Source organism: Acetobacter cibinongensis (assembly GCF_000963925.1).
In the GTDB taxonomy this organism is placed as follows: Bacteria; Pseudomonadota; Alphaproteobacteria; order Acetobacterales; family Acetobacteraceae; genus Acetobacter; species Acetobacter cibinongensis.
On record NZ_BAMV01000003.1, the window covers coordinates 1 to 113,225 of the forward strand.

Genomic DNA, 113,225 nt, shown 5'->3' on the forward strand with positions numbered 1-113,225 from the left:
GCACGGTTGGTGACAGCTACGACAATGCACTGGCGGAGACCATCAACGGCTTATACAAGGCCGAGGTCATCCATCATCTGGGGCCATGGAAATCCATGGCGCAGGTCGAATGGGAAACCCTCAAATGGGTGGACTGGTACAATAACCGACGCCTGCTGGCGCCAATCGGCTACAGGCCTCCCGCCGAAGCCGAACGCACCTTCTATACAGATCAGAGCAGACTTGATATCGCTGCCTGATGACTGAACAAATCTCTCTCCGGTAAACCCGGGGCAGTTCAGGTCGCAACCCTGTGCGGGGCCACCAGCCCGGAAGCCGCCATTGCCAGCGTGTATTTCTCGGCATACGCCAACGCGCAGGATACGCCGCAAAAACTCTACCTCTTCCAGCTTCCTGCCACGCCGGAGGATGCAGACTACGGAACTTACCTGTCCAACGCCGCTGCGGCCATGACGGACTGGGCACCCTTCCTGTTCGCGCAGGAGCCATCGGCTGCGGCCAAGCTGCAAATTGCCGCATGGCTGGCGGCCCACCCCAACCGTTACTGGGGCATTGTGCCAGATGCCGATGCCACAATCCTGACCCCCAACGCCACAGCCAGCTTTGGCGCGACCGTCAAGGCACAGGCCACACCGGGCCTGACCTGCCTATGCAATACGGATGGCCACGGCCTGCTGGCAGGGGCGTTGTGTCTGGGGTGGGCGGCAAGCCTTAACCCGCAGCGCAGCGCGGGCCGCACCACACTTATGTTCCGCACCAATGGTGGGGTCACACCAGCCAGCATTACGGCCACACAGGCCCAAAACCTGCTGTCAAATGGCTATAGTTTTTATGGCAGCTATAAAACCTCTGACAGCACGTTCAGTTTTCTCAATAATGGTGCGGTTAGTGGTCCCTTTGCGTGGGCGGACAGCTACATCAACCAGATCTGGATGAACACCAGTTTCCAGTCAGATCTGCTCACCCTGTTCTCCAGTGTCGGACAAATTCCCTACACAGCGCAGGGTGACAGCCAGATTGCCACGGCTGTGCAAAACACCATTGATACAGCTTTGTCTTTCGGGGCTATCCAGCCCAATGTCACGCTCTCTGCTGCGCAGACGCAGGCGGTTAACGCTCAGGCAGGCCGCACAATAGATGGCGTGCTGTCCACCCGTGGCTGGTACCTTCTGCCGGGTGCGTCCACCGCGTCCGCCACCACCCGCGCCAGCCGTGGGGCCGTACAGGGCCGCTTTTTCTATACCGATGGTGAGTCCGTGCAGGCCATCACGCTGGCATCGGTCGAGGTGCAATAATCATGTCTGATTACGATATTACATCCGCCAACTCGGTTTTCACGCTTACAGTGCCGGGCCTGTATAATGCGCCCGTTACCCTGCAAAATTACGCCGCAGACCGCGCCTTTGAAACCGAGGCCCGGCAGTTGGTAGAAACTGCCATGAGCATTGATGGCTACCTGAACGCCGGGTGGGTACCAAACCCTGTGACCCAGACCGTCTCTCTCGCCGCCAATAGCGAGAGCGCGATGGTGTTTGAGGCCATTGTCATGGCGCAGGATGCCCGCCGTGGCCTGTACCGTATGGGGGCTGAAATCCAGCTTCCTGCCATTGGCCGCAAATACACCATGGTGCGTGGACTGTTGCGCTCGCTGGTCAGCGTGCCGGGGGCCGGGCGTGTGCTGGAAGCCCGCCGGTTTGAGATAACGTGGGAGCGCGTGCTCCCCGCCGCCCTGTAAGGGACAGGAGGCCCGCTATATGAAAACCCTTACGTACACCCACACCAAGGCCGGGGCGGACCACGGCAAACAGTTTTGCCTAACCCGTATGGATGCATTTTCAGCAGACCAGTGGGCACGGCACTGCCTTCAGGCCGCCATACGGGGTGGGGCGCGCTTGGGGGCAGATCTGGCACAGGCGGGCCTTGCCGGGCTTGCCGCGCTGGGCGTGGAGATTTTCGGCTTCATGGATGAAACGGAACTTGATACCGCGCTCAACCGTCTGATGCAGTGCATTACCCTGAAACCGGATGCCACCAATCCTGCTTTGACACGCCCTGTTCTTGCTGCGGATTTTGAGGAGCCAGAAACCCTCGGCCTCGTCCGGGCGGAGGTGTTCCGCCTACATGTGGGTTTTTTGCTGGCCGCCGCACACCAACTTTTCCCCGTTGTGGCGGCCCTTCTGGGGGAGGCGCCGCAGCCACCCCACACTGCGTAAGCCTCTCGCCAGTTCTGGCGGCGGTCATAACTGGAGGGCTTGCCACATTGCATGATCTGCAAACGGTTTATGACACCGAGGACCTTTATATTCTGCTGGAAGTGCTGTCCGTCCACCAATGGGCGCAAGCTCAGGCCCGCTCTGCATTAGGAGGCCCCGCATGACCACTCCTCTTCTGGATGAACTGGTTATTCGCCTTGGTCTGGACACAACACCTCTTCAGGCCAGTGCCCAGCAGGCGCTGGGATTGCTGGACAGCCTAGACCACAAAAGCCAGACCCTGACCGAGAAACTGACGCGCGATGCCAGCACAATTTCAAATGCCCAAAGCCAACTGCGGCGCAATGCTCTTGGCCTGTTAAGCCTTGCCGCAGGCACACGGGGGCTGGCCGCTCTCTTGCAAGGGAACTCTCCTTCAGAGGGTGCCACCCCCAAACCGGCCAGCGGTTTTGCAACGGGCCTCACGGCAGAGCGCCCCAAACGGCCTCCGGCTCCTCTGTTCGTGCCGCTCCCTGTGTCCCGCCCGGTCGCACCCCGCCTTCAGGGGCAGGCTGTGCGTCATCCTACGGGCAGCACGCCAAAAACGGTTTTCAACCTGCACACCAGCACGGCACTTAGCCCTGCGTTGCCTTTCTCTCCTCCTGAAAAGAAGCCTGTTCTTCAGGAAAAACTCTCTAAACTGAAGCAGGCTGCTGTGCCGGTCATACCGAGCCGGTCAGTCAAAAGCGCTTCCATGCCCGCACAGTTACCGGCATCATACTCACATCGGCTCACGCCACCCTCTGGTGTGTTGCCCCGTCAGGCCCGCCTGAAAGAGCAGGACACCAGATCCGCCGGAATAGTCCAACGGAACAGCAATGCCCTTCCAAGTGCGCTTGCTGCAAAACCTTTGCCTGTGGTACCCTCATTTGTCACCGTGGTTTATGGTAAAAAGCCTTCCGAAAAGCAGACGGTTTCTCAAAAAAACAGTATTCTTCTTGCACGGAACAATCGGGACAGGCCCGTAGCCTCATCTCGGCCTATGCTTTCGTTGCTGCCACACAAAGCCATGCGTGCACCACAGCAGACGCAGCCATTAACAACACCTCTGGTTCTGCCTGCCCCTCATACGGTGCTCATGCAAGCGGCAGCTTCCGTGCCCGTGCAGCCGCCTGCACCGGTCAACCAGTCCACCACTACGCATATCGGGCCAGTCACCATCACGGTGCCATCCGGTAACCCGCAAGACATTGCGGCAGCTTTGCGAAACCTGAGCACACAGAACGCCCACACCCTCGCCAGTCTGGCCACGCGCAGCACGGTTTAAACCGGTTGTTTTCAAAAAAAGGTCTGCTTCATGCCCATGTTTCCTGTCAGCCTGCCCTCGGTCTGGACCATTCCGGCCGTGGCGGGTGTGCCTGCCTTGCTGGGGCAGTCGGTCAAGCAGGGGGCTTTGGCCGTAGCTTCCACCACATTGGCGTCTGTTCTGGATGATGCCCTAATCAGTCAGGCAGCAGGCCAATGGGGCATTTTTTCCAGCACGGGTGAGTGCGTTCTGTCCGCTGCCCATGTTCTGTCTGTCTCCGCAGAAAGCCGTTATCAGATTGCAACAGCGCCTTTGGAAGAAGGGAGTTTTCTGGCCTATAATAAGGTAGCAGCGCCGCGCACACACCGTATCCAGATGGTGTGTGATGGCTCGGAAGTTGGCTTTACCTCCACCCTGTCTGGCAGCCTGCTGCCACAGGCCTTTGCTACGCTGAGCGGGGCCGGAGCGCTCTATATCCGCAAAGCGTTTTTTGAAACGCTAGCTGTCCTGGAAGCAGACCTGAACCTTTACTCCGTCATTACGCCGGAAACAAAGCATTCCAATGTCAATATTATCGGCCACAGATGGCTGCGGGACGCCCGGCACGGCATTACCATGCCGGTGGTGGAAATAACCTTGCAGGAAGTCCGGCAGGCAGACACACCCCTTTACACAACTACCGCCCAACCACAGGGGCAAAGTGTAGTCTGTGGCGGCATGGTGCCTGCCCAGAGCACCACATTTTCTCTCGCTAGCGTGAGGGATATTGTATGAGCACTCTTTCTTCCCCCTCCCAAACCCTGCTTCTGGTGCCTCTGGCCGCTACACCGGCACAGCTTTTAAAAGTGGCGCTTTCCAACAGTCTTGTGCAGGTGCAGCTCCGCCAGCGCAGCACGGGCCTGTATCTGGACCTGTGGCAGGACAAGACCCGCCTGTGTTCCGGTGTGCTTTGCCAGGACCGAACATGGCTTGTGCGTGACAAAGGCCTTGGTCTGCCCGGAGATTTCACCTTTATGGATACGGAAGGCACGCAGGACCCGGACTACACACAACTAGGCACCCGTTACCGGCTATTCTACCGCGCCGGGTGGAATATGTGATGCCCCAAAACATCGTGCCCACACAGGGGAAAACACCTTTCACACAGCGGTCACTGCGTATCACTTTCCGGTTGTTAAACAACGCCTTTGGCCCACAAGGGCAGGATACCGTTGTGCTGAACGGCCTGCGCGCCATAGTCGATATGACGGAAGCCCAGTTCCCCAGCGCACAGAGCGCCACGCTGCGGCTGTATGGCCTGCAACCAGACCTCATGAACCGCCTCAGCCTCGCCGCGCCGGATCTGGATGTGCAAAATGCCAGTGAGGTCACGGTAGAAACGCAGGATAGTCAAAGTACCACGGCCCTTGTGTTCTAGGGCGGCGTCACTCTGGCTTACGCAGATTACAGCGGTGCGCCAGATACTGCCTTTGTTGTGCAGGCCTTTTCCACAGCCTTACCCAATGCGCTTGTTGTGCCGCCCACCAGTTTTCGGGGGGCGGTGCCTGCCAGTCAGGTTTTAGGGGCCGTTGCCGCAAAGGCGGGTCTGGGTTTTGTGAATAACGGTGTGCAGACCGTGTTTCAGGCTCCTTATCTTTACGGCAGCCCCGGCCAGCAGCTTGCTCAATGTCTGGAAACACACCCCATGCGTATGGCCATAGGGCGTGGCCAGTTGACCATATGGCCCGCCCCACAGGCAGTGCAGGATGCCAACCAGACGCAGGAACAGCCAGTCACCTTATCCGCCCAGAATGGGCTAATTGGCTATCCCTCATGGTCGGCGGGTGGGCTGGCTTTTCGTATGCTGTTTCAGCCGCAGGTGGGGTTTCATACGCTTATTGCGCTGCAAAGCCGTTACCAGCCTGCGGGGTGGGGGGCAGCTACCAGCACCGCCGCGCCCACAGGGTTGTGGCGCGTTGTGCAGGCTCACCACAGCTTGCATACCCAGCAGCCCAATGGGGCATGGTTTACAGATATTATTGCACAGTCTGCATCCTGAAAACAGAATAAAGGGTCACGCTATGTCCGGTTCTACCAGCACAGCGCATCCGGTTTTTGACCGGGCAGATGCCAGCGCCTCTCAGTTCAATGCCCTGAATGCGGTTATTGCCCGTATGCTGGCCACACGGCGCACCGCCGTACTGGTGCAGGTCAAGGCCGTATCCGGCGCGGGGCTTAACCCGGTTGGTACGGTGGATGTTCAGCCCGTGGTGCACCAGCAAACAGCCACCGGGCAGGTCGTGCCGCATGGTGTTATTTATCAGGTGCCCTATTTCAGGCTGCAAGGCGGAGCCTGCGCCGTGGTGCTGGACCCCACCGTGGGGGACATAGGCCTTGCCCTGATAGCAGATCGCGATATTACCAACGCCAAAACCGCACGCGCCACCGCTGCCCCCGGCTCCTTCAGGCAGCATAACATGGCAGATGCCCTGTATCTGGGCGGGTTTCTCAACGCAGCCCCGCAGGACTATGTGTGGCTCCACGCAGGCGGTTTAACCCTGCACAGTTCAGGCACCATCACCATTAGCGGTAAAAACCTGAACCTTACAGGAGACACCAGTATTCATGGTGCGTTGACAGTCTCGGGTGATGTTACGGCGCAGAATATTTCGCTCACCCAGCATGTTCATGCCGGTGTGCAGACGGGCGGTGGCCGTACAGGCCCAGCAACAGCGTAAAACCGGGCCTATCAAAGTAGGGTTTTTCTTTAGCCGCACGTTGAAAAATTATAGCCCAGAACAAACCCTTTCACACCTTGACTTTCTCCTAGCTCAAACGGAGCCTCATCCGTGACGACTCTTCTGCTGGACTGCGCAACATGGGACCTGGTGGTAGATGCCGCCGGTAACATTGCCGTTGCCACATCTCCCTACGCCACAGCGCAAAATGTTGCCTGTGCCGTGCGGGTTTTCAAAGGTGAGTGCTGGTACAATACAGCGCTTGGCCTGCCTTACCTGACCAATATTCTGGGGCGTCTGAATTCTCTGGCCCTGTTTCGGGCAGATGTGGAGCAAACGGCCCGCACCGTGTCCGGCGTGGCCTCAGCCGTATGCGTGCTGACCGGCATAAGCCCACAGCGCCAGCTTTCCGGGATTATTCAGCTTACTTTAACAGAGGGAACACAAACCGTTGTCAGCCTCTAGCACAAGCAGTCAGACCACCGGGCAAACCATTGGTACAACCTCCGTACCCACCCCCACGCTGGATGAAACCGGCTTCATCATCCCGCAGGAAGCCGATATTCTCGCGGGTGTTCTGGCTGACATCAACGCCGCGTTTGGCAATACCCTCAATACGGATCTTTCCACCCCGCAGGGGCAGTTGGCCATGTCTCTCACCGCCATTCTGGGGGAGAGTTATGACCAGTTTCTGGCGCTGGCCAACGGAGTGGACCCCGCCCGCGCCACGGGCCGTATGCAGGATGCCATAGGCAGGCTGTATTTCATGTCCCGGCTGCCTGCCACGGCAACGGTTGTTACCTGCCAATGCACGGGTGTTGCGGGTACGGTCATTCCGCAAGGCGCACTGGTGCAGGATGCAGCAGGTAACAGTTATGCGGCACAGGGCAGTATAACCCTGGATGGCACAGGCAGCGGGAGCGGCAGTTTTGCCTGCACCCAGTCCGGTCCCATTGTCTGCGCGGCATCCACCATTCAGCTTAGTCAGTCCGTCAGTGGGTGGGCCACCGTAACCAACCGCACTGCAGGCCTGACAGGCCGTGCCGTTGAAAGCCGCAGCGCTTTTGAGGAACGGCGGAAAACATCCGTAGCCATTAACGCCGTTGGTCCGCTGGACGCCATCTCTGCCGCCGTGCAAGCCCTGCCGGACGTGACGGATGTGTATGTGGCAGACAATAGCACCAGCGTGGCGACCACTGTGGGGGCCATAACCCTGTTGCCACATAGCCTGTATGTGTGCGTCAGCGGTGGGGCGGATGCCGATATTGCAGCAGCCATCCTCAGCAAAAAACCACCGGGCTGTGACTATACTGGCACCACAACCGTAACCGTCACGGACAGTAACAGCCAGTATGCCAAACCGCCATCCTATAGGGTTTCGTTTCAAAAAGCCGTTGCACAGCCCGTATTTATAACAGTGCAACTGGTTTCCTCCACGGTTACGCCATCTGATGCGCAGGATCAGGTGCGCTCAGCAGTCAGCGCTGCATTCAGCGGCGCAGATGGTGGCAGCCGCGCCCGTATCGGCATGGTGTTATATGCCAGCCGTTTTTACGCGGGCATTGTGGCCTTGGGGGCATGGGCGCAAATTGCAGGCCTGAGCGTGGGCACCAGCGCAAACCCCACGGGTGTCAGCCTGACAGTGGGTATAGATCAGGCCCCAGTGCTCGACCCCGCTTCCATTACCGTGGTGTTCGTCTGATGCAGGATGTGCAACGCACCATTCTCTCCCAATATAGCTGCGCTCCCAGCCTGACTGCGTTGATAACCGCCTGGAACCAGGCCTTTGACCCAAAAACCCTGATAGACACTTGGTACAAAACGATCTGGAACCTTGAAACCGCACAGGGTTACGGGCTGGATGTATGGGGCCGCATTGTTGGCGTGCAGCGTATTCTACCTGTTACCGCCGATAATTTTCTTGGTTTTTCAGAAACACAAGATCTTACCCAAACACCGTTCAATACCGCGCCCTGGTATGCCGGGGTGGCGACCACCAGCAATTACCGTTTGTCAGATGATGGTTTCCGCCAGCTTATTTACGCAAAGGCGTTGGCTAACATTACAGATGGGTCTGTCACCAGCCTGAACGCCATTCTCATGACCATTTTTGCGGGGCAGGGCGATGCCTGGGTGGAAGAAAGCGGCGGCATGAGCATGGTGTACAGCTTCAACTTCATCCCCACCCCGGTGCAAATCTCCCTTATCCAGAATTCAGGTGTTCTGCCCCGCCCGGCCGGAGTGCATGTGACCTATTCCGTGAAAGACAAGGCATGAAACAGTCTGATTTTCCTGACAGGTTTTCAAAACCCGTAGCGGCACAGGCTGCTGCTGCCAACCTTACAAAAATTCCCGCAACACAGCCCCAACCCGGTGATGGTGCCGCATCAGAGGCACTGGGTTTTCCACCAGAAACCTTCATTGCCCGCTCCGCTGGCGGCACACCACCGCGTGGGCAGGATATGAACGGCTTCCTCAACCGTTTTTCCGCTGTGCTGCAAGCCTATCAGGCCGGGATGATAGGCCAGTATGATGCCAGTTTTGCGGCATCCCTTGGTGGGTATCCGGCGGGCGCGGTTGTGGCTGGGCGCGCGCCGGGTACGTTCTGGGTGTCCATGGCGGATAACAACATGACCGCGCCGGGTGCTGCCAATGCGGCATGGCAAAACCTGTTTGCAAATTACCTGCCGCTTGCAGGTGGCACCCTGAATGGCTCCCTTGCTGTCAATGGCCAGACAGTGACAAATGGTCCCACATACCTCAACGGTCCGTTGACGGTCAGTGGCACATCTTCCCTTAACGGCACGACATGGGTGAATGGAAACCTCTCAGTCGGGTCAACCTGTTTTCTGGATGGCGCGCAGGGTCATAGTTCATTTTACTGTCCCGCTACGGATACGGCGGCACCTGTTGTCACATTCTGTTCAGACGTAGGCGGCACGCGCAACGGTGTGGCCGATGTGTATGCAGACGGCTCTATTCGTATTTATGGCGGAGGCATTTTTGAGCAAAACGGACAGCACGTGGCCACACAGGACTGGGCCAACGGGCAGTTTCAGCCCAAAAACACCTGCGTACCGGTCCAGACTTATATTGATGACTTCTCGTCAACCGACCCACGTATCCTTAACCTGGCATATGGGCACCGCATCCAGCGTTTTGCCATATCTGTCAGCGCCAATACATGGGTGACGTATCCTGTGGCGTTTGCGGCCACAGGGGATGTGCCTGTCGTGTTGATTACCGGGTACGGGCAGAGCGATGCCGTAACGGATACGGACTACTTTCTGTGGGGAATTACCAACACCGGCTTTTATTGTAGCCCCCGTAACCATCCCGGCATGGCGCAGTTCATTGCCATAGGGGTAAAATAATGCAGACCACAACAGATAACCCAGAAACCCCAACCACGCCGCAAACCCTGTACCCGGCCCGGTATTATGCAGGGTATGACACCACTGCACCGCAGCCCGCGCCTGTTCTCGCCTGGTATGACACATGGGGCATGAGCACCACGGACGGCCTGCCTCCGGCTGCCCAGCTTATTCCGGTTACGGAGCAGGACTGGCAGAACACAACCACCTTCCGCAGTCCGGCAGGGCGGGGCGTGCAGGATGGCAAGATTATTGATTACAGCCCGCCCCCGCCGCCATTGGCCCAGCAGGCCCAAAGGCAGTTGCAGCAGGCGGCCAGCACAACATGGTCCCTCTACGGTATGTATGGGGAGAGCCCGCCCGCCGTGTGGCAAAGCTATCTTCAGGCCTTGCGCCGCATTGCAACGGGGGCGGATACCAGTATTAGCCTGCCAGCAGCCCCCGCCACGCAGGATGCCGCGACAGACAGCGCGTCTGCCAACACCGCCTCTACTGACACCCCATCCGTACAGGCGCAGGCATGACGGCACCTCTCCCCAGCCCCGGTTGGCAACCGGCACCGGAGCGCAGTGTGCCGCTGGGGTTGGCTCCCTCCCTGCGGGTGCGGGGCCTGCTGGCGGAAAGCCTGTCACTGTCCTGGTGCCCAAAATCGAGCGCGGATACTCTGGATTTCAGTCTGGATGCAACAGCATGGTTGCAGGATACAGCCGATTATTTGGCCACCATAAGCACCACCGTGTCCTCCGCCACCGGGCTGCCCACGGACCTGCGCGTGCAATGGGCCAGCCTTGTCAGTGGCATGGCCTGCCTGTTTCTGGCAGGTGGTGCGCCGGGTACCATACAGACAGTGCTGGTAACACTTGGCACCCAGCAAGGGCGTAGCCTGACACAACCCGTCCGCATTGCCATTCTGCCCGATGTACCCGCCACCAAGCCCCCTGCGCCCCCACAATTGCCAGATGGCACACCCGTGCCCCCCAATGCGCTGGCCTTATCCTCCTCCGTTGTGCTGACAGCAGATAACGGAAAACCCTATCTTATAGCCTGAAGGACACCCCCACCCATGTCCGGGTCTTCCCCCACGGCAACCACGCAAAGTGGTGTGCCGCTTTCGGCGTTGCCGGTTCACCCTCAGCCAACGGAAACCGATCTGGTTTTTGGTATTTTCAACGGGCAGGGGCAGTTTGTGCCACAAGGCAAAATCTGGTCCGGCGCGGTTGATAAAAAAGGCGACACACTGGCCGGTCTTCTGGCCTGCCCCCTGTCTCCTTCTGACCCCACACACCTGACCAACAAAGCCTATGTGGACCAGATGGGCGGGCAGGTGCAGGGCCGTGTGGCAGCACTTGTGACACAGGCGCAGGACGCCGCAACACAGGCCCAGACCGCCATTGGCAATGCCTCCACCGTAGCGGCCAGTGTTATCAAAACCCAGCGGGATGCACCGGACGGTCTGGCTGCCCTGTCTTCCGCAGGGAATTTGCTGCTGGGGGGTGTGGAGTGCCTGGGTATTCGGAACGGCCATGTGCTCATGGTCATGGCGCTCCCCACCACAGACCCCGCAGTGCAGGGGGCCTGGTGGAATAATGGTGGCTATATCTGCATTTCTCAGGGGGGGGCCAGCGCATGATCGGTCTGTTAACGTGGCGGGTTGTTGTCTCTACCGGTGCTGTGCTGTTTTTTCTGTTCAGTATGCAGCATGCAGCGTTTTCCCGCCCTAACCATCTCTTGCCAGCCTATCAGGCAGCACCTGCGGCCACTGGCACGCCGCACCCGGTCAAGGCAGGGGCGTTGCTGCGTGCAGCTCTGCCGGTTTCGGCTGCGACATCTGCGCCTACACCAGCTTACGCTGCCACGCGCCCACCGGGCGGGCTGGATGCCGCTACCACGGTGCCTAACCTGTGGCAAAACGCCACCCTTGGCCAGATCGGCGCTATGGCAGATGGGAGTGTGCAGCAGTCTGATCGTAACCAGCCAAATGGTGTGGCGGGGCTGGACAACGCAGGCACATTAACCGCCCCGGTTACGGGGGACCTCACTCAGGCTACGGCCACAAGCGCCCTACCGGGTACGCAAAAGCGCAGTCTGGCAGAACGGTTTGCTGAAACTCCCAGCGGGAAAGATTTTGGCCTGAAGCTGGACGGCGTAACGGATGACACACCCGCTCTGCAAGCGGCCAAGGCAGCCATGCCGTCCGGCAGTGCCATCCAGCTTCCTGCGGGCAAGCTGCGGCTTGGCACAGCGCTCTCAGGTACAAAACCCACGGTCTGGCAGATCAACGGGGCCACATTGCCGGATGGCTCCCCCATTACGGCTCTTGGTACGGATGTGATTGAGAGCACGCTGGAGGGCGGAAAATACTTTGCCCGTGGCCAGAGTTCGGCAGACATGGCCCCGCTGTTGCGTAAGGATGCCACTATTACCCACACAGGCGGCACCACCGGATTTGTCATGAACCTTGAAAAAGGCAATTGCACCATTCCGGCGGAGGGCGCTGCGTTAAATGATTATGTGTGGTGCCATTCTACCGTGCTGAGCAGTGCGGCTTTTGGCGCGGGCCAGCATGTGGCGCAGGCCAGTCTTGCCCAACGCCCTGCCAATGCGCTGGCGGATGGCAAAGGCTCCCGCTCCCAGATCTGGGCAGGCTATGATGAAACGCGCGATGACACGGGGCAGGATTCCTCCGTGGCGGGCAGTCTGGTCGGGCGTGAGATTGATGTGTACAGCAACGGCGATGACCCGCTGGGCTGGCGCATTGGCCTGCAAGTGCAAATTGCAGGGGCCAGCAGCAGTGGCACGCCGGGTAAGGTGGGTAAGGGTATTGCACTGGGCAATAATGACAGCACCAGTACCTATGGCACCATGATAGACGCAGCAGGCCGGTTTGATACCGCAGGCATTGACCTGTCCGGCAGCACGCCGGTTAATAACGCGCCTGTTCTCAATATTGGTGCAAACCGTAACCTTGCTTTTGCAGCCGATAAAAAACCGCATTTACAGTTTGACTCCGCTGCTTACACGCTCCGGTATTGGTATGACACAGCCAATGTGTTTTCCATTGGTTCCAGTGGGGATATTACGTCCACCATTACCAACGCCGGGTCCGGTCTTGGCTGGACACTGGCAGGGCAGGCGCAGGTGGGTATCAACCTTACGGGCCTGACCGCACCGGAAGCCATGCGTCTGGGCACAGGGCAAAAACTGTCATGGGAGCCAACAACCAGCGTCAGCACGGCGTTTAGTGCAGGTAAGCTGACAGATACCATGGCCGCAGGCATTGCCCGCACGCTGGACACACAGGGGAATGAAACCCTGCCGGGCGCGTTGCAGGACAGCCAGACCATTGTGCAACTGAACCAGCCCACGGCGGCAGCATTTGTGGCAAAGGGCTCAGCCGCCATAGGGCTGGATACCACGGGCCTGACCACGCCAGATGCCCTGCGTCTGGCAGAAGGCCAGCATATTGCGTGGGAAACGACAGATGCCGTTAGAACAGCCTACCAGAACGGCCTGTTGCAGGACAGCCTGAGTGGCGCAGCACTCCGCAGCCTGGATACCAGTGGCAACGAGACCCTGAAAGGCAGCCTGCTGAGCAGTGGCCTGACCACAACGCTGGATAATGATAGCGCCAGCGCCGTAACCCTGACAGGCCGCGCCGGCATAGGGCTGAATCTCACGGGGCTTTCCACCGGTAATGCCCTAAGGCTGGGCACCGGCCAGAGCATTGCGTGGGAACCTACCGCCGTGATCACGACAGGCTATGCCGCAACCGGCCTGATGGATAGCAACGGCGGCACAGCTCTGCGGCAGCTTGATTCCGGCGGCAATGAAACACTGGCAGGCACCATTACGCCCACCACGGGCCTGCACCTGCCCACTTTCTCCCGCAGCCAGATCAAGGGCAGGCCCGGTCCAGCCGTAGGCCTTGTTGTGTACGATGCGGATGATGATGCCCCCGCCGTCTATACCTCCGCCGGATGGAAACTCATGGTTTTGTCCGCGCTGCCATAACACGCAAAAATGAGAGCCAGACGGTACGGTTGTTGTTGTGTTGCTGTATGGCTGTCATGTATAAACTGCATATCACTCACTTCATTTTATGCAGGGCGAAAAACAAAAATGACGACGCCGCAGCGTTTTATCGTGAGAGTTCTGGTTTTGTTAGCGCTTAGCTCGTCCGGCCATAATCTGGCACGGGCTGAAGAACCGCTCTTCAGCCCGGCTACGGTGGAGGAAGCTGGCAGCAGGCATATGTCCGGCACGCTGGAAGGCGGCCAGCCCGCGCAGTTCAGGCTGCCGTTGCGGCAGGGGCAGACGCTCTCCATCCTTTGCCATGCCCGCAAGTCCAGCGTAGGGGTTTTTGTGAAAGACCCGGAGGGAGACATGCTGGCCAGTGCGGACCATAACTGCGCCCACAAAAGCTGGAGCGTGGCGGCTGCCAAAACCGGCACCTACACAGTGGGCGTGCTGCAACACCACGCAACCGCCCTGAAAGGCCAGAGCGCCTTTTACAAGATGCACCTGTCTGCCCATTAAAGGCAGAACAGCGTGACAGAGTAGCCCTGCGCTGCCTTGGCCCGTATGCGGGCGGACGTATCGGCCGTCTTGTGGTAACCACACCGCACCACAAGCCCAAGACCGCCCCGTCCTAACAAGGCCGCAGGAGACCCATGACCAAGACATTCAGCGCCATGCTTGCCCGTATTAACGAGAGCGTGGCTGTAAAAATGACCATGCTGTTTGGCAGCATCTGGTGCGTTTATGCGTTTTTTCTGTTCTCGCTGGTGCCAGTATTAGTGCCAGCCTGGCAGAATACCTTGCTCTATATCAGCAACTGTATCCAGCTTGTGGCGTTACCTGCGCTTATGGTGGGCAATGCCGTACTAAGCCGTGGGGCTGACCGCCGCGCGGCGGAAGATCATCAGGCCCTGCTGGAAATCCTCTCAGATGTCAGGGAAGAACTGGCAGACCTTAAGGAGAAAACGGCTGACCTGGCGCAACCGCAAAATCTGGCCATTTCCGACCAGATGTTCGTTACCATGGATACAAAACCGGATGCCCCGCAGGAATAACGGTCAGGTGCCGCTTTTTTCTGCGCGCAAAGCCCATAGGCTGTTTATGCCTCAGCCGTCTTCAGGCAGTGTTACACCACACGCTATGGGAGAGAGCGCATGACATCACTGGGCCTGTTGGCTTTGGTTCTTGTTTCTGCAACGGTTTTCGGAATTCTTAACAACAGGCTGCTGCGGTTGCCGCTCACCATAGGGATCATGGTATTCTCTCTGGTGGCGTCCGTTTTTCTTATGCTGATAGACCAGTTTTTGCCATGGGAGGGGGTGCACGCCATTCGTCACCTGCTGGCAGCGGTGGATATGCCCGCAACCCTGTTGCAGGGTGCGTTGTCTTTCCTGTTATTTGCCGGGGCCCAGGCGGTAGATCTTTCTGCCCTGAACAAACGCAAATTTTCCGTTCTGGCACTGGCTCTTTTGGGAACGCTTATTGCGGTTGCAGTTTTTGCAACGGGTATCTGGGGTATTCTGGCGCTGGTCGGGCTGCCTATCAGTTTTGCCTGGTGTGTGGTGCTGGGGGCCATTCTTGCGCCAACGGACCCGGTCTCCGTTATTGGTATGCTTCGCCGGCTTGGTCTGCCTGCGGAAATTCAGGCCCTGTTTGCCGGGGAAAGTCTGTTTAACGATGGCGTGGCCGTTGTCATCTTCACGGTGGCGCTGGGTGTGTCCCACCATGACCATGCAGTGTCTGCCCTGCATCTGGCCGAGGCCTTTGGTGTTGAAGTAGGGGGCGGCCTGCTCGTCGGCTTATTGGGGGGCTGGCTGGCGCAACAGGCCTTTCGTATAGCCAAAGATCCGCATCTTGATGTGCTTATCTCCCTTTCTCTTTGCACGGGTGTGTATAGCCTGTGTACGGCGTGGGGTATGTCCGGCCCTATTGCCGCCGTAAGTGCAGGCTTGATTATGGCCGCGCCTGCAACACATCGCGCCATATCAGAACAGGGGCGCAAAACCCTGCACTTCCTGTGGGAAGTGGTGGATGAAGTGCTGAACGCCATGCTGTTTGTGCTCATTGGCTTTCAGGTTTTGGAAACGACATTCTCCCTGCCACTTATCTGGGCAACGGTGCTGGCTATTCCGCTCTCCCTGCTGAGCCGCGCCTGTAGCGTGCTGCTGGCGACACTGCCGGTTTATATCAGGGGGCAGGACCGTATGGGGGTTCTGGCTGTGCTCACATGGGGGGGCTTGCGCGGCGGTATTTCCATCTCGCTGGCATTGGGCCTGCCTGACGGACCAGTGCGTGATTCCCTGCTATGTATCTGCTACGGAGTGGTGATCTTCACCATTGTGGTGCAGGGGCTGACCATTGCCCCCGTGGTCCGAAAATTCAACCCACGCTGAGCCGTCAAGAAAGTTTTGCCAATGCCGTTGAGCCTGACATTCCGCTCTGTTCTGTTTGCCAGTGCGGTGCTCTCCGGCACCAGCCTTCTGTCGTGCGTGGGTCAGGCTGCCACAGGCACGGCTGCTACAGTGCCACAGCCGCGTGTGCCCACGCCGCGCGGGCATACTGCCCCACACCCGCACGCACCCAGCGCCCATCACGCCTCTATACCCGCACCGCCCGCGCCAGTGCGGGCACAGGGGCAGGAGACCATAACCGTGCAGGCCAACCCGGTGGCGGACCATGCCGGGGGTGGGTTGATACGGCCCCAAACACAGGCGCAGGCGGTCAGTGTGGTCGGGCAGGACTTCATTGCCCGGCAGGCACCCTCTGCCACCGCGTATGATCTGGTTGCCCTGTTGCCGGGGGCCACTGTTGCTACGTCTGACCCGCTGGGCCTGTCGCCACAGGTTAATATCTCCGTGCGTGGCCTGAATGGGGATGCCATAGGCTATGTGCTGGAAGGCATGCCGCTGAACGATATTGCATATTATAGCGGCTACCCCAGCCAGTTTGCTGACAGCGAAAACTACGAGAGCATTGCTCTGGCGCAAGGGGCCGCCCAGTTGGAAAGTCCTGTGCTCAATGCTGCCGGAGGGCTGATGTCCCTGCGTTTCCGCACCCCGGCGGAAAAAGCGGGGGGCATGGTGAATATCTCCTACGGTTCCTACAATACCAACAGGCAGTTCATGCGGCTGGATAGCGGGGAGATCGGGTCATCAGGTGTGCGGGGGTTTGTGTCCTACTCCCACAGTGCAGCGGATAACTGGCGTGGGCCGGGCCGGGATAAGCGGCAACATGTGGACTTCAAACTGCTCAAGACATGGGGCCACAATAACAGCGCAGCCCTTGTAGGCACCTGGAACCAGGCCATAGACAGCTATTACCCGCAGCCCACCAAGGCAGGCTGGCAGCAGGACGGGCTGCATGGGGCCAATAATCTGGCCAAAAACTATGATCGTAATAATGATGCTCAGGGCACGGATTACTGGCGGCTTTACCGGCAGCCGGAGCGAACCCTCTATATGGGTGCCCCTGTAGAGCTGCATCTGGGGCACGGTATCACATGGCGCACAACCCCTTACGCGCAGGGTGCCTACGGCAATGTACCGGGGGGCAGCAGCCTGCCAACATCTGGCCTCTGGAACGGTAACCAGCCGTTGACAGAAACCCTTACGCTACCCGGCACGCAGGATGGTGTGGCCACCGTGCGGGCAGACTACACGCAGCGCAGCTACCGCAGTGGCTTTACAACCGGGGTGGAGTGGCAGCACGGTGCCAACACCCTGATGGCCGGATACTGGTACGATTATTCGGATGACAGCGAGTATCAAAGCTTCACGTCCGTAGGGGAGAATGGCACGGCTGCGGGCATTTGGGGTGGCAGTGGCAAAACATCCGTCACGCTCGCAGATGGCAGCATATTGCGCGCCACCAACAACCATACGCTTTCACAAACCAATGCGTTGTATGTGGGGGATACACTATCCCTGCTGCATAACCGGCTGGTGCTGTCAGGCGGGTTTAAGGAGGTCATGCTCACACGCAACGGCACTAACGCCATGCCGGGCACCCCGTACCATGCCAATACCAATTATGCGGTGCCCCTGCCGCGCCTGTCCATCAAATACCAGATCACGCCACGGCATCAGGTCTTTTTCAATACCACAACCAACTTCCGCACCCCGGCGGAAACCGCCTTGTATGCTGCCTATGATCCCACATCCGGGGAACTGACGGCGCAGAGCAACACCAAGGTAAAAAACGAATATTCCATAGCCGAAGAACTGGGCTACCGTTATGCCGATGACCGGATTATTGGCAGCCTGACCCTGTTTAACTACAACTTTACCAACCGACAGATTGAAACGGTCGGGCAGATCAACGGGTCTTACGTGTCTTCCACCTTCAACGCGGGTGGGCAGACATCCCGCGGGGTGGATGTGGAACTTGGTTTGCGGCCATGGCACCATTTCAGCCCGTATCTGTCTGGGGAATATCTGCACGCCACTGTGGATAATGACCTGCTGTCCGGCGCAGACCTGCTGCCAACACGCGGCAAACGCGCCATCCGCAGCCCCACACTACAAGCCGCAGCGGGGCTGACTTATGATGATGGGCATGTTTTCAGTGTATTTACGGTCAAATATACAGGCCGCCAGTACGCGACTTTCATGAATGATGAGCGTATCCCCAATTTTGTGACGGCGAACATGGCCGTGGGCTACCGCTTTTCTGATGCTGTGTTTCTGCACAGACCAGAACTGCGCATGAACTTTATTAACATCACCAATCAGCACTATCTGTCTGGTGTGGCCAACCCAACCCTGAACGCGCATGACACAACAGGCCGCCGTGGCACAACCATAGCCGGGTCCGACCCCACCTATTATATTGGTGGCGGGTTTGCTGCCTTGTTTACGGCGTCCACCGGGTTTTAAGGGGTTATGGGAAAAAAAAGTGCTCCAGTCGGTCAGTTTGGTGTGCATGGGGTGCAGAGCAAACGTGACTGGCCGTGCCTGACCGAGGCTGAAATTCAGGCCGTGGCGGCGCAGTATCCAGACCTGCCGCCCGCACCAACGGTAAGCTGGAACAGTATGCGCCCGTTTTCCGCCGCCGCGCGGATAGACGGTGCTGGCTGTTCAGAACGCGAGAATGGGGCGGGAGATTTCCTGATAAAGCGCCATCATGCCTCCCTGCGTGGTGTTGCGGCCTTGCAGGAGGAACACGCTTTTATGCGGCACCTGCACCAGCACGGCGTGCCTGTTTGCCTACCGTGCGTCACCCGGTCCGGCGCTACGGCGCTGGCTTTAGGGGAATGGACGTATGAGGTCTTTCCTCTTGCCGCAGGGCAGGATGTGTACCGGGATGTCATGTCCTGGCAACCTTATAAAAATGCAGGCCACGCCACGGCGGCAGGGCGTGCGTTAGCGCTGCTGCATAAGGCGTCTGCCTCCTATCCCGCACCGGGGCGTGGTGAGCGGAGTGCGGCCGGGTTGCGGGCAGGCCGACCGCTGACCTCCAGCCTGAACGCTATTGGTCAGCCCGATTTTCTGGATGCCTTACAAAACTGGGTGGCGCTGCAACCGGGGCTTATGCCGCAACTGGCCCACCGCTCCTGGCTGGCAGACTGTGCTGCTGTTCTGGTACCGTTGCATGACCGCCTGAAGCCACATCTGGCAACACTGCCCACACTTTGGGGGCATGGAGACTGGCATGGTTCCAACCTGTTCTGGCAGCAGGGGCAGGGCGCCCACAACCCGGCAGAGCCGCAGGGCAGCGTAAGCTGCGTGCTGGATTTTGGCATGGCGGACCGCACCAGCGCCATGTTTGACCTTGCTGTAGCACTTGAACGCAGCATGGTAGACTGGCTGGACCCGGCAGAAAACAGGCGCGTCTTTTACCCGCACATGGCCGCCTTCCTGAACGGTTACGCGCAGGCCAAACCCCTTGCGCCGCAGGACTGCGCACAGCTTGGTGCGTTTTTGCCGTTGGTGCATGTTGAATTTGCACTCTCGGAAGTGGCCTATTTTGGCACGCTTTTGCAGGACGCTGCGTCAGCCGAGGTTGCCTATACAGAGTATCTTCTGGGCCATGCCCGCTGGTTTGCAACAGGGCAGGGCAGGGCGGTGCTGACGTGGCTGGGCACGGCAGCGCAAGAGCCTCAGGCAGTAGGGCCAAAACAGGCATGATCAGGAAAATTTTCAAAAGAGAAGCCGCAGCATGACGGCTTTGGAAACTGTCTCCGCGGCCCTCAGTGCGCTTGGTGTCTGGCTGACAGGCCGCCGCGCCATGGCTTGCTGGCCGGTCATGAGCCTTGCGAGTGTTTTATACGGCGTTGTGTTCTGGCAGGCGCATCTTTATGCGGATATGGCGCTACAGGGTGTGTTTGCAGCCTTGTCTCTGTACGGATGGTGGCGGTGGCTGCGTGGCGTGCAAACGGATGGGGCGGTGTATATTGTCCCGCTGAAAAATATGCTCTTCTGGTCAGGACTTTTCGTTGCGGCGCTGGGCGGTTTGGTGGGTGGTTATGCCTTGCAAACCCTGACGGATGACCCCATGCCGCTGCTGGATGCCCTGTTGAGCGCCTATAGTATTCTGGCGCAGGTCTGGATGGCGCGGCGGCATAGTGCCTGCTGGTGGCTATGGGGTGTGATAGATGCTGCATACACGGTCATGTTTACCATTCGTGGCCTGTATCTAACCGCAGTCTTATATGCCGTGTTTGTGGTGCTGGCAGTGGCGGGCTGGCGTGCGTGGCGTCATGCAGGGGTAAAGCCGGTGCGTAAAAACACCTGACGCTACCCGAACAGAAAAACCGCTGTTAAAACCATAAAATTATACAAAAAGTGGGACAGGGCCGTCGTTAAAAACGGGCTGCCAATGCGGGAGCGCATAGTCACATAAAAACAGCGGGCATAACATAACCCCCCAAAGCCACCCACCACCAAGGCTTGCAGCCAGTTACGGTGGAAGCCGGGGGTTACGCCGCCATAATGCGAAACCCCGAACGACGTTATACTGATTATAAAGAACAGCCACCACACAGCGCGTTGGGGGAGTGATGTTTTGCTCAAAAGAAAATAGGGTAGGGAAAAGAAGAGAGACGTTTCCAGTAGAGGGGCTATCGCTAAACCTATGACGGCCAGTTTCTGGAAAGGGGGAGTTTTTGCCACAACGGACGGTGCCAGCCCCAGCGTATGGAGCAAGGTGGCGCAACTCATGACAACCGCAAAATTGGTCAGCACACAGAGCAGGCAGGCCCGCCAGTTGATACCAGAATGGTCCGGTCGACCAGAGGGCGCTGTCATGTGGCTGATCCCCTAACGCTACGCAAACACGACAGTGCGATGGCCGTTCAGCATGACCCGCTGCTCCACATGCAGTTTAACAGCCCGTGCCAGTACCTGAGATTCCACGCCACGTCCTGTTGCAATATAGTCATCCGGGGAGAGGGCATGGTTTACGCGGGCGGTTTCCTGCTCAATAATCGGGCCTTCATCCAGATCCGCCGTGACGTAGTGGGCCGTAGCGCCAATCAGCTTGACCCCGCGTGCATGCGCCTGATGGTAAGGCCGCGCCCCTTTGAAGGACGGCAGAAAGGAGTGGTGGATGTTGATGATCCGCCCACGCAGCTCCGTTGACAGGGCGTCAGACAGCACCTGCATATAGCGTGCCAGCACGACAAGATCTGCCCCGGTATCCTGCACAAGGGCGCGGAGTTTGTCTTCCTGCTCGGCTTTGTTGTCTTTGGTGACAGGCCAGTAGTGGTAGGGAATACCAGCATGGGCCGCCGTCTGGGCGCTGTCCTGATGGTTGGAGACAATGGCAACAATTTCGGCCCGCAGCCAGTTGACCCGTACCTGATAGAGCAGGTTGAGCAACGCATGGTCAAAGCGGGAGACCATGATGATGATGCGCGGCAAAACAGCCGTGTTGTGCAGGCGCATGGTCATGCCAAATTCCTGCGCCACGGGTTTCAGCCCGCTTTCCATTTCTTCAAGGCTGTTGGTATGGGGGGCCACAAAGGCCAGCCGCATGAACAGTTGGCCGCTATCCGGGTCACTGAACTGGTGGGTTTCTGAAATATTGGCCCCTCGCTGGACCAGTACGGAAGAAATGGCCGCAACAATGCCGGGGCGGTCCGGGCAGGAAAAAGTCAGAACAAAATGCATGGCGCCGTTTTTTATCCCTGGGTGCCAGCGGCGCCGGAGCAGCCGCAGGGCCTGAAAGTCTTAAGATTTTACGGGGTCTCTTGTGCCAAGACCGTCGCAGGACTGCAACAGCCTGCGGCTCATCCTGCTAAAAAGCAGTAAACATCTTGACAGTAAGTGGCAGGTAAAACGCGCCGCTTACCATGTGGATTATTTGAAAAAGAAAGGACTCGCTGAGTCTGTGTGCCGTCAAGCGGTTTTCTGCCGGACTCGGAGCAAAAAGCTGTAACCCGCTAAAAACTGCACTTTTTGGGCAACAGGGCTACGCAAACTCCCCCAATGTTATCCACAGAAAGCGGGGAGAGATTGTGGGAAAACTCTGTGGATAGAATTGCCACAGGTAGGCGGGGCGCGGCTTTTTCTCGGCTTTCTTGGTTTGTTCTTTTAACAGGAATGTCACGGTGTATGACATGCGGCCTGTAAAAGCTGCGCCAATACAACGGCCTCGTTTTCCGTTGTGTTTCTGGCCCCAAATAACAGGGTGACAGGCCCCTTGCGGGCCAGTGCGACAAGCTGGGCCATGGCGTCCGGATTCTGCGCGACTTCAGCCTTATAACGCTGCTGGAAGCCCTCCCACCGGGCCGGGTCATGGCCAAACCATTCCCGTAGTTCGGTGGAAGGAGCAATGTCCTTCAGCCACAGGGTCAGGTGGGCGCGTTCCTTGCTCACCCCGCGTGGCCAGAGCCGGTCCACCAGCACACGTGCCCCATCTTCCGGTGTTGGGTCTTCATACACCCGGCGGAGGAAAATGGGGCCAGCCGCCCCCTCTACACGGTGGGCCGTGCCGCCCGGAGGGGTGGCTGAATGCGGGTGAGAGGAGGTGGCGTGGTTCATGGTCTGGTTCCGGTTGGTCGGGCTTTACTCGGGTGGGCTTCAGGCTGCGTGCAACGTGTCTTCTACTGTGGTGGCAGGGCCAAAGACCTCATGCCGGATGCGGTTTTCTGGCACACCAGCCGCCTTCAGGCCGTCTATCATGCGCAGCATGAAGGCTTCTGGCCCGCAGATGTAATAGACAGCATCCTCAGCCGTATTGGCTTTAACCCATTCAGGCGTTATCCGTCCTTCATGCACCTGTACGGCGCTGGAAGCTTCTGCCGTATTGGCGGGGGAGGCATGAGTGTAAAACACATCGGCCTTCACCACGCCTTGGGCGGCAAGCGCGTGCAAGCGGGGGCCAAAGGCCTCGGTTTCCGCACTATGCGTGCCATGAATATAGTGGAGCGCACCATGCGGCCCGTTGGCAGCGGCTTCCAGCATGGACAGAAACGGCGTAAGCCCCACGCCAGCGCTCAGCAGAACGGTAGAAGCCGGGGCAGGCATACCCAGTGTGAAAGACCCAGCCGGAGCGGAGACCAGAAGTTCCGTACCTTCTGGCGCGTGGTCATGCAGCCAGTTGGAGACCAGCCCTTCTGGCGCACGGCTGACACTGATGCGGTATCCGCGTTCAGACGGTGCTGAGGAAATACTATAATTGCGGCGCTGTGTGCCAAGCCCCGGCACCGTGATGTTGAAGCTGAGATACTGCCCCGGTTTATGCTGCAACACAGGCTGCCCATCTTTGGGTTCCAGATACAGGGACAGCACCCGAGGGCTTTCCTGCACACGGCTGCGAATAACAAAAGGCCGCCAGCCTGCCCAGCCGCCGGGGGCGCTGGCTGTCTGGTCGTAAAGCTGTTTTTCACGGTTTATCAACACGTCAGCCAGAAACTGGTAGCCGTTTGCCCATGCCTGCATGATGTCCGGCGTGGCGGCCTCTCCCAGCACATGCTCAATCGCGCCTAGCAGGGCTGTCCCAACATGGGGGTAATGTTCGGGCAGGATATTCAGCCCGACATGTTTTTCCGCAATGCGCTCAATCATGCCGGTCAGGGCACCAAGGTTATTGATGTTGCGGGCGTAAGCCAGCACGGCCAGCGCCAGTGCAGTGGGCTGGCTGCCATTCTGCTGGTGGGAGCGGTTGAAGAGCGCACTAATGGCGGGGTCTGCCAGCAGGCGGCTGTACATTTCCCGCGTAATATCCACGCCGTGGGCTTCAAGGGCCGGAACGCAGGCGGTGATGATGGCGCGGGTCTTGTCGTCAAGTGAGGGGGCCACGGACTCGATCTCCTTAAAGATGTATATTTCACACACCTTATTGAACGCTGGATATGGGCTGTCAAGTTGCGGTAGCTTTGCCCCATGCGCATGACCGTTTACACAGACTACGCCCTCCGCACGCTCCTCTACCTTGGCGTGCATGCAGACCGCCGGGTGTCCATCCGGGAGGTGGCGGAGGCCTATGGAATTTCTGAAAATCATCTGGTGAAGGTTATTCACCATCTGGGCCGTGGCGGTTTTATTGATACGTTGCGGGGCCGCAATGGCGGGCTAATGCTCGGCCGTGCGCCGGAGGATATTTGCATAGGCGATGTGGTGCGCCACACGGAGGAAGATATGGCCCTAGTGGCCTGTATGGCTCCCTCTATGCCGGGTGAAAAAAGACAGGCCGGGGCGGGGTGCCTGCTGGCCGGTGGTTGCCATTTGCGCGGCGTGCTGGGGGAAGCGATGGGGGCCTTCATGGCCGTGCTGGACCGGCAGACGTTGGCTGACCTGCTGCGGCCCTATGAGCGCCGTGTGCTGACACAAGCGGCCCAAAATGTAGAGGCTGCACCAGCGCCCTGACGCAAACGGGCTTTTGAGAAAGCCGAACTCAGGGCATGATGCCCCTGTCCGTGTGTGGCGTATAGCCACATGCCAAGCAGGGAGAAACAGTTATGACACATCCGCTTAAAACCGTTCTGGTCACCGGGGCCACTGCCGGGTTTGGCCATGCCATTGCCCTGCGGCTGGTCAAGGAAGGGTTCCGCGTTATTGCAACAGGCCGCCGTAAAGAACGGTTGGACGCACTGGCTGCACAGGCAGGCGGTGCCGTGCTGCCGTTCGTGTTGGATATGACGGACCTTGAGGCCATAAAGGCGCTGCCGGATGCGTTGCCGGAGGGCTGGCAGCAGGTGGATGTGCTGGTCAATAACGCCGGGCTTGCGCTGGGGCTGGAAAAGGCATGGCAGACCAAACCGGCAGATTGGGAGCAGATGATTGCAACCAATGTCACCGGCCTTGTTGAAATAACCCGTGCCCTGCTGCCCGGAATGGTGGCGCGTAATGCCGGGCACGTTATTTCTTTGGGTAGTACAGCGGGCACGTATCCGTACCCGGGAGCCAATGTGTATGGCGCGACCAAAGCATTTGTAGACCAGTTTATGCGCAACCTGCGCAGTGACCTGCTGGGCAAGCAGGTGCGGGCTACAACCATCGCCCCAGGCCTGTGTGGCGGGAGTGAGTTCAGCCAGGTGCGCCTGGGTGACAAGGACAAGGCGGATGCGGTGTATGACAACACAAAACCGCTTCTGCCCGAAGATATTGCGGAAACCGTGACGTGGGTGCTCAAGCTGCCGCCGCATGTGAATATCAACGAAATTGAAATGATGCCGACCTGTCAGGCCTCTGCCGGTCTGGCCGTTGACCGCACCATGGCCGTTTAAAAACGACGCACATTTGCGTGTGCTGCCAGAACGATATGCCTATGGCGGCGTTGGACTGTGCAGGGTGGCAGAAAAAGGGAGAGGTAGCCCGTGAGCGTCCTCACCTCCTTCTGCCCAGCCCGGTGTAAACAACGCGTAACCTGCCACCAAATAACCTATAAAAAGATCAGGCAGGTTGCGTGCCCACTTCAGGAGACACCGACCATGACACTCACCAATGCTGTAACGTCTGCTGCCTCTCAGGTCGGGGATTTTCTGACCTTTGCGACACAGGATGAATCTGGCCTGCTTTCTCTACTCAATGACATTCTTGGGCCGCTTCCTCAACCGGGGCACCCCAGCAAGCTGGAACGACGCGCAGAGCACGTGGAAATGCTGCCCGTCATTCGGGGCTGGCAGGCGCAGGACAAGGCTGCTCCCGCTACGGAAGAGCAGATAAGGCAGTTCTTCACGCCGGAAGAACTGGCGACTCTGTCCAAAGAGACCGGGCTGTCCGAGACCGCAACGATGAGCATGGTGCAGGAACTGCTGCCCCGTTGCGTGCGCCGCAGGGCTCTGCACGAGCCGTTTGCCTGCCGTATTCAACGGCCCTAAAGCGGGTCGGGAGGCGCTCCAGCCATAGACATGGGCCATGCTATGGCTGGTCTTACGAGATGCCTGCGCGAGTGGATTCCACGTGAAACACTTCGCAGGGCGAAGAACGGGCCGTGCCGCTGCTAGCTTTGGCTGGGGGCTGCGCGGCTTTTCTTTTCGGCAAGCCGTGCCGCGTTTTTGGCTGCGCGGCGGGCCTTCTGGCGTTCCCAGCGTTCCTTCATGGCCATGCGCTCATAACGGATACGCTGGCGCACCCAGTTGAGCATACCGGAGCAGGTGAGCACGGTAATGCCCACAAAGGTCCAACCATCCAGCGGTTCATGGAACAGGATGTAGCTGAGCACCACCCCCCATACCATCTGGCTATATTGCGGCAGCGCAACACGGTTGGCAGGGGCGCGGGCCGTGGCCAACATCATCATCAACTGCCCGAGGGCGGCCAGAAAACCATACCCGAACAGGAAGCTCCATTCTGCCACGCCATGCGGCCAGGAGGCATGAAGCGCCATGAGGAGGCCATTGCCAATAATGGGGCCAACAAGGCTGGACCCAAACAGGGACAGGCGTACGCTTTCCGCACTGGCAAGGCGGTAGGCAATAACACTGCCTGCATTGGCAAAGGCAGCCAGCAGGGCGCACAGATGCCCGAGGTTAAGTGGTCGCACGCCAGGGCGCAGCACAATAAGCACCCCCACAAACCCCATCACCACAGCCAGCCACGCCCAGAGGGTAACCTTCTCCTTCAACAGCACGACGGAGAGGATGGTGACAAAAAGCGGCATCAGAAACATGATGGACAGCGCTTCCGGCATGGAAAGCAGCATGAAGGCTTCCACACTGGCGGCGGTGGCCACGAACACGCATGTGGCGCGCAGGATCCACATGCCCTTCTTTTGCGGGCGGATGACATCAAGGTAGGATTCGTGGGGTTTGCGTAAAAACGGCAGGATCAGGCAGCCAAAAATACCGCCTGAAAAGGCAACTTCAAACGGATCCAGTGCTCCGGCCAAGAGTTTTGAAAAGGCATCGCTTATGGCGAATGAGGCATATGCCCCGAAGGCCAGCGCCATGCCGGAGAACAGAGTTTTTGGGTCCATTGCCGTCAAACCACATCTATAGGAACTGTAGAGAGAGTTTTTTGCCTGTGCTGCCAGACAAAAAAGCGTAGGCGCAGGCCAATACGCCCATTGCTGCGGGAATTAAAGTGATTGTTTGCCATACTATAATGGCACGCGCACAGTCTGAAGGCACGAAGTATCAGGCAGGATGTAACAGAAAGAGGCAGTCTTCCGCCGCGTATGGAGAGGCTGGGAACGCCTTTTCAAAACCCTAGCCATGGGGCAGGCAGGCAGGAGCTATGGCAAAACAGCGGGTCTAAGTGACCTCCATGCAACACAAGCATGACTTGAGATGCAGCAAGCCCTTCTTTATACAGGGCAGAACAGGGGATGGAGTGCCCCCTTATAACCGCCCCCTGAAAACGGGGGCTGATGACTCCTACCGTGCAACATGGGTGCAGGCCGCGTGGCATACGCTGTGGTCTGCCCTTTAGCGGTGGGCGTCCTACGTGCCCGCCAAGGTTTAAGGAACTGGGCCGTATGTCATTTTATAGCTGTCTGATTGTCATGCTGGGTGGGGCGTTGGGCACACTGGCGCGCTATGTGGTGACAGTGCTGACTATTCCGTACAGCCGCGCCATGCCGTGGGGCACCATTCTTGCCATTAATACGGTTGGCTCTTTCCTTATTGCATTTTTTGCCAGCCTGACCGTGGAGAGCAGCCGTTATGCGGCATCGGACAATCTGCGGTTGTTTGTTATGGTGGGGCTATGCGGCGGGTACACAACGTTCTCTTCCTTCAGTCTTCAGACGCTTGACCTTATGCGGACTGGTGCGTGGGGGCGCGCAATGCTGACGGTTGTGGCGTCTGTTCTGCTTTGTGTAGGGGCAGCAGCAATAGGGCATCTGGGTGCAACGCGATTGGTGCGGTAGTTGGCCTGTTGCTGGGCGAGATCAAGCGGAATTAAGGGCCTGTTTTTTTTGCTAACAAAAAGACATGACCTCCAAAGCAAGAGTGCGCGTTACACGGCAAGGCTTTGGGGAGAGGGCCGGGGGTTTTTAAAAGCGCGCCATAGGGAGTGCGTGCGCTCCACAAGCCCGTCTGGCAAGGCTTTTACCAGACGGGCTTTATGGCCTGCTTAAGCTGCTGGCATTTTGTGTACGGCACAAAGCTTGTTGCCGTCTGGATCTTTCAAATAGGCCAGATACAGGTCACCTGTTGGCAGGGGGCGCACGCCGGGTGGGTTTTCAATGGCTGTGCCACCGTTTTCCACGCCTGCCTTGTGCCATGCCGCAGCCTGTTCTGGCGTTGCGGCCTTGAACCCCAGTGTAAAGCCGTTGCTTGGCGTGGCGGGTTGGCCGTCCAGTGGTGTGGTGATCATCAGCATGCCGCCATCATGCAGGTAAAACAGGCGGCCCTTGGCATCTTGTATGGCGGCAGGCACGCCCAATGCAGCCAGTGTGGCATCATAAAAGGCTTTTGAACGGGCAATATCGTTACTGCCCAGTGTAACATGGTTGAACATGATGCGGTGTCTCCCTTGGTAAGGCATCTGGCAAAGTGGCAGCCTATCGCAGGTTCGTAAAAGGTCAAAAAAGTCACAGGGGTGTGTGAAAGGGGTAACAGAGAACTGTTACAATTTCGCATAAGCCTTAAAAATTATTGCAGAGAGGACAAGGGTTTCTATAGCAACAGGCCATTAATTCCTGACGCCCCTGCATAATAGAAAGTCCTGCCTCATGCCTGCACCCTCTCATCCCAAACCACGATGGAAGCGTTACCGGACCCTTTCCGGCAGGCAGATGCTGGCCAATTCATCCGGGCTGGACAAGCGGGCGGCGTCCTCTGCCATGGCAGTTGGAGCACTATCCTTGCTGGCCTGTGTGGCAGGCTATGCCAACGCGGCAGAGACCGCGGCGCACAAGCGTACAGTAGGCAAATCCCACACAGTTGCCCATGCAGGGGCGCAGACTGGCACAGCCAAAACCACAGCGGCCCGCACAACACCGGCGCAGACTGGTGCCGCCGTATCTGCCAAACCTTCCCGCCGCACCGCCGCTGCTAAAGAGGCCGCAGGCGCTATGGAAGCCGTGACCGTGACGTCTACACGGCGGGCAACTTCCATCATGCGGGTACCAGTGAGTGTTGCGGCCTATAATCAGGCTTATCTGGACATGAAGGGTGCAAAAACCATTCAGGACGTGCTGCGGTTTACGCCCGGCCTGACATTTGACCCGACTTCCAAAACCCCCATCGTGCGTGGGCTGGCTTCCAGTGCCGGGTCTGCCACCACGGGTATTTATCTGGATGACACACCCATCCAGATCCGTAACCTTGGCTTTAATGCTGAAAACTCCGTGCCCCAACTGTTTGACATGGAGCGCGTGGAAGTGCTGCGCGGCCCACAGGGCACCCTGTTTGGCGCTGGGGCAGAAGGCGGTGCGGTGCGCTATATCACGCCAGCACCGAACCTGAAGAAATACACTTCCTACGCCCGTGCGGATGTTTCGGCCTCACAGTACGGCGCCCCGACTTATGACCTTGGCGTAGCGTTGGGTGGCCCGGTGATAAAGGACAAGCTGGCTTTCCGGGTGAGTGCTGAGCGGCAGGGTGAAGGTGGGTATCTGGACCATCTGGATTACCGCACCGGGCAAAAAGTGGCCAAAAACACCAATAATAACGATGTCAACGTGTTCCGCGGGTCCATTCTGGCCAAGCCGATGGAAAACCTGACCATCACGCCGTCCATTTTGTATCAGCAGCGCCTGGTGGGGGATACGGACAGCTATTTTGCCGGGCTTTCCAACCCGTCCAAGCAGCAGTTCTATGTCAACTCACCAGAATACCAGAAGAGCACGGACCGCTTTTTCCTGCCCTCTCTGAACGTGAAATATGACATTGGGAATGTGTCGCTTATTTCCAACACGGCCTATCTGCACCGTAACAACGTGACCAGCTACAACGGCACAATTTACGATCTGTCTTACTATAACGAGTTTCTGGACAGCAGCAGCCCGTACTATCCCCTGCTGACCCCGCAAGGTATTAATCCCAAACTGCCTTACTATTACGGGCCATCTACCATTCTGAACCAGCAGCGTAACTTTACGGAAGAATTCCGCGTACAGTCACGCAACCCTGTGTTCAACCGCCTGATGTGGGTGGCGGGTGTGTATTACCAGAACGACAAGCAGATGAGCTCCGAACGGCTGGAAGACCAGCAGTCAGACCAGTTCACGCGCCTGCTGTTTGACCAGTCCGCCAGTGAGTTCTGGGGCGGTTGGCCGGATGTTGGTAAATATGCCTACATCAACCAGACCCGCGCCAAAGATGAGCAGACCGCCGTTTTTGCAAACGCGACTGTTGAGATCATCAAAGGTCTGAAATTTGATGCCGGTATCCGTTATACACATGCGGATTACAGCTTCACCAACTTTGCAGATGGTAGCCATAACGCGGCCCGCACCACCGGGGCTGGTGGTATTACGGAAAACCCCGTAACGCCCAAATTCACCCTGAGCTACCAGATTGACCGCCATTCCATGGTGTATGCAGGCTGGAGCAAAGGCTGGCGTGTGGGGGGTGCCAATACACCCGTGCCACAGCGTTTGTGCCAGAACGACTTGGACAATTTTGGCATGAGCTCAGCGCCGGACAAATATAAGTCTGACTCTGTTAAAAGCTGGGAACTCGGCTCTAAAAACCAGTTCTTTAACAACCGTCTGCAAATTGCGGGCAGCCTGTATTACATCAACTGGTCCAACATTCAGCAGAATGCGTATCTGCCGGAATGTGGGGTGCAGTACACCACCAATATGGGGGAAGCGGTCAGCAAAGGGTTTGACCTGCAAGCCACCTTGTACCCTGTGGATGGTTTGGCGATTGACACCACGTTGGGCTTTACGGACGCGCACTACACCAAAAATTCCTTTGTGGGGAATAATGGGGAAGGCCTGCTGGCCCGCAAAGGGGATTCTCTGGGCACACCGGGTTGGACCTATAGCCTTGGCGTCCAGTACAATATTCCAAAACACATTTTGTCCATTGCCCATAGCCAGCTTTATGTGCGGACGGACTATCAGTACATCAGCCGCCCTAATGGCACCACCATTCAGCGCGACCCGTCAACGCTGGTCTATAACAACGGTTATTACCTGACACAGGCTCAGAATTACCTGACTTTGCGTGTAGGGGCCAAGTTCCAGAACAACATGAACCTGTCTTTCTACGTCAACAACCTGCCGAACCTCAGCCCAATGGTGACCAGCATGAGCCAGGTCAATGGGTCTCTGCTGCAACAGCAGTCCACCATGCGGCCGCGTTATATGGGTGTGTTGCTCACTTACAGCCGGTAAGCGAAAGCCGGAGCGTGTTCTCCGGTTTTTCTACCCTACTCGTAGAGTGTCATTTTAGAAATAAGGCGTAATTTCATGGTGTTTTCTGGTGTGTGGCGCAAGGTTTTGGTGGGCGGCGTGGCTGCTGTTGCCGTATCTGTTGGTGCGGGGGCTACGGGAGTGGCTCAAACCGCGCCAGCCGCGCAGATGGAAGAACTGCCCCGCACCATCCCCGATGCCATGGCCAAGGAGGCATCCCTCGCACTGCCCGTAACATCGTTTTACACCCAGCCTGACACAGGCTCTGCATGGCCCGGTAAACTGGTGCGGGCAGAAAAAGCGACCGACTACTCGGTGCCTGCGGGCATGACCGTATGGCGCATTATTTATCATTCTCTAGATGCAGAGCGGAAAGATGTTCTGGCCTCCGCCTTTATCCTGCTGCCAGCGGGTAACGCACCCTCTGGCGGGTGGCCAACAGTGGCTTGGGCGCACGGCACCAGCGGTGTTGCGCAGACCTGCGCGCCGTCCCTGATGAAAGACCTGTATTATGGGGATGAAGGCTTGTTTGACTTCCCCAAGGCGGGTCTGGCCGTTGTGGCGACGGACTATCATGGGCAGGGTACGCCGGGTGCGCACCACTACATGAACAAGCTGTCTCAGGGCTATGATGTCATCTATTCCGTAGCTGCCGCCCATGAAGCCTTGCCAGGCCTTCTTAGCCAACAATGGGTGGCCGATGGCCATTCACAGGGGGGCATGGCAGCCTGGAGCGTGGGGGAGATGGAGCAGCAGCTTAACAACCCTGACTATCTGGGCACTGTGTCTGTCTCCGGCACTATCAACATGCTCAATTTCATTGCGCCCAAAAAGGAGGAAGGCGGTGCGCCGTTCTACTTCCCCATGGTGGCGTTTGGGGTCAAAGCCCGTTACCCAGGCTTTGATGAAAAAACGGTTCTGACAGCCGCCGGGTATGAGCATTACCCGCTGCTTGCCACCAAGGGGTGCTGGTTTACCGGCCATGCAGCCTATACCGGCAAAAGCAGCGCAGACATCATGAAACCCAACTGGACAAAAGCCCCGGCTGTGCAGGCACTTTTAAAAGAAGATGCTGTGGGTACCCTGCCGGTTAAAGGCCCGCTGATGGTGCTGACAGGCAGCGGCGACGTGTCCGTTCCGCCTAACGGGGTAAAGGCTAAGGCGCGCAAGGCCTGCAAAAACGGGATTAAGCTGTTCTTCCATGTATACCCCGGTCTGGATCATGACCCGACCATGATCTATTCCACGCAGGACCAGATTAACTGGATAAAAGATCGTTTTGCACACAAGCCTTTTGCAGAAAACTGTAACCAGCTTTAATAAAAAACGGGGGCGTATGACGCGCCCCCGTTGCACAGTGCCGGTAAAACACGGCGTACTGTTTTATGGCAGGCACATGCCGCCATTTGCCCCAATAATCTGACCTGTCATGTAACTGCTCTCGGTTGAGGCCAGTTGCACATAGGCGGGTGCCAGTTCGACAGGTTGCCCGGGGCGGCCCATGGGTGTTTCTGCACCAAATTTCTCAACATTCTCCATGGTCTGGCCCCCGCTGACCTGAAGCGGTGTCCAGAACGGACCCGGCGCAATGGCGTTGACCCGAATACCTTTTTCCACAAGCTGTTTCGCCAGCCCCTTGGCAAAATTGGCAATGGCCGCTTTGGTCATGGAGTAGTCCAGAATATTGACTGATGGGCTGAACGCATTGGTGGATGAGGTGAAAATAATGCTGGACCCCGGCGGCATAAGCGGAATTGCCGCCTTGCTGAGCCAGAATAGCGCGTACAGGTTGGTTTTGAGGGTCCAGTCAAAGGCTTCGGTGCTGACATCCAGCAGGCTGTCATGTGTTTCCTGCCGCCCTGCACAGTTTACAAAAATATCCAGCCCGCCAAGGGCCTGCGCGGCCTGTTGCACCAGTGTGTGGCAAAAGGCTTCCTCCCGCAGGTCACCGGGAATGCGCACACATTTGCGGCCTTCCTTTTCAATTAGCGCGGCAACCTCGGCGGCGTCACTTTCTTCTGCGGGAAGATAGTTTATGGCAACGTCCGCCCCTTCACGCGCATAGGCAATAGCGGCGGCGCGGCCCAGCCCGGAATCTCCGCCTGTAATCAGGGCTTTGCGCCCCAGTAGCCGGTTGCTGCCTTTATAGCTTGCCTCCCCACAGTCTGGCAGTGGGTGCATTTTGCCGTTTAAGCCAGGCCAGGGTTGGGGCTGTTTTGCAAAAGGGGCTTTTACATAGGCGGTACGTGGGTCCTTAAGCGGTGGTGTGCTGGGCATGGTGCCTCCGGCAGAAGAGGAAGGGGTCGCTGCATTGGCGGCGGGGAAGGGGAGCGTTGCAGCACCTGCCGCAGCGGCTATGCCCGCAACCCTGAACAGGCGGCGGCGTGCGGCGTCATGTTCCGGTTTGGTGGTATGGTCCGTCATGATGTGCTCCGGTATGAATGAGGGGCACCATCAGGCCTTCCGCAAGGTCGGGGTGATGGGCTGATGGCCGCAGGCAGGTAAGCTGCCGCACTGCACCCCAAACGGGAGCAACCCAGGAAGGTTGCGAAATTGGTTATTTTCTTTGAAAAATGCAGAATAATTATAGGAATTATTCGTTTTTATAAGGTTTAAATTTTAGTCTGTTTTTATAATGCCAGACAAAAAAGGGGAGAGACATCAGCCCCTCCCGCCATAAAATGCTCAGTTTATGCCAACGAGTTTCGCAAATTTTCTTTGGCGTTTGAAGAACAGTTTTTCCGCCACCCAGAAGGCCGCGTCCTGCAATTTGCTGTGCGGTGTCAGCCCTGTTGTCTTGAACACCATGCCAATAACACGGCGCAAATGCTTGGGCTGGTAAGACCGCATGGCCCGCGCCATGTAATTGGCAATGCAGTCATTATGGTCATAGGGTTTAGAGGAGGGTTCATTGGTGGTGTAGTAAGCGGAGGCCAGTTCGTCATCCTCGCTTTCCGTCACGCGGCCAAGGGCGATGCGCAGGCGTTGCAGGGTCCCGATTTTCTCCCGCTTCAGGTAGCGCTGCATGTGGTCATAAAACAGCTTGAAGTGCCGGAACTCATCTGCCGCAATCTGCTTGCACAGGGCTTTGAGGGCTGGTTCTTCCGTTGCATCGGCAAGGGCTGTGTAGAAGGAGGATGTTCCGGTCTCCACCATGCAACGCGCAATCAGCTCCCCGGTGCGGGAGCCACGGACGGACTGATCAACGTCCAGCTTGATGTGGTAGAAGTCCCGATAGCGCTGGAAGGCTGCCTCATAGTCCCAGCTTGGGTCAGCCAGCATGGCCCAGCGGCCCAGTGCATCCCCATGCTGAATTTCTTCCACCGCCCAGTGGTCGGCAGCCTGCTGGAAGTCCGGGTCATCCTTGAAGACATTGTTGAGGTAGATGGCATAATCCACGCTATTACGCTCAACGACAGACGCAGCTTTGACCGCCTTGAGCAGCTCAGGGTCAACTTTGGATGGGTCAAAACTGTCCCATGGGAGTTGGTCAATCTGCCAGTGTTTCATGTGCGCCGGGTCCCCATCCTGACTAACTTGGCTGCCTGTTGTTCCGGGCTGCGTCTGCCCGGAAAACTGCCCACGCTAGGGCACCGCGCAGGTGGCCCTGCATGGTGCTCTGGCGTATTGAACTGTGTGTCATGCCTGATACCACACCGGTACCACGCACGCCGCCAATACGGCGCTTCTGGGGGTTAAACGTCAAACCTGACAGAAAGATGCCTCATGGTGGGCGCTCCATAGGCTGCAAGACAGCCTGTGACGCGCCAAAGGCTCTAGCCGAAATTACGGCGCTACGGAATGGGAAAGGGCCAAAAAATGGTGTTCATGCCCATCAGGGGTATCACACCACTAAGGCTGGCCAGGCGCAACATCTTGAAACAGAACGTAAAAATGCGGGGCACAGTGTGTGGCCCCGCGTGGCGTCAGGCTTCAGACAACAGGGTCAACCGGTGCATCCGTGGGGGTGCGGGTGGGCAGCGGGCGGGGGCGGCGGTTGGCGTCCAGTGCCACAAAGGTAAAGTCACCCTCGGTCACCTTGGAGGTCTTGTGCGTATGGCGCGCCCGCCGCCATGTCTGCACATGAATGGTCATGGAGGTCCGGCCCTCTTTGGCAATATGGGTGTAAATGCTCACCTCATCCCCCACGGCTACGGGTTCCAGAAACACCAGCCCGTTGATTGCGACCGTGGCCGCACGCCCGTTGGCGCGGAAGGCTGCCGTGGTGCCTGCTGCAAGATCCATCTGGGAGATGATCCAGCCACCAAAAACGTCTCCGGCCGGGTTGGTGTCGCTTGGCATGGCCACCACGCGGATTGTCGGCACGCCCTCGGGCAGAACAGCAGAAGAAGAAGACGGCATAGGCGCAGGCCCTTTCAAGGCAGGTCAGATGGCCGGTGATAAGGCGGTTGCCCGCAGGAGGAGTGGTGTGAGTATCCGGCAATTTCACACATTTTGCCACCGTAAAGCAGGGATGCTGTTTGTGTAATTCAGTTCTTTGTGAGGGCGCGGGCTGCCGCAGGTTGCATAAGGCCCTGCACAGGGCGGCCCAACTGGGCTACAAGCCGCTTCTTTGGGGTTGAGAGAGGGGTAGGGCAGCGGATGGTGGCGTGTACGCCTGAGCAGAAGACAATTCTGGCAAAAAGCCCCACGCAAAGTTTCAAGGTTGTTGCGGGGGCTGGGTGCGGCAAGACCAGCACGCTCGTTATGTATAGTGAGCAATGGGGCCAGTATAAGGGGTTGTACCTGGCCTTTAATGCCGCCATTGCACGGGACGCCCGCGCCCGCTTTGGCCGCCAGATACAAGCGCGCACTGCCCATAGCTACGCGTTTACGGACCTGAATATCCGTGCCCTTGAAGGGGAGCGGCTTATCCCCCGCTATAGCATCCGGCATGTGCGGCAACTGGAAAAGGAGATGGGCCAGACCGCCCCGCCCGGCACAGCGGATACGGTTTTAAAAACCCTGACAGCCTTTTTAATCAGCGCAGGCACCAAGCTGACACAGGCGCATTGCCCGGACCCGGACGCCAAGCGCAACCGCGCGGTGCGGACCTTTGTGGCGGCGGCCTTCAAATATATCATCCGGTATGAGCGGCACAGCTTCCCCATTACGCATGATGTGTACCTGAAGCGTTTTGAGATGGAACGGACCATCAGCGGCTATGACTATATCATGGTGGATGAGGCGCAGGACCTGAACCCGGTTCTGTTCTCCATTCTGCAAAAGTCCGGGTTGCCGCTGGTGGCGGTGGGGGACCCGCACCAGTCCATTTATGCTTTTCGGGGTGCGGTGGATGCTATGTCCGGCCTGAGCGTGCAGGCGCTCCCCCTGAGCCGAAGCTGGCGCTTTGGGGAGGAGCTTGCCAGACTGGCCAACGCTGTGTTGGCGCAACATACCAAGCCCCCGCATTATCCGTTGCGCGGTAACCCGGCCCTTAAAACATCTATCCGGCATTATACAGGTAAGGTTCGGCCTGCGAAAAACACCCTGATTCTGGCCCGCACCAACGCGCGGCTATTTGAAAGCCTTGTGAATATAAAAACGCCTTTTCATGTTCTTGGCGGTATTCAGGACATGGTGCAGGAAATTCGCTCAGCGCTCACGTTGTATCGCAGGCATTCCAACCCTACGGCGCGAGGGCCGGAAGGGGGCGTGCCCTTCGGCTCCTGGAAGGAGCTTGTTGCCGCCAAGGAAGGCGATAATGCAGACCCTACCGCCAAACGGCTCTTCACCATTGTGGACAAGCACGGGTTTGATCTGGACGAGAAAATAAAGACCATTCAGGCGCTTCATTGTGATAATGCCGCCGATGTTAGTCTTGTCTGCTCCACTGCCCATAAAGCCAAGGGGCGCGAGTTTGATACGGTTATTATGCTGGATGACTTTCTCTCACCAGCCGAGTGGGCGACCCGGCGGGAGCGGGCACTAGCGCGGCTTGCGAATGTGGAGGATGAGCCAGAGTTTTCTGAAAAATTCAAACTCCGGCAGAAAGAACGCTTGATGCGCCGTATGGAGGAGTGCGACCAGGAGATTAACCTGCTCTATGTTGCCTGTACCCGTGCCAAGACAACTTTATATGTGCCAGAACCAGTTTTTACATTCTGGCAGGAGCGGCACCTGTCCGCATAAGCAAGGAGCGGCCTTTTGTGCAGGCCGCTCCTGAAAAGACTTAGAAGAAACCGAGTTTTTTCTCAGAGTAACTGGTGAGGATGCTTTTGGTCTGCTGGTAATGTTCCAGCGCAGACTTATGCGTCTCACGCCCAATGCCGGATTTTTTGTAGCCGCCAAACGCAGCCCCAGCAGGATAAACATGGTAGCAGTTCACCCAGACACGCCCTGCTTCCAGCCCTTTGGCGGTGCGGAAACAGGTGTTGCTGGAGCGTGACCACACCCCGGCACCCAGCCCGAACTCCGTATCGTTGGCAATGGCCAGCGCTTCTTCTTCCGTCTTGAAAGTGGTGACGGTCAGGACGGGGCCAAAAATCTCCTCACGGAAAATACGCATGGTGTTATCCCCCCTGAACAGGGTGGGCTGCACATAAAACCCGTGCTGCAAGCCAGCGCCAAGGTCCGGGCGGGCACCGCCTACCAGAAGCTCTGCCCGGTCTTCCGTTTTGCCAATCTGGATGTAATCCATAATCTTGTTGGCCTGCATGGCGGAGTTCTGGGCACCCATCATGGTTTCCGGGTCCAGCGGGTTGCCTTGTTTAATGGCCTGCACCCGTGGCAAAACCCGCTCCATGAATTTGTCATAGATGGATTCCTGCACCAGTGCGCGGCTGGGGCAGGAGCAGATCTGGCCCTGATTGAGCGCAAAAAGCGTGAAGCCTTCTAGTGCTTTGTCCAGGTAGTCATCATCATGGTCCAACACGTCAGCAAAGAAGATGTTGGGGGACTTGCCGCCCAGTTCCAGCGTTGCGGGAATAAGGTTTTCCGCCGCCGCGTGGGCTACCATCTTGCCGGTTGGGGTGGAGCCGGTGAAGGCGACCTTGGCAATGCGTGGGCTGGTGGATAGCGCTGCCCCGGCATCCCGCCCAAGGCCGTTGACCACGTTCAGCACACCCGGCGGTATAAGGTCGCCTATCAGTTCCAGCAGCACCAGAATACTGGCGGGTGTGGTTTCTGCTGGCTTAAGCACTACACAGTTGCCCGCAGCCAGAGCGGGTGCAAGCTTCCATGACGCCATGAGCAGCGGGAAGTTCCAAGGGATAATCTGCCCTACAACGCCCAGTGGTTCATGAAAATGGTAGGCGATAGTCAGTTCGTTCAGGTCGGTAATGCCACCTTCCTGCGCACGGATGCAGCCTGCAAAATACCGGAAATGGTCTATGGCCAGAGGAATATCTGCATTGCGCGTTTCACGGATAGGCTTACCGTTGTCCCATGTCTCGGCAAGGGCCAGAGCATCAAGGTTGGCTTCCATCCGGTCTGCAATTTTAAGCAGCATGTTGGCCCGATCTGCCACGGAGACATGCTTCCAGCTTTGAAAAGCCTTGTGGGCCGCGTCCAGCGCCAGCTCAATATCTTCAGCGGTGGATTGCGGGACTTCGCACAGGGTGCGGCCATCAATGGGGGAAATGTTGGTCATGTAAGCGCCTTTGACCGGCGCTTTCCAGTCACCACCAATATAGTTGGCGTAGCGTGACTTGAAGGGGTGTCCCTGTGAAATGGTCATACGTCAAACTCCCATGCTCTTTGCGGCATTCTTCAGGATGTTTCGAAACTATGAGGGGCTATGTCATCACCCGGATGTCCGGTGGTTTTGTGTTCAGTCTCCGGTGCCAGACATCACAGGCAAATTCTGTGTGGGTGGGATACACCTACCAAGCTGTGGCGCATCTGTCATCGCCTGATCAGAATATAGTTCATGGTCAGGTCAATATCGAAGTGGTCACCCTGCATGTTGGGCGGCACTGGCGGCAACTGTGCGCCACGGAACATGCTGGTTGTTGCGGCGTCCAGATAATAGGAGCCGGAGGACCCTGTCTCGTAAATAGATTTTACGCGGCCTGTGCGGTCCAGCACCACATGCACGGAGGCCGGGCCTTCCTCCCCATTGCGGGCGGCTTCTTCAGGGTAGAATTTATGGCGCTCGATCCATTCATTGATCTGCTGCCCATAATCATCGCTCACACCCTTGATGGAGGCGCGGGAGGTGTAATGCGCGTTAATGGCCCCGTTTTCCACCACAGGACCAACCGACATATCAATAGGCCCGCCAGACCCGCCGGGGCGGCCTGTACGGTGGCGGCGCGGTGCCGGGGCCTCGTTGAACGAGAGGTCCATCGGGTTATCAAACGGAGACGCAGCATGGCGGCGTTTGTTCGGCTGGGGCTTGGCTTTTGGCACAGCAGCAGACTTGCTGCTGGCGTTGGGTTTGTGGCCGGAGGGCGTGTGCGCCGGTTTGACCGTTTTATGCTCCTGCGGCGTGGGTTTGGGCAGGCCGTCGCTGGAGGTTGGCAGTTCCGGCGCAGTCGGGATGTCATCAGACGGTACGGCGGGGCCGGGGGCGGCGTCTTCCGGGTTGGGTTCGGCCTGCCCGGCGGTGCTGGCCGTTTTGCCCGCGTTGCCGGACCCGGCATCGGGCGACTGCTGGCCTGTCATGCCGCTGGAGGTCTGGGGGGCGGCAAACACCATCTCCACAGACGGCGGTTGTGTGCCCTCGGGCGAGCCTTGCGGGTTGTGGTGTGTGGTCTGCCACAACAGGGCTGTCAGCAGCAGGAAATGCGCTACGGCGGAACTGGTCAGCACCGGGCCGAGCGTTGGCTCAGCATACAGTTCCCGGCGGATGAGCGGGGTAGGCGTACCCTTGACGCGCGGATACTGCCGCCCAAGCGGGCGGGGCACGGGGGTGAGAGACGGCTTCAGGCTTTCCCGCTCATGGGCGGGCAGGGCTGCGTCCGGCTGTGCATCATGGGGCTGGCCCGCAGTCTGCCCGTGTGGGGCCAGACGGGGTTCCTGCCTGTTCCGTTGCTGTGAAGAGCGGCTGAGCATAGCCTTCATGACGTGCCCGTTCTCTCCTCTATCCCGGCAGGGCTATGGTGGGGGTGTTCCAAAAATAAACTCTGCCATTGCTGGCTTGCGCTTTCTAGCCTGAACTTGCGTCTTGCAACAGGGAAAGAACAAGAAATGTTTTTTTAGTCTGCCAAAGCTGTGCCGCCGGGGCGGCACAGGCTCTTAGGGGGCAGGCGGCGGGGTAAGGCTTTGCGCGGTAGGGTGAGGCAGGGTTTTGCGCAGGTTATTGACCTCCATGTCCGTAACGGCGGGTGCGGTGTTGCCCCATGCCTGACGGATAAAGGTTGCGACTGTAGCAATTTCGACATTTGTCAGGCGGCTGGCAAAACCGGGCATGGTAAAGGCAGACGGTGCTCCCTGCGTCCCGCGCAGCGTGCCTCCGGCAAGGATGATGTGAATGACCGAATCCGGTTGTGCCGTTAGCACGGTAGGGTTCCCGGCCAGAGGCGGGAAGACGGTTGGAAAGCCCTTGCCATTGCTGCCGTGGCAGGCGGCACAGTTGTTCAGGTATAAAAGCTGCCCGGCGGTTAACGAGCCCCCACTCCGCAACGCTTTTGTAGCGGCGGGGTCTGCCTTGTACGGGGTTTGCTCAACACGCGCAGGCAGAGTTTTCAGGTAAGCTGCCATGGCCAGCAGGTCCGCCTCGGTCAGGGATTGTGTGCCGTGGTGCACCGCAGGTTCCATGGAGCCAAAGGCACTGCCATGCATGTTGCGCCCTGTTTGCAGGAAGGCCGCAATATCTGCCTTGCTCCAGCTTTGCAGGCCTGTCAGGGCCTCACCGCGCAAGGGGGGCGGGGTCCAGCCGTCAACGGGTTTGCCCCCGGCCAGATAGGCCGCGCCATCCTGCGCGGTCAGGGCTTTTTCCTGCATGGCAAGCCCACGCTCTGTATGACACGCGCCGCAATGACCGGGGCCTTCCACAAGGTAAGCACCGCGTGCCTGTTCGGCTGTGGGATAGGGCCGGTGCAGCGTAGCGGTGCGGGCATCCTGCGGTGTGGGGGCAAACATCCACCGCCAGAGAGTAAGCGGAAACCGCACGGAAAGCGGCCATGGAATAGCGTTGGGTTTTACGGCCTGTGCCACGGGTTGCACCCCGTGCATGAAGTACAGGTAAAGGGCGTGCAGGTCTTCATCCGTCATGCGGGCGTAGGAGGGGTACGGCATGGCGGGGTACAGGCTTGCACCATCTGGTCGTATGCCCTCACGGATGGCGCGGACAAACTCCGCTTCCGTCCAGCGGCCGATACCGTGGGTTTTATCCGGCGTGATGTTGGACGCATAGAGCGTGCCAATGGGCAGCGTGAAGGCATAATTGCCCGCATAGGGCTTGCCACTTTCTGCCGTATGACAGGCCGCACAATCGGCTGCGGCGGCAACGTAACGGCCTTTTTCCACCAAGGCAGCGTCCGGCGCTGGCACAGGGTCTGCGGCCAAGGCCGTATGTGCCACGGAGCAGAGGGTCAGGCTGCATGCTACCCCTGCCAGAAGACGCTTGAGGCTGCGGCGGGTACGTGGGGGCAAAGAGTGCAGGGCCATCATGGTGTTACCAGCGGGCCGCCCGCGCCCTTCAACCATTGCGTGCGAATATGGTGGGCGGACCAGTAGGCAAGCGCTGCCACAAGCCCTGTCGGGTTATACCCCATGCCTTGCGGGAAGGCGTTGGCCCCCACCACAAACACATTGGGCACATCCCAGCTTTGCAGGTAGCGGTTTAGGGCGGATGTTTTGGGGTCTTCCCCCATAATGGCTCCGCCGCATAGATGGGTGGTCTGGTAGTCCCGCACATCAAACGGTTTGGCGGGGTCACGCATACCGTAATGCACATCCCGCGCGCCAAGCGCCTTGACCACTTTGTCCAGCTTGCTCACCACATAGCGGTTCATGCGGATATCGTTGTCTTTCCAGTCAAACGTCATGCGTAGCAGGGGCTGGCCGTAGGCGTCTTTCCATGTGGGGTCGAGGTCCAGATACACATCGCGGTAGGCCATGTTGGAGCCTTGGGCGTTGATGGTAAAGCTGTGGCGGTAGCTGTCCAGCGCCTGCCTTTTCCAGTCACTGCCCCAGCGTGCTCCATTGGTCATGGCCCCCTTGGCCCCGGCAATGGGTTTAACCCCAGCCTGATTAACCCAGAGCGGTGAGCCGCCAATAAACCCATGCGGCCCGTGGTCAAAGTTATCGCAGTTGAAGTCATCCACCGCTACACCCCCAGCGGAGCCAATAAACTGGTCCGTAGTGCGGGTGGCGGGCATGAGCACCGTGCTGTTGGTAATGTTCTGGTAGGTGAAGTTACGCCCTACCGTGCCGGTATTGCTGTGGGGGTCATAGGGTTTGCCAATGCCCGACAGCAGCATGAGATGCACGTTATGGAATTGAAAGGCCGCCAGAATAACCAGCCCCGCCGGTTGGGTGATCTGGTTGCCCTCGGCATCCTGATAGACCACGCCGGTGGCTTTTTTGCCTGTGGAATCCAGCAACACTTTCAAAACATGCGCGTTGGTGCGCAGCGTAAAATTCTCGTGCCGGCGCAGAGCGGGCAGAATATTCACGTTGGGCGAGGCCTTGGCATACATATAGCAGGCATAGTCTGAGCAATAACCGCAGAAATTGCACGGCCCCATCTGTGCCCCATACGGGTTTGTATAGGGGTGGGACGCATTGGCGGCAGGCATGGCGTAGGGGTTATACCCGGCCTCCGCCGCGGCTTTGCGGAACAGGTGCGCCGTGTACACATCCCGCAGGGGCGGGAGCGGAAAGTCATCTGAGCGGTCAGGAGCAAAGGGATTGCCCTTACCCACTATTTTGCCGCCAACGCTATAGGCCTCGCCGGAGGTGCCAAACACCTTTTCCGCGCGGTCAAAAAACGGTTCCAGTTCTTCATAGGTCACGCCGTAATCCTGAAGCGCCATGCCTTCGGGAATAAACTTGCGGCCATAACGCTCCGTAATGTGGCTGCGTAAGCGCAGGTCCTGCGGCATGGCGCGGAAATGCACGCCGGTCCAGTGCAGGCCAGCGCCGCCTACGCCTTCACCCGGCAAAAAGGCGGCCAGACGGCGGTAGGGTAGGGCCTGCTGGTCTGTCCGGTTGCGGACTGTTACGGTGGTGTGGGCAAGGTTCTGGAACAGCTTGTAGCGCACAGCGCCTTCCAGCTCATCCAGCGAGGCAGGGTAAGCGCCGTCTGTTGCTGTGGAGCGGCGGCCACCGCGCTCCAGCATAACGACGGATAACCCGGCTTCACACAGTTCCTTGGCCATAATGCAGCCAGCCCAGCCAGCGCCGACCACAACCGCATCCACAGGGGGAAGGGTTTTGTCTGTCATGCTCAGGGTGTCTCCCCGTTTATGGAGACCGGACCATAGGGATAGGGCGTATCGTAACGGTCCACCCAGTCCATATAGTCGCCGCGTGCGCCGGGAAAGCCCATCATGGTCCAGCCTGCAAGGTGGCGGTTGCCGCCATGCCGTGGGTCAGCAAAGGCACCTTCTATGGTATCGGCGCGCAGTTGTTCAAAAAATTGGCCGGAGGGCAGGCCATCAAACTGTGTGATGTTGTGTTCCAGCGCACTCAGTACGGCATCCTGCGTTGCGGGGGGCAGGTTTTCAAAAAGGGTTTGATGCTGCGTTTGTACCCACGCCTGCGTGCCCGCAATGCCAAGCCGATAAAGCTGCTGCGGGGTGTAAGGCAGTTGATAGCCCAGATTGGCCGGGCCGTTTACGTGTGGGCCTTGCATGTACCATGTCTCACCGCGTGCCCACGGGGTAGCCATCTGTTGCTCTATGTAATGCGGCACACCCAGCATGGTGGCACCGGGGCCAGAAGCATCTTCAGGAAACAGGCGCTCACACGCAGCCGCCAGAAACGCTTTTTCTGCCGCGGAGAAAAAGAGCGTGTTCTGGGCCGCTACTGGCTGGGCCGATGCGTCTGCGGGCGAGGATGCGGTTTGGCCCGCCTGTGCACGCCCGGCCCCTATGGCCAGTGCCGCAACACCGGTACCCAGCCCCTGCACCACATGCCGCCGCCGCGCTGTGGGGGCGAAGGCTGTTTCTGTAGGCAGCGGGCTGGACGTGCGGGAGCGGGGCAATACAGGCTTGGGGGGCACATCAGGCATGGGGGGCGTGTTTATCTCCAGATTTGAAGGCCGGACAAAGGGGGTGCAGCACAGCCAACGTGCGGAGCGGGTGCCAGTTTGCCGGGTGGGGTGTTTCTTTTTGGTAGCGAAGCAGGTCGCCAGAAACAAGCATGGCCCGCGTGAGCGAGCCATGAAAGGGGCGTGTCCGCCCGGTGCCGTGCCAGCAGAGTAAAGGGGTTAGCCCTTAAGTCTCTGCTGGCTGAGCCCTGAAAAACTGGTGATTTACCAGATTTTAGCGCGGTCCTGCGGCTTCAGGTAGAGGGATTCACCCGGCTTTACGCCCCATGCTTTGTACCATGCATCAATGTTGTGCATGGGAATGTTCACACGGGCCTGCGGCGGGGAGTGCGGATCTGTCACGACCAACTGCTTGACGGTGTCATCACGCAGTTTTTCACGCCAGACCTGTGCCCAGCCAAGGAACACGCGCTGGTCACCCGTCAGACCATCAATGACCGGAGCAGGCTGGCCGTTGAGGGAAGCGTGGTACGCATCCAGCGCCAGCGTCAGGCCGCCAAGGTCAGCAATGTTCTCACCCATGGTCAGCTTGCCGTTGACGTGCACACCCGGCAGCACTTCAAACGCATCATACTGTGCGCCAAGGCGGTCAGCCTGCTTCTGGAAGCGTGCGGCGTCTGCCTTGGTCCACCAGTCGCGCAGGCGGCCATGTTCATCATACTGGCGGCCTTCATCGTCGAAGGAGTGGGTCATTTCATGACCGATCACACCGCCGATGGCGCCGTAGTTGATGGCAGGGTCAGCCTTGGCATTGAAGAAGGGCGGCTGAAGAATGGCAGCCGGGAACACAACCTGCACAAACACAGGGTTGTTGTAAGCGTTTACGGTCTGCGGGGTCATGCCCCATTCATCACGATCAACTGGCTTGTCAATGTGAGCAAGCCAGTAGGCCCATTCAAAGGCAATGCCGTTCTTGGCGTTGCCGTACACGTCACCCTTTGTCACGGCCAGACCGGAATAGTCGCGCCATTTGTTGGGGTAGCCAACCTGAACCTCAAAGTTTTCCAGCTTGCGCAGGGCGGCTTCACGGGTGGGCTTGCTCATCCAGGTGTTGTGTTGCAGGCGAATGCGGAAGGCATTCTTCAGGTCGCCCGTCAGCTTCTGCATGGCGGTGCGGTTTTCTGCCGGGAAGTAGCGTTCAACATACACTTTGCCCAGCGCCATACCCATGGCGGAGCTTGTGGCCTGAACCCCACGCTTCCAGCGTGCGGGCAGGGCAGGCTGGCCGCTCAGCGCTTTGGAGAATTCAAAGCGGGCCTGCACAAAAGCGTCCGGCAGGTAGGTTGAGGCACTGCTGACGGTGTGGAACACCTGCCACGCCTGCAACAGGCTGATGTCAGCCTTGGCCAGAATGGCGGCTTCTGCGGTAATGGCAGAGGGTTCACCCACAATAACCGTACGGTTTTCAAGGCCGTCTTTCGGCAGGCCGGCTGCGGTCAGCCATGTCAGCCAGTCAAAACCCGGTGCAGCTTTTGTAAGGTCTGCAACCGTCATGGGGTTGTAGGTTTTCTGCGGGTCACGCAGGTCCGCACGGGCCCAGTGTGCTGTGGCAAGCTGGGTTTCAAACGCCACAATGGCAGCGGCTGCCTGCGCAGGTTCCGGCCATTTTACCAGTGTCAGCGCTTTGGTGATGTAAGCCTGATAGGCGGCTTTCTTCTCAGCAAATTCCGGCTTCAGGTAATAATCGCGGTCAGGCAGGCCAAGGCCATCCTGATCGATATTGATGGCGTATTTGGTGGGGTCTTTTGAATCCGGGTTGATGCCCAGAGAAAAGGGAGACGTGGCGAAGGAGGAGAACGCCGCACCGGACAGCGCAGCAAAAGCTGTTGCGTCCTTGGTTTCCAGAATGGTCTTCAGATCACCCTTGAGTGGCTTGGTGCCTTTTTTCTCAATGGATTTTTCATCCATGAAGGAGGCGTAGTAGGTGCCCAGCTTTTCTTCAATGGTTTCAGGGTGTTTGACCGGGTGTTCTGACAGTTCGTTCAGTATGGTCTGCACCCGCTCACGGGACAGTTCAGCCAGCGCATTGAACGGGCCATAGCTGGTCATGTCTGACGGGATGGTCAGCTTGTCCAGATACGTGCCGTTTGCATATTTGAAAAAGTTATCACCCGGGATGGCGGCGGTGTCACGTCCGGCAAGGTCAAAACCCCATGTGCCAAAATCTGCCTTTGGCAGGGCGGCAGGGGCGGTTGCTGCCGGGGCATCTGCTGCGTGTGCGGCGGTGGTAACAGCGCTCAGGCCAAGCCCTGCAGAAAGCAGGAGAGCCAGTTTGCGCGAAGCCCGCGCAGGGCGTTTAAAAACAGTCATAATGTCTCCGGTTAAAAGTGGTGACAGAAAATGTGACGGCAAAAACAAACTCTTACAGCGTGCCGGGACTATAGGCCAAAAGTTACCTGAACGAAATAGCAGAGAGCCAGACGATGCCCACGCTACAAAAAATGCAGGGGTGTGTGGACACCCCTGCATTCTGTTGAGCTTAGACTTTATGGCCTGATGACCGGCATTAGAAATGTGCGCCGATGTTCATCTGGAAAGAGCGGCCAATCAGCGCTTCATAGTAACGTGTGACACCGACCGCACCCGGATATTTGGGCATGGCGTTGGTGATGTTGTTGATCATGAAGTTGGCATCAATGTTTTTGGTAATCTGATAGCCAAAGGTTGTGTTGAAGTAAGCAAAGCTTGGGCGGTTGTTATGCTCGTAAGCTGTGTCGGCAACCTGCAGGGCATATTTTGATTTGCCGTAGAAGATTGTCTGCCACTGCACAAACAGAGGACCACGTGTGTAGTTCAGGTTGAGGGTGAACAGGTTGTTTGGGCTATTGGTGCCGCCTGTCTGGAAGTAGCTGTTACCCAGATAAGTCTGCGTGTTTTTCAGATAATGCGTGTAGTTGCCACGCAGTTCCAGGCTTCCGGCATTGTCGGATAGGCCAACGCGGCGCAGCGGCAGATAGTAGTCCAGCACACCTTGCAGAACCTGCATGTGCTGGTTTGCAATATTGAAATACCCGTCCGTAAAGTCGGTGATCTGATGTGTGGACGGATCACGGGTGAAGGTGTTGCAATACGCGTTAGAGGGGTAGGTTGAAGAGTCGTAGCACGCTTGAATCAGGTTTTCCGCAGTGAGGGATGTGATCTCATTGTTAACTTTGACGTCAACAAAAGACCCTTTCAAGTCAAAGCCTTTGATGAAGCGTGGACGGAACTCCAGAGAACCTGTGTAGCTGTGAGAGGTCTCGTTTTGCAGGCTACGGTTGCCACCCGTTGTGCCTTTAACCGTGCCATTGACAAAGTTGGAAACAAAGCCGCTTGGAACTTTTGCTTTTGCGCAGTTCAGAGCGCGGGTTGTGGGGTTGGGGCCGGAATTAACAAAGGCTGCATCGCACGGGTCATCGCCATATTCATAGGATGTGCTCTGTGGAGAGAACAGTTCCGTAACAGACGGGTTACGGACGGACTGTGCATAGTTACCAGACAGGCCGAAGTCCTGCGTTGGCCACCAAGCTCCACCGAACATATAGGTCCAGTAGCTGCCTGTAATGCTGTTGTTAATGTAACGACCGTTTGCAGTTGCCGTTAGGCTGTAAGCACCAGGTACATTCATGGCCGGAGAAATCAGCGGTACGTCCAGTTCGCCAAAGGCTTCATGGGTATAGTAAGAGCCGGACGTGTGAGGCATTACGGTTACGTTGCCGTACTGCCTGCGGCTGCCATCGTCCAGCAACTGGCCAGCAAAGAAGCTGCCGGGGTTGAAGTTGTAGCCTTCACGGCGATGCTCATAACCCAGGTCCCACCGGATATCACCAGCAGGCAGTCTCATGACTGTACTATTGATTTCCGCCTGAAAGTCACGCTGGGCATTGGTGTTTTTATAGTGTGCGTCAGAGATAATGTAGTCTCGTGCGCCGGGTGTGCTCTGGTTTGTACCGAACGGGTTAAACGGCTCACACGTTTCACTGCGGGTTGCGGCGGGTGAGTTCACATAACCAGAGGCGCAAACGATGTTACCACTCGCATCCCGGGTGCTGTTCAGCGCATTAATCAGGTTTTGCGTGTTGATCATGGGTTGCCATGTATCACTCATATATTTGCTGTACTGACCACGCAAAGACCAGTTGAAGTGCCGCCCAACGGCGTTGAAGTCGCCTGACAGGCCGCCTTGGAAACGGAACATTTGCATGTCCGTTCGATACATTCCCCCATCCAGGTCCTGATTCAGGCGGGAGAGATAGAATTTATCTGTTGGCTGACCGCTAGCAGCAAGGGCATTTTTGATGGTAGTCCGCTCAGCATCCGTGAGATACGGATTGTCGGTGCTCAGTGTAAAAGCGCCATTTGCATTATGATATCCCGGACCGTAGGAGCCATCGGTGTTCAGGTAGCTGCTCATGTCGAGCGGCCCGTCACCAAAATATGGCGTGGTCCAGGTGCCCTGTCCAACGTCATTGCTGGCACGGCTCCGTGCGTACCAGCCCTGCCAGGTCGCGTGCAGATGATCGTTGAAGTCATAGTGGCCCAAGGTGGTCAGATTAAGCTGGCTGGATGGCGCATAGAGCTGGTTATAGTCACGCGTCGCCAGACCATTGCCGCCAGATGCACTATAGCCTGTCTTGGTGATGTAATTGTAGGTGACAGGAACAAGGGATTTCCCGTCCTGGCTAAACATCAAAGGTTGACCGGCTGCGTTGGCAATGCCGTCATTGACGCCTTTATAGATTGGAAGGGATGTGCCTGTCAGTCCAGGAATGCCGGTGACAGAGGCCCACAGATTTCTGGCGGCTGGTGCCAGCATGTTTGTATAGGGGGTGCTGACGCCCAGAGGAGCACGCTGGTAGGAAGTCGCGTTTGAACCCAGTGAGTTTGGCAGGTCGTTATACATAACGCCGCCCGCGTTACGGTATTCAAGGTCAAATACAACGCCACCTTTGTCGTGGTCGAACGTGCGGCCGTATTTGAAGGTAATTTTTTCAGACGGGGCAATCAGGCTCTGGGTCCAGCCGCCCTGTGCCGTCATGTCTACACCAGTGAAGTGGTCATCCAGCCGGTAGTTGACTACACCGGCCACGGCGTCTGCACCATAAGCTGCGCCAGCGCCACCCAACCGGGTATCCATACCTTTGACGAGTGAGGTGGGAATAGCCGCCACGTCCACCTGAGAACCGGAGCCTGCGCCGTAAACAGAGGCAGAGGCGCCCCCGACCATACGCATCCCGTCAATCAGGGTCAGGGTACGCTGGGACCCAAGGCCCAGCAGAGACACGAAGGACTGCCCAGCCCCAAGCCCCTGAGCCCCGATGGGGGACTGATCCCCAACCGTGAAGGACGTGTTTTCACGCATCAGGGCCAGACCAAGGTCTGTATAGCCACGCGCCCGGATCTGCTGCGCGTCCACAGTGGTCCCTGCCATCACGTTACTAAGCCGTGTCTGGGAGAGGCGGGTGCCCGTGACAGTGATGTTTTCAGAGCTATCAACAAGGGATGAGCTCTTTTTCAGCGTATCCTGCTTGTTTACGGAAACAGCATTTTTCTGTTTTTTGGACTTTTTATCTTTTTCCGGCTGCGTAACGGATGCTGCGTCCTTTTGCACAGTTTCAGCGCGGAGGAGGGGGGAGAACAGGAGCGTAGAAACCGCCATGGGAACAGCCAGCTTAAGGCTGGATGGCCGTGTGCGGGGTTTTAACTGGGGTATAAAAAATCCCTGTTGCAAACGAGTCATATTCCACCTTGCAAAATAGCGGATAAAAAATTTACGAAGCACTTATCGTAATTTTTAACTACTATGCAAAATCAGACGTATAAAACGTTTTTTGCATCCCACTATCATTGCGATAATGCACTGTGTTAGAAAAGACACACTGTGCTGAGTCGCGCGGAAAATTAGAATCGTTTCCGAAACAAGATAAGCTATGTTAAATTTTTATTTCAAGAAAAATATGCATGAGATCCCACGTAAGTGGCTGATATTTTGGTGAAGAGGTAAATTTCACACAGTGTGTTACGCTAACCTGACAGTGTGAGAGGACTTCTGATGGTTTGCCTTGCGGTCAAAGCAGGAAGCCCTGTAACCTTCCCGGAATGGAAAGCCCTGTTTACGGAGCTTATGCCGGGCCTAGAGGTGCAGGACTGGTACGCACCCTCGTTTGATCCTGCGCGGGTTGACTATGCTTTTGTCTGGCAGCCGGAAGCGGGACGACTTGCGCAGATGGGCAAGCTGAAAGCCATTCTGAGCGTTGCCGCCGGAGTGGATCATATTCTGGCAGACCCGCTTTTGCCCAAAGGCATACCCATAGTGCGCATGGGCGGAGACGAAACAGAAACCCAGATGGCCGACTATGTGCGCTGGGCGGTATTTTCGCTGTTGCGGGAGGCCCCACGTTGGCACGTTGCACAGGCTCGCGCATCCTGGGCCAGAAAAGACATGCCTCCCACGCGCCTGTCCACCAACAGTTGTGTTGGGATTATGGGGCTGGGGCATCTTGGTACCCATGTGGCACAAACACTGCTGGCCGCAGGCTTTAAGGTGTGTGGTTGGGCGCGGCACGACAAACAGCAAGAAGGCATAGTGTGTTACGCCGGGCCGGACGGGCTGCTCCCTTTTTTGCAGCACTCGGACATTGTGGTGTGCCTGCTGCCGGAAACGCCGGAAACAAAAGGCATGGTGACCTATTCTCTCCTGTCGCACATTCGTAAACCAGCGGGGTTTATTAATGTCGGGCGCGGTGCGGTTGTGGTGCAGGCGGACCTTGCAAGGGCATTGCAGGACGGCACTCTGCATGGCGCCGTGCTGGATGTATTTGAAACGGAACCTCTGCCAGCAGACTCACCGCTCTGGGCAATGTCGGGGGTATTGCTGACACCGCATGTGGCATCGGAAGCGTCACGCCCGGCGCGGGCGCGCTATGTGGTGGCCACGCTTGCAGCACTGGAGCGGGGCGAGCCGGTAGACCGCCTGTATGATCCCGCGCAGGGGTACTGAACGGAGGGCAGGGCTTGTTTGCACCCTCCGGGTCTTGAAACGCAGCAGATTTGCCGCCATTGTCCCGCCTGATGGTGTTCCGCAAGGAATGAAAAGGGAAGATCGGTGCGTGGTGCAAGCCATTAGTCCGTCGCTGCCCCCGCAACTGTAAGTGTGCTTTGCCACAGTCCTGTGAACGGTGCTTTTTAACAGCCCGTCACACCCACCGGGGCCATAATGCTGGGAAGGGGGCGCTGTAGGGTATTTCTGTGCTGCACGGCACAGGCTGCCAGCCACAAGCCAGGAGACCTGCCATCAGGCCCGCGTACTGTTGTTTTTATACAGTGCGTCGGTCATTTGGTTTTATGGTGTTGGCTCTGGCGGGGTGCCCGGTGCGTAACACTATGCGGCACTGTGCTGCATAGTCCTGTACCCTGCCACAGGCGGGGGCGGGCCAAATCTGTCCGCACCTCAGCCACGGGCCAGCGCTTTGCGGGGCTGCGCCGTAACAGGATGCGGAATGTCAGAGCTTTCTTCCCCTTCTTCCAGTCAGGCCGGGTATGATCACCCTGTTCTGCATGTCTGCATGACCTGTCGCCGGGGTGGTCCGGCCATGGAGCGCCCGCCCGGTGCCCAGCTTTATGACCGCCTGCTGGCCGTACTGGCCGCAGAAGCGGAGACGGAAGAGGGCGCTGTGCTTCCTGTGACGCTAAAGCCTGTAGAATGCCTTGCCGCCTGTGACCGCGGCTGTACTGCGGCCATTGCCATGGCGGGCCGTTGGACGTGGCTGCTGGGCCATCTGGGCGCTGAAAAAGCGGAAGATCTTCTGGCGTATGCGCGGCTTTATGCCGCCAGCAAAAAAGGCACGGTCATGCCGTCCCGCCGCCCGGCCTCACTTTCTGATATGGTGCTGGGGCGCGTACCTGCATCGCTTTACCAAGAACAGGACTGAAAACCATGAGTGCTGCCTCTCTCTCCCGTGTGCCGGTTACCATCATCACCGGTTTTCTTGGCGCGGGTAAAACCACGCTCCTGCGCCATATCCTGCATAAGGCGCAGGGCCACCGTATTGCGGTTGTTGTTAATGAATTCGGGTCGCTTGGGATTGATGGTGAAATCCTGCGTGGCTGCGGCATAGAAGGCTGCCGCGATGATGATATTGTTGAACTGACCAACGGTTGCCTGTGCTGCACCGTGGCGGATGACTTCCTGCCCACTATGGAAGCCCTGCTGGACCGTGCAGACCCACCGGAACATGTGGTGATTGAAACCTCCGGTCTGGCATTACCCAAACCGTTGCTCAAAGCCTTTGGCTGGCCCACCGTGCGTAACCGTATGACGGTAGATGGCGTTATTACCGTGGTGGACGCCCCGGCCATAGCCACAGGCCGCTTTGCGGATGACCCGGATGCCGTAGCCCAGCAGCGTGCGGCAGACCCCTCGCTGGACCATGACAATCCACTGGCAGAAGTGTTTGAAGACCAGTTGAACGCCGCAGACCTGATTGTACTGAACAAGACAGACCTGCTGAGCGCGGAAGAACTGGCACAGGTGGAAGCTGAAGTGCGCCGCCTCTCACCCCGTCCCATCAAGATTATCCGCGCAACGGAGGGCAAGGTTGACCCGGCCGTGCTGCTTGGTCTTGGTGCCGCCGCCGAGGCCGATCTGGATGCGCGTCCGTCCCACCACGATGCGGAAGACGGCGAGCACGAACATGATGACTTTGAAAGCTTTGTGGTGCCCGTGCCGGAACAGGCCAGCGTAGAGGCTTTCCTGACACAGTTGCAGGACGTTGCCTCCACGTTTGATGTGCTGCGTATGAAGGGGTTTGCTTCAGTGCAAGGCAAGCCCATGCGCTTGGCGGTGCAGGGGGTTGGTACCCGCTTCCGGCACGAATTTGACCAGCCTTTGCCTGCTGGTGCTGATCGGTCAGGCCGCATTGTGGTGATCGGGCAGAAAGGGCTGAATGAAGCCGGTATTCGCGCCGCCCTGTCACACGGGGCAGCCTGACCACTACGGGCTGAAGGGAGTGGTTTGCCATGCATCTGCTGGTTCGTGAAAACCGGTCACTGGATGAGCAGGAGCAGGCGGAAGATCTCGGCCAACCTTCTGCGGATGTGGTGGTACTCTCTTTTAGCGAAAGTGACCTTTTAAGTCTGCGCGCAGCCCATGCTGCGGCGCAGACAGACCCGGCGCAGGGCAGGCAGGCCAGCCTGCAACTGACACACCTGTCCCGGCTGCGTCACCCTATGTCCATTGACCTGTATATTGACAGCACGCTTGAAAAAGCCCGCTGCGTAGTGGTGCGGCTGTTGGGCGGACTGGAGGCGTGGCGCTACGGGGTGGAAGAACTGGCAGGCTGGTGCCGCAGTAACGCTGTGCCTCTGGCTCTGCTACCGGGTGAGTGCGCGACAACGCAGGCAAGCGCCATCGCACAGGGCGGCGATGATACCCGGTTGGCAGAACTTTCCACGGTGGACCCGGCGGCCCGCACGCGTCTTATCGGGTTTTTCCGGCAAGGTGGCCCGCGCAACATGGCGTGCGCCCTGCGCTTGATGGAGGCCATGGCAGGCCTTGCGGAGGATGACGGCCAGCACCCAGAACCGCTGCCTGCATGGGGCTTGTATCGGACCGTGGTGGCGCGGGAGGGGAGGAGTATTAATCAAGACCCCCACTTGCCAAATGGTATGACAGCACGGGCTATTTTATTGTTCTACCGTGCCCACCTGCTGGTGAGTGACCAGACTGCGCTGGACGCGCTGGCCGAGGCTCTGGCCGCGCAAGGCTGCACGGTGGATATGGTGTTTGTGCCCTCACTCAAAGGCCCGGAGGTCGCGCAGGGTGTGGCCGGTCTTATGGCGCGTATCCAGCCGGATTGTGTGCTGAATGGCACGGTATTTTCATCCAGAAATCAGGCTGGGTATTCGCCACTTATGCAGGCGGGTGTGCCGGTGTTTCAACTGTTACAACCGGGCAGCACGCAGGCCTTGTGGCAGGAGAGCGCACGCGGGCTTTCCCGGTCAGACCTGGCCATGCAAACCGTTCTGCCGGAACTGGATGGCAGCATTGCCACCTTCCCCCTGTCGTTCCGGCAGGAGGTCATGCCCGGCCAGCCCGCCGCCCGCATTCCTTTTGCGGAGGGCATAGCGCAGACCACAGCCCGCATCATGGGGTGGCTGCGTCTGCGCTGCCTGCCAGCAGAGCAGCGGCGTGTAGGCCTTGTGGTGTCAGATTATCCAGGGGCCGGTCTTCAGCAGGATAGCGGGCATGTGGCGCACGCCGTAGGGCTGGATACATTTGCAAGTCTTGTGTCCATACAGCAGATTTTGCGTACGGAGGGATATGATGCGGGGCCAGAATGGCAGCAGGCCCAGCTTGGGCAGGTCCTTACACGAGAGCTGCCGCACCCCGTGCTATCGCTTGCCCGGTATCACGCTCTTACTGCCGGGTTAGAGCCAGCGTTCATGGCGTCTGTCACCGCGGCATGGGGTACGCCGGAAGAGGATCCATCCGTGCAAAACGGGCAGTTTTGTCTGCGGGTGTATATACAGGGCCAGCTTACGGTGGCGGTGCAGCCTGACCGTGGGCAGGCGGCTGACCGCAAAACCCTGTATCATAACCCGGACAGCCCCCCATGCCATGCCTATGTGGCATTTTACCTTTGGTTGCAGCATGTGCAGAAGCTGGACGCTATGGTGCATGTGGGCACGCATGGCACGCTGGAGTGGTTGCCGGGTAAGGTTGTAGCGCTCACCAAAGCTTGTGCGCCTGCGGTTTTAACAGGAGCTTTGCCGGTTATTTACCCGTTTATTGTCAATAACCCCGGTGAGGCCGCAACGGCCAAGCGCCGCCTTGGTGCCGTAACACTGGGGCACATGACGCCACCTGTCATGCAGGCTGGCCTCTCCCCGGATATGCAGGCTCTGGAACGGTTGATTGACGAATATGCGGAGGCGGATGGTCTGGACCCTCGGCGGGGTGCGTTGTTGCGTCAGGACATTCTAACCCGTGCGGCCCGTACCGGTGTTTTGGCGGAAAGTGGCGTTCGCCCCGGTGATGAAAGTGACGATGAGGCTCTGGCACGGCTGGATGCGTATTTGTGCGATGTGAAAGATCTGCAAATTCGTGATGGGCTGCATATTTTTGGCAAGAGCGCTCCTAAAGCCGAGGCGCTTGTTGAGGCCATTGAACAAGCCTGCGCCACGCCCACTTCAGGCCCGACACGTCAGAATATTGCCCAGAAGGTGGTAGACTGCGCACAGGCGGAAGTTATGGGCCTGCGGGATGCTCTGGCAGGGCGATTTGTGGCCGCAGGGCCTGCGGGCGCACCCACGCGGGGCCGGGTGGATGTGCTGCCAACCGGGCGCAACCTGTTTACCATAGACCCACGGGCACTCCCCACACCCTCTGCCATGCAACTGGCAGCAAAAATGGAAAACCTGTTGCTCACACGCCATAAACAGGAACACGGCGAACCGCTGACCCGCCTTGTGATGGATTTGTGGGGGTCAGCCAGCCTGCGTACGGGTGGGGAGGATATGGCACTGGCCCTACGCCTTATGGGGGTGGAGGTTACCCGTGCCACAGGCACAGGGCATGTGACGGGCTTTGAGGTCATTCCTCTGCCTGTGCTGGACCGGCCACGGGTGGATGTGACGTTGCGTATCTCTGGCCTGTTCCGGGATGCATTTCCCGACCAGATAGCTTTGTTTGACCAAGTGGTGACGGCTGTGGCGGAGCAGGATGAACCTGTTGAGTGGAATCCCCTTGCTGCCACGGTACGCGGGCTGGCAGGGGAGGCACGGCAACGTGCTACCGCCCGCATTTTTGGCGCGGCAAGCGGCACTTACGGTACCGGGTTGGAAGACCGTCTGCACCTTGGGGCATGGCAGGACCGGCAGGATTTGGGGGCCGCATGGCTGGAAGGGTCAGCATGGACCTACGGGGGTGGGCGGGATGGCCAGCAGGATGCAACGGCATTGGCCACGTTGCTTAGCCGCACAGAGGCTGTGTTGCATGTGCAGGACCATGCGGAAACAGATATGCTGGAAAGCCCGGAAAATGCTGCGCATGAGGGCGGGTTAGCCGCTGCCGCTGCTGCCCTTGGGGCGGACCCCGCCATCTGGCACGGCGATACAGCCCGACCGGATACGCCCCGCCTGCGGAGCACCGCGCAGGAAGTGGCCCGCATTGTGCGTGGCAGGCTGGCTAACCCTCGCTGGATAGAAGGAATGCAGCGGCACGGATACGCCGGTGCGGCAGAGCTGGCCCGTGGGCTGGATGCCCTGTCCGGCTTTGCGGCTACCTTGCCAGACCGGTTTGACCAGCAGTTTGACCTTGTGTTTGCCGCCACATTGGGCAACGTAGCCTGCAACCAGTTTTTGCAGCAGGCCAATCCGGCCGCGCGGGAAGCCATGCGCGCCCGCTTTGCCGAGGCATGGCGGCGTGGCCTGTGGCACCCACGCGGCAACAGCGTGGGGCAAGTGCTGGAAGAAAGCCCCGGCATACCCACAGCACACACAGAAAGGCCCCTCCCGCAATGACGGCCCGCGCCCTTATGGTGGCTGCCCCCCGCTCTGGTGGTGGCAAAACAACCGTGACCCTTGCTCTGCTGGCGGCTCTCAAACGGCGTGGGGTGCGCGTGGGGGCGGCCAAAACGGGGCCGGATTATATAGACCCCGCGTTTCACGCCGCCATTACGGGCAGGCCGGGGCTTAATCTGGATAGCTGGTGTATGCCGCCCCCCCTTTTGGCAACCGTATTGCAGGCAGCACAGCAGGATGTTGACCTTGTGGTGGTGGAATCCGCCATGGGGCTGTTTGATGGCCTTGTTGCACCAGAAGGGGCACGCGGCGCACCGGCGGACATTGCGGCCCGGTTTGGGATTCCGGTTGTGCTGGTGCTGGATGTGTCCGGTCAGGGGCAGTCAGTCGGGCCAATTGCCAAGGGGTTTGCAACATGGCAGGCGGATGTGCCGGTGGCCGGTGTTGTGCTGAACCGTGTGGCATCGCCCCGCCATGCGCGGTTGACCAGCGGGGCCGTGCACGCCGCCGGCTTGCCTGTGCTGGGAACATTGCTGCGGCAGCCGGGCCAGCCTTTGCCCGAACGCCATTTGGGCCTTGTACAGGCCCGTGAGCACGGTGGCCTGACGGACTGGCTGGAAAAATTGGCAGACAAGGCAGAGCAGGAACTGGACCTTGATGCCATATTGGCCACGGCCCGCCCGTTACCAGACCTGTCACACCTGCTGCACGGCGCAGGAGCACAGGCGGCCATGCTGCCGCCCCCCGGCCAGCGGATTGCTGTGGCGGAAGATGATGCGTTTTCCTTTCTATATGGCCATCTGGCGTTGTTCTGGCGGCAGGCGGGTGCTGAGGTGGTGCCGTTTTCTCCTTTGGCCGATCAGGGGCCGGACCCATCTTGCACCGCCTGCTGGCTGCCGGGCGGCTACCCGGAGCTGCATGCAGGCCAACTGGCGCAGGCAGAGCATTTTAAAACCGCCTTGCAGCATTTTGCCACTACGCGCCCGGTCCATGGGGAGTGCGGGGGCTACATGGTGCTGGGGCAGGGGCTGGAAGATGCTCAGGGGCAACGGCACCAGATGGCAGGGTTGCTTGGCCATGCGACCTCTTTTGCCCGCCGCAAGTTGAATCTGGGCTACCGCGAGGCCACGTTACAGATGGACTGCCTGCTTGGCCCTGCCAGGTCACGGTTGCGGGGGCATGAGTTCCATTATGCGTCCGTGCTGGAGCCGGGTGCAGACCAGCCTCTTGCGGCTTTAACTGCAGGCGATGGTACGGACCTTGGTCTGTGCGGCGGGCAACGGGGGCTGGTTACAGGGTCGTTTTTTCATGTGCTGGCGCGGGTGCCAGACCTCACATGATTGTGTGTAAAGGTTTGATCGGCGCGGGGCGGGGCTGCCCGGTGGGTGGCAAAAAAGTGGGTATTATCACAGGCTCATGCACCGTAAGGTGCGTGGAGGCACAGTACGCCGGAACGGTTTGCTACCGTATGTGTTAGAGAGTGGCGTGATGGCCTAGGAGAGAAATATGGCGCAGTCTTTCCCCGTTTTGTTGGTGCGTCATGCACCAGTTCTTCTGCCGGAAGGGGTTTGCTACGGGCGGCAGGACGTTGCGCTGAAACCGGGTTGGGAAGGCGTGGCCGCTGGGCTGGCCGTGCTGGCGCAAGGGGCAGTCTGCCAAGTGCTCTATAGCTCTCCTGCAACCCGCTGCCGGGAAATGGCGGAACGGCTGGCCCGTGTCACCGGCATGGAACTGCGGATAGATTCCCGGTTGGCTGAAATGGATTTTGGCGCATGGGAAGGCCGCAACTGGTCAGACATCAGCCGGGACCAACTGGATGAATGGGCCAGAGACCCGGCCAGCTTCGCTCCTCCTGAAGGGGAAAGTGGGCTGGCTCTGACACAACGTACAAGAGCCTTTTGGCAGGATGTTAAGGCCGCGGGGGTGCCTGCCTGCGTGGTGTCCCACGGTGGTCCGCTGCGGTTGCTGAGTGCGCTGGCTGCGGGTGACACACCGGAACTTCTGGCTCCTTCAATGCCACAGGGGGCAGCACGGCTTTATATGGTGCCCCACCCGGCAGGGCTGGACCATGCCTATACCCACCGCAAGGCTATGGCGCTGAGTTAAGCCTCGCCCGCCTACCCCGATGACAGAAAGACCCATGACAGAACACACGCCACCCCCCGCACTAACCGACACTGAAGACCGCCACCGCGAGAAAATGCAGAAGCGCAAAGCGGTGCAGGATCAGGAAGTGGCTTCCAAAACAGTGGAAAAAGGGCTGCTGCTGGTCAATACGGGGCCGGGCAAAGGCAAGTCCACCGCGGCTCTTGGCATGGTGCTGCGTACTTTAGGCTATGGCCGCAGGGTTGTGGTCGTGCAGTTTATAAAAGGTCTGTGGGACACGGGGGAACGCAGGGCGCTGGAGCGCTTTGATGACCTGATTGAATGGCATGCTCTGGGTGAAGGATTTACGTGGGAAACGCAGGACCGCGCGCGGGATGTTGCCGCCTGCCAAAAGGCATGGGCTGTGGCAAAACAGGCGCTCAGCCAGCCGGATATAGCCCTTGTGGTGCTGGATGAACTGAACATAGCCCTGCGCTATGACTATCTGCCTCTGGCTGAGGTTCTGGCTGATATTCAGGCCCGCCCCGCTGGTCAGCATGTGGTTGTGACAGGCCGTAACGCCAAACCGGAACTGATTGAGCAGGCCGATCTGGTGACGGAAATGGCGTTGGTCAAACATCATTTTAAAAACGGCGTGAAAGCGCAGCAGGGCGTGGAGTTTTGAGCGCACGGGTGCTCATGCTTCAGGGTACCGGGTCAAGCGTTGGCAAATCTACTCTGGTGGCGGGGCTGGCGCGGGCTTTTACGCGCCGGGGGCTGAAGGTTTTGCCGTTCAAGCCGCAAAACATGTCCAACAATGCAGCAGTAACAGCCAGCGGCGGGGAGATAGGCCGTGCGCAGGCGTTGCAGGCCCGCGCCTGCGGGGTGCCGCCCCATGTGGATATGAACCCCGTTCTGCTCAAGCCGCAGGGGGAGACAGGTGCGCAGCTTGTTGTGCAGGGCCGCAAGCAGGAGACCGTAGCCGCCCGCAGTTATCAGGACCGTAAAACCCTGCTTATGCCAGCCGTGCTGGACAGTTTTTACCGGCTGGCGGCACAGGCGGATCTGGTCTTGGTGGAGGGGGCTGGCTCGGCGTCCGAAGTAAATTTACGCCCGCGTGATATTGCCAATATGGGGTTTGCTCAGGCCGTGCAGGCTCCTGTTGTGCTGGTGGGGGATATTGACCGGGGGGGCGTTATTGCCAGTTTGGTCGGCACACAGGTTGTGCTGGCACCTGAAGATGCAGCAACCATAAAAGGCTTTATCGTTAACAGAATGCGCGGTGATATCTCGTTATTTGAAGACGGGATGGCATTTGTTGCACAGAGTACAGGGTGGGCTCCGTTGGGGTTGGTGCCGCATTTGGCTGCCATCAGGCACCTGCCAGCAGAAGATGCAGCAGACCTGCTGGAGCTCGTAAGGTCCGGTAGAAAAACGACGCAACCTGTAGCCCCCTTGGCAGGCAATGCTCCTGTGGCGGTTCCGGCCAGACTACGCGTGGTAGTGCCGCTTTTGCCGCTTATTGCCAATTTTGATGACTTTGACCCGCTCAGAACAGAACCAGGGGTGGAGCTGATAGCCGTGCAATGCGGTGAGCCTTTGCCAGAGTGTGACCTGATTATTCTACCCGGATCAAAAAACACCTTGTCTGATTTATCGGTTTTGCAAGAACGGGGCTGGGCGGATGCACTGGCAGCGCATCGGGCGCAGGGTGGCCATATTCTGGGCATTTGTGGTGGATACCAGATGCTGGGCCAAAGTCTGGCTGACCCGCATGGCATTGAAGGCCCGCCTGCTACCGTGGCGGGGCTTGGCCTGCTGGCAGTAGAGACGGTGTTGAGCCCTGATAAATATCTTGTTGAAAAAACAGGGATTGTGGCCGGTACACAGGCCTGCGTGTCAGGCTATGAAATGCATATTGGCCGCACCGCCGGCCCAGACTGTGCACACCCCTTGCTGGAATTGGATGGCCAGCCTGAAGGCGCAGTGGCCGCAGATGGCCATATTTACGGCACGTATCTGCATGGTGTGTTTGGGAGCCGTGCTGCACGCATGGCGTTGCTGGAGCGTGTGGGCGGGCGGGCATTTGCCCCCGGCGGGTTCTGGTATCAGGCCGGGCAGGCTGTGCAACTCCCTGACCATCATGATGCCTTGGTTGAACAGGCGCTGGATACTCTAGCGGACCATCTGGAACAGTTTGCTGATCTGGACGCCATTCTGGCGCTGGCCTGTGAGCCAAAGGAACGTCTTTCTGCCTAAAATACCTGATTGAATAAGCTATTTTGAGGTGATGGATTAGGCTTCGCTTTCTGAATCATCAAAAACGTCTTCGATAGGCATGGCAAAAAAACGTGCAATCTTGAAGGCCAGCGGCAAGCTGGGGTCGTAGCGGCCCATTTCAATCGCGTTGACGGTCTGGCGGGAAACTCCCAGAAATTTCCCCAAAGAGTCCTGAGAAAGTCCTCTGGCAAGGCGGAGTGTGCGAACCTGATTAATCATTGATAGTGCCGTTTTGCCCAAACTATCCCAATGTTCCACAAAAGCGCCATAACCGGCCACACCACAAACAGTGAGAGAGACGGAAAGCCCACAACCTCCAGAAAACCGTAGGAGAATGTGAGCAGGGCTGTGCCTGTAAAAGAAAATACCAGCGCATCAAACTGAATTTTGCGTTGGAGTTCATCTATACGCCGGAACTCCCGTATCACAACCCAGCAGAAAGCACAGCCCGGTATCATGGGCAGCAGGGCTGCCGCAGGTTGCCATAGCCCGTGTAGTTTGTGCTGTGTAAAGAGGAAAATGAACAAGGACAGCAGCACACAATAAACCACCAGACAAAGAAAAAGCTCAGCAAGGTAGCGTTTGGAGGTCATTATCCGAGTCCTATGTAAAGTGTGCTTTACACATACAAAAACGCAGCAATTTTTGTCAAGTAAGCTTTACATAAGCCGCAAGAGGACCGTGTGGCTTCTTGAGCCTGATTATGGAAAATTTCTTATGCAGGCAGAAGGTTGGAGGCTCCTGTTTCCAGAATATCAACGCTATCTCCAACCTTGAGGGTACCAGCCTGTACCACCACGGCATTCTGCGCGAACATGATGCCTTTTGGTGTGCGATGAAACTGCGCCAGAGTGGCCAGGGGTTCCTTACGGTTAGGGATGACGCCGGTCTCCTGATCCGTTGTGGTGACCGTGCAGCGGGAGCATGGGGCACTTATTCGTAAAACAGCAGTGCCTGCGCGTATTATTTTCCAGCTATCTTCTGCCCATGCTTGAGTGCCTGCCACCACAATATTAGGCCGGAACCGCGCCATGGGTACCGGGTCTGCCAGTTTCTTGTTCAGGTCGGAGAGCGACGCTTCCGTTGCCACCAGAAGCGGGTACCCGTCAGCAAAGGAAACCGGCGTAGGCTGCGCATCAATCAGCCTTACCCGGTTCTCGGCGGGGGTGGGCATAAAGACGAGCCTACAGGGGCGGCCAAGGTGCTGGCTCAGCCAATATGCGGCTTCCGCTCCGGCGTCCTGTGCGGGGACGGTATCTTTCCATACGCGCACAGGCTGACTTGGCGTATCAGGGGCAGGGAAGGGCACGCTGCACGGGCTGGCTCCTGCCGTGCTCAGCTCCAGCCCGTTGCGGGTGGGGGTAGCGGTCAGGCGTGCCATGGCGGGCAAGGTGCGTTGCGTGAGAAAAGTGCCATCGGGCTCCACCACCATCCAGCGCCGGTCTCCTTCTGGCCCCCATGGGTGGAGGGTCAGGCTGCTCTGGTTAAGACCGCGCAGGGCTTTTACCGGGTAGAGGTGCAGCGTGCTGATGGTAGGAGCAGGGTGGCTGGCGGGCATGTAACCCCCTTTTTTGGGCAAGTTGGCGTGCGGGCTAGGTGGAGGGAGCAGCCTGTGCCTGACAGACGGCATCCAGAGCATCCGCATTGTCTATACCCCAGTGGTACAGCATTTCCAGCGGTTCAATAAAACGGCGGCCAAGGGGTGTCAGGCTGTATTCCACAACCGGCGGCATGACCTGCTGCACGGTGCGGCTGACCAGCCCGGCTTCCTCAAGCTCCCGAAGGGTCTGGGTCATCATTTTTTTAGACAGACCCGGCAGGCAGCGCAGCAGATGGCCGGGGCGGGATGCACCGCCTTCCAGATGCAGGCTGTGCAGGACCATTGTTGTCCATTTACCACTGAAAAGGCGCAACAGGCGGCGGGGGGCGCATTGTTCATCAAACGGTGCTGTCCGGTAGTCCAGCGGAAGCAGAGGGGCCATTTTACGGTAACCTTTTGGTAGTCAGGGCACAAAAAGGTGCCGTCTTGTACGTGTATAAACAAGTTGCCACGTATCTACTGTTACTTTTTTCAAGCAGGAGAAACACCATGGCGCAGCGCGCACTTGTTGTTGGTGCAACCGGTATTGTCGGGCAAAATCTGGCCCGCAGATTAGTGGCAGAAGGCTGGACGGTTTACGGCCTGTCCCGCCGGACCATGCCAGAGGGAAGTGGAATTATACCCGTACAGGCAGACGCGCTGGATGCCTCCGGGCTGGCACAGGCCTTGCGGAGCCTTACACCCACGCATGTTTTTTTCTGCACATGGACGCGGTGCGCCACGGAGCACGAAAACTGCGTGGCAAATGCTGCCATGCTCCGCAATGTGTTCGAGGCTTTGCCCAACCCCGGAGCGCTCCAGCACGCAGCCCTTGTGACCGGCCTTAAACATTACCTTGGCCCTTTTGAAGCCTATGCAAAAGGGGTGGTGCCTGAAACGCCTTTCCGGGAAGATATGCCGCGGCTGAGTGTAGAAAATTTCTATTACGCGCAGGAGGATGTTTTGTATGAAGCCGCGCAGAAACACGCCTTCACATGGAGTGTACACCGCCCCCATACTGTTGTGGGGTATGCCATTGGCAATGTGATGAACATAGCCAGCACACTGGCTGTTTACGCTACCCTGTGCCGGGAGACTGGCCGCCCCTTTGTGTTTCCGGGTTCTGCGGTGCAATGGCATGGCCTGACAGACCTGACGGATGCCCGGCAGCTTGCTGCGCAACTGGTATGGGCTGCAACCTCAGCTTCCGGGGAAAATCAGGCGTTTAATGTGGTGAATGGTGACGTTGTGCGCTGGAAGTGGTTATGGCCGCGGTTGGCGGCGTGGTTCGGGCTGGAGGCCGCTCCCTATCCGGATCAAGCGGAGCCTCTGGAACCCAAACTGGCGCAGGATATCGGGGTATGGGCGGATATTGCGGCCAGACATGTCCTGCGTGAACCTGACCTGAACCGCCTTGCCTCCGCCTGGCACACGGATGCGGATTTGGGGCGACCCATTGAATGTGTAACGGATATGACCAAAAGCCGCCTTGCCGGATTTACGGCATATCAGGACAGCACGGTTTCATTCTTGGATGTGTTTGAGCGGTTGCGGGCCGAGCAGTTTATTCCGTAACAGCGCACCACTAAAAAGGGCTGCCAGAACAATGCTCAGGCAGCCCTTTTGGCAAAAAGTTTTAAAAACTGTGTGGCTTAGCCGTGTTTCTGCACTTTCCAGCCTGTCTCACGCAGGCGGAAGGAGAGCAGAATGGCAACAACAATACCTACAACCAGCGGCATGAAGGCCCGGTGGAACAGCGCCATGCTGTCTGTATCGCCACCCGCCATCAGGGCGGAGACAAGCGGGGAAAGCACACCGGTTGTCCCAAACACCAGAAAGTTCATGACACCGGCAGCGGTGCCCTTAACCTGCGGTGGGTTAACTTCCTTCATGGTGGAGAAGGGGATCATGGCGGCACCGGAGGCAATACCCATGACCAGAGCAACAGAGTAGCGCGGCATAACGCCAACCGGCAGATACAGCGCGCAGAGAGAGGCCGCCAGCAGCACAACAGCGCCGCCAATCAGTACGGGTTTGCGCAGGCCAATCTTGTCGGAAATCCAACCCAGCAGCGGGCAGCCAATGACCCAGCCAATGGGCACCATGGAAACATCGGAGGCCGCAAATGCCATGCTCACATGTTCGCCCTTATTGAGCATGGAGGCACCCCAGCCCAGTGCGCCAATGGTGGTGGGCACAAACAGCAGGCCCCCAATAATGCCAGCGTACCAGCTTTGCGGGTTGCTGAAGATAATACGGAAAGGCTGCACAAGGTTGGCAAAGGAGAAGTGACCGTGATGGTCTGCGCTGTCCCCTGAATCCCGCGGCATAACAAACCATGTGGCTACGGCAAGGCAAACGCCCAGAATGCCAAAGCCCAGCCAGACCGTCTGCCACGGAATATGGAAAGAGCCGTTGGGGTCAATCAGCAACCGTGTGGGTTTGGAGCCAAAGGCTGCCCCAGCCATACCAAGGCACTGTGTCAGCCCCACAAACAGGGCAAGTGTGCGGGCTGGCAGGTAGCGGGCCGCCACATAGGAGGAGCCAACAAAGGCACAGATTGCCCCAAGCCCCTGAATAACATAGCCCACAAGCCCTGCGCCCATGCTGCCCTGTGCAAAGATAAGGCAGCCAATGCTGGTAATGCTGATCCCAACCGGCATGGTGGCATGGGCACCGTAGCGATCAAGCAGCACCCCTACGGCCAGTGCCGCCAGCGCATAGACAATGTAGTAAGAGGCAATCATCAGACCCAGATGGCTGTTGCCCCAGGCCTGTGTCAGCTCATCCTGCATAATGCCGGGGGCAGAGCGGATGGCATACTGATAAAAATAGAACAGTGCGCACAAAAACCACGCCAGAACATAAAGTGGCTGTATTTTTTGCGGCTGCGCAGCCGGTGTTGCTGTAGGCGCTGGGCTGGCTTGGGAAGATGAACCCGACATGGAAAATTCCAGTCTTTTATTAAAAGATGTGAAAGGGAAAACTACAAAAAACCCTGTTCTCAGGAAAAGCCCGGACGGGCCAGGCGGGAGTTTTTCAAGCTCATGCTTTTTATCTCCTTTTAAAAATCTTCACAGAAAAACAACTTTACTGGAAAGGTAGATACCGGAAGGTCACATACACCGTGTTGCCAAAGGTGGTGGGATAGACGTTGCTGCCCGCACCATTGGTGCCTTTGAAAGCAAACTTCCGGATATAGGTGTATTGCAGGCCAGCCATCAGGCTTCCGTAATGACCATCCATAAAGTGCCACCATCCCCCTGTTGTCAGAGAGGCGAGTGTGCGGGTCTGGGCGTTACAGGCACCAAATTCAATGGAGCAGCCGCTCAGGTTCTGGTCTGTTACGCCGTACCCATAATTGTGCCCGTCTGCCCCCAGATAACTTTTGCGCCCGGAGGTTTCCACACCGCCATAAGTGTAAAGCAGCACGGAGTGGGACGGATGGCCGATCAGTCCCAGAGACCCGATGATCTCTGGTACAGGGGTAAGCTGGCCGTGGGCGTTGAAGGTGGTATCCGGCAACAGGGATGGCCCATAACGGCCCACCCCTTCCCCTGCCAGAATATTACCGGCCAGTTGCAGCTTTTTGGTGCCAAGCGGCGTGGTCATGCCTGCGCCAACGCCGCCGCCAAAACTGGTATGTTTTTTGGAGGTGGTGGCACCCGGAAGCACGGAGAGCGAGCGGAACCAGCGGCCCAGACCAAATACCTCATAATGGCCAAAACTGGTGTCAGCTGCTGCTTTCACCACAATATCCGGCGCAGGGTTGTAGGTATAATTGGTGCCGCTGTTCAGGAGCACACCACCAGCATTCTGGTAGTAAACGCGGGTTCCTGCCGTCTGCCCATATGCGGCAGGCAGAGTGCCGCCAGATGGCACGGAGGAGGAGAAGTTGAACGTGGCTTCCGGGTCTTCCAGAGACAGGCCAAGCCAATATTTCTCGTGCCAGTCCTTGCCAATACGGATCTGGGGTACGCGGGTAAAGGCAATGCCCGGAATCTGGTTGTTATCCGTCACGGCCGGGAGCTGCTCTTTTCTGGGCAGCAGCCCCTTGGAGTAGTTGGTGACCAAGCTCCAGGCCTGACCCATCAGCAAGTGAAAGCCCCAGTCTTTTTGCGTGAAGGTAAAATAGCCTTGCCGCATACGGGGGGTGTAACCGCTAATCTGCACGCTGTTACTGGTGCCGGCAGCGCCCCCAAAGTCGCTCTCTATATAGGCCTGAAGCCGGATGGCGTTGGTGGGGTTGGCTTCCATCAGGATGGAGACGCGGGAGAGCTGGGCAGACAGGCGCTCTTCGCTCAGGCCGTGGTTGGGGCTGTTGGCGTAAGGAAAGCTGCCCCATGCGGTGGCTGGGCCTGCCGTCATGTTGGAGTCACGCCAGATGTTGGAGAGTTCGATAAACCCGCCCAGTTTGACCGAGATACCACCAATTGAAAAAATAGGCGGCAGATGGTCCACCGAGGTTTGCGTAATGGAGGACGGGCTGGAGGAGGACAGATCCATGGCGGAATGGCCGTGGGCCACCACATCCTGCGTAGGTAGCCACTCAAACCCCAGAGGGTTGCTGGTATTGCCGTGGGAGTGAAGCGGCAACCCGCCGGATGCCACGCGGGTGGTGTCCGCAGGGTCTGGTGAAAAACGGATGGCCGGGTCTGCCGGGGCACTGGTGACAAGGGTGCGGGCAGGTGTGCTGCGGTTGGTGGAGGCCGCAGCCGTTTGTGTCTTGCTGCCCTTGCGCTTGGCCTGCCGTTGCTCAATGGCGTTGACCTGTGCCGCAAGCAGCCGCATCTGCGCCTTGATGGCCGCCAGTTCCTGCGCGTCATCCGCCAGAGCAAAAACCGGTTTATTGACCAGACAGCACAGGAGAGTTCCGAGCAAAAGCTTGCTGTCCAGCTTTAATTTCGAGACAATACTGTCTGATGCAGCAGATTTCACAATACACCCTTTTGCGGTTGCTCTCTTTGCCAAGAAAACCCTGACGCCATGATGCAGCCCTGATGCACGCTGCACATTGATTCACGTCAAAGCTTGGCAAACTACCAGTGTGGCAGACTCGTAAAACAGAGCTGTGTCATACGCGAATTCTCGCGAAAATGTTATAACAAAATAGACGGTTTAAATTTAATTTTAATGCGCAAGAGGAGAGGCGTGTTAGACAGTTTCTTGAAAAAACGGGGTTTGTCAGAGCGTAAGGCAGGCCTGCTCGGCCTGTGCCAGAACGGTGTTAAATGTGTCCGTATGGTTGAGGGCGCGGGCTAGTACCAAGGCGCCTTGTATGGCGGCAATGCTGCTAATGGCCAATGTGCGGGCCTTTTGCGCATTATGCCCCAACCGCAACAACGCATTTTGTAAAGCCGTTATCCAGTGCTGAAAATAAAGAGAAATGCGTTCCGCAAAACGGTCTCGTGTCTCGCTTAATCCCATCAGGCCGAGCAGGCAGATTTTCTGACCAGACTGAAAATAGGTGGCCGTGGCGGCAAACATGTTTGTTATGGCGTGGGCAGCCTTGGGTGTGGTGCGAAGGGGCGTGAAAATGGATGTGGTAAACCACGCATCAATTTCAGCCAGAACAGCCTCCGCCATCTCCTGCTTTCCACCTGGGAAGAAGTGATACAGGCTGCCTTTGCCCAAACCCGTTGCTTGGGAAATGAGGGCCAGACTGGCCCCTTCATACCCATAATCCCGGAAAACCTCCGCCAGACAGGGCAGGAGGTCTGCTTTTTCCGTAATGGCGCGGGCCATGTTAGAGGCCTAGTGCGGAAAGGCCGGGATGGTCATCTGGCCTGCGCGTGCCCTGCCAAAGGAATTTACGCTCCTGCACCGTAATAGGCAGGTCGTTGATGGAGGCTAGCCGCCAGCGCATCAGGCCGTCTGCGTCAAACTCCCAGTTTTCATTGCCGTAGGAGCGGAACCACTGCCCCTCAGCGTTATGCCATTCATAGGCAAACCGCACGGCAATACGTGTGTCATGAAAACACCAGAGTTCCTTGACCAGCCGGTACTCCAGCTCCGTTTCCCACTTGTGGCGCAGAAAGTCCTTTATCTGGTCGCGCCCTTGCGGAAAATTGGTGCGGTTCCGCCAGACGGACCCAGGTGTGTAGGCGAGTGACACAGCATCCGGATTTTTGCTGTTCCACGCATCCTCGGCAGCACGAACTTTTTGTGTGGCAGTTTCAAGCGTGAAGGGGGGAAAGGGTGGTTTTGACATCAGCCGCTCCTGTGCCGGTTGGTTTCTCTGTACCATTTGGTACAGAGTCTCACCTTGCTTGCAAGAGAAAAACGAGGCGTGTCTCAGTGCTAGGCATCTGTGATGGACGTAAGCCTAAGCTACCCTGCTGGACAGTCTTTCCACAGCCGGATCAAGGCAGGGAGATCGTGGGTATGACATCCACTTCCCCCTTGCGAAGCTTCATTGGGATGAAGTATATTTATTCCGAATTCCCGTTACCTTCCGGCACCTGTTGAGAATTGATTTATTAAAAACTGTGAATTGCTCTGTGTTTTGCCGGGTCAGAAAGACCCGTGAGAAGGGGGAATGCCGTCTTGCCGCACGGCATCGTAGTGTGGCGGAATGGGCATTTCATAGGACGACAGCCTGAAGCGATGGCAGATGAAGATGGACATGCCAGCTCTGATTATCGCAAACGATATGACGCTTTGAGGTGGCCGCATCGATCGTCAGACGCTTCGACCGCCCATCCTGTTTTTCAAGCAGTCTGTAACGTGCAGACTACAAAACAGGATGTCAGAAAATAAGAGTCTCAAAAATATTCTTAGTTTTTGGATGATTTTTCTGACTAGCAAGAAGCTGCCAATTTAATCTGGCAGCAGCGTCAGCGGTTAATCCATACTCTGCGCGCGGGGTTGCGGTGTTCCCATCCCTTGCGTTCCAGTTCCGGGGTGTCGGCCTGTTCCTGCGGGTAGCCAACACACAGATAAGCCAGAAACCGCCAGTTGGGGTTCACGCATAAGGTGGATGCGGCTTCAGCCGGGTCAAGAATGGACACCCATCCTACCCCGATACCTTGTGCGGCAGCCGCCAGCCAGAAGGTGTGGATAGCCATGATAGCGGACCAGACCGTGGTTTCCGGCATGGTGCCGCGCCCCAGCCCCCGGCCCTGCGAGGGGTCTGTATCGCAAAACACGGCAATCTGGTGTGGGGCGTCATCCAGCCCGGCCAGCTTCAGGGTGGCGTAACGCTGGGCATTGTCACCACTCTGGCCGCTGAGTGCCGCCGTGTTCGCACGGGCAAAATTGGCGCGTATGGTCACGCGGCGGCTGGGGGCATCCACCCGCACAAAACGCCACGGCTCGCTAAGCCCTACGGAAGGCGCAAGGCAGGCCGTGTGCAGCAACCCTGCCAGTATGGTCTCCGGCACAGGGTCTGTACGGAAATGGCGTACGTCCCTCCGCCATGTGAAAAGCTGCTGAAGCTCAGCCTGAAAGCCGGGTGAAAAATGCGGTGCGCTCATGCTTCAATCATGGAGAGAAGTGCCGCGCACAGCAAGAGCAGGATAACAAGGGCACACGCCCGACGATATACGACCAGCCCGCGGTCAAGGTCTTCCCGCGTGGCGTTGGGGGTACCGTTGCCCATCCAGCTATCCTGCACGGTGACACCCCCATAGACGCGCGGGCCAGCAAGGCGCAGGCCCAGTACGCCCGCCAAGGCCGCTTCCGGCCATCCGGCATTGGGGGAGCGGTGGCGGGACGCATCCTGCCGCACAGCCTGCCATGCCTGCCGCCGTGTGCCAGCAGGCCCGGCCAGCACAAGGCAGAGTGCCGCCAAGCGGGAGGCAGGCAGATTAACCCAGTCATCCAGTTTTGCGGCCGCCATGCCAAAGGCGGCATGTTTTGGCGTCAGGTGGCCAATCATGCTGTCTGCGGTGTTGATGCATTTGTAAAACACCGCGCCGGGTAAGCCAAACAGGGCTGCCCAGAATAACGGCGCCACAATGCCGTCCGAAAAATTTTCGGCCAGACTTTCAAGGGCTGCGCGCACAATCCCGCTTTCATCCAGTGCGCTGGTATCCCGCCCTACAATCTGACTGACAGCCTGTCGGCCACCGGCCAGCCCGTTTTGCCGCAGGCCTTTGCCCACCGCTACAACATGGGTCCAGAGTGACTTCTGCGCGACAAGTGTTGTGGTGGCGATGGCTTGCAGCACCAGCATGACCGGAGCGGGCAGCAGGGCATAGCCTTCACGCAGAACAACCCCGGTCAGCCACAAGGGGAGCAGCACAATAAGGACCAAAGCCAGCACGCCCAGCCACCGGCGCTTGGTCTCGGAATACAGGGGCAGGTTGAGCGCGTTGTCCAATTTGCCAATAAGAGCGCCTACCCACATAACGGGGTGGCCAATGGCTGTGACCAAAGCCTGCGGATAGCCCCAGAGTGCTTCAAGCAAAGCAGCAAGGGCGGCAACCGGCAGACAGATGGAGAGGGGAAAAAACAACATGCGGGGGGACGGCTCACAGGTTTGGCCAGAAGGGCAGCAGGCGGAACAGCAGCAGGCTGTGGTGCCGGAAGCTTCTACCACGTACAGCGTGCCAAGCCCAAGCAGGCGCATGGTGCCACTGCCTGCCCATGGGGGGCAGGTTCAGGCGGTCATGCAGTATTTTCCCCACGCCCCGCAGCCTGTTTATGACCTTTCAACCGGTATTAGCCCCTTTGTTTATCCGGGCCGGATGCCGGATCTATCCTGCCTGACCCACCTGCCGGAGGAGCACGAGGAGGCCACGCTGCGCCGTCTGGCAGCACGGGCCTATGGCGTGGCAGATGCCGCCATGGTGGCCGCAGGGGCTGGCAGCCAGAGCCTGATAGCGTTGCTCCCCACACTGCTACAGGCTGAGCAGGTGTGCATTCTAGGCCCCACCTATTCCGGCCATGAGCAGGCATGGCGGTTGCACACCAAGTTTGTAACAAACGTGCATACCCCGCAGGCTCTGGCCATTGCAGCCACCCAGCCGGGCACCGTGTGCGTGCTATGTAACCCCAATAACCCGGATGGACGCCTGCTTCCTGCTGATTGGGTGCGCCGTCTGGCAGACAGGTGTGCAGAGCACGGGAACAGCCTTGTGGTGGATGAGGCCTTTGCAGATTTTGAAGGCCAGAGCGTTGCGTCTGCCCTGCCGCATCCTGCCCTTATTGTTCTACGGTCTTTTGGGAAAACCTATGGACTGCCGGGTGTCAGGTTAGGGTTTTTGCTGGCAGCGCCAGAGTTGGTGGAGCGTGTACGGGCTGCCATGGGGAGTTGGCCCGTGAGCACGGTGGCCTTGGTGCTGGGGCAGCAGGCGCTGGCGGATAAGGCATGGCACCGCATGGCCGCGCAGCAGGCGGGACAGGCCCATGAGCGTTTGGTCAGTGTGCTGGAGGAGGCAGGCTTGGTGTGCCACGGGGAGTGCCGCCTATTTACGCTGGTGGTGCACCCTCAAGCAGCGCAGCTATGGCAGCATTTGTGCGAGCGCGGCATCGTAACCCGCATTTTTGCGCACCAGCCTGACCATTTACGGATTGGCCTGCCAGCGGAAGAGGGCGCATGGCATCGGTTATCCCAAGCCTTACGCTGCTGGCAGTACACTGCGGTTCTTCAACATAAGCAGGATGCCGGATGACCCAGCCACAGCCTTTACCTGCCAGCAAGAGCCAGACTTTCCGGCTGATCTGCCTTGCAACAGACGTGCCGGAGGGCATGAAGGCAGGGCATATTCCGGCGCGCTCAGCGTTAGGGCGTCTGCCAGATTTTGCGCGTCTCTGGGGTCATGTTGCCCCGCTATACCGGCCCGCTGCCGTGGTGTGCGCATCAGATGTGCAAAGTGACACATGGGCGCAGGCCACCCGCATACCGCTCGTGCAACAGGAGGCGTTGAGAGACCGCTCTTACGGGCTGTGGCACGGTCTGGCGTTGCGGGATGTGCCACCGCACGAGTTGGCCTGCTTTGTGCAGGAGCCAGAGTATGCTCCGAATGGTGCTGAAAGCGCACAAGCTTTTCAGGCTCGTATTGGAACTTGGGTGGAAGGCGCTGCCTTGCATGGCCGGATAGTGCTTGTGGCCCGCCCTGCGGTTGTGCGGGCTCTGGCAGTGCACGCTCTGGGCGGGGATTGTAGCCTTGCAAACCGCTTGGATGCAGAACCAAAAAGCCTGAGCGTTTTAACGCGCCACGCAGGCTTATGGCGGGTCAGGCAGTACGGTGTAGCCCTGCCTGACCTTGAGAGGGGATGTGCTTAGCGGCGTCTGGGGGCGTGGGCCAGTGCGCGTTCTGCCAGTGCGCCGAACAGCAGGCCCATGCTGCTCCAGAGCACAAGCTGCATTCCGATAGACGCCTCACGGAAGCGCCACAGCACAAGGGCGGGAAAGCCTGCGGGCACCTCGTTCACGTCTGGCATGGCAGATTGAACCACCACCATGAGCACAAGAAAGAGACCAGCCGCCCATAAGCTGCCGGACCACGCGCCCCGTGCGCGCGTAAGCGCGTGCCCGACCAACGTGGCGATAACCGCAACGCTCACGGAAAGCCCGATCATGGCAAAATAGGTGCCTGTCCGGAAAGCCAGAGTGGCGGGTGTTCCCACCGCAGGTGGATTGGGTGGGTATTTAAGGTCCGGCACCAGCACAAACACTAGAAACCCCGCTCCAGCCAAAAGAAGTGCCAGCGCCCTGGGGGACCATGTGTTCAGCCTGCCATAGGCATAGGCAAATACCAGAGAGAACAGGCCCCCAAAGGCTGTGCCATACAGCACAATGGCCGTCAGCAGCCCGTAACTGGCCTGCACGGCACGGCTTACGGGCTCAGCTTCGGCCATGTGAGGGTGGGCTTCCGCGCCATGACGGGCGGCCTCAAAAGCAATGGCAAGGTCAACCTGTGGTTCGCCAAAAATACGGGCGAACACAAAGGCCAGAGCCGCAGCAATGCAGCCCGCGATCATGCCGCGGGCCAGCAGGCGTCCTGCTATCATGGGAGGGATCTGCCGGGATTAGTGGCAGGGAAAGCCGAGTAGGTGGCGGCCATCATGCACAAATTCATGCACGTCCTGACCGGATATCAGGGAGAGCGCACCCTGTTCCGCCCCGACAAAATACAGCATGATAACAGAGAGCAGCAGGCCAAACATGGCCCATGGCAGCAGCGCCTTGGCCGGGATGGCAATGGGGGCTGCACCCGTGACTGGGGCTATGCGAGAAGAAGGGGCTGAATAAGACATGGCACGTGGCTCCGCTGGCAAGAACGCGTTCCGCGGTTGAAAAGAATGGCTCTGGAGGTCTGACTTCCTGCAGAACGCACAGATGTGGGCTTGCAGGTTACAGTGGCGCGACCGTGCCGGACTCTCACCGGCTTCCCCATAAACATCTCTCTAGCCTGACGGGTCTGGGGGGCAGAGTCAATTCCTGCTGTGCCGGGATCAGGGCTGAAAGCTTGCTGTCAGGGCCGCCAGCACGAGCCCTTCCGTAACACAGGCTGTGGCGCCCAGCACATCGCCCGTATAGCCACCAAGCTGGCGGTGGGCCGCGTAGGTCACGCATATCTGGCCTAGACAGGCCGCAAGGAGAGGCAGCATCAGCGGCAAAATGCCATGCTGTGTGGCTACGCGTGGCCACCAAGCGGCCCAGAGCACAACCAGTATGATCATGACCGTTTGTGCCATGACAAATGGCACACGGGGCAGGGGGCTGAGCGAGCGGGCCAAGCCATCTGGCCGTGCTGGAGGGAGAGCCTTGACGGTATAAAGCAAGCCGGAGCGGGCAAAGCCGCCCGCCAGCATAAGGGCAGGGGCAAGTGCTGCTGGTGGCAGGGCCGCGAGTGCCCCCGCACGGACAATAAAGCATACACACAGGGCAATAACACCGTAGCTGCCCACGCGGCTGTCCCGCATGATCTCCAATTTGCGTGCGCGTGAGTGAGCACCGTAACTGTCGGCCATATCGGCCAACCCGTCTTCATGAAAAGCGCCGGTCAGTGCTGTCTGAAACGCCAGAGCCAGTGCCACAGCGGGCAGGGTTGCAACGGATAGCAGGTGTTCCAGTCCCCAGCCCACCAGCCCTGTAACACCCCCTACACCAGCCCCCATAAGCGGCCAGCACCAGATGGACCGGCCAAGAGGGGAAAGGGTATCCCGCAGCCCAACAGGTAGTAACCAGTGCGCTGGCAGGCGCGTGAACAACCCAAGACCGCAGGCAAGGTCCTGCCGTGTCTGGCTGAACAGGCCGGGCTTGGCCATGCTATATCCGCTCCGAGACCGCAGCTTGGGCAAACGTGGCCATGCCCGTGTGGTAGGCCAACGCAGCACGTACAAGCGGGATGGCGAGCGCCGCACCGGATGCCTCACCCAACCGCAACCCCAGAGCAAGAAGTGGGGACAGGCCAAGGGCTGCGGCTAGCTTGGCGTGCCCGGTCTCGGCAGAGCAATGGGCCAGCCATGTGTGAGCCAATCCCTGCTGGTTGAGGCAACCCAGAGGTGCCACCGCAGCGGTGCAGACATAGCCATCCAGCAGCACGGGAATATGGGCGTGGCGCGCGGCCAGAACGGCCCCTAACAGAGCAGCCAATTCATACCCACCTACATGGCGCGCGGCCTCTAGCGGGTTTGTCAGGCTGTGGGCATGCAGGGCGCGGGCGGTATCTATCACGCGGGCTTTGTGGCGCACGCCGTCCTCATCCAGTCCGGTGCCACGCCCGGCCCACAACAGGCTGTCCCCATGGAACAAGGTTGCGGCAAGTGCTGCGGCGGCTGTGGTGTTGCCGATACCCATCTCGCCCACGCACAGCAGGTCGCAGTGTTGTGGCACGGCGTCATAACCGGTGCGGGCCGCAGCCAGAAACTCCGGGACAGTCATGGCGGGCGCAGTTGTAAAATCTGCGGTGGGGCGGAGGTCTGCTACGGGAATAACGCTCAGGGTGGCCTCTGCCACGCGGGCAAGTTGGTTCACGGCGGCTCCGCCATGCCGGAAGTTACCCACCATCTGTGCGGTGACATCCTGCGGCCACGGTGAGACCCCTTGCGCCACAACGCCATGATTGCCCGCAAACACCAGCACCTGCACATGCTCTAGTTGTGGGGTGGCACGCTGTTGCCAGCCACCCAGCCAGGCAGTCAGCTCTTCCAGTTGGCCCAGGCTTCCTGCCGGTTTGGTCAGTGTTGCCTCCCGCTCCGCAATGGCGTGCTGCGCCTGTGGTGAGACACCCGGGAGGGTGAGGCAGGCCGCACGGAGGGCCTCCATGCTGCAAAAAACTGTATCAGGGCTGGGGTGGGTGTAAGATGGCATGGCTCTTTCTGTGCTGTTATACGCGCCCATGCAAACGGGACCAGAAAGCGGGTAGCGCATGAACGGGCAGGAACTCAAGGCACAACAGGCAGACCTTCAGGCGGGGTTACACCATGCCACGCTGGTATTGGGTGGCGCACGCTCCGGCAAAAGCCGCTACGCTGAAGCACAGATAACGGCCCTGCCAGCCCCTTGGGTCTATGTGGCCACAGGCCGCGCTTTTGATACAGAAATGCAGGAGCGCATAGCCCATCATCAGCACAGCCGTGCGCCCGGTTGGCTGACGGTGGAAGAGCCTTTTGCCGTGGCAGATGTTTTGCAAGCCCATGCAGCAAAACCCCTCTTGCTGGACTGCCTGACCCTGTGGCTGACAAACCTGCTGCTGGAAGAGCGGGATATTGCCGCAGCCACACAGCAGCTTGTGCAGGCGCTTGCCAAGCGGCAAGCAGCGACCGTTCTGGTTGGGAACGAGGTGGGGTTAGGCATTGTGCCCGACACCCCACTGGCCCGCCGCTTTAGAGATGAAGCCGGTATTCTGCACCAGAAACTGGCCGCGCAGGTTGGGCATGTTGTGTTTGTGGCGGCAGGGCTGCCCCTTGTTTTGAAATAGGCTGGCCACAAAAAAGGCGGGACCCGGACTGCCCGGACCCCGCCTTTCAAGTCGCAAAAATCTATCAGATACGATCTACGGCCTTGCGACCAATAGCGGGGTCATCGGTAAAAAAGCCGTCCAGCCCCATATCAAGATAGCGGCGGATTTCAGCGATAGACCCGGCGACATTGCGTGCAGCGGGACCGTCCGTATTCCGAAGTTGCTTGGGTAGAAACGCATTTTCCGGGCGGCAGGTATAGGCATGCACCAACAGGCCTGCCGCGTGGGCGTCATCCACCAATGTGGTGGGCTGTTGCCAGGCGCCGTCCGCATCCCGTGGGATAAGGTCGGTCAGGGACGGGCCAATAACATCCGCATAACTCCGGATATCTTTCAGCCCTTCAGGTTTCATCAGGTCGCCAAAGGTTGTTTTTTCACCCTTCGCCAACAGGTCTGGCGGTGTTGCGTTGCGCTCACCCATCAGGAACATGACTCTGGCCTGTGGGTTAATGGCTTTTACCGCGCTGTTGAGAGACCGCAGGTTGGTGGTCTCAAAAGACTGCACTTCCAGCGGCGCAGAGCGGGTGTAGGTGTGGGCCGCAATAATGCTCAGGAAGGTGGCCTCAGGGTTGAAGCCAAGAGCATGGAAGTGGGTGGAGTTCTTGACCTCTGGAATAAGCCCGATTGTGCGGCCCCGCGCAGCGGATTCAGCGGCGACAAAATCGATCATTTCCTCAAAGGTGGGAATGTCAAAATGGCCGTTATAGCGGGTGTTGTGTGCCCGCAGTTGCGGTAGGCGTTCACAGGCGCGCAGCGTTTTTAGCTCTGCCAGTGTGAAGTCCGTTGTAAACCAGCCCGTTTCCTGCCTGCCATCAATGGTCAGGGTGCGTTTGCGGTTGGCAAATTCCGGGCGGGTGGAGACGTCACTTGTGGCCGCAATATTACTTTCATGGCGGCAGACCAGCACACCATCTTTGGTGGGCACAAGGTCTGGTTCTACAAAATCTGCGCCATCAGTAATGGCTTTTGCGTAGGAGGCCAGAGTGTGCTCCGGCCGTTGAGCAGAGCAGCCACGGTGTGCAAACACCAGGGGCCGGGCCGCAAGGGAAGGGGCCGCCACAGCGTGGCGACCCCCGGAAAAGCGGGCAACAAAAGGTGCTGCCAGAGTTGTTGTCAGAATGGTCCGGCGTGAAAACCCAGCCATAATGCGCTCCCTTAGAATGTTGCGCTCAGTGTAAGGAAATACATGCGCGGTGCAATCGGGAAGGCCGTGTATTGGCCAGAGGCATTGTTGGTGTTGACGGTAGACCAGCCCTTCTCGTTCGTCAGGTTGGTAATGTTACCCTGCACCCGCAGAGAGCGCACATGCGGAATACCGCGAATGTCATACCCGGCGTTCAGGCTGAACAGGGCGTAGGCATTAGCGTGCAGGTCATTGGTGAAGGTGGTGTAGCGTTTGCCCACAACATCCCCAACAAACTGGGCATTGAAGTCACCCCAACGCGTGGAAGCCACGAATTTTTCAGTCCAGTTTGGAACGCCCGCCACGTTTTTATTGGCGGTTGGCACGCGTGTGTTACCGTTCATGTAATCATCATTATAAACGGATTTGTTGTAGGACAACGCGTTGTAGAAGGAGAAATGCTCACCAAACTGCGCGGTGAAGGAGAAGTCCATCCCGTCTGTGGAGACAGAACCCACGTTGGTCAGGGTTGTGGCGCTGCCGACGATGGAAGACAGCGTCTGGGTTGAGGCCACAGCCAGCAGACGGTTGGAGAAGTGCACATGGTAATATTCAAGCTGGCCGCTAATGTTGGTCAACGGCCCTGCATTGACGTGGCGGTTCGTACGCAGGCCGGTTTCATACGTCCATGAGGTTTCAGGTTTGCCGTGGCGTTTGAAGTCTTCAAAAGCCTGCTGGCTGGTTACACCCCAAGGGGTTGCGTTACCATAACCCGCAGCCTGGAAGGAGCGCATGTTTTCCTGAATATTGGCAAACCACTGTTCATGATCTGTAATATTCCACAATGCGCCGAAGGACGGCAGGAAGGGGCGCACGGCGGCAATGGTGCCACCTGGGACCGTAATGGCTGTTGCAGGGGAGAGAGAACCGGGCAGGCCAGCAACCGGCAGCGTGCCGTTGGTGTAAACCAGCTCGGACTTGAAACCGGCATTCAAAGAGAAGTTCTTTGAAATCTGCCAGTTGTCCTGCAAATGCGTGGTAAAGGTATTGGTGTAGAAATAGTTGGTGTACTGCTTGATCAGCGCATCCTGCTGGCGGTCATACGGCGTGGTGGGGTTGGAGGCATCAAACGGATACCAACGGCGCGCCTGCGTATTGTTGTTGCGCTCATACCAGCCGCCCACTTCAATATGGTGCTTGCCAAGATGGTATTTCAGGCTGGTCATGATACCGCCACGGTTATCCCAATATTCCGTGGTGCGGGTTGCCATGCCGGAGCCACCAAACACATCTGACAGCTGAGAAGCTGACTGGTTGGGGAAGTAGGCGGAAAACAGCGTAGGCAGACCAGCCGCCGTAATGGGACCAGCCACAACACCTTCACCCATGTCATGGTGATAATAGATATTGGTGTCCCACGTCAGGTTGGCGCTGAAGTCATGGTGCCATTTGGCGTACATCAGGTAATCCTGACGCTGCGCGGCGGAGTAATAGTTGCGGTAATTCAGGCCCGCATTCTTATATTCTGGTGAATTCTGATAATATTTTATGGCTTCGTTCAGGTTGGGGTACATGAACGGGCGCACATAAAGTGACCCACCGTTGGGCATGACAATGCCGTCTTCGTTAGGCTCAACTTTCTCGGCCCAGTCAAAGAAAACACTGACCTTGTTTTTGGAATCTTCATGCACAAACTTGGCGTTGACCTGATTGCCACCCTGATGGCCAGCAAAGTCCCATGCCCGTGCGTCCTGACGGCCCCATGACACATAGGCGGAGTTACCGTGCCCGAAGTCACCCGTGTCAATACGGGCAAAGGTGCGGAAGGTGGAGAAGCTGCCAAAGGTCTGGCTCAGCTGGCCACCTGCGCGGTGCAGCGGGTCCTGTGTGGTGAACTGAAGCGTGCCGCCAAGGTTACTGGTGGACGCTGTACCCAGCGCACCGGCACCCGTTGCCACGGAGGCAGAGGCAAAGTTTTCACTAATGGCCGCACGCTGGGGGGACAGGCCGTTATAGTTACCGTAAGCTTGGTCACCCAGTGGAATTTCATCCAGCGTGTAGCCAAGCTGGTTCTGGTTAAATCCGTGAATAACCAGCGATGAATTCTGTTCGTTATTGCCCCATGGGTCAGAGTTGTTGAACACAACACCCGGCAGAATTTGCAGGGACTTGATGGGGTTGATACCCGGCAGCGTGCGCTGCATCTGCAAATGACCAACCGTCTGTTCTGAGCGGCTGTGGCGGCCTGTTGCAATAATCTGTTCAGAACCGGATGCCTGCGCCGCTTTGGGGGCGGAACGCCGTTTGGGCGTGACTGCGGCGGGTGCTACCGGCGTTGCAGCAACAGGCTGGGCAACAGGGGCCGTAGCAGCATGACCGTGCGGCTTACGAACGGTGTGATGGGGGGATTGTGTGGCGGCGTGCGCCACGGAAACTGCCAGAGGGGAACAGAACAGCCAGAGTGCTGCACGGCGGGACGACGGAGAGAATCGCATCAAGATGCTGTGCCCTATCAGGGAGTGAAAACCTGCCCGCTTCTTAAAAACCCAAGCGCTGAAATAAGAGTGACAGTTTTATGAAAATGGCTGTTTGGCGCGGTTTGTGATCGGGCAACAACACTAAGTTCTGAAAAATTTTTTAGGAGCGCTTTGTGCTTGACTTTCGAGGTTTTGGGTATGGGGAAACCTCTGGCGGCCTCAGGCTTTTATGACAGCACTGCCAGGGCCACCCTTGCACTCGGCGGGTGATAATGCTCTGTGCATGAGGAGAATGAGCAAGGCACACCGGCCTGTTTGCTCCAGAACCATGAGAGATGCGCATGTCAGATGAATTTTTGAACGTCCAGCTTCTGATATCTGGAAAATGGCAAGATGCAGCCGATGGCCGGACGCTCCCTGTGCACGATCCTGCAACAGGGGAGACAATTGGTAAAATTGCTCATGCCTCCAAGACGGATCTGGCGCTGGCGGCAGAGGGTGCTGCAAAAGGCTTTGAAGCCTGGCGCACCCTTACGGCATGGGACCGCTTTGTTATTATGCGCCGTGCGGCCAACCTGCTACGTGAGCGTGCGGAGAGCATTGCCCGTATTATGAGCCGTGAGCAGGGCAAGCCCCTTGCTCAGGCTTTGGCGGAAATTGACGGTGCTGCCGGGGTTATCGAATATTTTGGGGAAGAAGGCCGCCGCCTGAACGATGTGCTGGTGCCGCCGCGTGTTGCGAATGTTGAGCAGCGGGTGCTGCACCGCCCTGTTGGTGTTGTAGCGGCGTTCACGCCCTGGAACTTCCCCATTAACCAGATTGCCCGCAAACTGGGTGCGGCCCTTGGGGCCGGGTGTGCCGTTATTGTTAAAGCGCCGGAGGACACCCCTGCATCCCCCGCTGAACTGCTGCGTGTGTTTCTGGATGCCGGTATTCCGGCAGGTGCTGTGTCTCTTGTGTATGGTGACCCGGCAGAAATTTCAGAATATCTGATCGCGCATCCCGTTGTGCGGAAAATTTCCTTCACGGGATCTACACCGGTCGGCAAGCATCTGGCCTCTCTGGCCGGTGCACAGATGAAGCCGGTGACAATGGAGCTGGGTGGCCATGCTCCGGTTATTGTCTGTGCAGATGCAGACCTGGATGCCGCAGCAGAACGCCTGGCAGCCGCCAAGTTCCGCAATGCCGGTCAGGTGTGCATTGCTCCAACCCGTTTTCTGCTTGAACAGAGCATTGCCCCGACATTTGTGGACAAGTTCAAGGCCCGCATGAGCGCCCTGAAAATTGGCCGTGGCGTGGATGATGGCGTGACCATGGGGCCATTGGTCAACAGCCGCCGGGTCAAAGCCTTGCAGGAATTGGTGGAAGACGCACGCGCAAACGGCGCTACGGTTTGGCACCCTGACACAGCCCTGCCGAATGGTGGCTGCTTTTTCCCGCCCACGCTTATTCAAAACCCTGACCTGTCCATGCGGGTGATGCAGGAAGAGCCTTTTGGCCCGCTGGCCATTGTGTCTGAATTCACCTCCCTGACGGATGCCGTAAAGGAAGCTAACCGGCTGCCTTATGGTCTGGCGGCTTATGTCTATACCCGGAATGAGCGCACACAACGTCTGCTGGGCGAACAGGTTGAAGCCGGTATGGTGGCTGTAAACCATCATGGTATTGGTGTGCCGGAAGTGCCTTTTGGCGGCATTAAGGATTCCGGTTACGGCACGGAAGGTGGGCCAGAAGCCTTGCGGGCCCATACTTACATCAAGCTGGTTTCCAGCGAGCAGGCTAAAGCTGACTTCTAAGTCCCGGTTTTTGTTGGTGTAAGAAGAAAGGGGCGGCACACATTGTGCTGCCCCTTTTTAGTAGAAGTTCAAAAGGTTTTTACTTTTGAACTGGTTTTTTAGAACGTGGCAGACAGGCTCACATTAAAGGAGCGGCCCATGCCCGGCAGGGCGCGGGTATAGCCAATATAGCGCGTGTCCCCTAACGACAGGCCACCAAGCGGCAGGTAGTAGGGCTGGTTGAAAATATTATCGATCCCCGCATCCACTGTCACCATTTTCCAGGTGTAACTGCCGCCAAGGTTGAGCAGAGCATAGCCCGGTGTGCGGGGTTCAGTCCGGAGATAATCCACACTGTCCTTTGCTTTGACAAAGTTCATTTCCACACGGCCTTTCCATGGCCCTACGGTTTCATGCACCGCTATTGTGCCGTTAAGGGGCATCATGTGGTACAGGCCGCTGTGGGTTACGTTATCCTGCCCACGCACCCAGTTGAGCACACCGGTAAACTCGCCTTTGCCAAATTTGGGTGTATCCCACAGAGTGTAATGGCCAGAGGCATTAATGCCGTATGTCTGGGCATTGTGGTTGGTAAATTGCAGCTTGTGCCGCCCATTCGTAAAAGTGCTGAGCTGCACAACATTAATGTAGTTATGCACGTAGGAGTAATAGGGCTGGACCTTCAGCCCCCATTTATTGGCAGTGGTCGGGTCGTGCCAGTCCAGCGTGACACTGGCTGTGTTGGCGACTTCAGACTTCAGGTCCACATTGCCAACGTAGCCGTTGCCATCCCCAAACCACCCGATCATGGAGGAGGACATGCTGCCCATGCCCCAAGCGTAGCGCTCATACAGGTTTGGCGCGCGGGACTTGCGGGCATAGCCGCCTTCCAGCGTAAAGCTGTCCGTTGCCTGCCAGCGTGTCATGGCGGTGACATCAAAATTCACATCGGTCCGGCCCCGGCGGCGGGCGTTGAAAGCACGGGCTGCCATGGCATCTGCCATGTTCATCATGCCGGTCCAGGAATAGGGGGAGACATCGCCCGTATTCATCATGACCAGATCATTCCGGAAGCCCAGAAGTGTTGAGACGCGGGATGTCCAGTGGGCTTCCCACTCCGCATAATGGCCCAGCCGGTCACGGTGGCCGTTATTGATGTTGTTGTAGGTATTAGGCCCCATCATCATGCTACCCATCAGGGGTGGCCACCAGTCTTTCAGGCCTTGGTGATCAAAACTGCTGCCCAGCTTGAGGGTGTGGTTGGGGGCGAGTGGAATGGTGGCTTTCAGGGAGTACCCCGCCAACCGGGAATCGTTGTTCATGGGCATGCCGGTGGTGGCGGAGTGGCCACCTTTGTCACCCAGCATATCCATGGCGTGCGTAATGCGCTGCCAGTAGCCTCGGGCCTCAAGCTCACCCCAGTCAAAGGACCCATTATATTTACCGTTCACAAAAGTGGAGCGGTTGTTTGTCATGTCCATAAACTGGTTGGCAAAGCCTTCATGCGGCACATTCTGCTGACCGAACGTGACGGAAAGCAGGTGGTTGTCCTTGTGCATGCCGGCGGTTACGGCGTGGTTGTAACTCAGGTAGCTGGTGGAGTGCACAACCCCCATGCCACCACCACCCCGGTAGTTGCCGGACTGGTCATAGGACGCATTGTAGCGCAGGCTGAACAGGTCGTTGGCGACAGTGACAGACCCTGCTGCACTATATCCCCCACCGTTGCTGCGATACGTACCCCGTACACGGCCTGTGACCAGTATCTTGCCTTTGCGGGCAAAGCGTGGGTCTGCGCGCTCAACATCAATGGTGCCGCCCAGACTGTCCCCACCACTGCTGACAGGCGTTAGCCCGGCAATGCTGGTGGCTGTCTGCACGCTGTCCGGGTCTACATAAGACAGAGCCGGGTTCATGTGGTTGGGGCAGGCGGGAGCAATGCGGACACCATCGACAATGGTGGCCACGCGGTCATCCGCCATACCGTTCAGGACCGGCAGATTGGCCAACCGCCCCCCGCCGTAAGAACTGAACCCCGGCTGGTTACGGAACAGGGCCGAGGCATCCGGGCTGGACAGGCGGGACATGCGTTGTGTGCTGGCATCGGGGGAGGAGGCACTCAACGGGGCATCGGAGAGGGATGTGGCATCCTCTTCCTCAGCATTGGTGGAAATATCAAGGCGCGGCAGGGTGACAACGCTGCTCTGCGGTGCGGCGGTCTGGGCGTGGGCAGCATGCCAGCCCAGGGGCGTTATGGCAGTGGCGCACAGTGCGGCAAACACCCATACGGAGGCAGCCCCCCGGCGGTGGTTCAAAAAGATAACCATAAGAAAATGTCCTGAAAACAAGGCAAGAAGGGCCGCATCCAGTTGTGCAGGACAACAGGAAGAGGCCGGAAAAAGCGCTTGAAATCAGGCAGGTGGCCCGTGCGATGGCGGGAGGCCGAGCACAACAATGGGGGGCGCGCGTGGCAGAGAGGCGTGGCTGCCCCGGCGTATCCACCGTTGAACAAGGGGGGGCAGGAGCACCAGCCCCAAAGGGAGCGCTGCGGGCAAGGAGAGCAGCGGGCAAAGCGGGCAGGTTTCCGTACCATCGTGATGATGATGGTGCGTATGCTGCGGCATGGCGGCCATGGACATGCCATGGTGCATCATCATGCTATGGCCAGCAGGGGCTGGCGCAATATCAACCCCGAGCAAACGCTCCATGGCCGCACGCGGCATCTCGTCTGGCAGGGAGAAACTTTGAAGTGCGAGAAGGCCCAGAAAGCCCATCATCGTCACCGCGACCAGCGGCCATTTTAGCAGCCTAGCAAGCGGGTGAGAGGGATGGAACATGACTAAGGGCCTAAACTCCAGATTTTGCATCATGGCGCAGGAAGGCGTAAGCGCATCCTGCATGATATGTGCTGGCGTTGCTCTGTGCCGGGCGCAGGGCAGCACCTTAGTGACCCAGCGTTGAACCGCCGTGGGGCGTTCATATCAGGCTAGGCCAAGGTGGGGCACACCGTATAAGGATATGCCGACACTTTGCAACAGGGTGAATGCAGACGTGCCGTGAGGACCGATATGTGCGCAGCAACACAGCAGGGTGATCGTTCTTCTTTCGTGTCAGGACGGACAGGCCTTTACGCCAGTTTGACCGAAAGCACGCAGCCGCCCGCCTGTCCGCTGGCGGGTGTTACACGTACTATGGGGTTTGCGGGCACGGCTGGTATGCCGCCCCAAACTGCCTGGACAGACCCGCACCCTCTGCCAGCGGCCAGCCTGTCGCCACCGCGTGGGCGTGGGGGGTATAAAGGTCGCGTTGCCTTGGGTCTGGCTCTGGGGGCGCACGCTTTGCTGGCGCTGTGCCTGCTCGGGCACCACATGCACCCGGCACAACTGGCTGCACCGGGGGAGCGTGCCGTGCAGATGGTGTTTGAAACACGAGCCAGCGCACCAGCGCAGCCTGCGCCACAACAGCCGCCTGCGCCGCCATTAACGCCACCTGTTAAACTGGCGGATATGCCGCCTATGAATATGGAGGATACCCCTCCACCAGCACACCCTCCCGCCGTGCCAGACGCAACGGATGCGTTGCCGGATATGTCGGCTTTTCCCCTTCATGTGCCTGTGGCGGCTCCTGCCTCGCAGAGCCGAAAGACAGCCAAGCCTGCCATGATGCATGCTAAAGCGCCACAAACTAGCGTGGCCTCGCCCGCCCATGCTGCTGCTCCGGTGCAGTCTGCGCCTTTGCCCCACCAACAGGCCCCGGCGTCTTCACCTGCTCCGGCTTCAGTCGCGCAGGCGGCAAAAGGTGGAGGGGTACCCAAGCTGCACTGCACGCCGCCGCAAACACACTATCCGCCTATGGCGCGGCACTTGCATGAGGAGGGGGAAGCTGTGGTGGAAGTGACCTTGGCTGGCACAGGGGCCGTGCAGTCTGCGCGGCTGACCCAGAGCACAGGCTATGATGATCTGGACAAACAGGCGTTGCTGGCCGCACGAACCCTGACCTGTGCACCGCCGGAAAATGGGGTACTGGTTGGGCGTATTCCGGTAGGGTTTCACATTCAATAAAAGCCAGACAGTATAGTCCTATTCCGTAAAGCGTGCACTATAGCGGTATTGCTAGATTGAAAGAGGCTGGGTAAGGGCGTTTTTTCTCCGTCGTAAACGCAACGGAGGCAGACATGCTCTACACTTTTTCTTACGAAGAACGTCATGACTATGCCAGTGTCTATGACAAGATGCTCCAGGCACGGGCACTTGTTTTTGGAGAGCGGCTGGGGTGGGATGTTGTTGTCCGCCACGGGCGGGAAGAAGATGAGTACGACCGGGAATACAACCCCCTCTACATTGTGTCCCTGAACGAGAGCGGGCAGCATGCGGCATCCCTGCGGGTTCTGCCAACAACTGGCCCAACCATGCTGCGGCAGGAATTTCATACATTTTTTGATGACTGCCCGGATATTGTGAGCCCGGATGTCTGGGAGTGCACGCGCCTGTGCTCCACGGTGGAAAGCACCACACCAGCAGGCCGTTCTGTCACCATTGATGTAACCAAGGCACTGTGCCGCACGGCCTTTGAAAGTGGTATCAGCCAGATTACCGGCATTTATTATAAAGGTATGACCCGCGTTTACCGTCGTATCGGCTGGGAGCCCACCACGCTGTCACAGGCAAAACCGGAAATTGGCGATATCTGCCTTGGTCTGTGGACCGTAACCCCGCGCGCCATGCGGCACATGGCAGAACGGCAGGCAATGCTTTTTTGATACATTCATTATTAATTAGTCAGGTAAGGTATAACATCTTGTATTCCGATACATATTTTGTATCATTATTGACAAGGAAGCAGACAGTTTTTTCCAAGTGAAAGTTTGTAGCGAAGAGAATGCTTATTCCCCCGCGTATTATGCAGGATCTTATCGCTGCTATTGTGGAGTCAAAAACACTTCCGGAGTTGAAGGCCATTATGGCGGTGCTACCGCTTAAAAGTGGCCTTCAACATGCAGTTTATCATTATCTGGGTACCCCGGCCAAACCGCTACTGGATATTCCCGGCTTTGCCACATACCCGGATGAATGGGTGACTCGTTACCTGGAAAACGGGTACGTGCAGGTTGACCCAGTTGTGCGGCGGGGACTGCGCTCCATTCTGCCGTTTGAGTGGAGCGAGCTGACCATCGACACGCCTGAACAGAAAAAACTGTTCACAGAGTCTCAGGAGTTTGACCTCGGCAAGGCAGCACTCAGCCTGCCTGTGCGTGGGTTAGGGGGAGAAAACGCCCTCTTTACCATTACAAGTGAAGCGCCAGATACGTTCAGCGGCCCGCAACGTGTCAATTATGTGCGGGATTATCAGGTTCTGGGCGTTTATGTGCATGAAAGCTTTGCCCGCCTGAACAAGCTGATTCCAGAACAGACCATGGAACTCTCCAGACGTGAAACCCAGTGCCTTAAGCTGGCATCGGAAGGGTTGCTGGGTAAGGAGATAGCCCACCGGCTTAAACTGTCAGAACCGGCAGTCAGGCTGTATTTGCGTATTGCGCGGCATAAACTGGGGGCATCCAGCACCAGCGGTGCTGTTGCACTCGGGGTCAGGCGCGGGCTTATCTAAAGTTCACTCGTCTTTCTGGCGTGCTGGCAGATTCTTGTAACTTTCAAGCGCAATGGTGCGGGCCGCCTTTAACTCCACAATCGGGTGCGGGTAGGTCGTGCCAAGGTGCAGGCCAATCTGGCGGCACAGAGCGGCATCCGCCTTCCACGGTGTGTGAATCAGTTTATCCGGCAGGTGGCGCAGTTCAGGCACCCATGTACGGATATAGGCACCCGAGGGGTCAAATTTTTCAGACTGCCCAATCGGGTTGAAAATACGAAACCACGGTGAGGCATCGATGCCGGTGCCAGCACACCACTGCCAGTTCATGGCGTTTTGTGCGGGGTCTGCATCCACAAGGCGTTGATGAAACCAGGCTTCCCCCTTACGCCAGTCTGTCAGCAGGTGCTTGGTCAGGAAGGATGCCACAACCATGCGGACCCGGTTATGCATCCAGCCCGTCTGGTAAAGCTGGCGCATACCTGCATCAACCAGCGGGTAGCCGGTCTGGCCGTGCTGCCAGGCTTTTAGCAGGGCAGCATCATCATGCCAGGGCATGTCATTAAATTCGGACCGCAGGTTTTCTGTTGGCAAAGTGGGTTGGTAGAAAAGCTGCATGTAAGCAAAATCCCGCCACCCGAGTTCTGACAGAAAAGTCCATGCGTTTTCTGAAATAGCACCGTTTTTCTCAATAGCGGCTTCTACGCTGTGCCACACCTGCCGCGCAGAGATCAGCCCAGCGCGCAGATAGGGAGAGAGGCGGGATGTTGTGTCTTTGTCCGGTCGGTCGCGCTCCGTGCTGTAGCGGGCTACGTTATCGTCTACAAAGTCTTTCAGAAAATCCTGTGCATCCGCTTCCGTACAGGGCCAGTCCATCGCGGCGTCAGCCGCCCCTTCGGGCAGTGTGGGTGCCGGTATGGCAGCGGCTTTGGTGGCCAGCGCCTTAACCGCGGCAGGCCACGCGGCAAAGGTGAGGGAGGATGGGGCGGGCACACACCGGCCGGGCGCACCCAGTTCACGTGCGGCACGCCACCAGGCTGTAAACACCTTGTACGGCTGGCCGCTGCCTGTTTGCACCGCCCAGGGTTCATGCAGCAGGCGGCCGGAAAGCGAATGCGTGGTAATCTGCCTAAGCCCTAGCGTGGTTTTCAGCGCGGTATCCTGCTCTTTGCCAACAGGGTCATATCGCCGGTTCCACAGCACAGTGTCGGCCTTAAAGAGCGTGACAAGTTCCGGTATAATGTCTGGCGTGTTGCCTTCCACGGTCAACAACTCGCCGCCCTGTGCGGTCAGGGCTTCTGCCAAAGCACGGCGGGACTGGTCCAGCCACCAGCCAATGGCTCCCTCGCGGCGGGTGGCGGGGTCTTGCACATAAACACACACAACCGGCTGCCCTGTGGTGCAGGCCATGTGCAGCGCCGGATTATCGGTAAGGCGAAAATCATCCCGGAAAAGGACAAGGACAGGGGGGGCGGAGGGGCTCTGTGTGCTCATGCCCGCACCCTGTCACGTTTTTCTGAAGGCTGACAACAGCGTGATAAAATAAAGGAGGAAGCCTGCAACCCGTGCGGCGGAAGGTGCGTTTAGCGGCGTCAGGCTCCAGCCAAAAGTAGAGCTGAAAGCGGCATGCGGGGCTGTCAGTATGCTTGCCCTACACATATCAAAAGTGCCTTGGGTGGTTGAAAAAACGCGCAAGCCTTCCGTTATCAGTAACACTGCACCAGCCATCAAGGAGACAGACCATGGCAGAAAGTTGCTCTACCGCCCGTTGTGGGGCGCGCCCTCTTACCCCGGAGCAGGAGCATATCCTGCGGGAGCGTGGTACGGAATATCCCGGTTCCAGCCCGCTGAATGCTGAAAAGCGGGACGGCATATATCAGTGCGCCGGGTGCGGGGCGGATTTGTTTTCGTCCGAGACAAAATATGAAAGCGGGAGCGGGTGGCCATCCTTCTATGCCCCTCTTACCGGTGCGGTCAGCAGTCGGCAGGATAGCAGCCACGGCATGGTCCGCACGGAGGTCACATGCGCCCATTGTCACGGGCATTTGGGGCATGTTTTCCCCGATGGTCCGCCGCCTACAGGCGAACGCTACTGCATGAACGGCCTTGCGCTGGATTTTGTCCCGCGTGAGCCGGAAGAGGCTTAAGACCTCTCTTGCAGGGTGGCTTCGGCCACCCCACATCTCTGGCATGACACATGCTCATGCTTTTGCCGGTAACGGCTTTGCGTCCTCCCATACTCAAACAGCCCAGCGTCTGCGCCGTGTTCAGCGGCTTGCATGGTTGCTGGATGCAGCCGTGCGCTTGCCGGGTACCCGTTTTCGGTTCGGGGCAGACGCGGTTATTGGTCTGCTCCCGGTAGGGGGCAGCCTGATTATGGGGCTGGTCTCGCTCTATATCGTGTTCGAGGCATGGCGGATGAGCCTGCCCACCGCAGTTCTTGTGCGTATGGTGGGCAATATTGCCGTTGAAACACTGGTTGATACCGTACCGGTGGCCGGTAATATTTTTGACGCAGCGTTTAAAGCGAACCTGCGGAATGTTGCCCTTATGGAGCAGGCTCTCAGGCAGTAGCCGGAGTAGCTCTGGTTTTTGGCGGAGGAGACTCTCCGCCAACAGCCCTGACGAAAAGCGTCCATCCCCGGTCAAAAAAGTCCTTGCGCTCTGCCTGTGTAGTAAAGGGGGCTAGACCAAACAGGGCGCTTTCCAGCGCAGCGCCAGTGATCAGCCCGCTGAGCAGGTCCACTGTTGTGTCATCCGCATTACCGGGGTTGATTTGCCCCGCTGCCTCTGCCGCCTTGAGCAGGCGTAGAATACTGGCATCAATCGGTCCACCAATATTTTGCTTGGCGTATTCCGCAAGGGTTGGGTAACGGTACCCGTCTGAAATAAGAATGCGGTACGTGCCCAGCGCCATGGGTTGTAGGCTCAGGTCCAGCAGCAACTGCATGACATGCTTGAGTTCCGCCAACGGATTCTTAAGCGGCGTATCCTTGATGGAATGCAGGACCGAGGCGGTCAGATTGGTAATAACCGCCTTGAACAGGTCTTCCTTAGACGCATAGCGGCGATACAGTGTTTGCTTGCTGGCAGACGCCTTGCGCGCAATCTGGTCCACAGATGTGCCAGCATACCCGTGCTGCACAAACAGGCCCGCCGCGACCTCCAGCAAATACTGGTCAAGCTGCTCCGTATCTTCCGGGGTGGGGCGGCCGCAGCGGCGCTTTTTACCCTGCAGGCAGGGGTTAAGCATATCAAGAAAGCTGGTATTCCGCTTTGCACTGGTCATGACGTGCGGTCTCGGGACAAGGGGCAGGGGCCGTTCATAAAAAAGTGTTGAGGGGAAAAGGACCACTCTCCCGGCTACCAGCAGGGTCTGAAGAGGGCCTGTTTGTGTGTTTCACTCCATTTTTGGCCTGAACACAAGAAGAGCTTCTTATTTTGCATGCAATGTGAAGGCAAACCATACATTCTGCCTGCCCTGCACTTTGCGACTAGCTTTGCCGCATGAAAATGCCACTATGCTCCCAACCCTTCGTGCGAGCACAGGAAGAAGCGAGATCATGACGCCTGCCGACTATGAAAAGTTCCGCAAACTCAGCCCCTTTGAACTGAAGGATCAACTGATTTCACTTGCGTCCGGCAAGGCCCAGCGTGCCATGCTGGATGCGGGGCGGGGCAACCCCAATTTTCTGGCCACAACGCCCCGGCATGGTTTTTTCCAGCTTGGCATGTTTGCCACAGCCGAGTCCGAGCTTTCTTTTTCCTACATGGCGGAAGGTGTGGGTGGTTTGCCCCGGCAGGATGGCATAGAAGCCCGCTTTACATCCTTCGTGGCAGCCAACAAGGACCAGCCGGGCGTGGCCTTCCTGCGTCGGGCATTATCCTTCGTGCGGGACCAGCTTGGCCTGTCGGCAGAAGGGTTTTTGCTCGAAATGACGGCTGGTATTCTGGGGTGTGACTACCCCAAGCCGCCGCGTATGCTCAAATATGCTGAAAAAGTGGTCCGGCAGTACCTGATTCAGGAAATGGCAGGCAGCACCATGCCTGCCGCGAGCACAGACCTGTTTGCGCTGGAGGGCGGGACGGCTGCCATCAGCTATATCTTTGCCTCCCTGCGGGAGAACGGGCTGATAAAACCGGGCGACAAAGCGGCCATTGGTATGCCGGTTTTTACGCCGTATGTAGAAATACCGGAACTGCGGGACTACCAGTTGCAGGAAGTGGCCATTAACGCCACGCCAGAGAGCGGCTGGCAATATCCGGATGAAGAGCTGGACAAGCTGCTTGACCCGGCTGTGAAGATTTTTCTGATTGTGAACCCCAGCAACCCGCCATCTGTTAAAATAAACGATGCCGGGCTGGCCCGCATTGCAGAAATTGTCAAAAAAAGACCGGATCTCATTATTGTAACCGATGATGTGTACGGAACATTTACGGATAATTTCCGCTCTCTTTATAGTATTTGCCCGTACAATACTATTTTGGTTTACTCTTTTTCCAAATATTTTGGGGCAACGGGGTGGCGTCTGGGGGTTATTGCCACCCACGCGCAGAACGTGCTGGACTACGCTTTGGCCAACCTGCCGGAAGAAGACAAACTGGCGCTGGATGCCCGTTATGCCTCTCTCACACCCGATGTGCGGGGCCTGAAGTTTATTGACCGGCTTGTGGCGGATAGCCGTACCGTTGCCCTTAACCACACGGCCGGGCTTTCCACGCCCCAACAAGTGCAGATGGTACTGTTTTCACTTTTTGCCCTGATGGATGGTCGGAATGCTTATAAAACGGCGCTGAAAAACCTGCTGCACCGCCGCGAAAGTGCGCTTTACCGCAACCTTGGCATTAATGCCCCGGATGATGAGGGGAGCACCCATTATTATACATTGATAGACATGACCAAATTGGCCACGGAGCTTTACGGCAGGCGCTTTGCCCGCTGGGTCATGACTCATGTGGACCACGAGACCATCCTGTTCCGTATTGCGGAGGAAACCGGGGTCGTGTTGTTGCCGGGCATGGGTTTTGCGGTACGCAAACCGTCTGCGCGTGCCTCTCTGGCTAACCTGAACGAGTATCAATATGCCAGTATTGGTGCAGAACTGCGTAAAATGGCTGATGAATATTACGAGCGATACAAAGCAGAGAAAAAACTGGAAGCAGAAAACGCCCCTAAGGAGTAAGGAAAAACGCCCGGCTGAGGCTGCCTCAGCACGGGCGTTTTGGGCGCTCCAGACCTTACCTTATCCGGCTTGCTCTGCCGGGTAAGGTCAGTGTGGTCAGGCCAGCATACCGCCATCAACAGGCACGGCGGCACCCGTAATGTAGCCTGCATCCGGGCTTGCAAGGAAAGAGACCGTGCGGGCAATGTCGTTCACGGTGCCATAAGCTCCGGTTGCGACAAATCCGGCCAGTACGCGAGCGCCTTCCGTGTCGGACGGATTCATTTCCGTATTGATGGGGCCGGGTTCTACCACATTGATGGTAATGCCCTGTGGCCCAAGGTCGCGTGCCGCACCCTGTGCAAAGCCACGCAGGCCAGCCTTTGTGGCGGAGTAGAGGGAAAGCCCGGCAAACGGGGCACGGCCCGCAAAAGCAGACCCCATAAGAATAATGCGGCCGCCTTTGGTCATATGCTGCGCGGCTTCATGGGTTTCTACCATCACGCCGCGTAGGTTCAGGTTGAGGGTCTGCTCAATCTGCTCAATGCTGGCATCGGCAATGGTGGTGTAGGGGTAGGCCCCGGCGTTACAGACCAGCGTGTCCAGCCGTCCGAAATGCTGCACGGTTTCCGCCACAACCTTGCGGTTGCCATCAACCGTTGCGCCGTCTGCCTGAATGGTCAGCACTTTACGGCCAGTTTTGCGGATTTTTTCGGCCAGTTCTTCAGCGCGGGTGGCGCTGCGGGCGTAGGAGATGGCAATATCAAACCCATCAGCAGCCAGTGCTTCTGCAACAGCAGCACCAATGCCGCGGCTTCCGCCTGTAATCAGGGCAACGCGATGTGTCATGTGCTTTATCCTCCAACTGTGTGTGGTGCCATCTGTGCATCACAACTGCTTGTCTCAAACCACCCCCTGATACCGGGCCGGTGAAGGGACGGCCATAGCCCGACACGTCACAGCTCTGACAATGAAGGCCTTTTTTGGGAAATGGCAGGCGGTATGTTTCTCAGCCTATAGCGGAAAATTTCGCTGTTTTGTGCGAGTTTTAGGACGCTGTTTCACGGTTCTGACATAATTTAAGAAATTCACATATACGTGTATCACATAAATTGAACTGACAGATGTCATGCATGTTGTAACACTCGGCACGTTCCTCAGAACATGAAAAGAAATAAAGGAATTTTCCGTGCAGATAGCCAGAGACATCTTGCTTCAGTCATACCGCGCCATGCGCACGATCCGCGTGTTTGAAGAGCGCCTGCATGTTGAATTCGCAACTGGCGAAATTCCGGGCTTCGTCCATTTGTATTGCGGTGAGGAAGCCTCAGCCGTGGGCGTGTGCGCGCATTTGACTGATACGGATACAATTGCCAGCACACATCGCGGGCACGGCCATTGCATTGCCAAAGGTGTGGAAGTGCATGGCATGATGGCGGAAATTTATGGCCGCCAGACCGGTGTATGCCGCGGCAAGGGTGGCTCCATGCATATTGCAGACCTCTCCAAGGGTATGCTGGGGGCCAATGGTATTGTGGGCGGCGGCCCGCCGCTGATCTGCGGGGCGGCTCTCTCCCACAAAACATTGAAAGATAACGGCGTTGCCATCGCTTTTTACGGGGATGGTGCGTCCAATGAAGGCTTTACGCTGGAAAGCCTGAACCTTGCCAGTGTGTGGAAACTGCCTGCCGTGTTCGTGGTGGAAGATAACGGATATGGTGAGGCTACAGGCTCCTCTTACGCCTGTGCTGGTACGCAGAAGGACCGTGCAGCCGGGTTTGGCATGACGTATCTGGAATGTGACGGCACGGATTTTTTTGAGGTGTATGAAACAGCGCGTGAAGCCATAGAGCACGCCCGCTCAGGCCGTGGCCCGGTTATGCTGCATGTTCATTTAGCCCGGTGGTATGGCCATTTTGAAGGCGATGCCATGACCTACCGCGCCGCAGGGGAAGTGGCGCGGGAAAAAGAAAACCGTGATTGCCTCAAGATTTTTCGCGAAAAAGTGACTGGTGCCGGGCTGCTGGATGCCTCTGCGCTGGATGATATTGATACCGCAGTAGAAGATGAAGTTGAAAGCGCCGTGCAGGCTGCCAAGGCCGCCCCGTGGCCGGAAGACAGCGCCCTGATGGCGGATGTTTACGTTACCTACTGACCATACGCCATGACCACGGCACAGCGCCGCCTGATGCACCGCGTAACAGGATGTCATCAGCGCTAGGCGTTTTAAAAAGGGACGAAAAAAGACAATGAGTAAAAAGAGTTTTCGTCAGGCAATTAATGAAGCACTCCGTCAGGAAATGCGGCGTGACCCAACAGTTGTCCTTATGGGCGAAGATATTGCAGGCGGGCAGGGCGGTACCTCAGGCGTGGAAGATGCCTGGGGCGGTGTGCTGGGCGTCACCAAAGGGCTTTATACGGAGTTTGGGCCTGAGCGCGTTCTGGATACCCCTATTTCTGAGGCAGCTTATATTGGGGCAGCCGCCGGTGCGGCGGCAACAGGCCTGCGCCCGGTAGCGGAACTGATGTTTGTAGATTTTATCGGCTCCTGTCTGGATCAGGTGCTTAATCAGGCGGCCAAGTTCCGGTATATGTTTGGTGGCAAGGCGCGCACACCCATGGTTATTCGGGCCATGTACGGCGCAGGGTTTAATGCCGCAGCCCAGCACAGCCAGTCTCTCTACCCACTCTTCACCCACATACCCGGTTTGAAAGTGGTTATTCCCTCTTCCCCCTATGAGGCCAAAGGCCTGCTCATAGAAGCCATCCGGGATGATGACCCGGTGATCTTCCTTGAAAACAAAGTGATGTATGATGAAGAGGAAGATGTTCCTGATGAATCCTACACCATCCCGTTTGGTGAGGCGAACATTACCCGTGAGGGCGATGACGTAACCATTGTGGCTATTGGCCGCATGGTAGGTATGGCCAACGAGGCCGCAGACCGCCTTGAAAAACAGGGCATTACCTGCACGGTTATTGACCCCCGCACGACCTCCCCGCTGGATGAACAGACCATTCTGGACTGTGTGGCGGAAACTGGCCGTCTTATTGTGGTGGATGAGTCCAGCCCACGCTGCAACATGGCGTGTGATATTTCCGCTCTGGTGGCGGAACAGGCTTTCCATACATTGAAAGCTCCCATCAAGCGTGTTGTGCCGCCGCATACGCCGGTACCTTTTTCCACACCGCTGGAAAAACTCTACATGCCCAGCGCAGAGAAAATTGAAGCTGCTGTAAAATCCGTTATGTCGCAGACCACGCGTGAGGTTGCCTGAACCATGAGCAAAACTCCCATAGCCCTGACCATGCCCAAATTCGGCCTTGCCATGACAGAGGGTAAGCTGGCGTCCTGGACGGTGCAGGTTGGCCAAGCCGTAAAGCAGGGTGATGAACTGGCGGATATTGAAACCAGCAAAATCACCAGCGGGTATGAAAGCCCTGCTGCCGGTACGCTGCGTAAGCAGATTGGGCAGGCGGGTGAAACCCTACCCGTAGGTGCCCTGATTGGCGTGCTGGCGGATGCAGACGTGTCCGATGCGGATATTGAGGCCTTCATTACGCAGTTTCAGGCTGAACAGGCACCGCAGGAGGGTGCTGATGAGGCTTCTGCCCGTGCCAGCGGACCGCAGACCGTGCAGGTTGGGGATTATAGCCTGAATGTGCAGGAAAGCGGGTCCGGCACGGGCTTGCCTGTGCTGCTGATACATGGTTTTGGCGGTGACCTGAGCAACTGGCAGCTTACGCAGGAGCCTTTGGCGGCACACCGCCGGGTGATCAGCTTTGACCTGCCGGGCCATGGGGCGTCCAGCAAAAGCGTGCAGGATGGCTCTCTCACCGCACTGGCAGCAAGCGTTGCAGAGCTTTTGAAAACGCTTGATATTCCCAAGGCGCATATTGTCGGCCATTCGTTGGGTGGCGGCGTTGCCCTGTCCCTGCTGCGTGACCAGCCAGAGAAAGTGGCCTCCCTGACCCTGATTGCTCCGGCAGGTGTGGGGAAGACTGTTAATGCAGACTTCCTGTCAGGTTTTGCAGAAGCGGACCGTAACCGCGCCATGCAGACCGAGCTTGAAAAACTGGTGCATAACAAGGCCCTGATTGGCCGCAAGATGGTAGATGCCGTTATGCGTGCCCGCCGGTTGGATGGCGCACGGGATGCCTTGCGCACCATTACAGCAGCCTGTTTTGAGCAGGATAAGCAAAAAGATGCCTTATTGCCGGTTCTGGAAAATGCCAAGGTGCCAGTACAGGTTTTCTGGGGGCAGGAAGATGCCATTCTGTCAGTAGAGGCAGCATCCAGCTTGCCAGACCATGTGGCAACACACCTCTACCCGGATGTAGGGCACCTGCCGCAAATGGAAAAAGCAACCGAGGTCAATAAACTGATCGAAAGCTTTCTGGAAAAAGCCGAGGCTTAAACGCCCCTGCGTAAAAGGCCGGATGTGTAAAAACCTTCGGCCCTTTCTCTCTGTTTCGGAACAGATAAAAAGGCTGCCACACTAGTCAAGTGTGTGCAGCCTTTTTGCTGGTGTTAGTCCATCCGCACGGAAGGACGCACAAAACCATCCAGCCAGTCACTCAGGCACGCAATCAGGCCACGGCGCAGGCCGTAAAGTTCAATCTGGTGCTGGCGATACAGCGCCGTGTGGCCCAGACGGGCGCTCAGGCCATGCAATGCACCGCCACCAAAGGTCTTGCCGTCAGGGAACGTACCCCAGCCATTATAGCTACCCAGAGCCACAATGGCCCCCTTGTTGTTGAACGTGAAAGCCGGGACAGGCTTCTGGTTCAAAATCCAGGCTGGCAGATGTTTGGCCAGATGGTGGGCTTCCTGCCGGGCAACCTGTGCCGTGGGGGGCAGAGGATCATTCTGAATGGACGAGCAGTCACCCATAGCGAAAATACGGTCATCCACCGTGGTCTGCAAACTGGGTTTGACCACAAACTGGCCGCCGCGTGTGCATTCCAGCCCGTCCAGTGCGCGGGTAACATCCGGAGCCTTGACCCCTGCCGCCCAGACCCGGAACTGCGCATCCACACGGGATCCGTCCTTGAGCAGAAACCCGCTTTCATCCACACCGCTGACCATAGCGCCGGTGCGTACGGAAATATTCAGCGCCTCAAGCTGTTTGTGAGCGGCGGCGGATACATCTTCGGGGAAGGAGGGTAAGATACGTGGGCCGGCTTCCAGCAGGGTTACGCGCATATCCGGCGTTTTGGGGGTAAAGTTGTAAAGGGAGCCAATTTCCAGCGCCTTGTGCAGTTCAGCCGCAAGCTGCACACCGGTCGCCCCGCCACCCACAATGGCAATATCGACCGGTGTCCCACGGCCATAAGCCTGAAGCAGGGCATGGCGGAAGCGCTCGTTGAAGTTATTGGCCTCCACAACGTTATCCAGAAAGATGCAGTGCTCCAGCACACCCGGCGTACCAAAGTCATTGGCGCGGGAGCCTATGGCAAACACAATGCCATCATAGTCCAGGTAGCGTTCTTCCAGCACCACATTGTCATCATCTTTCTCCACAAGTGGAGCAAGCGTGATGCGGCGGTTGGCGCGGTCCAGCCCGGAAATCTCACCATAGCAGAAGCGGAAATTGTGCCCTGCCGCGTGGGAGATGAAGGTAATACGGTCGTTCTCGTTTCGGGCTGTGCCAGCGGCAAAGCAATGGAGCATGGGTTTCCAGACATGGGAAAAACCCTTGTCTACCAGCGTAATGTCCAGCTTGCCTGACCGGCCAAGGCTTTTGCCAAGCCGTGTTGCCAGAGCAAGACCGGCAATGCCGCCCCCCACAATAACCAACCGAAACGGATTACTCATACCGATACTGTCCTTCCGTGCTTTCCCCCTCATCCGGCGGAAAGCGGATATACGCAATGCACTGCTTGTTGAGGTCACGCAAAAGTTGTCTGCCAGACGCTACAGGTCTGGCAGACCTGTGTCAGGCTGAGGCGAGGTCTACCAGACCGATCAGCCCTTCTTCCGTACCAAACCCAAGCGTGCAGCCATCTGCGCTATAGGCCAGAGCACTTATGGAGCCGCTACCGTCCAGCACTACTGGTAGCACTCGTTGCGTCGCAGGTTCAATCATCAGCACTGTGCCATCGGCAAATCCGGCAGCTACAACTTCCTGCGTGGGGTGGAAGGCAACCTGTGTGCACAGCGCCCCGCCAGCCCCGGCCAGTTCCTGCGGTGGTTTGCCCATGGGGCCGCCACCAAAGAACGGCCACATGACCACAACATCCGCCCCGCTGGTGGCCAGCCACTTGCCATTGGATGAGAACGACATGGAGCGCACTTTGGTAGGGTAGCCACTCATGCGGATATTATGCCCGTCTGAAAGTCGCCAGCCGTGCAGGTCATTATCCTGCATGGCGGTTATCAGGGCTTCACCCTGCGGGTGCATGGCAATGCCAATATGGCTGCCTTTCCATTCCAACAGGCGCGGGTTGTCACTTTTGGACTGCGTGTACCACAGCGAGGCCCCATTATAATGAGAGGCCCCCAACCGCTTGCCTTTGTTGTCAAACGCAATGCCGGAGACGGAGGTTGGGTGCTCAAAGGTTTTCAGGAGTGTCCGGCCTGTGGCATCGCGCAGTTCCACCTGCTTGCCTGCGGCAGAGGCAATGAGAGCGGTTTTGGCATCCACATAGGTTGTAACATGCTCAACCCAGCGGCGGCTTTTGCCCAGTTCCTCAATTTCTCCGTGCATATCCACGCGGCACAGGCGACCATCATCGCCACCGGTTAAAAAGCCCTGTGGGTCTGTATCTGGCGTAATGCACAGGGTTGCGCCGTCGTGCACGGCGTAAGTGCGCCAGCTTGCGGTATCGGTCAGGTCTCCCCGGTGGGCGATAATGACATCGCCTTCCGCAGTAGTGAAGGCAAAGCGCTGGTTATCGCGGGATGCAGCACAACCGGTGATGTGCCCTTCCACCACACGAAAAGCACCGCGTTTTTCAATAAGGCCACGCATGGTCTGGTTTTCGGTCATGCTACGGCACAGCTTTCAAACCCACGGCGGAGTTGAGGGCGGTTCAGGTTACGGCCAATAAACACAAGGCGGGACTCACGGGCCTCACCGTCTTTCCAAGGCCCAATTGCGTTGCCATCCGCCATCATATGCACGGCCTGAAATGCAAAGCGTTCCGGCTCACCTTCAAAATTCAGGATCCCTTTGGTGCGCAGCATGTCCGCCCCTTTTTCCTGCAACAGTGCGCTAATCCACATTTGGAAGCGCCCGGCATCCAGCGGGGTTTTCACAACAAGGGAAACACTGTTGATGTCTTCTTCGTGCTGGTGGTCCGGGTTTTCAAGGAAGTTGGGCATGTTTTCCAGCACGCGCTGGAGATCAAACCCGCCCTGATCCATCACATCAGTCAGCTTCACATTGCCTTTGCGGGCACGGTGGATGGGCGCAAAGGCGTTGATGGCGCGCAGGGCGGCTTCCACTTCTGCCAGTTTGGCATCATCTACCAGATCCGTCTTGTTCAGGATCATGACATCCGCAAATGCAATCTGCTGGTGAGCTTCCGGGCTTTCTTTCAGGGTCTGTTGGATGTTCAGGGCATCCACCACCGTTACAACAGCGTCCAGCCGGGTTTTGGCGCGTACTTCTTCATCCGCAAAGAAGGTCTGCGCTACGGGGGCGGGGTCTGCCAGCCCGGTGGTTTCAATAATAATGCCGTCAAACTTGCCACGGCGCTTCATCAACCCACCCAGAATGCGGATGAGGTCACCCCGCACGGTGCAGCAGATGCAGCCATTGTTCATTTCGAACACTTCTTCATCGGCATCAACCACTAGGTCGTTATCAACGCCCAGCTCACCATACTCGTTAATAACAACCGCATATTTGCGGCCATGCTCGGCGGTCAGAATATGGTTGAGCAGGGTGGTTTTGCCTGCGCCCAGAAAGCCGGTGAGCACGGTAACGGGAACAAGACCGTCCGACTGCGCGGGGGATGTGGGATCGGACATGAGGGTATGGCTCCGGTATGAACGTGGAAAGGTGCACTCACATATAAGGCGTGGGCCAGTTTGATGCCAGAGAGCATGAGAGAAAGCCAAATATTACATCAGGTCAATGAGATGGAAATGATTTGATACTGTGTTATAACAAAGTTGTTATGAGGCCGAGAAAGATCGGGTCTTCAGTCGAAAATTAAAATATTTGTTAATAACTCTCTGTCTTTTATTCGAACCGAATTGTTAAAAAGGATTCGACGAGATGACAGCGTATGTCTCCCCTTCCGGCGTCACGTACACGATCACACCTTCTTTCTTGGGTAGTACGGTCACGATCACTGATCCAGACGGTTCCACCACCGATCTGGGTTATATTCTCGGTTCGAAAATCTTAACGACTGATGGAGGCACGCTCTCCATCATTTCTCTGCTGGGCTTGGGCGGAGGTAATTATGTTATTCCGCCCACCATTAGTGGCAATGTAACAACCCTGGTGGCGCTTTTGAGCGGGGCGACAATTTATGTAGGCGGCACGGCCAGCATTAATACAGCGGCCTCCGTCCTGTCAGGGGCAACTGTTAATGTTAATGGTGGTTCAGCCACTGTTGGGAATAACATTATTGCCGGTGCTCTGTCCGGCCTGACCGTAAACCTGACAAATGGTGGCACATTTAGTAATGGCTCCGGCCTCATTGCTTTGCTGAATGGTACGACCATTACGTTTGGCAAAGGAGGCGGCACCTTTATTGCCAATGCCGGGGGCACGCTCCTGAATCTGTCTGGTACAACAATCAGCGGGTTTGATAGCGCGAAAGATTATATCAAATTCGAAAATCTGTCAGATCAGCCTAATTATTACCAGATTGCCACAACAACACTTGGTACAGGTCAGAGTATTACGGTTTATAACGCCAGCAAAAATGTAATCGCCACCATAAACGTCGGTGGTCAGTCCTTTACAACAGGCACGTACTCAGCCACCGGGGTAGGGCCGCTTACCGTTTCCAGCGATGGTACGTCTCTTAGCCTTGAGGCTACGCCAGCCGTCTGCTTTGTGCAGGGTAGTCTTCTCCGCACACCGGAGGGAGACCGTCCGGTGGAAGATCTGGCGATTGGAGACACGCTCGTCACCTTTGAAAACGGCGTGGAAGCACAGCAGGTTGTGACCTGGGTTGGCTCCCGTCAGGCAACAGTCAGGCCGGAGCTGTTTGATGACCGGGCAGGCTATGCAGTCAGAATTCGTAAAAATGCTATTGGGCACGGCTTGCCGTATGAAGACCTGCTGGTAACAGCCGAGCACTGCCTGCTGTTCAAGGGCAAGTTTGTGCCTGTTCGTATGCTGGTCAATGGCTCCTCCATTTTTTACGATAAGAGCCTTCAGCACTACACCTATTACCATGTTGAGACGGAGCAGCACGCCGTCATTATCGCCAACGGCCTTCAGACCGAAAGCTATATGGATACAGGTAACCGGCGGACATTTACGCAGCATGGGACCTGTGCACGGCTTCCATCAACCAGCCATAAAACATGGGAGCAGGATGCCGCCGCGCCATTGGCCACAGATCAGCTTTTTGTAGAGCCTGTTTTCCGTGCATTACAGAAAAGGGCTGCTGCGCTGGGCCTGGGGGAGGAGAAGGCACCGCAGGATCTGACGCATGATGCTGATATTCATCTTGTGACACACACAGGAAAGATCATTCGGTGCCTGCGCAAACAGGGGAGCAGAGTTGTGTTTGCGCTGCCAGCAGAGGTGCAGCAGGTCTGGCTGGTGTCACGTTACAGTCGCCCGGCCGATGTTTTGGGAGCGTTTGTGGATGACCGGCGGCAACTGGGGGTACTGGTGGGTGGGCTTCAGCTTTGCGACAAGGCTGGGCACATTACCCCTCTTACAGACGTACTGACCGCCAAAGACCAGATTGGTTGGCACGGGTGTGAGGAGGGCGGCCATGCACGTTGGACAACAGGGTGGGCCGAAATTTCTCTCCCCCCCGCACAGGGGCAGGCGGAAAGGCTGCTGGCACTGGATATTAAGGCTGGCGGCCCTTACCTGATACAGCGTGAGGTAGTTGCAAACCGGGTAAGTGTTGGGAGCTGAAAGGCCTCAGCCCTCCTCCGTTAGCGGGCAGTATCTGTTGCTGTTATCGGGCGGCTGGAGGGCCGGGACTTGGGCGCGGCGGACCGCAGGAATTTCACAGCCAAAGCGCCGTAAAGAGCGTGGCTGCATATGGCGCGGGACACACCAAAGGCAAGGAACGCACTGGCCAGAAGCGCCAGTGTAACCTGCTGGTTGTCACACATTTCCATAACAATAACGGTTGCCGTCAGGGGGGACTGGGTCACTGCGGCAAAATAGGCCACTGTGCCCAGCAGCACTACGGCACCGGGGGTTGTATGGGGCAGAAACTGCGCAACCCACCCGCCCATACCTGCTCCAACGGAAAGAGAAGGAGCAAACAGCCCGCCGGGAATACCGGAGCAGTAGGACACAATGGTAGCAAGGCATTTGAGTACGAAATAAGAAGCGGGGTAGTGGTCTGACCCCATAATGATACCGCGTGCCTGCAAATAGCCAGTGCCGTAGGTCATGCCGCCGGAAACAAGACCAATGACCGCAAGAACCAGACCACATAGCGCGGCAAAGCTGATGGGGTATTTTGCAACAAAAGACCCTATACGTCCCGGGAGCCCGCGTGAAATGCGGATGAGCAGGGCGGAGAACAGGCCACCGCTTATACCGCCCACAATGCCACAGGCCAGCACCGCCAGCCAACTGACCCCAACCGGCACCACGGAATCCGTGTGGCCAAAATAGGTGTAGTTTCCCACTAGAGCTATGGCGGTTACACCGGCCAGCACAACGCAGGTCAGCATGGTGCCACTGGTCCGCTGTTCATAAGAATGCGCCAGTTCTTCAATGCCAAACACAATCCCTGCCAGAGGGGTATTAAAGGCTGCGGCCACCCCGGCAGCGCCACCCGCTTTGATAAGCGCGTGCTGGCGCACAGGGTCGTTCACGCCCATGAAGCGCCCGACCGTATGCATGATGGACGCCCCAACCTGAACGGTAGGCCCTTCACGCCCTATGGACGCCCCGCAGAGCAGGCCAAGGGAAGTGAGGAATATCTTGGCAATGGCAATCTTGAGGGAAAGGACTTTGTCTACAACCCGGAAGTCGTGCAGGTGCATGCAGGCAATGGCCTGCGGAATACCGCTTCCTTGTGCGCCCTTGAACCATTTACGCGTAATCCATGTGGAAAGGGCCAGCCCACCGGGGGTGACAACCAGCATCAGCCAAGGGCTGAAGGCAACAATATGGTTGCGCAGGGCAGCGGCCTTGTCTGCCAGTGCTGCAAAACTGACTGCAACAATACCAACAGCAATGGCCCCGGACCAGTAGATGAGTTTACGCCGCCAGTTGACGGTACCTGCTTTGGCCTGTTCACGAATGTGACGAAGCTGAGCGGACGCTGCGGTTACGCTGGCCGGCATATCAAAATCCTGCTTTTCAAGAAAACACCGCGCCTTTTAGCATGATCTTCTTTGAAGGAAAGAAGAGTGTTCAAAGAAAAAGGCATTTCAAAAACAAACTTTATAACACTTTTTTACATGCCGTTTAGGTAACAGCAGGGGCGTGCACGGGCTTTTAGTGCGCCTTTAATCAGACGCAAGGTTGCCGCGTAAGTTCCCGCATATATCGTAAAAAAGCCTTAGGTGGACGGTGTTTCAGGTCTTGGCCAGAACACAATGCCCTCATGTTTGGCCATGTTATCCGGTTCAACATGAATATGAACCAGCGTATTGCCCATCTGGCGGCGCAGGCCGTGTTCTATCCGGTCACAGATATCGTGCGCTTCTGTCACCGTCATGGCGCCGGGTACAATCAGGTGAAAGTCCAGAAATGTCATGGCGCCCACAATGCGGGTCCGGATGTCGTGGGCCTCAATGGCGCCACGCCCGTTGTCGGCAATAATATCCCTGATCTGGTCTATGGTTTCCGGGTCGGGTGCCTGGTCCATCAAGCCTGCAATGGAGTCCCGCATAACACCCCAGCCAACCCGTAGCACGTTCAGGGCAATCAGCCCCGCCAGCACGGCATCCAGTCTGGCCCAGCCGGTTAGCGGAATCAGCACCATACCGACCACCAGCCCAGCCCCGGTCCATACGTCCGAGAGCACGTGCTGCCCACCTGCCACCAAGGCAGGCGAACGGCGGGCGCGGCCTGCCTGTAACATGGTCAGGCCCCATAACAGGTTAAGAGCCGTAGCCGCGCCATTAAGGGCAATGCCAATATATGGCGCCAGTGTTGGTTGAGGGTGCAGCCAGCCCTCCACGGCTTCCCGCGCAATGACAAAGGCAGTCACCAGCACCAGTGCGCCTTCTGCCACGGCAGAGAGATATTCGGCTTTGTAGTGGCCGTAGGTGTGGTTGTGGTCTGCGGGGCGCTCTGCAACGCTTAAAGCCCATAAGCCACCAAGAGCGGACACAACGTTAATGATGGTCTCAATGGCATCGGAATAGAGCGCAATGCTCCCGCTGCTGACCCACGCGGCATATTTCAGCCCAAGGGCCACAAGGCTGACCAGCAGGCTGCAAACAGCAATGCCTTTGTTGGTTTTGGGGAGCGGCAGCGACAAAACGGACAAACCCTTGTGTCAGGGGGAGAACAGGGCAGCCTGTGGCCGGGCTGCCGGATACGGACGCAGGTGCTGGGTGTATCAGACCGAGTGCGGGTCTGTCAGGGGGCAGTTTGACACATAAAGCGCGTCTTCAATCTGAATTGTGGGGTGCTGAATACCAAATTCAGTCCGCAGGCCATCTGTCGCACGGTGCAGAACGGACGCTGCGTCTGTGCCTTTGCCGTCAGGAGCCGTGTTGACCAGATGGACGGTCAATGCCGTCTCGGTCGTGCTCAGCGCCCAGATATGGAGGTCATGAAGGTCCGCAACGCCGGGGAGTGCACGCAGATACGCCTCCACTTTGGCGTAATTGACAGAGCGCGGCACGGCATCAAGCGAGAGGTCCAGTGAATCCCGCAGCAGGCCCCATGTGGTCAGAACCACAAGAACGGAAATGGCAAGACTAATGGCAGGGTCTATCCATGTCAGGCCGGTCAGCAGCACAAGCCCTCCGGCAATCACCACGGCTAAGGATGTCACAGCATCTGAGACCATATGCAAAAACGCCCCACGGATATTGAGGTCGTTTTTCTGGCCAGAGGCAAAAAGCAGCGCCGTGCCGCCGTTAACCAGAATACCAATGGCGGCAACAATCATGACGGTTTTGCCTGCCACCGGCGTAGGGTCAAACAGCCGCCCGATGGACTCCCACGCCACCCCGCCGGTCACAACCAGAAGAATGACGGCATTGGACAAAGCTGCCAGAATGGAGGAGCGCCGTAGCCCATAAGTAAACCGCGTGGACGGTGAGCGTTTGGAGAGCACTTCCGCCAGCCAGGCGGCAGCAAGTGCGAGCACGTCAGACAGATTGTGCCCGGCATCCGCCAGCAATGCGAGAGAGTTTGAGAGCACCCCCCACACGGCCTCGGCAGCCAGATACACAACATTCAGCGTAATGCCGATGGCAAAGGCTTTGCCGAAGGAGGCTGGCGCGTGAACATGGTGATGCCCGAATCCGTGCGCATGATTGTGCCCGTCATGTGCGTGATCATGATTATGGTCGTGATCATGACCGTGGTCATCAGTGTGGGAGCACGGAGCAGCCTGAGCATGGTCGTGCGGCGCATCGTGCGTGTGGCCGCCACAGTTTACAGGGGCCGAGCCGTGGGAATGGGCGTGCTGTGGGGGTGTGTCGGCCATAAAATCCTGCCTGCTGGAGGGCTGATGTGCCGCTGTGCCGTTGCGCTGAAGTGCTGTCCGGCATAGGGAAGCCCGGTCTTTCCCGTTATTTTGTCCTGTCTATCACATCTGATAAAGGTCGCGCCATGCTCAGACTGACCGAACTGCGGCTCCCGCTTGATCACGCCCCCAAGGACCTAGAGGCGGCTGTTTATGAACGCCTGTCTCTGGCCCCCGGAGCGCTTGAGCAGTTTAGCGTTTTTCGGCGCGGGCATGACGCCCGGCGGCGCAGTGCCATTAAGTTGGTCTATACGCTGGATTGCGTGGTGAAGGACGAAGCCGAAGTTCTGGCCCGCTACCGTGCGGACCACCCTGAGGATGTGCACGTTAACCCTACGCCAGACATGGTGTGGCAACCCCCTATCACAAATGGGGCCACACTGGCGGGCAGGCCGGGCTATAAACGCCCTGTGGTAATAGGGGCGGGGCCATGCGGGTTCATGGCGGCCCTCATGCTAGCTCGTATGGGGCTACGGCCGCTTCTGCTGGAGCGTGGCAAGGTGGTGCGTGAGCGGACAGTGGATACGTTTGCGCTGTGGCGGAAGTCCGAACTGACCCCGGAAAGCAATGTCCAGTTTGGGGAAGGCGGGGCCGGAACATTCTCCGATGGCAAGCTGTATAGCCAGGTGCGTGACCCGCGGTTTCTGGGGCGTCAGGTGCTTAGGGAGTTTGTGGCGGCAGGTGCGCCGGAAGAAATTCTCTATCTGGCGCATCCGCATATAGGCACTTTCCGGCTTGTGTCCATGGTCGAGCATATCCGTGCGGAAATTGAAGCCGCCGGAGGGGAATACCGCTTTGGCACCCGTGTTGACGGGCTGGAGCTGGAAGACGGCACCCGTCGCCTGAAAGGGGTTCGGACCGCAACAGGGGAGGTGATTGAAGCTGACCATGTTGTGCTGGCTGTAGGCCACAGCGCGCGGGACACCTTTACCATGCTGCACGAAAGCGGCGTGGACATGCAGGCCAAACCCTTTTCCATCGGGGTGCGGATTGAGCACCCTCAGTCCGTTATCGACACGGCGCAGTTTGGCCCCAGTGCGGGGAATGACCTGCTGGGCGCTGCGGAATACAGGCTGGTGCACCATGCCAGTAACGGGCGGGGCGTGTATTCCTTCTGCATGTGCCCCGGCGGGACCGTTGTTGCGGCCACGTCTGAAGTCGGGCAGGTGGTGACAAATGGCATGAGCCAGTATTCCCGTGCCGAGCGTAACGCCAATTCAGGCATGGTGGTGGACCTGCGCCCCGGTGAGGACTACCCGAACGACCCTCTGGCAGGCATTGCGTTCCAGCGGCATTGGGAGCGTCAGGCCTTTATTGCGGGCGGTGGGGATTATCGCGCCCCGGCCCAGCGGGTGGGGGATTTTCTGGCGGGGCGGCCGTCAACAACGCTCGGGGCGGTTGTGCCGTCCTACAAACCGGGCGTGACACCTACGGACCTTTCCACCTGCCTGCCAGATTTTGCAGTTGAAGCCCTGCGGGAAGCGCTCCCGCGTTTTGACCGCAAGCTGAGAGGTTTTGCGATGGAAGATGCCGTGATGACCGGCGTTGAAACGCGTACATCCTCACCTCTCCGTCTGCCACGTGGCGCGGATGGCCAGTCCCTCAACACACCCGGTTTGTACCCTGCTGGTGAAGGGGCAGGATATGCCGGGGGCATTTTATCCGCCGGCATAGACGGCCTGCGTATTGCGGAGGCCGTGGCTCTGAGTATGGCGGGCCAGCCTGTGGAAGGACTGGGGCTTTAAGCCATCAGGCTGGTTGTGTGGCCACAAACTCTTCCACAATCTGGGCAAAACGTGCCGGGGCATCTGCATGAACCCAGTGCCCTGCACCGCCCACGGTCTCCAGCACATAATGAGGAAACAGGGCGCGCATGGCGGCATAATTGCGGGCCTGAATATAGGGGGAAAGTTCCCCTTTAATAAACAGCGTAGGCCCGTTATAGGCCGTCCCGGCAGGGAGTTCCGGCCAGTCCATGATGGCAGGCAGAGCCTGCATGATCTGGTGCAGGCCTATGGCCCAGCCGGGTTTTTCCCCAAGGTTCATGTTCTGCACCATCATCTGACGCACAGCCTCATTGGGAATGACCGGGCGCAGGAGCGCGTCTGCGCCCTTACGGTCAAGCTCCGGCGGGAAAGACAGGTTTTCCAGATCAGGCGGCACGTCCATACGGGTAAAGCCGCCCTGGGCGGGGGCAATATCGGCCACAATCAGGCGCAGCACCTGTTGCGGATGGTGCAGGGCCAACATCATGGCGGTTTTGCCGCCCATGGAATGTCCCAGCACAATGGCGGGTTCAGACGTGTAATGGGCCAGTGTCTCGCGCACATCCTCTGCCATGGCGTCGTAGCTCATGGGGCCGTGGGGACTGTCCCCGTGGTTACGCAGGTCCATGGCAAATGTGCGGTGTGTTGTGGCAAGGCGGCGTTGCACAAAGCCCAGATTACGCGCCCGCCCAAACAGTCCATGCAACAGCACGATAGGGGGGAGAGCCTTTTGGGTAGGGGAGTCCGGGCCTCGTTCAATCACGTTCAGCAGCACAGTCAGTCTGATCCTTTTTGATAGGGCAGGCTGCACGGGTACAACCTTGTAGGGTGCAGTGTTACCGTTAAGCTTTCCAAAAGCGAAGGGCAGCAGGCCTTGTTTTTCTTCACCTTCCAGCGAGAGGTGTAAAAAACGGCTAAAGGCAACTTCGGCCCGTGTCAGGTGTTCTGGATTTATCAGAACGGCTCTGTGTTCATACCGCGCATTTGGAAAAGGGAAGGGGGACATCATGAAGCGTTGCCTTGTCTTTTTACAGGCGCCTGAACAGGCTGCGGCAGCCTTAGGCATGGCGGCACGGCTGGTCTCGACGCTAGGCGTGCAGGGTGTGGACGTGGTGGCGCTACGCCCGGAGCCAAAAGCTGGCACGCTTCCTATAACGTCTGAAACCACCTTTCTTTATGAAGAGCAGCAGCGCAGCCGTATTGCTGCCCTGCACGCACAGTTCTGCCTTTGGCTACAAACCGAATATCAGGAAGATCAGGCGCAACTGGAAGCAACAGCCGTCACGTGGGAAGAAACAGAGGGGGCTGCTCAGGATATTCTGCCAGACAGGGCACGGCGCGCTGACCTGATTATTGCCGCCATGAACCCCGTATCCGCGCAGGAGACAGATGTACAAGCACTGAACGCCTTAGTGTTTTATGCAGCCTGCCCGGTTCTGCTGGTGCCCTCCGGGTGGGATGGCCCATGCGGGCAGTCTGTTCTGGTGGCATGGGCCGAGAGTGCCGCAGCGCACAGGGTGCTGGACGCAGCGTCTCCCTTTTTAGAAAAGGCACACCGTGTCAGCAGCCTTATCGCTGTTGGGGAAAACCTGCCAAGCAGCCTTGCGCACACGTCTATCACTCATCTTCCTCTGCCACTTTCAGAGCAGAATACTGCGGATGTGGTGACGGTAGAGGCACAGAAACGCAAGGCGGATCTGGTTATACTTGCAATGGATCTGAGTTTTACGAACCAGAGCGTGAAGACCAACCCTATAGCTGGGTTGATGGCACACGGCATAACTCCCATTTTGCTATACAGCCCGCCAGCAAACCAGACGCACACCGCGTGAAGCTATGTGTGTTATAACTAGCAGCTCTCATATTTATTCAAGCCATATAAACTACGATTTGCAAAACTTGGTTTCATGAAAAGAAAGAGCGCTAAATTAAATTAATATTTAATATGAAAGTGATTCTCGTTCATAACAACGGAATAGAAAATTAATATTGAGAATTATTATCAATAATGGATAAAGGCGCATAATTTTATTTTTGCAGGTGCAACATTATGCGTGTTTCTCGTGTTCGTGGGGTCTTGCATCCCACGCCTTTGGCAGTGGGTCTGGCTTTGGGGTGTTCAGTAGCACCAGCATTGGCAGATGAGCATCCGTCCCCTCATCGGTCACACCGGCACCACGCGCCGACTAAAAAGACCGCTCCTGCAACACCACAGGCCCCGGTAGCGCCAGCAGCCGACACAGCGGCGACATTGAGCAACGCCAAAGGGCGTGGCCCCGACCATGTGGCGCACAAGAATGGGGCAGAAACGGAGGAGTGGACTGTTGTTGCCTCCCCCATGAACACGCTCCGCACCCCCATTGGCCTGAGCCGTATGCCGCAGGATGTGTTGCATACGCCGCAGACCATAGACGTGGTGCCTCAACTGCTCATGCAGCAGCAGAACGTTAAATCGCTTGATGAAGCCCTGAAGAACGTGCCGGGTATCACGGCCTCGGTTGGTGAGGGTGAAGGCGGTATGTCTGGGGATCAGTTTTTGATCCGGGGCTTTGCCGCACAAAATGATATTTATGAAAATGGATTGCGTGACTTCGGGGTTTATTCACGCGACAGCTTTGATTATGACCATGTGACTGTTATTAAAGGGCCGTCTTCCCAGATTTTCGGGAATGGGACAACAGGCGGTGCCATCAACATTACCACCAAGACGCCTACCGCTGGTAATCATATCAATGCCAGTTTTTCAGGCGGCAGTGGCTCTTATTACCGTGGTACGCTGGATATTAACCGCAAAATTACAGATACCATTGCCGTCCGCCTGACAGGCATGGGCAATGAAAGTAACATGGTAGGGCGGGACCAGCTTTATTCACACCGCTGGGGTATTGCGCCGTCCATTATTTTTGGTCTTGGTAAAAAACTCAATTATACAATTGAATATTTCCATCAGACCGATAATCGTATTCCGGATTACGGGGTGCCTGTCGTAACCAAACCCGGCACGGCATATGGCAAGCCTGTTACGGAATATGGCGTTAAACGCACCAACTGGTATGGCACCACGTTTGACCAGGAACAGTCCAATGTGGATATGCTGACCGGCCGCCTGCAATGGGAAATAAACCCGCATATCACGTTGTATAATGATACACGCGGTGGCCTTTACAGCCGGTATTTTTCTGCTTCTCAGGAAGGCTGTAACGCGGCTTGCACCAATGCATTCTTTTCCAGCTACCCGGAAACCGCCAAAGTATCGCGTATTGGCGGTGTAGGTGGCCCGAACCCGTACCAGCAGGATGACTGGTCTGTGCAAAACGTGGCGTCTGCCGTTGCGAATTTTACGACCGGAACCATTAAGCACCAGATGATAGGCGGGGTGGATATTGAGCATATTTACGACCGCCGCCGGAACTACGCCTACAACAACCCGGCCAGCCGTCAGTATACCAGCCTGTTAAACCCTAACCCGTATGTGCCGGGGCTTGATGTTGGTGTAGGGTCTTTGCATCCCGGAAACATTGTTAATATTCCCAATGGTGTAGGCCGCAAGGAATGGAAGACCAGTGCGGCGACAGATGTCGGGGCATTTTTCTCAGAGCAGGCATGGCTGGCCCCGTGGTTCTCGGTCAAGGCTGGTTTTCGTTGGGACCACTGGAGCAGCAACTATGCAGCAACAGGTGGTGTGGCTAGTACGGCCGATACCCGGCTGGGCCAGAAGCAGGACACCTTCAACCCCAATGTCAGCCTGATGTACACGCCAAACGATCATGCTATGGTGTATTTCAACTGGGCTGAATCCACTACGCCACTGGGGCTATACGTCACAAACAGTTCTGAGCCTCTATCACCCAAAAATTCCAAATTTGAGCCTGAACGCAGCAGACTGTACGAAATTGGCGCAAAATACTCAGCGTTCCATGATCGTATTGGCTTTACGGCATCCGTATTCCGTCTGGAAAAAGGCAACTCTCTTCTGACAGACCCAAGCAACGGCACCGTGACATCCTCTGGCGATACGCAGCGCAACCAGGGTCTGGAACTGAGTGTGTCCGGTCAGATTTTGAAAAACTGGACCATGATTGCCACCTACGCACGCTACGACAGCAAGACCACAGGCGGTACGCTTGCGGATATTGGCAAGCAGATACAGTTTGTGCCGCGCAATCAGGCAACAGTCTGGAGCACTTATGAAGTGGCGCCCAAAACTCCGTACAATCTGACGGTAGGTGGCGGCCTGACATGGCGTGAAGGCGTGTTTCTTGACACGGCCAATACAGCCAAGGTGCCTGCCAACGTAGAGTTTGATGCTGTTGTGTCTCATCAGTTCGGGCCGCGTTGGAAAGTGGCCATGAATGGTTACAACCTTGCAAACCGCCTGAACTACGGCAACCTGTTCAGTAACCGGGTCACACCTTCTGTTGGCCGTGCGTTCCTGTTCAATCTTTCTGCTAGTTACTAAACTATAGCGGAGAGCGTGTGCTGGGGGGCTTTGTCTCCCCGGCATAAATTTTTATATTTCCACAATATTATAAAACAAAATCGTAATTCTCTTTCTGGTATTACCATTGGTGTGGGCGCATTTTTCAGCCTGATAATTTGATCATCCGGTGTTTGATTGGCATACAGGCAAGTGTCGTCTTGAAGTGATCCTTTCAATCATCAGGAATTAGGTATGGAAACCCACGTTAACTC

Annotated in this window: 104 protein-coding genes and 3 riboswitches (1 of these 107 running past the window's edge); of the genes, 58 read left to right on the plus strand and 46 right to left on the minus strand. The window is 57.7% G+C overall.

The window, feature by feature from the left end:
- The 19 genes from Abci_RS01245 to Abci_RS01330 all read left to right on the plus strand — a co-directional run.
- A partial coding sequence (locus tag Abci_RS01245) for an integrase core domain-containing protein (RefSeq protein ID WP_048837346.1) occupies window positions 1-239 on the plus strand: 239 nt, incomplete at its 5' end.
- Window positions 240-329: 90 nt separating this feature from the next.
- Window positions 330-1,295, plus strand: a complete 966-nt coding sequence (locus Abci_RS01250) for a DUF3383 family protein (protein WP_244877549.1) — start codon at window positions 330-332, stop codon at window positions 1,293-1,295.
- A 2-nt stretch (window positions 1,296-1,297) separates the two neighbouring features.
- Window positions 1,298-1,735 (plus strand): phage tail fiber protein, encoded by a 438-nt coding sequence (locus tag Abci_RS01255; RefSeq protein WP_048837347.1) that lies wholly within the window; start codon window positions 1,298-1,300, stop codon window positions 1,733-1,735.
- 19 nt (window positions 1,736-1,754) lie between these two features.
- Window positions 1,755-2,213, plus strand: coding sequence for a hypothetical protein (locus tag Abci_RS01260; RefSeq protein ID WP_048837348.1), 459 nt, complete (start codon window positions 1,755-1,757; stop codon window positions 2,211-2,213).
- A 160-nt stretch (window positions 2,214-2,373) separates the two neighbouring features.
- Window positions 2,374-3,519, plus strand: coding sequence for a hypothetical protein (locus Abci_RS01265; protein ID WP_048837349.1), 1,146 nt, complete (start codon window positions 2,374-2,376; stop codon window positions 3,517-3,519).
- Between the two features lie 30 nt (window positions 3,520-3,549).
- Window positions 3,550-4,272 (plus strand): phage baseplate protein, encoded by a 723-nt coding sequence (locus Abci_RS01270; protein ID WP_048837350.1) that lies wholly within the window; start codon window positions 3,550-3,552, stop codon window positions 4,270-4,272.
- Entirely contained in the window at window positions 4,269-4,598 is a 330-nt protein-coding gene (locus Abci_RS01275) for a phage baseplate plug family protein (protein ID WP_048837351.1), read from the plus strand. The genes Abci_RS01270 and Abci_RS01275 overlap by 4 nt, the downstream gene beginning before the upstream one ends.
- The gene (locus tag Abci_RS14110; RefSeq protein WP_244877550.1) at window positions 4,598-4,915 is read left to right on the plus strand and encodes a hypothetical protein; all 318 of its coding nucleotides are present in this window, start codon (window positions 4,598-4,600) and stop codon (window positions 4,913-4,915) included. The genes Abci_RS01275 and Abci_RS14110 overlap by 1 nt, the downstream gene beginning before the upstream one ends.
- A gap of 57 nt (window positions 4,916-4,972) precedes the next feature.
- The gene (locus Abci_RS14115; protein ID WP_244877551.1) at window positions 4,973-5,536 is read left to right on the plus strand and encodes a hypothetical protein; all 564 of its coding nucleotides are present in this window, start codon (window positions 4,973-4,975) and stop codon (window positions 5,534-5,536) included.
- 22 nt (window positions 5,537-5,558) lie between these two features.
- Window positions 5,559-6,215 carry a Gp138 family membrane-puncturing spike protein gene (locus Abci_RS01285; RefSeq protein ID WP_048837352.1) on the plus strand — a complete coding sequence of 219 codons (657 nt, stop codon included), beginning with the start codon at window positions 5,559-5,561 and terminating at the stop codon, window positions 6,213-6,215.
- Between the two features lie 111 nt (window positions 6,216-6,326).
- Window positions 6,327-6,680 carry a hypothetical protein gene (locus tag Abci_RS01290; RefSeq protein ID WP_048837353.1) on the plus strand — a complete coding sequence of 118 codons (354 nt, stop codon included), beginning with the start codon at window positions 6,327-6,329 and terminating at the stop codon, window positions 6,678-6,680.
- Between the two features lie 97 nt (window positions 6,681-6,777).
- Window positions 6,778-7,917: a baseplate J/gp47 family protein gene (locus Abci_RS01295; protein WP_456303669.1), complete on the plus strand. Its 1,140-nt coding sequence runs from the start codon at window positions 6,778-6,780 to the stop codon at window positions 7,915-7,917.
- Window positions 7,917-8,492, plus strand: a complete 576-nt coding sequence (locus Abci_RS01300) for a DUF2612 domain-containing protein (protein ID WP_048837355.1) — start codon at window positions 7,917-7,919, stop codon at window positions 8,490-8,492. The genes Abci_RS01295 and Abci_RS01300 overlap by 1 nt, the downstream gene beginning before the upstream one ends.
- Window positions 8,489-9,589 (plus strand): hypothetical protein, encoded by a 1,101-nt coding sequence (locus Abci_RS01305; RefSeq protein WP_048837356.1) that lies wholly within the window; start codon window positions 8,489-8,491, stop codon window positions 9,587-9,589. Before Abci_RS01300 ends, Abci_RS01305 begins: the two co-directional genes overlap by 4 nt.
- A complete protein-coding gene (locus Abci_RS01310) occupies window positions 9,589-10,113 on the plus strand; it encodes a hypothetical protein (protein ID WP_048837357.1) in 525 nt (174 codons plus the stop codon). The genes Abci_RS01305 and Abci_RS01310 overlap by 1 nt, the downstream gene beginning before the upstream one ends.
- On the plus strand, window positions 10,110-10,637 hold the full coding sequence (locus tag Abci_RS01315) for a phage fiber-tail adaptor protein (RefSeq protein WP_048837358.1): 528 nt from the start codon (window positions 10,110-10,112) through the stop codon (window positions 10,635-10,637). Before Abci_RS01310 ends, Abci_RS01315 begins: the two co-directional genes overlap by 4 nt.
- Window positions 10,638-10,652: 15 nt before the next feature.
- Window positions 10,653-11,219 (plus strand): hypothetical protein, encoded by a 567-nt coding sequence (locus Abci_RS01320; protein ID WP_048837359.1) that lies wholly within the window; start codon window positions 10,653-10,655, stop codon window positions 11,217-11,219.
- Window positions 11,216-13,600, plus strand: coding sequence for a pectate lyase family protein (locus tag Abci_RS01325; protein WP_048837360.1), 2,385 nt, complete (start codon window positions 11,216-11,218; stop codon window positions 13,598-13,600). Before Abci_RS01320 ends, Abci_RS01325 begins: the two co-directional genes overlap by 4 nt.
- A 108-nt stretch (window positions 13,601-13,708) precedes the next feature.
- A complete protein-coding gene (locus Abci_RS01330) occupies window positions 13,709-14,125 on the plus strand; it encodes a hypothetical protein (RefSeq protein WP_048837361.1) in 417 nt (138 codons plus the stop codon).
- Here Abci_RS01330 and Abci_RS14285 read toward each other — a convergent pair.
- Window positions 14,122-14,244: a hypothetical protein gene (locus Abci_RS14285; RefSeq protein ID WP_261766345.1), complete on the minus strand. Its 123-nt coding sequence runs from the start codon at window positions 14,242-14,244 to the stop codon at window positions 14,122-14,124. The genes Abci_RS01330 and Abci_RS14285 overlap by 4 nt on opposite strands.
- Window positions 14,245-14,259: 15 nt before the next feature.
- Here Abci_RS14285 and Abci_RS01335 point away from each other — a divergent pair, with 15 nt between their 5' ends.
- The 5 genes from Abci_RS01335 (at window position 14,260) to pnuC (ending at window position 20,338) form a co-directional block, all read left to right on the plus strand.
- Window positions 14,260-14,661 carry a hypothetical protein gene (locus Abci_RS01335; protein WP_048837362.1) on the plus strand — a complete coding sequence of 134 codons (402 nt, stop codon included), beginning with the start codon at window positions 14,260-14,262 and terminating at the stop codon, window positions 14,659-14,661.
- Between the two features lie 99 nt (window positions 14,662-14,760).
- Window positions 14,761-15,999: a cation:proton antiporter gene (locus tag Abci_RS01340; protein ID WP_048837363.1), complete on the plus strand. Its 1,239-nt coding sequence runs from the start codon at window positions 14,761-14,763 to the stop codon at window positions 15,997-15,999.
- 21 nt (window positions 16,000-16,020) lie between these two features.
- On the plus strand, window positions 16,021-18,480 hold the full coding sequence (locus tag Abci_RS01345) for a TonB-dependent receptor (protein WP_048837364.1): 2,460 nt from the start codon (window positions 16,021-16,023) through the stop codon (window positions 18,478-18,480).
- Window positions 18,481-18,486: 6 nt separating this feature from the next.
- Window positions 18,487-19,731: a phosphotransferase enzyme family protein gene (locus tag Abci_RS01350; protein WP_048837365.1), complete on the plus strand. Its 1,245-nt coding sequence runs from the start codon at window positions 18,487-18,489 to the stop codon at window positions 19,729-19,731.
- A gap of 31 nt (window positions 19,732-19,762) precedes the next feature.
- A complete protein-coding gene (pnuC, locus tag Abci_RS01355; protein WP_048837366.1) occupies window positions 19,763-20,338 on the plus strand; it encodes a nicotinamide riboside transporter PnuC in 576 nt (191 codons plus the stop codon).
- A 2-nt stretch (window positions 20,339-20,340) separates the two neighbouring features.
- Here the strand turns inward: pnuC and Abci_RS01360 are convergent, their stop codons facing one another.
- The 4 genes from Abci_RS01360 to hmpA all read right to left on the minus strand — a co-directional run bounded on the left by Abci_RS01360 (window position 20,341) and on the right by hmpA (window position 23,847).
- Window positions 20,341-20,850 (minus strand): hypothetical protein, encoded by a 510-nt coding sequence (locus Abci_RS01360; protein WP_048837367.1) that lies wholly within the window; start codon window positions 20,848-20,850, stop codon window positions 20,341-20,343.
- A gap of 18 nt (window positions 20,851-20,868) precedes the next feature.
- Window positions 20,869-21,714: a formyltetrahydrofolate deformylase gene (purU, locus tag Abci_RS01365; RefSeq protein ID WP_084597467.1), complete on the minus strand. Its 846-nt coding sequence runs from the start codon at window positions 21,712-21,714 to the stop codon at window positions 20,869-20,871.
- A gap of 435 nt (window positions 21,715-22,149) precedes the next feature.
- A complete protein-coding gene (locus Abci_RS01370) occupies window positions 22,150-22,587 on the minus strand; it encodes a DUF488 domain-containing protein (protein WP_084597468.1) in 438 nt (145 codons plus the stop codon).
- A 39-nt stretch (window positions 22,588-22,626) separates the two neighbouring features.
- Window positions 22,627-23,847, minus strand: coding sequence for an NO-inducible flavohemoprotein (gene hmpA / locus Abci_RS01375; RefSeq protein ID WP_048837369.1), 1,221 nt, complete (start codon window positions 23,845-23,847; stop codon window positions 22,627-22,629).
- A gap of 84 nt (window positions 23,848-23,931) precedes the next feature.
- Here hmpA and Abci_RS01380 point away from each other — a divergent pair, with 84 nt between their 5' ends.
- The 3 genes from Abci_RS01380 to Abci_RS01390 all read left to right on the plus strand — a co-directional run bounded on the left by Abci_RS01380 (window position 23,932) and on the right by Abci_RS01390 (window position 25,868).
- Window positions 23,932-24,414, plus strand: a complete 483-nt coding sequence (locus Abci_RS01380; protein ID WP_048837370.1) for an RrF2 family transcriptional regulator — start codon at window positions 23,932-23,934, stop codon at window positions 24,412-24,414.
- A gap of 92 nt (window positions 24,415-24,506) precedes the next feature.
- A complete protein-coding gene (locus Abci_RS01385; RefSeq protein ID WP_048837371.1) occupies window positions 24,507-25,274 on the plus strand; it encodes an SDR family NAD(P)-dependent oxidoreductase in 768 nt (255 codons plus the stop codon).
- Window positions 25,275-25,478: 204 nt separating this feature from the next.
- The gene (locus Abci_RS01390) at window positions 25,479-25,868 is read left to right on the plus strand and encodes a hypothetical protein (RefSeq protein WP_048837372.1); all 390 of its coding nucleotides are present in this window, start codon (window positions 25,479-25,481) and stop codon (window positions 25,866-25,868) included.
- Between the two features lie 122 nt (window positions 25,869-25,990).
- On the opposite strand, the gene Abci_RS01395 is transcribed toward Abci_RS01390, so the two are convergent.
- Window positions 25,991-26,965: a DMT family transporter gene (locus tag Abci_RS01395; RefSeq protein WP_244877552.1), complete on the minus strand. Its 975-nt coding sequence runs from the start codon at window positions 26,963-26,965 to the stop codon at window positions 25,991-25,993.
- Between the two features lie 338 nt (window positions 26,966-27,303).
- A riboswitch (Fluoride riboswitch) is annotated at window positions 27,304-27,375 on the plus strand.
- A gap of 91 nt (window positions 27,376-27,466) precedes the next feature.
- Here Abci_RS01395 and Abci_RS01400 point away from each other — a divergent pair.
- Window positions 27,467-27,859 (plus strand): CrcB family protein, encoded by a 393-nt coding sequence (locus tag Abci_RS01400; protein ID WP_048837373.1) that lies wholly within the window; start codon window positions 27,467-27,469, stop codon window positions 27,857-27,859.
- A 206-nt stretch (window positions 27,860-28,065) separates the two neighbouring features.
- On the opposite strand, the gene Abci_RS01405 is transcribed toward Abci_RS01400, so the two are convergent.
- The gene (locus Abci_RS01405) at window positions 28,066-28,452 is read right to left on the minus strand and encodes a VOC family protein (RefSeq protein ID WP_048837374.1); all 387 of its coding nucleotides are present in this window, start codon (window positions 28,450-28,452) and stop codon (window positions 28,066-28,068) included.
- Window positions 28,453-28,666: 214 nt separating this feature from the next.
- Here Abci_RS01405 and Abci_RS01410 point away from each other — a divergent pair, with 214 nt between their 5' ends.
- Complete coding sequence (locus Abci_RS01410) at window positions 28,667-31,282, plus strand: TonB-dependent receptor (RefSeq protein ID WP_084597469.1); 2,616 nt, start codon at window positions 28,667-28,669, stop codon at window positions 31,280-31,282.
- 75 nt (window positions 31,283-31,357) lie between these two features.
- Window positions 31,358-32,620: an alpha/beta hydrolase family protein gene (locus Abci_RS01415; protein ID WP_084597470.1), complete on the plus strand. Its 1,263-nt coding sequence runs from the start codon at window positions 31,358-31,360 to the stop codon at window positions 32,618-32,620.
- A gap of 63 nt (window positions 32,621-32,683) precedes the next feature.
- Here Abci_RS01415 and Abci_RS01420 read toward each other — a convergent pair whose 3' ends face one another.
- From Abci_RS01420 to Abci_RS01435, 4 genes are all read right to left on the minus strand, one after another.
- Window positions 32,684-33,724 (minus strand): SDR family oxidoreductase, encoded by a 1,041-nt coding sequence (locus tag Abci_RS01420; protein ID WP_052944746.1) that lies wholly within the window; start codon window positions 33,722-33,724, stop codon window positions 32,684-32,686.
- Between the two features lie 261 nt (window positions 33,725-33,985).
- On the minus strand, window positions 33,986-34,810 hold the full coding sequence (locus tag Abci_RS01425; RefSeq protein WP_048837376.1) for an acyl-ACP desaturase: 825 nt from the start codon (window positions 34,808-34,810) through the stop codon (window positions 33,986-33,988).
- 22 nt (window positions 34,811-34,832) lie between these two features.
- Window positions 34,833-35,006, minus strand: coding sequence for a hypothetical protein (locus Abci_RS01430; RefSeq protein WP_158319766.1), 174 nt, complete (start codon window positions 35,004-35,006; stop codon window positions 34,833-34,835).
- A gap of 227 nt (window positions 35,007-35,233) precedes the next feature.
- A complete protein-coding gene (locus tag Abci_RS01435; protein ID WP_048837377.1) occupies window positions 35,234-35,662 on the minus strand; it encodes an acyl-CoA thioesterase in 429 nt (142 codons plus the stop codon).
- A 240-nt stretch (window positions 35,663-35,902) separates the two neighbouring features.
- Here Abci_RS01435 and Abci_RS01440 point away from each other — a divergent pair, with 240 nt between their 5' ends.
- Complete coding sequence (locus Abci_RS01440) at window positions 35,903-37,432, plus strand: UvrD-helicase domain-containing protein (RefSeq protein WP_048837378.1); 1,530 nt, start codon at window positions 35,903-35,905, stop codon at window positions 37,430-37,432.
- Window positions 37,433-37,472: 40 nt separating this feature from the next.
- On the opposite strand, the gene Abci_RS01445 is transcribed toward Abci_RS01440, so the two are convergent.
- The 7 genes from Abci_RS01445 to Abci_RS01475 all read right to left on the minus strand — a co-directional run bounded on the left by Abci_RS01445 (window position 37,473) and on the right by Abci_RS01475 (window position 50,181).
- Complete coding sequence (locus tag Abci_RS01445) at window positions 37,473-38,978, minus strand: aldehyde dehydrogenase family protein (RefSeq protein WP_048837379.1); 1,506 nt, start codon at window positions 38,976-38,978, stop codon at window positions 37,473-37,475.
- Between the two features lie 167 nt (window positions 38,979-39,145).
- Window positions 39,146-40,306, minus strand: a complete 1,161-nt coding sequence (locus Abci_RS01450) for an energy transducer TonB (RefSeq protein ID WP_048837380.1) — start codon at window positions 40,304-40,306, stop codon at window positions 39,146-39,148.
- 174 nt (window positions 40,307-40,480) lie between these two features.
- Entirely contained in the window at window positions 40,481-41,854 is a 1,374-nt protein-coding gene (locus Abci_RS01455) for a c-type cytochrome (RefSeq protein WP_052944747.1), read from the minus strand.
- Entirely contained in the window at window positions 41,854-43,635 is a 1,782-nt protein-coding gene (locus Abci_RS01460) for a GMC family oxidoreductase (protein WP_048837381.1), read from the minus strand. Before Abci_RS01460 ends, Abci_RS01455 begins: the two co-directional genes overlap by 1 nt.
- Before the next feature lie 2 nt (window positions 43,636-43,637).
- A complete protein-coding gene (locus Abci_RS01465; protein WP_244877554.1) occupies window positions 43,638-44,576 on the minus strand; it encodes a gluconate 2-dehydrogenase subunit 3 family protein in 939 nt (312 codons plus the stop codon).
- Window positions 44,577-44,666: 90 nt separating this feature from the next.
- Window positions 44,667-46,772 (minus strand): M13 family metallopeptidase, encoded by a 2,106-nt coding sequence (locus tag Abci_RS01470; protein ID WP_048837382.1) that lies wholly within the window; start codon window positions 46,770-46,772, stop codon window positions 44,667-44,669.
- A 196-nt stretch (window positions 46,773-46,968) separates the two neighbouring features.
- Window positions 46,969-50,181, minus strand: a complete 3,213-nt coding sequence (locus Abci_RS01475) for a TonB-dependent receptor domain-containing protein (protein ID WP_219810296.1) — start codon at window positions 50,179-50,181, stop codon at window positions 46,969-46,971.
- 312 nt (window positions 50,182-50,493) lie between these two features.
- On the opposite strand from Abci_RS01475, the gene Abci_RS01480 reads away from it, so the two are divergent.
- The 8 genes from Abci_RS01480 (at window position 50,494) to Abci_RS01515 (ending at window position 61,307) form a co-directional block, all read left to right on the plus strand.
- Window positions 50,494-51,441 (plus strand): 2-hydroxyacid dehydrogenase, encoded by a 948-nt coding sequence (locus Abci_RS01480; RefSeq protein ID WP_048837383.1) that lies wholly within the window; start codon window positions 50,494-50,496, stop codon window positions 51,439-51,441.
- A 55-nt stretch (window positions 51,442-51,496) separates the two neighbouring features.
- Window positions 51,497-51,751: riboswitch (cobalamin riboswitch) on the plus strand.
- Window positions 51,752-51,940: 189 nt separating this feature from the next.
- Entirely contained in the window at window positions 51,941-52,372 is a 432-nt protein-coding gene (locus Abci_RS01485) for a DUF1636 domain-containing protein (RefSeq protein WP_048837384.1), read from the plus strand.
- A gap of 5 nt (window positions 52,373-52,377) precedes the next feature.
- Complete coding sequence (gene cobW, locus Abci_RS01490; RefSeq protein WP_048837385.1) at window positions 52,378-53,430, plus strand: cobalamin biosynthesis protein CobW; 1,053 nt, start codon at window positions 52,378-52,380, stop codon at window positions 53,428-53,430.
- Between the two features lie 29 nt (window positions 53,431-53,459).
- Window positions 53,460-56,963 carry a cobaltochelatase subunit CobN gene (cobN, locus tag Abci_RS01495; protein ID WP_048837386.1) on the plus strand — a complete coding sequence of 1,168 codons (3,504 nt, stop codon included), beginning with the start codon at window positions 53,460-53,462 and terminating at the stop codon, window positions 56,961-56,963.
- Window positions 56,960-58,303, plus strand: a complete 1,344-nt coding sequence (locus Abci_RS01500) for a cobyrinate a,c-diamide synthase (RefSeq protein ID WP_084597472.1) — start codon at window positions 56,960-56,962, stop codon at window positions 58,301-58,303. Before cobN ends, Abci_RS01500 begins: the two co-directional genes overlap by 4 nt.
- 166 nt (window positions 58,304-58,469) lie before the next feature.
- Window positions 58,470-59,069, plus strand: coding sequence for a histidine phosphatase family protein (locus Abci_RS01505; protein ID WP_048837387.1), 600 nt, complete (start codon window positions 58,470-58,472; stop codon window positions 59,067-59,069).
- 34 nt (window positions 59,070-59,103) lie between these two features.
- Window positions 59,104-59,733 carry a cob(I)yrinic acid a,c-diamide adenosyltransferase gene (gene cobO / locus Abci_RS01510; RefSeq protein WP_048837388.1) on the plus strand — a complete coding sequence of 210 codons (630 nt, stop codon included), beginning with the start codon at window positions 59,104-59,106 and terminating at the stop codon, window positions 59,731-59,733.
- A gap of 14 nt (window positions 59,734-59,747) precedes the next feature.
- Window positions 59,748-61,307 carry a cobyric acid synthase gene (locus Abci_RS01515; RefSeq protein WP_048837389.1) on the plus strand — a complete coding sequence of 520 codons (1,560 nt, stop codon included), beginning with the start codon at window positions 59,748-59,750 and terminating at the stop codon, window positions 61,305-61,307.
- 36 nt (window positions 61,308-61,343) lie between these two features.
- Here the strand turns inward: Abci_RS01515 and Abci_RS01520 are convergent, their stop codons facing one another.
- From Abci_RS01520 to Abci_RS01535, 4 genes are all read right to left on the minus strand, one after another.
- The gene (locus Abci_RS01520) at window positions 61,344-61,547 is read right to left on the minus strand and encodes a helix-turn-helix transcriptional regulator (protein WP_048837390.1); all 204 of its coding nucleotides are present in this window, start codon (window positions 61,545-61,547) and stop codon (window positions 61,344-61,346) included.
- Window positions 61,544-61,921 carry a hypothetical protein gene (locus Abci_RS01525; RefSeq protein WP_048837391.1) on the minus strand — a complete coding sequence of 126 codons (378 nt, stop codon included), beginning with the start codon at window positions 61,919-61,921 and terminating at the stop codon, window positions 61,544-61,546. The genes Abci_RS01520 and Abci_RS01525 overlap by 4 nt, the downstream gene beginning before the upstream one ends.
- Before the next feature lie 122 nt (window positions 61,922-62,043).
- Complete coding sequence (locus tag Abci_RS01530; RefSeq protein ID WP_048837392.1) at window positions 62,044-62,886, minus strand: MOSC domain-containing protein; 843 nt, start codon at window positions 62,884-62,886, stop codon at window positions 62,044-62,046.
- Between the two features lie 34 nt (window positions 62,887-62,920).
- Window positions 62,921-63,310, minus strand: a complete 390-nt coding sequence (locus Abci_RS01535; protein ID WP_048837393.1) for a winged helix-turn-helix transcriptional regulator — start codon at window positions 63,308-63,310, stop codon at window positions 62,921-62,923.
- 107 nt (window positions 63,311-63,417) lie between these two features.
- Here Abci_RS01535 and Abci_RS01540 point away from each other — a divergent pair, with 107 nt between their 5' ends.
- Window positions 63,418-64,482: an SDR family oxidoreductase gene (locus tag Abci_RS01540; protein ID WP_048837394.1), complete on the plus strand. Its 1,065-nt coding sequence runs from the start codon at window positions 63,418-63,420 to the stop codon at window positions 64,480-64,482.
- A gap of 77 nt (window positions 64,483-64,559) precedes the next feature.
- Here Abci_RS01540 and Abci_RS01545 read toward each other — a convergent pair whose 3' ends face one another.
- The 6 genes from Abci_RS01545 to cbiB form a co-directional block, all read right to left on the minus strand.
- On the minus strand, window positions 64,560-65,852 hold the full coding sequence (locus Abci_RS01545) for an MFS transporter (RefSeq protein WP_048837395.1): 1,293 nt from the start codon (window positions 65,850-65,852) through the stop codon (window positions 64,560-64,562).
- Between the two features lie 145 nt (window positions 65,853-65,997).
- On the minus strand, window positions 65,998-67,845 hold the full coding sequence (locus tag Abci_RS01550) for a hypothetical protein (RefSeq protein WP_371861398.1): 1,848 nt from the start codon (window positions 67,843-67,845) through the stop codon (window positions 65,998-66,000).
- A gap of 246 nt (window positions 67,846-68,091) precedes the next feature.
- Complete coding sequence (locus tag Abci_RS01555) at window positions 68,092-68,652, minus strand: TetR/AcrR family transcriptional regulator (RefSeq protein WP_048837396.1); 561 nt, start codon at window positions 68,650-68,652, stop codon at window positions 68,092-68,094.
- Between the two features lies 1 nt (window position 68,653).
- Window positions 68,654-69,118 (minus strand): nuclear transport factor 2 family protein, encoded by a 465-nt coding sequence (locus tag Abci_RS01560; RefSeq protein WP_048837397.1) that lies wholly within the window; start codon window positions 69,116-69,118, stop codon window positions 68,654-68,656.
- A gap of 625 nt (window positions 69,119-69,743) precedes the next feature.
- Window positions 69,744-70,382, minus strand: a complete 639-nt coding sequence (gene bluB, locus Abci_RS01565; RefSeq protein ID WP_048837398.1) for a 5,6-dimethylbenzimidazole synthase — start codon at window positions 70,380-70,382, stop codon at window positions 69,744-69,746.
- Window positions 70,379-71,368, minus strand: coding sequence for an adenosylcobinamide-phosphate synthase CbiB (gene cbiB / locus Abci_RS01570; protein ID WP_048837465.1), 990 nt, complete (start codon window positions 71,366-71,368; stop codon window positions 70,379-70,381). Before cbiB ends, bluB begins: the two co-directional genes overlap by 4 nt.
- Between cbiB and cobD the strand changes: the two genes are divergently transcribed.
- Window positions 71,367-72,524, plus strand: a complete 1,158-nt coding sequence (gene cobD / locus Abci_RS01575; RefSeq protein ID WP_371861399.1) for a threonine-phosphate decarboxylase CobD — start codon at window positions 71,367-71,369, stop codon at window positions 72,522-72,524. The genes cbiB and cobD overlap by 2 nt on opposite strands.
- Complete coding sequence (locus Abci_RS01580; RefSeq protein WP_048837400.1) at window positions 72,521-73,138, plus strand: histidine phosphatase family protein; 618 nt, start codon at window positions 72,521-72,523, stop codon at window positions 73,136-73,138. The genes cobD and Abci_RS01580 overlap by 4 nt, the downstream gene beginning before the upstream one ends.
- On the opposite strand, the gene Abci_RS01585 is transcribed toward Abci_RS01580, so the two are convergent.
- The 4 genes from Abci_RS01585 to cobT form a co-directional block, all read right to left on the minus strand.
- Window positions 73,135-73,863: a CbtA family protein gene (locus Abci_RS01585; RefSeq protein WP_048837466.1), complete on the minus strand. Its 729-nt coding sequence runs from the start codon at window positions 73,861-73,863 to the stop codon at window positions 73,135-73,137. The genes Abci_RS01580 and Abci_RS01585 overlap by 4 nt on opposite strands.
- 21 nt (window positions 73,864-73,884) lie before the next feature.
- Window positions 73,885-74,112, minus strand: coding sequence for a CbtB domain-containing protein (locus Abci_RS01590; RefSeq protein ID WP_048837401.1), 228 nt, complete (start codon window positions 74,110-74,112; stop codon window positions 73,885-73,887).
- A gap of 35 nt (window positions 74,113-74,147) precedes the next feature.
- Window positions 74,148-74,304, minus strand: a riboswitch (cobalamin riboswitch).
- A 6-nt stretch (window positions 74,305-74,310) separates the two neighbouring features.
- A complete protein-coding gene (gene cobS, locus Abci_RS01595) occupies window positions 74,311-75,126 on the minus strand; it encodes an adenosylcobinamide-GDP ribazoletransferase (protein ID WP_048837402.1) in 816 nt (271 codons plus the stop codon).
- A 1-nt stretch (window position 75,127) separates the two neighbouring features.
- On the minus strand, window positions 75,128-76,231 hold the full coding sequence (gene cobT / locus Abci_RS01600; protein WP_408734851.1) for a nicotinate-nucleotide--dimethylbenzimidazole phosphoribosyltransferase: 1,104 nt from the start codon (window positions 76,229-76,231) through the stop codon (window positions 75,128-75,130).
- On the opposite strand from cobT, the gene cobU reads away from it, so the two are divergent.
- The gene (gene cobU, locus Abci_RS01605; RefSeq protein WP_084597473.1) at window positions 76,230-76,781 is read left to right on the plus strand and encodes a bifunctional adenosylcobinamide kinase/adenosylcobinamide-phosphate guanylyltransferase; all 552 of its coding nucleotides are present in this window, start codon (window positions 76,230-76,232) and stop codon (window positions 76,779-76,781) included. The genes cobT and cobU overlap by 2 nt on opposite strands.
- Before the next feature lie 64 nt (window positions 76,782-76,845).
- Here cobU and Abci_RS01610 read toward each other — a convergent pair whose 3' ends face one another.
- Both Abci_RS01610 and Abci_RS01615 read right to left on the minus strand, forming a co-directional pair.
- Window positions 76,846-77,967 (minus strand): glycerophosphodiester phosphodiesterase, encoded by a 1,122-nt coding sequence (locus tag Abci_RS01610; RefSeq protein WP_048837403.1) that lies wholly within the window; start codon window positions 77,965-77,967, stop codon window positions 76,846-76,848.
- A gap of 11 nt (window positions 77,968-77,978) precedes the next feature.
- Window positions 77,979-80,441 (minus strand): TonB-dependent receptor, encoded by a 2,463-nt coding sequence (locus tag Abci_RS01615; protein WP_048837404.1) that lies wholly within the window; start codon window positions 80,439-80,441, stop codon window positions 77,979-77,981.
- A gap of 323 nt (window positions 80,442-80,764) precedes the next feature.
- Here Abci_RS01615 and Abci_RS01620 point away from each other — a divergent pair, with 323 nt between their 5' ends.
- Window positions 80,765-82,219, plus strand: coding sequence for an NAD-dependent succinate-semialdehyde dehydrogenase (locus tag Abci_RS01620; protein ID WP_048837469.1), 1,455 nt, complete (start codon window positions 80,765-80,767; stop codon window positions 82,217-82,219).
- Between the two features lie 98 nt (window positions 82,220-82,317).
- Here the strand turns inward: Abci_RS01620 and Abci_RS01625 are convergent, their stop codons facing one another.
- Together Abci_RS01625 and Abci_RS01630 are read right to left on the minus strand one after the other, a co-directional pair.
- The gene (locus tag Abci_RS01625) at window positions 82,318-84,525 is read right to left on the minus strand and encodes a TonB-dependent receptor (RefSeq protein ID WP_084597474.1); all 2,208 of its coding nucleotides are present in this window, start codon (window positions 84,523-84,525) and stop codon (window positions 82,318-82,320) included.
- Between the two features lie 84 nt (window positions 84,526-84,609).
- Window positions 84,610-85,035: a DUF2946 family protein gene (locus tag Abci_RS01630; protein ID WP_048837471.1), complete on the minus strand. Its 426-nt coding sequence runs from the start codon at window positions 85,033-85,035 to the stop codon at window positions 84,610-84,612.
- A 231-nt stretch (window positions 85,036-85,266) separates the two neighbouring features.
- On the opposite strand from Abci_RS01630, the gene Abci_RS01635 reads away from it, so the two are divergent.
- The 3 genes from Abci_RS01635 to Abci_RS01645 all read left to right on the plus strand — a co-directional run bounded on the left by Abci_RS01635 (window position 85,267) and on the right by Abci_RS01645 (window position 87,802).
- The gene (locus Abci_RS01635; protein WP_048837405.1) at window positions 85,267-86,259 is read left to right on the plus strand and encodes an energy transducer TonB; all 993 of its coding nucleotides are present in this window, start codon (window positions 85,267-85,269) and stop codon (window positions 86,257-86,259) included.
- Between the two features lie 113 nt (window positions 86,260-86,372).
- Window positions 86,373-86,957 (plus strand): acyl-homoserine-lactone synthase, encoded by a 585-nt coding sequence (locus Abci_RS01640; RefSeq protein WP_048837406.1) that lies wholly within the window; start codon window positions 86,373-86,375, stop codon window positions 86,955-86,957.
- 119 nt (window positions 86,958-87,076) lie between these two features.
- Window positions 87,077-87,802 carry a helix-turn-helix transcriptional regulator gene (locus tag Abci_RS01645; RefSeq protein WP_048837407.1) on the plus strand — a complete coding sequence of 242 codons (726 nt, stop codon included), beginning with the start codon at window positions 87,077-87,079 and terminating at the stop codon, window positions 87,800-87,802.
- Window positions 87,803-87,805: 3 nt separating this feature from the next.
- Here the strand turns inward: Abci_RS01645 and Abci_RS01650 are convergent, their stop codons facing one another.
- Window positions 87,806-89,275 (minus strand): cryptochrome/photolyase family protein, encoded by a 1,470-nt coding sequence (locus Abci_RS01650; protein WP_048837408.1) that lies wholly within the window; start codon window positions 89,273-89,275, stop codon window positions 87,806-87,808.
- A 248-nt stretch (window positions 89,276-89,523) separates the two neighbouring features.
- Here Abci_RS01650 and msrB point away from each other — a divergent pair, with 248 nt between their 5' ends.
- A complete protein-coding gene (gene msrB / locus Abci_RS01655; protein ID WP_048837410.1) occupies window positions 89,524-89,928 on the plus strand; it encodes a peptide-methionine (R)-S-oxide reductase MsrB in 405 nt (134 codons plus the stop codon).
- A 43-nt stretch (window positions 89,929-89,971) separates the two neighbouring features.
- The gene (locus tag Abci_RS01660) at window positions 89,972-90,355 is read left to right on the plus strand and encodes a DUF4112 domain-containing protein (protein ID WP_048837411.1); all 384 of its coding nucleotides are present in this window, start codon (window positions 89,972-89,974) and stop codon (window positions 90,353-90,355) included.
- Here the strand turns inward: Abci_RS01660 and Abci_RS01665 are convergent.
- Window positions 90,345-91,070, minus strand: coding sequence for a TetR/AcrR family transcriptional regulator (locus tag Abci_RS01665; protein ID WP_048837412.1), 726 nt, complete (start codon window positions 91,068-91,070; stop codon window positions 90,345-90,347). The two genes, Abci_RS01660 and Abci_RS01665, sit on opposite strands and share 11 nt — an antisense overlap.
- A gap of 274 nt (window positions 91,071-91,344) precedes the next feature.
- Here Abci_RS01665 and Abci_RS01670 point away from each other — a divergent pair, with 274 nt between their 5' ends.
- Entirely contained in the window at window positions 91,345-92,964 is a 1,620-nt protein-coding gene (locus tag Abci_RS01670) for a bifunctional aspartate transaminase/aspartate 4-decarboxylase (protein WP_048837413.1), read from the plus strand.
- A 96-nt stretch (window positions 92,965-93,060) separates the two neighbouring features.
- Here Abci_RS01670 and Abci_RS01675 read toward each other — a convergent pair whose 3' ends face one another.
- Window positions 93,061-93,792 carry an SDR family NAD(P)-dependent oxidoreductase gene (locus Abci_RS01675; protein WP_048837414.1) on the minus strand — a complete coding sequence of 244 codons (732 nt, stop codon included), beginning with the start codon at window positions 93,790-93,792 and terminating at the stop codon, window positions 93,061-93,063.
- A 382-nt stretch (window positions 93,793-94,174) separates the two neighbouring features.
- On the opposite strand from Abci_RS01675, the gene Abci_RS01680 reads away from it, so the two are divergent.
- The 3 genes from Abci_RS01680 to Abci_RS01690 all read left to right on the plus strand — a co-directional run bounded on the left by Abci_RS01680 (window position 94,175) and on the right by Abci_RS01690 (window position 97,361).
- The gene (locus Abci_RS01680) at window positions 94,175-95,098 is read left to right on the plus strand and encodes a thiamine pyrophosphate-dependent dehydrogenase E1 component subunit alpha (protein ID WP_244877559.1); all 924 of its coding nucleotides are present in this window, start codon (window positions 94,175-94,177) and stop codon (window positions 95,096-95,098) included.
- A 94-nt stretch (window positions 95,099-95,192) separates the two neighbouring features.
- A complete protein-coding gene (locus Abci_RS01685; protein ID WP_048837416.1) occupies window positions 95,193-96,221 on the plus strand; it encodes an alpha-ketoacid dehydrogenase subunit beta in 1,029 nt (342 codons plus the stop codon).
- Window positions 96,222-96,224: 3 nt separating this feature from the next.
- Window positions 96,225-97,361, plus strand: coding sequence for an acetoin dehydrogenase dihydrolipoyllysine-residue acetyltransferase subunit (locus tag Abci_RS01690; protein ID WP_048837417.1), 1,137 nt, complete (start codon window positions 96,225-96,227; stop codon window positions 97,359-97,361).
- A gap of 113 nt (window positions 97,362-97,474) precedes the next feature.
- On the opposite strand, the gene Abci_RS01695 is transcribed toward Abci_RS01690, so the two are convergent.
- The 3 genes from Abci_RS01695 to Abci_RS01705 all read right to left on the minus strand — a co-directional run bounded on the left by Abci_RS01695 (window position 97,475) and on the right by Abci_RS01705 (window position 100,921).
- Entirely contained in the window at window positions 97,475-98,761 is a 1,287-nt protein-coding gene (locus tag Abci_RS01695; protein WP_048837418.1) for an NAD(P)/FAD-dependent oxidoreductase, read from the minus strand.
- A gap of 121 nt (window positions 98,762-98,882) precedes the next feature.
- Entirely contained in the window at window positions 98,883-99,935 is a 1,053-nt protein-coding gene (locus Abci_RS01700) for a WD40 repeat domain-containing protein (RefSeq protein ID WP_048837419.1), read from the minus strand.
- Entirely contained in the window at window positions 99,932-100,921 is a 990-nt protein-coding gene (locus Abci_RS01705; protein WP_048837420.1) for a CobW family GTP-binding protein, read from the minus strand. Before Abci_RS01705 ends, Abci_RS01700 begins: the two co-directional genes overlap by 4 nt.
- A 250-nt stretch (window positions 100,922-101,171) precedes the next feature.
- Here Abci_RS01705 and Abci_RS01710 point away from each other — a divergent pair, with 250 nt between their 5' ends.
- Complete coding sequence (locus Abci_RS01710; protein ID WP_048837421.1) at window positions 101,172-103,007, plus strand: Hint domain-containing protein; 1,836 nt, start codon at window positions 101,172-101,174, stop codon at window positions 103,005-103,007.
- Between the two features lie 20 nt (window positions 103,008-103,027).
- On the opposite strand, the gene Abci_RS01715 is transcribed toward Abci_RS01710, so the two are convergent.
- From Abci_RS01715 to Abci_RS01725, 3 genes are all read right to left on the minus strand, one after another.
- A complete protein-coding gene (locus tag Abci_RS01715) occupies window positions 103,028-104,401 on the minus strand; it encodes a chloride channel protein (protein WP_048837422.1) in 1,374 nt (457 codons plus the stop codon).
- A 218-nt stretch (window positions 104,402-104,619) separates the two neighbouring features.
- Window positions 104,620-105,546 carry a cation diffusion facilitator family transporter gene (locus Abci_RS01720; protein ID WP_084597477.1) on the minus strand — a complete coding sequence of 309 codons (927 nt, stop codon included), beginning with the start codon at window positions 105,544-105,546 and terminating at the stop codon, window positions 104,620-104,622.
- A gap of 81 nt (window positions 105,547-105,627) precedes the next feature.
- Window positions 105,628-106,728, minus strand: a complete 1,101-nt coding sequence (locus Abci_RS01725; RefSeq protein WP_048837423.1) for a cation diffusion facilitator family transporter — start codon at window positions 106,726-106,728, stop codon at window positions 105,628-105,630.
- 125 nt (window positions 106,729-106,853) lie between these two features.
- On the opposite strand from Abci_RS01725, the gene Abci_RS01730 reads away from it, so the two are divergent.
- Window positions 106,854-108,512: an NAD(P)/FAD-dependent oxidoreductase gene (locus tag Abci_RS01730; protein WP_048837473.1), complete on the plus strand. Its 1,659-nt coding sequence runs from the start codon at window positions 106,854-106,856 to the stop codon at window positions 108,510-108,512.
- Window positions 108,513-108,516: 4 nt separating this feature from the next.
- Here the strand turns inward: Abci_RS01730 and Abci_RS01735 are convergent, their stop codons facing one another.
- Window positions 108,517-109,308: an alpha/beta fold hydrolase gene (locus tag Abci_RS01735; protein WP_048837474.1), complete on the minus strand. Its 792-nt coding sequence runs from the start codon at window positions 109,306-109,308 to the stop codon at window positions 108,517-108,519.
- 232 nt (window positions 109,309-109,540) lie between these two features.
- On the opposite strand from Abci_RS01735, the gene Abci_RS01740 reads away from it, so the two are divergent.
- The 3 genes from Abci_RS01740 to Abci_RS01750 form a co-directional block, all read left to right on the plus strand.
- Window positions 109,541-110,365 carry a hypothetical protein gene (locus Abci_RS01740; RefSeq protein WP_048837424.1) on the plus strand — a complete coding sequence of 275 codons (825 nt, stop codon included), beginning with the start codon at window positions 109,541-109,543 and terminating at the stop codon, window positions 110,363-110,365.
- A gap of 218 nt (window positions 110,366-110,583) precedes the next feature.
- A complete protein-coding gene (locus Abci_RS01745) occupies window positions 110,584-112,992 on the plus strand; it encodes a TonB-dependent receptor (RefSeq protein WP_048837425.1) in 2,409 nt (802 codons plus the stop codon).
- 213 nt (window positions 112,993-113,205) lie between these two features.
- Window positions 113,206-113,225 carry the 5' end (the start) of a mechanosensitive ion channel family protein gene (locus Abci_RS01750; RefSeq protein ID WP_048837426.1) on the plus strand. The gene runs 793 nt beyond the window's last position, so only the first 20 of its 813 coding nucleotides appear in the window; the start codon lies at window positions 113,206-113,208; the stop codon falls past the right edge of the window.

What these genes read in the sequence shown, in the direction of transcription:
- Abci_RS01255 (WP_048837347.1), top strand. Translation starts at nt 1,298, where the DNA reads ATGTCTGATTACGATATTACATCCGCCAACTCGGTTTTCACGCTTACA.
- Abci_RS01260 (WP_048837348.1), top strand. Translation starts at nt 1,755, where the DNA reads ATGAAAACCCTTACGTACACCCACACCAAGGCCGGGGCGGACCACGGC.
- Abci_RS01265 (WP_048837349.1), top strand. Translation starts at nt 2,374, where the DNA reads ATGACCACTCCTCTTCTGGATGAACTGGTTATTCGCCTTGGTCTGGAC.
- Abci_RS01270 (WP_048837350.1), top strand. Translation starts at nt 3,550, where the DNA reads ATGCCCATGTTTCCTGTCAGCCTGCCCTCGGTCTGGACCATTCCGGCC.
- Abci_RS01275 (WP_048837351.1), top strand. Translation starts at nt 4,269, where the DNA reads ATGAGCACTCTTTCTTCCCCCTCCCAAACCCTGCTTCTGGTGCCTCTG.
- Abci_RS14110 (WP_244877550.1), top strand. Translation starts at nt 4,598, where the DNA reads ATGCCCCAAAACATCGTGCCCACACAGGGGAAAACACCTTTCACACAG.
- Abci_RS01285 (WP_048837352.1), top strand. Translation starts at nt 5,559, where the DNA reads ATGTCCGGTTCTACCAGCACAGCGCATCCGGTTTTTGACCGGGCAGAT.
- Abci_RS01300 (WP_048837355.1), top strand. Translation starts at nt 7,917, where the DNA reads ATGCAGGATGTGCAACGCACCATTCTCTCCCAATATAGCTGCGCTCCC.
- Abci_RS01305 (WP_048837356.1), top strand. Translation starts at nt 8,489, where the DNA reads ATGAAACAGTCTGATTTTCCTGACAGGTTTTCAAAACCCGTAGCGGCA.
- Abci_RS01310 (WP_048837357.1), top strand. Translation starts at nt 9,589, where the DNA reads ATGCAGACCACAACAGATAACCCAGAAACCCCAACCACGCCGCAAACC.
- Abci_RS01315 (WP_048837358.1), top strand. Translation starts at nt 10,110, where the DNA reads ATGACGGCACCTCTCCCCAGCCCCGGTTGGCAACCGGCACCGGAGCGC.
- Abci_RS01320 (WP_048837359.1), top strand. Translation starts at nt 10,653, where the DNA reads ATGTCCGGGTCTTCCCCCACGGCAACCACGCAAAGTGGTGTGCCGCTT.
- Abci_RS01325 (WP_048837360.1), top strand. Translation starts at nt 11,216, where the DNA reads ATGATCGGTCTGTTAACGTGGCGGGTTGTTGTCTCTACCGGTGCTGTG.
- Abci_RS01330 (WP_048837361.1), top strand. Translation starts at nt 13,709, where the DNA reads ATGACGACGCCGCAGCGTTTTATCGTGAGAGTTCTGGTTTTGTTAGCG.
- Abci_RS01335 (WP_048837362.1), top strand. Translation starts at nt 14,260, where the DNA reads ATGACCAAGACATTCAGCGCCATGCTTGCCCGTATTAACGAGAGCGTG.
- Abci_RS01340 (WP_048837363.1), top strand. Translation starts at nt 14,761, where the DNA reads ATGACATCACTGGGCCTGTTGGCTTTGGTTCTTGTTTCTGCAACGGTT.
- Abci_RS01345 (WP_048837364.1), top strand. Translation starts at nt 16,021, where the DNA reads ATGCCGTTGAGCCTGACATTCCGCTCTGTTCTGTTTGCCAGTGCGGTG.
- Abci_RS01350 (WP_048837365.1), top strand. Translation starts at nt 18,487, where the DNA reads ATGGGAAAAAAAAGTGCTCCAGTCGGTCAGTTTGGTGTGCATGGGGTG.
- pnuC (WP_048837366.1), top strand. Translation starts at nt 19,763, where the DNA reads ATGACGGCTTTGGAAACTGTCTCCGCGGCCCTCAGTGCGCTTGGTGTC.
- Abci_RS01360 (WP_048837367.1), bottom strand. Translation starts at nt 20,850, where the DNA reads ATGACAGCGCCCTCTGGTCGACCGGACCATTCTGGTATCAACTGGCGG.
- purU (WP_084597467.1), bottom strand. Translation starts at nt 21,714, where the DNA reads ATGCATTTTGTTCTGACTTTTTCCTGCCCGGACCGCCCCGGCATTGTT.
- Abci_RS01370 (WP_084597468.1), bottom strand. Translation starts at nt 22,587, where the DNA reads ATGAACCACGCCACCTCCTCTCACCCGCATTCAGCCACCCCTCCGGGC.
- Abci_RS01380 (WP_048837370.1), top strand. Translation starts at nt 23,932, where the DNA reads ATGCGCATGACCGTTTACACAGACTACGCCCTCCGCACGCTCCTCTAC.
- Abci_RS01385 (WP_048837371.1), top strand. Translation starts at nt 24,507, where the DNA reads ATGACACATCCGCTTAAAACCGTTCTGGTCACCGGGGCCACTGCCGGG.
- Abci_RS01390 (WP_048837372.1), top strand. Translation starts at nt 25,479, where the DNA reads ATGACACTCACCAATGCTGTAACGTCTGCTGCCTCTCAGGTCGGGGAT.
- Abci_RS01395 (WP_244877552.1), bottom strand. Translation starts at nt 26,965, where the DNA reads ATGGACCCAAAAACTCTGTTCTCCGGCATGGCGCTGGCCTTCGGGGCA.
- Abci_RS01400 (WP_048837373.1), top strand. Translation starts at nt 27,467, where the DNA reads ATGTCATTTTATAGCTGTCTGATTGTCATGCTGGGTGGGGCGTTGGGC.
- Abci_RS01405 (WP_048837374.1), bottom strand. Translation starts at nt 28,452, where the DNA reads ATGTTCAACCATGTTACACTGGGCAGTAACGATATTGCCCGTTCAAAA.
- Abci_RS01410 (WP_084597469.1), top strand. Translation starts at nt 28,667, where the DNA reads ATGCCTGCACCCTCTCATCCCAAACCACGATGGAAGCGTTACCGGACC.
- Abci_RS01415 (WP_084597470.1), top strand. Translation starts at nt 31,358, where the DNA reads ATGGTGTTTTCTGGTGTGTGGCGCAAGGTTTTGGTGGGCGGCGTGGCT.
- Abci_RS01420 (WP_052944746.1), bottom strand. Translation starts at nt 33,724, where the DNA reads ATGACGGACCATACCACCAAACCGGAACATGACGCCGCACGCCGCCGC.
- Abci_RS01425 (WP_048837376.1), bottom strand. Translation starts at nt 34,810, where the DNA reads ATGAAACACTGGCAGATTGACCAACTCCCATGGGACAGTTTTGACCCA.
- Abci_RS01435 (WP_048837377.1), bottom strand. Translation starts at nt 35,662, where the DNA reads ATGCCGTCTTCTTCTTCTGCTGTTCTGCCCGAGGGCGTGCCGACAATC.
- Abci_RS01440 (WP_048837378.1), top strand. Translation starts at nt 35,903, where the DNA reads ATGGTGGCGTGTACGCCTGAGCAGAAGACAATTCTGGCAAAAAGCCCC.
- Abci_RS01445 (WP_048837379.1), bottom strand. Translation starts at nt 38,978, where the DNA reads ATGACCATTTCACAGGGACACCCCTTCAAGTCACGCTACGCCAACTAT.
- Abci_RS01450 (WP_048837380.1), bottom strand. Translation starts at nt 40,306, where the DNA reads ATGAAGGCTATGCTCAGCCGCTCTTCACAGCAACGGAACAGGCAGGAA.
- Abci_RS01455 (WP_052944747.1), bottom strand. Translation starts at nt 41,854, where the DNA reads ATGGCCCTGCACTCTTTGCCCCCACGTACCCGCCGCAGCCTCAAGCGT.
- Abci_RS01460 (WP_048837381.1), bottom strand. Translation starts at nt 43,635, where the DNA reads ATGACAGACAAAACCCTTCCCCCTGTGGATGCGGTTGTGGTCGGCGCT.
- Abci_RS01465 (WP_244877554.1), bottom strand. Translation starts at nt 44,576, where the DNA reads ATGGCTCGCTCACGCGGGCCATGCTTGTTTCTGGCGACCTGCTTCGCT.
- Abci_RS01470 (WP_048837382.1), bottom strand. Translation starts at nt 46,772, where the DNA reads ATGACTGTTTTTAAACGCCCTGCGCGGGCTTCGCGCAAACTGGCTCTC.
- Abci_RS01475 (WP_219810296.1), bottom strand. Translation starts at nt 50,181, where the DNA reads ATGACTCGTTTGCAACAGGGATTTTTTATACCCCAGTTAAAACCCCGC.
- Abci_RS01480 (WP_048837383.1), top strand. Translation starts at nt 50,494, where the DNA reads ATGGTTTGCCTTGCGGTCAAAGCAGGAAGCCCTGTAACCTTCCCGGAA.
- Abci_RS01485 (WP_048837384.1), top strand. Translation starts at nt 51,941, where the DNA reads ATGTCAGAGCTTTCTTCCCCTTCTTCCAGTCAGGCCGGGTATGATCAC.
- cobW (WP_048837385.1), top strand. Translation starts at nt 52,378, where the DNA reads ATGAGTGCTGCCTCTCTCTCCCGTGTGCCGGTTACCATCATCACCGGT.
- cobN (WP_048837386.1), top strand. Translation starts at nt 53,460, where the DNA reads ATGCATCTGCTGGTTCGTGAAAACCGGTCACTGGATGAGCAGGAGCAG.
- Abci_RS01500 (WP_084597472.1), top strand. Translation starts at nt 56,960, where the DNA reads ATGACGGCCCGCGCCCTTATGGTGGCTGCCCCCCGCTCTGGTGGTGGC.
- Abci_RS01505 (WP_048837387.1), top strand. Translation starts at nt 58,470, where the DNA reads ATGGCGCAGTCTTTCCCCGTTTTGTTGGTGCGTCATGCACCAGTTCTT.
- cobO (WP_048837388.1), top strand. Translation starts at nt 59,104, where the DNA reads ATGACAGAACACACGCCACCCCCCGCACTAACCGACACTGAAGACCGC.
- Abci_RS01515 (WP_048837389.1), top strand. Translation starts at nt 59,748, where the DNA reads ATGCTTCAGGGTACCGGGTCAAGCGTTGGCAAATCTACTCTGGTGGCG.
- Abci_RS01520 (WP_048837390.1), bottom strand. Translation starts at nt 61,547, where the DNA reads ATGATTAATCAGGTTCGCACACTCCGCCTTGCCAGAGGACTTTCTCAG.
- Abci_RS01525 (WP_048837391.1), bottom strand. Translation starts at nt 61,921, where the DNA reads ATGACCTCCAAACGCTACCTTGCTGAGCTTTTTCTTTGTCTGGTGGTT.
- Abci_RS01530 (WP_048837392.1), bottom strand. Translation starts at nt 62,886, where the DNA reads ATGCCCGCCAGCCACCCTGCTCCTACCATCAGCACGCTGCACCTCTAC.
- Abci_RS01535 (WP_048837393.1), bottom strand. Translation starts at nt 63,310, where the DNA reads ATGGCCCCTCTGCTTCCGCTGGACTACCGGACAGCACCGTTTGATGAA.
- Abci_RS01540 (WP_048837394.1), top strand. Translation starts at nt 63,418, where the DNA reads ATGGCGCAGCGCGCACTTGTTGTTGGTGCAACCGGTATTGTCGGGCAA.
- Abci_RS01545 (WP_048837395.1), bottom strand. Translation starts at nt 65,852, where the DNA reads ATGTCGGGTTCATCTTCCCAAGCCAGCCCAGCGCCTACAGCAACACCG.
- Abci_RS01555 (WP_048837396.1), bottom strand. Translation starts at nt 68,652, where the DNA reads ATGGCCCGCGCCATTACGGAAAAAGCAGACCTCCTGCCCTGTCTGGCG.
- Abci_RS01560 (WP_048837397.1), bottom strand. Translation starts at nt 69,118, where the DNA reads ATGTCAAAACCACCCTTTCCCCCCTTCACGCTTGAAACTGCCACACAA.
- bluB (WP_048837398.1), bottom strand. Translation starts at nt 70,382, where the DNA reads ATGAGCGCACCGCATTTTTCACCCGGCTTTCAGGCTGAGCTTCAGCAG.
- cobD (WP_371861399.1), top strand. Translation starts at nt 71,367, where the DNA reads ATGCGGGGGGACGGCTCACAGGTTTGGCCAGAAGGGCAGCAGGCGGAA.
- cbiB (WP_048837465.1), bottom strand. Translation starts at nt 71,368, where the DNA reads ATGTTGTTTTTTCCCCTCTCCATCTGTCTGCCGGTTGCCGCCCTTGCT.
- Abci_RS01580 (WP_048837400.1), top strand. Translation starts at nt 72,521, where the DNA reads ATGACCCAGCCACAGCCTTTACCTGCCAGCAAGAGCCAGACTTTCCGG.
- Abci_RS01590 (WP_048837401.1), bottom strand. Translation starts at nt 74,112, where the DNA reads ATGTCTTATTCAGCCCCTTCTTCTCGCATAGCCCCAGTCACGGGTGCA.
- cobS (WP_048837402.1), bottom strand. Translation starts at nt 75,126, where the DNA reads ATGGCCAAGCCCGGCCTGTTCAGCCAGACACGGCAGGACCTTGCCTGC.
- cobU (WP_084597473.1), top strand. Translation starts at nt 76,230, where the DNA reads ATGAACGGGCAGGAACTCAAGGCACAACAGGCAGACCTTCAGGCGGGG.
- cobT (WP_408734851.1), bottom strand. Translation starts at nt 76,231, where the DNA reads ATGCGCTACCCGCTTTCTGGTCCCGTTTGCATGGGCGCGTATAACAGC.
- Abci_RS01610 (WP_048837403.1), bottom strand. Translation starts at nt 77,967, where the DNA reads ATGGCTGGGTTTTCACGCCGGACCATTCTGACAACAACTCTGGCAGCA.
- Abci_RS01615 (WP_048837404.1), bottom strand. Translation starts at nt 80,441, where the DNA reads ATGCGATTCTCTCCGTCGTCCCGCCGTGCAGCACTCTGGCTGTTCTGT.
- Abci_RS01620 (WP_048837469.1), top strand. Translation starts at nt 80,765, where the DNA reads ATGTCAGATGAATTTTTGAACGTCCAGCTTCTGATATCTGGAAAATGG.
- Abci_RS01625 (WP_084597474.1), bottom strand. Translation starts at nt 84,525, where the DNA reads ATGGTTATCTTTTTGAACCACCGCCGGGGGGCTGCCTCCGTATGGGTG.
- Abci_RS01630 (WP_048837471.1), bottom strand. Translation starts at nt 85,035, where the DNA reads ATGTTCCATCCCTCTCACCCGCTTGCTAGGCTGCTAAAATGGCCGCTG.
- Abci_RS01635 (WP_048837405.1), top strand. Translation starts at nt 85,267, where the DNA reads ATGTGCGCAGCAACACAGCAGGGTGATCGTTCTTCTTTCGTGTCAGGA.
- Abci_RS01640 (WP_048837406.1), top strand. Translation starts at nt 86,373, where the DNA reads ATGCTCTACACTTTTTCTTACGAAGAACGTCATGACTATGCCAGTGTC.
- Abci_RS01645 (WP_048837407.1), top strand. Translation starts at nt 87,077, where the DNA reads ATGCTTATTCCCCCGCGTATTATGCAGGATCTTATCGCTGCTATTGTG.
- Abci_RS01650 (WP_048837408.1), bottom strand. Translation starts at nt 89,275, where the DNA reads ATGAGCACACAGAGCCCCTCCGCCCCCCCTGTCCTTGTCCTTTTCCGG.
- msrB (WP_048837410.1), top strand. Translation starts at nt 89,524, where the DNA reads ATGGCAGAAAGTTGCTCTACCGCCCGTTGTGGGGCGCGCCCTCTTACC.
- Abci_RS01660 (WP_048837411.1), top strand. Translation starts at nt 89,972, where the DNA reads ATGACACATGCTCATGCTTTTGCCGGTAACGGCTTTGCGTCCTCCCAT.
- Abci_RS01665 (WP_048837412.1), bottom strand. Translation starts at nt 91,070, where the DNA reads ATGACCAGTGCAAAGCGGAATACCAGCTTTCTTGATATGCTTAACCCC.
- Abci_RS01670 (WP_048837413.1), top strand. Translation starts at nt 91,345, where the DNA reads ATGACGCCTGCCGACTATGAAAAGTTCCGCAAACTCAGCCCCTTTGAA.
- Abci_RS01675 (WP_048837414.1), bottom strand. Translation starts at nt 93,792, where the DNA reads ATGACACATCGCGTTGCCCTGATTACAGGCGGAAGCCGCGGCATTGGT.
- Abci_RS01680 (WP_244877559.1), top strand. Translation starts at nt 94,175, where the DNA reads ATGCGCACGATCCGCGTGTTTGAAGAGCGCCTGCATGTTGAATTCGCA.
- Abci_RS01685 (WP_048837416.1), top strand. Translation starts at nt 95,193, where the DNA reads ATGAGTAAAAAGAGTTTTCGTCAGGCAATTAATGAAGCACTCCGTCAG.
- Abci_RS01690 (WP_048837417.1), top strand. Translation starts at nt 96,225, where the DNA reads ATGAGCAAAACTCCCATAGCCCTGACCATGCCCAAATTCGGCCTTGCC.
- Abci_RS01695 (WP_048837418.1), bottom strand. Translation starts at nt 98,761, where the DNA reads ATGAGTAATCCGTTTCGGTTGGTTATTGTGGGGGGCGGCATTGCCGGT.
- Abci_RS01700 (WP_048837419.1), bottom strand. Translation starts at nt 99,935, where the DNA reads ATGACCGAAAACCAGACCATGCGTGGCCTTATTGAAAAACGCGGTGCT.
- Abci_RS01705 (WP_048837420.1), bottom strand. Translation starts at nt 100,921, where the DNA reads ATGTCCGATCCCACATCCCCCGCGCAGTCGGACGGTCTTGTTCCCGTT.
- Abci_RS01710 (WP_048837421.1), top strand. Translation starts at nt 101,172, where the DNA reads ATGACAGCGTATGTCTCCCCTTCCGGCGTCACGTACACGATCACACCT.
- Abci_RS01715 (WP_048837422.1), bottom strand. Translation starts at nt 104,401, where the DNA reads ATGCCGGCCAGCGTAACCGCAGCGTCCGCTCAGCTTCGTCACATTCGT.
- Abci_RS01725 (WP_048837423.1), bottom strand. Translation starts at nt 106,728, where the DNA reads ATGGCCGACACACCCCCACAGCACGCCCATTCCCACGGCTCGGCCCCT.
- Abci_RS01730 (WP_048837473.1), top strand. Translation starts at nt 106,854, where the DNA reads ATGCTCAGACTGACCGAACTGCGGCTCCCGCTTGATCACGCCCCCAAG.
- Abci_RS01740 (WP_048837424.1), top strand. Translation starts at nt 109,541, where the DNA reads ATGAAGCGTTGCCTTGTCTTTTTACAGGCGCCTGAACAGGCTGCGGCA.
- Abci_RS01745 (WP_048837425.1), top strand. Translation starts at nt 110,584, where the DNA reads ATGCGTGTTTCTCGTGTTCGTGGGGTCTTGCATCCCACGCCTTTGGCA.